The organism is Lacticaseibacillus suihuaensis (genome assembly GCF_054785075.1).
The window spans coordinates 459,163-552,578 of record NZ_BAAGBJ010000001.1 but is presented as its reverse complement, the minus strand read 5'-3'; the positions used below and the strand labels follow the sequence as shown (position 1 = coordinate 552,578).

The 93,416-nt window shown below is 62.6% G+C and carries 100 protein-coding genes, 1 tRNA gene, 1 pseudogene and 1 other annotated feature (1 of these 103 running past the window's edge); of the genes and pseudogenes, 77 read left to right on the top strand and 25 right to left on the bottom strand.

Features of this window, described 5'->3' with window-relative positions; translation table 11 throughout:
- A pseudogene (locus ACYVRZ_RS02585) lies at positions 1-149 on the top strand (UTP--glucose-1-phosphate uridylyltransferase); the annotation flags it as partial.
- A gap of 58 nt (positions 150-207) precedes the next feature.
- On the opposite strand, the gene ACYVRZ_RS02580 reads toward ACYVRZ_RS02585, so the two are convergent.
- Both ACYVRZ_RS02580 and ACYVRZ_RS02575 read right to left on the bottom strand, forming a co-directional pair.
- A complete protein-coding gene (locus ACYVRZ_RS02580; RefSeq protein WP_461224516.1) occupies positions 208-375 on the bottom strand; it encodes a hypothetical protein in 168 nt (55 codons plus the stop codon).
- Positions 375-1,196 carry an aldose epimerase family protein gene (locus ACYVRZ_RS02575; RefSeq protein WP_461224514.1) on the bottom strand — a complete coding sequence of 274 codons (822 nt, stop codon included), beginning with the start codon at positions 1,194-1,196 and terminating at the stop codon, positions 375-377. The genes ACYVRZ_RS02580 and ACYVRZ_RS02575 overlap by 1 nt, the downstream gene beginning before the upstream one ends.
- Before the next feature lie 173 nt (positions 1,197-1,369).
- Between ACYVRZ_RS02575 and ACYVRZ_RS02570 the strand changes: the two genes are divergently transcribed.
- Positions 1,370-1,930: a restriction endonuclease gene (locus ACYVRZ_RS02570; protein WP_461224512.1), complete on the top strand. Its 561-nt coding sequence runs from the start codon at positions 1,370-1,372 to the stop codon at positions 1,928-1,930.
- A gap of 214 nt (positions 1,931-2,144) precedes the next feature.
- On the opposite strand, the gene ACYVRZ_RS02565 is transcribed toward ACYVRZ_RS02570, so the two are convergent.
- The gene (locus ACYVRZ_RS02565; RefSeq protein WP_461224510.1) at positions 2,145-2,441 is read right to left on the bottom strand and encodes a hypothetical protein; all 297 of its coding nucleotides are present in this window, start codon (positions 2,439-2,441) and stop codon (positions 2,145-2,147) included.
- A 142-nt stretch (positions 2,442-2,583) separates the two neighbouring features.
- Between ACYVRZ_RS02565 and ACYVRZ_RS02560 the strand changes: the two genes are divergently transcribed.
- From ACYVRZ_RS02560 to ACYVRZ_RS02540, 5 genes are all read left to right on the top strand, one after another.
- Positions 2,584-3,759: an acetyl-CoA C-acyltransferase gene (locus tag ACYVRZ_RS02560; RefSeq protein WP_461224508.1), complete on the top strand. Its 1,176-nt coding sequence runs from the start codon at positions 2,584-2,586 to the stop codon at positions 3,757-3,759.
- Complete coding sequence (locus ACYVRZ_RS02555; RefSeq protein ID WP_461224506.1) at positions 3,756-5,009, top strand: hydroxymethylglutaryl-CoA reductase, degradative; 1,254 nt, start codon at positions 3,756-3,758, stop codon at positions 5,007-5,009. Before ACYVRZ_RS02560 ends, ACYVRZ_RS02555 begins: the two co-directional genes overlap by 4 nt.
- Positions 5,006-6,172, top strand: a complete 1,167-nt coding sequence (locus ACYVRZ_RS02550; RefSeq protein ID WP_461224504.1) for a hydroxymethylglutaryl-CoA synthase — start codon at positions 5,006-5,008, stop codon at positions 6,170-6,172. Before ACYVRZ_RS02555 ends, ACYVRZ_RS02550 begins: the two co-directional genes overlap by 4 nt.
- Before the next feature lie 140 nt (positions 6,173-6,312).
- A complete protein-coding gene (gene spxB / locus ACYVRZ_RS02545; RefSeq protein WP_461224502.1) occupies positions 6,313-8,049 on the top strand; it encodes a pyruvate oxidase in 1,737 nt (578 codons plus the stop codon).
- A gap of 110 nt (positions 8,050-8,159) precedes the next feature.
- A complete protein-coding gene (locus ACYVRZ_RS02540; protein ID WP_461224501.1) occupies positions 8,160-9,014 on the top strand; it encodes a patatin-like phospholipase family protein in 855 nt (284 codons plus the stop codon).
- A gap of 165 nt (positions 9,015-9,179) precedes the next feature.
- Here ACYVRZ_RS02540 and ACYVRZ_RS02535 read toward each other — a convergent pair whose 3' ends face one another.
- Entirely contained in the window at positions 9,180-9,668 is a 489-nt protein-coding gene (locus tag ACYVRZ_RS02535; RefSeq protein WP_461224499.1) for a nucleoside 2-deoxyribosyltransferase, read from the bottom strand.
- A 23-nt stretch (positions 9,669-9,691) separates the two neighbouring features.
- Between ACYVRZ_RS02535 and ACYVRZ_RS02530 the strand changes: the two genes are divergently transcribed.
- Complete coding sequence (locus ACYVRZ_RS02530; protein WP_461224498.1) at positions 9,692-10,138, top strand: GNAT family N-acetyltransferase; 447 nt, start codon at positions 9,692-9,694, stop codon at positions 10,136-10,138.
- On the opposite strand, the gene ACYVRZ_RS02525 is transcribed toward ACYVRZ_RS02530, so the two are convergent.
- Entirely contained in the window at positions 10,123-11,076 is a 954-nt protein-coding gene (locus ACYVRZ_RS02525) for a Gfo/Idh/MocA family protein (protein ID WP_461224496.1), read from the bottom strand. The two genes, ACYVRZ_RS02530 and ACYVRZ_RS02525, sit on opposite strands and share 16 nt — an antisense overlap.
- A 101-nt stretch (positions 11,077-11,177) precedes the next feature.
- Between ACYVRZ_RS02525 and ACYVRZ_RS02520 the strand changes: the two genes are divergently transcribed.
- Complete coding sequence (locus ACYVRZ_RS02520; RefSeq protein ID WP_461224494.1) at positions 11,178-11,663, top strand: hypothetical protein; 486 nt, start codon at positions 11,178-11,180, stop codon at positions 11,661-11,663.
- A 42-nt stretch (positions 11,664-11,705) separates the two neighbouring features.
- Entirely contained in the window at positions 11,706-12,320 is a 615-nt protein-coding gene (locus ACYVRZ_RS02515) for a glycoside hydrolase family 73 protein (RefSeq protein WP_461224492.1), read from the top strand.
- A gap of 99 nt (positions 12,321-12,419) precedes the next feature.
- Here ACYVRZ_RS02515 and ACYVRZ_RS02510 read toward each other — a convergent pair whose 3' ends face one another.
- A complete protein-coding gene (locus ACYVRZ_RS02510) occupies positions 12,420-12,914 on the bottom strand; it encodes a hypothetical protein (RefSeq protein ID WP_461224490.1) in 495 nt (164 codons plus the stop codon).
- A 334-nt stretch (positions 12,915-13,248) separates the two neighbouring features.
- Positions 13,249-13,761, bottom strand: a complete 513-nt coding sequence (locus ACYVRZ_RS02505; RefSeq protein WP_461224488.1) for a hypothetical protein — start codon at positions 13,759-13,761, stop codon at positions 13,249-13,251.
- A gap of 552 nt (positions 13,762-14,313) precedes the next feature.
- Between ACYVRZ_RS02505 and ACYVRZ_RS02500 the strand changes: the two genes are divergently transcribed.
- The 5 genes from ACYVRZ_RS02500 to ACYVRZ_RS02480 all read left to right on the top strand — a co-directional run bounded on the left by ACYVRZ_RS02500 (position 14,314) and on the right by ACYVRZ_RS02480 (position 19,579).
- Positions 14,314-14,892 carry a xanthine phosphoribosyltransferase gene (locus ACYVRZ_RS02500; RefSeq protein WP_461224486.1) on the top strand — a complete coding sequence of 193 codons (579 nt, stop codon included), beginning with the start codon at positions 14,314-14,316 and terminating at the stop codon, positions 14,890-14,892.
- Positions 14,893-14,901: 9 nt separating this feature from the next.
- Positions 14,902-16,230, top strand: a complete 1,329-nt coding sequence (locus tag ACYVRZ_RS02495; protein WP_461224484.1) for a nucleobase:cation symporter-2 family protein — start codon at positions 14,902-14,904, stop codon at positions 16,228-16,230.
- A 9-nt stretch (positions 16,231-16,239) separates the two neighbouring features.
- Positions 16,240-17,346: an ATP-grasp domain-containing protein gene (locus tag ACYVRZ_RS02490; protein ID WP_461224482.1), complete on the top strand. Its 1,107-nt coding sequence runs from the start codon at positions 16,240-16,242 to the stop codon at positions 17,344-17,346.
- Positions 17,347-17,385: 39 nt separating this feature from the next.
- Positions 17,386-18,684, top strand: a complete 1,299-nt coding sequence (gene purB / locus ACYVRZ_RS02485) for an adenylosuccinate lyase (protein WP_461224480.1) — start codon at positions 17,386-17,388, stop codon at positions 18,682-18,684.
- 109 nt (positions 18,685-18,793) lie between these two features.
- Positions 18,794-19,579, top strand: coding sequence for a Cof-type HAD-IIB family hydrolase (locus ACYVRZ_RS02480; RefSeq protein ID WP_461224478.1), 786 nt, complete (start codon positions 18,794-18,796; stop codon positions 19,577-19,579).
- Between the two features lie 449 nt (positions 19,580-20,028).
- On the opposite strand, the gene yidC is transcribed toward ACYVRZ_RS02480, so the two are convergent.
- Both yidC and ACYVRZ_RS02470 read right to left on the bottom strand, forming a co-directional pair.
- Entirely contained in the window at positions 20,029-20,988 is a 960-nt protein-coding gene (yidC, locus tag ACYVRZ_RS02475; RefSeq protein WP_461224476.1) for a membrane protein insertase YidC, read from the bottom strand.
- Positions 20,989-21,086: 98 nt separating this feature from the next.
- Complete coding sequence (locus tag ACYVRZ_RS02470) at positions 21,087-21,365, bottom strand: acylphosphatase (RefSeq protein WP_461224474.1); 279 nt, start codon at positions 21,363-21,365, stop codon at positions 21,087-21,089.
- A gap of 77 nt (positions 21,366-21,442) precedes the next feature.
- Between ACYVRZ_RS02470 and ACYVRZ_RS02465 the strand changes: the two genes are divergently transcribed.
- From ACYVRZ_RS02465 to ACYVRZ_RS02415, 11 genes are all read left to right on the top strand, one after another.
- The gene (locus ACYVRZ_RS02465) at positions 21,443-22,201 is read left to right on the top strand and encodes a TrmH family RNA methyltransferase (protein ID WP_461224473.1); all 759 of its coding nucleotides are present in this window, start codon (positions 21,443-21,445) and stop codon (positions 22,199-22,201) included.
- Positions 22,202-22,292: 91 nt separating this feature from the next.
- Positions 22,293-22,784 carry an HD domain-containing protein gene (locus ACYVRZ_RS02460; RefSeq protein WP_461224472.1) on the top strand — a complete coding sequence of 164 codons (492 nt, stop codon included), beginning with the start codon at positions 22,293-22,295 and terminating at the stop codon, positions 22,782-22,784.
- 221 nt (positions 22,785-23,005) lie between these two features.
- Positions 23,006-23,365, top strand: coding sequence for a winged helix-turn-helix transcriptional regulator (locus ACYVRZ_RS02455; protein WP_461224470.1), 360 nt, complete (start codon positions 23,006-23,008; stop codon positions 23,363-23,365).
- 325 nt (positions 23,366-23,690) lie between these two features.
- Positions 23,691-24,737: a phenylalanine--tRNA ligase subunit alpha gene (gene pheS, locus ACYVRZ_RS02450; protein ID WP_461224468.1), complete on the top strand. Its 1,047-nt coding sequence runs from the start codon at positions 23,691-23,693 to the stop codon at positions 24,735-24,737.
- Positions 24,738-24,740: 3 nt separating this feature from the next.
- Positions 24,741-27,155 (top strand): phenylalanine--tRNA ligase subunit beta, encoded by a 2,415-nt coding sequence (gene pheT / locus ACYVRZ_RS02445; protein WP_461224467.1) that lies wholly within the window; start codon positions 24,741-24,743, stop codon positions 27,153-27,155.
- A gap of 216 nt (positions 27,156-27,371) precedes the next feature.
- Complete coding sequence (gene mltG, locus ACYVRZ_RS02440) at positions 27,372-28,517, top strand: endolytic transglycosylase MltG (RefSeq protein ID WP_461224465.1); 1,146 nt, start codon at positions 27,372-27,374, stop codon at positions 28,515-28,517.
- Between the two features lie 56 nt (positions 28,518-28,573).
- Entirely contained in the window at positions 28,574-29,212 is a 639-nt protein-coding gene (gene udk, locus ACYVRZ_RS02435) for a uridine kinase (RefSeq protein WP_262316314.1), read from the top strand.
- A 73-nt stretch (positions 29,213-29,285) separates the two neighbouring features.
- Positions 29,286-29,762, top strand: coding sequence for a transcription elongation factor GreA (gene greA, locus ACYVRZ_RS02430; protein ID WP_461224463.1), 477 nt, complete (start codon positions 29,286-29,288; stop codon positions 29,760-29,762).
- A gap of 131 nt (positions 29,763-29,893) precedes the next feature.
- The gene (gene liaF, locus ACYVRZ_RS02425) at positions 29,894-30,607 is read left to right on the top strand and encodes a cell wall-active antibiotics response protein LiaF (RefSeq protein WP_461224461.1); all 714 of its coding nucleotides are present in this window, start codon (positions 29,894-29,896) and stop codon (positions 30,605-30,607) included.
- Complete coding sequence (locus tag ACYVRZ_RS02420; protein ID WP_262316311.1) at positions 30,604-31,665, top strand: sensor histidine kinase; 1,062 nt, start codon at positions 30,604-30,606, stop codon at positions 31,663-31,665. Before liaF ends, ACYVRZ_RS02420 begins: the two co-directional genes overlap by 4 nt.
- Entirely contained in the window at positions 31,662-32,306 is a 645-nt protein-coding gene (locus tag ACYVRZ_RS02415) for a response regulator (RefSeq protein WP_461224459.1), read from the top strand. Before ACYVRZ_RS02420 ends, ACYVRZ_RS02415 begins: the two co-directional genes overlap by 4 nt.
- A 58-nt stretch (positions 32,307-32,364) precedes the next feature.
- Here ACYVRZ_RS02415 and ACYVRZ_RS02410 read toward each other — a convergent pair whose 3' ends face one another.
- Positions 32,365-34,986 (bottom strand): YfhO family protein, encoded by a 2,622-nt coding sequence (locus tag ACYVRZ_RS02410; RefSeq protein ID WP_461224457.1) that lies wholly within the window; start codon positions 34,984-34,986, stop codon positions 32,365-32,367.
- A 139-nt stretch (positions 34,987-35,125) separates the two neighbouring features.
- Here ACYVRZ_RS02410 and ACYVRZ_RS02405 point away from each other — a divergent pair, with 139 nt between their 5' ends.
- The 5 genes from ACYVRZ_RS02405 (at position 35,126) to ACYVRZ_RS02385 (ending at position 39,854) form a co-directional block, all read left to right on the top strand.
- Positions 35,126-37,255 (top strand): peptidoglycan D,D-transpeptidase FtsI family protein, encoded by a 2,130-nt coding sequence (locus ACYVRZ_RS02405; RefSeq protein WP_461224455.1) that lies wholly within the window; start codon positions 35,126-35,128, stop codon positions 37,253-37,255.
- A 306-nt stretch (positions 37,256-37,561) separates the two neighbouring features.
- Positions 37,562-38,239 (top strand): rhomboid family intramembrane serine protease, encoded by a 678-nt coding sequence (locus ACYVRZ_RS02400; RefSeq protein ID WP_461224453.1) that lies wholly within the window; start codon positions 37,562-37,564, stop codon positions 38,237-38,239.
- Positions 38,240-38,243: 4 nt separating this feature from the next.
- Positions 38,244-38,477: a YqgQ family protein gene (locus ACYVRZ_RS02395; RefSeq protein WP_461224543.1), complete on the top strand. Its 234-nt coding sequence runs from the start codon at positions 38,244-38,246 to the stop codon at positions 38,475-38,477.
- Positions 38,470-39,426 carry an ROK family glucokinase gene (locus ACYVRZ_RS02390; protein ID WP_262316306.1) on the top strand — a complete coding sequence of 319 codons (957 nt, stop codon included), beginning with the start codon at positions 38,470-38,472 and terminating at the stop codon, positions 39,424-39,426. The genes ACYVRZ_RS02395 and ACYVRZ_RS02390 overlap by 8 nt, the downstream gene beginning before the upstream one ends.
- Positions 39,427-39,449: 23 nt before the next feature.
- The gene (locus ACYVRZ_RS02385; RefSeq protein ID WP_461224451.1) at positions 39,450-39,854 is read left to right on the top strand and encodes a rhodanese-like domain-containing protein; all 405 of its coding nucleotides are present in this window, start codon (positions 39,450-39,452) and stop codon (positions 39,852-39,854) included.
- A 49-nt stretch (positions 39,855-39,903) separates the two neighbouring features.
- Here ACYVRZ_RS02385 and ACYVRZ_RS02380 read toward each other — a convergent pair whose 3' ends face one another.
- The gene (locus ACYVRZ_RS02380) at positions 39,904-40,083 is read right to left on the bottom strand and encodes a DUF3042 family protein (RefSeq protein ID WP_262316304.1); all 180 of its coding nucleotides are present in this window, start codon (positions 40,081-40,083) and stop codon (positions 39,904-39,906) included.
- A gap of 86 nt (positions 40,084-40,169) precedes the next feature.
- Here ACYVRZ_RS02380 and miaA point away from each other — a divergent pair, with 86 nt between their 5' ends.
- From miaA to ACYVRZ_RS02350, 6 genes are all read left to right on the top strand, one after another.
- Positions 40,170-41,111, top strand: a complete 942-nt coding sequence (miaA, locus tag ACYVRZ_RS02375; protein ID WP_461224449.1) for a tRNA (adenosine(37)-N6)-dimethylallyltransferase MiaA — start codon at positions 40,170-40,172, stop codon at positions 41,109-41,111.
- Entirely contained in the window at positions 41,108-42,364 is a 1,257-nt protein-coding gene (locus ACYVRZ_RS02370) for a methionine gamma-lyase family protein (protein WP_461224447.1), read from the top strand. Before miaA ends, ACYVRZ_RS02370 begins: the two co-directional genes overlap by 4 nt.
- Positions 42,365-42,536: 172 nt before the next feature.
- A complete protein-coding gene (locus ACYVRZ_RS02365) occupies positions 42,537-42,902 on the top strand; it encodes a MerR family transcriptional regulator (protein ID WP_461224445.1) in 366 nt (121 codons plus the stop codon).
- A gap of 26 nt (positions 42,903-42,928) precedes the next feature.
- Positions 42,929-44,269 (top strand): type I glutamate--ammonia ligase, encoded by a 1,341-nt coding sequence (gene glnA, locus ACYVRZ_RS02360; RefSeq protein WP_461224443.1) that lies wholly within the window; start codon positions 42,929-42,931, stop codon positions 44,267-44,269.
- 235 nt (positions 44,270-44,504) lie between these two features.
- The gene (gene rbsK / locus ACYVRZ_RS02355) at positions 44,505-45,422 is read left to right on the top strand and encodes a ribokinase (RefSeq protein WP_461224441.1); all 918 of its coding nucleotides are present in this window, start codon (positions 44,505-44,507) and stop codon (positions 45,420-45,422) included.
- On the top strand, positions 45,415-46,164 hold the full coding sequence (locus ACYVRZ_RS02350) for a GNAT family N-acetyltransferase (protein ID WP_461224439.1): 750 nt from the start codon (positions 45,415-45,417) through the stop codon (positions 46,162-46,164). The genes rbsK and ACYVRZ_RS02350 overlap by 8 nt, the downstream gene beginning before the upstream one ends.
- Before the next feature lie 134 nt (positions 46,165-46,298).
- On the opposite strand, the gene ACYVRZ_RS02345 is transcribed toward ACYVRZ_RS02350, so the two are convergent.
- A complete protein-coding gene (locus ACYVRZ_RS02345) occupies positions 46,299-48,686 on the bottom strand; it encodes a Xaa-Pro dipeptidyl-peptidase (protein WP_461224438.1) in 2,388 nt (795 codons plus the stop codon).
- Between the two features lie 108 nt (positions 48,687-48,794).
- Between ACYVRZ_RS02345 and ACYVRZ_RS02340 the strand changes: the two genes are divergently transcribed.
- The 5 genes from ACYVRZ_RS02340 (at position 48,795) to ACYVRZ_RS02320 (ending at position 53,812) form a co-directional block, all read left to right on the top strand.
- Positions 48,795-48,868 (top strand) — tRNA-Arg (locus ACYVRZ_RS02340).
- Between the two features lie 67 nt (positions 48,869-48,935).
- The gene (locus tag ACYVRZ_RS02335) at positions 48,936-51,119 is read left to right on the top strand and encodes a helix-hairpin-helix domain-containing protein (RefSeq protein WP_461224436.1); all 2,184 of its coding nucleotides are present in this window, start codon (positions 48,936-48,938) and stop codon (positions 51,117-51,119) included.
- A 60-nt stretch (positions 51,120-51,179) separates the two neighbouring features.
- Positions 51,180-51,560 carry a DUF1694 domain-containing protein gene (locus tag ACYVRZ_RS02330; RefSeq protein ID WP_461224435.1) on the top strand — a complete coding sequence of 127 codons (381 nt, stop codon included), beginning with the start codon at positions 51,180-51,182 and terminating at the stop codon, positions 51,558-51,560.
- 13 nt (positions 51,561-51,573) lie between these two features.
- Positions 51,574-52,545, top strand: a complete 972-nt coding sequence (locus ACYVRZ_RS02325; RefSeq protein ID WP_461224433.1) for a DUF2785 domain-containing protein — start codon at positions 51,574-51,576, stop codon at positions 52,543-52,545.
- Positions 52,546-52,945: 400 nt separating this feature from the next.
- A complete protein-coding gene (locus ACYVRZ_RS02320; RefSeq protein ID WP_461224431.1) occupies positions 52,946-53,812 on the top strand; it encodes a helix-turn-helix transcriptional regulator in 867 nt (288 codons plus the stop codon).
- Positions 53,813-53,919: 107 nt separating this feature from the next.
- Here ACYVRZ_RS02320 and ACYVRZ_RS02315 read toward each other — a convergent pair whose 3' ends face one another.
- From ACYVRZ_RS02315 to ACYVRZ_RS02300, 4 genes are all read right to left on the bottom strand, one after another.
- Positions 53,920-54,399: a glutathione peroxidase gene (locus ACYVRZ_RS02315; protein WP_461224429.1), complete on the bottom strand. Its 480-nt coding sequence runs from the start codon at positions 54,397-54,399 to the stop codon at positions 53,920-53,922.
- A 54-nt stretch (positions 54,400-54,453) separates the two neighbouring features.
- A complete protein-coding gene (locus tag ACYVRZ_RS02310; RefSeq protein ID WP_262316291.1) occupies positions 54,454-54,948 on the bottom strand; it encodes a universal stress protein in 495 nt (164 codons plus the stop codon).
- A 54-nt stretch (positions 54,949-55,002) separates the two neighbouring features.
- Positions 55,003-55,278 carry a hypothetical protein gene (locus tag ACYVRZ_RS02305; protein WP_461224426.1) on the bottom strand — a complete coding sequence of 92 codons (276 nt, stop codon included), beginning with the start codon at positions 55,276-55,278 and terminating at the stop codon, positions 55,003-55,005.
- An 836-nt stretch (positions 55,279-56,114) separates the two neighbouring features.
- Positions 56,115-57,383, bottom strand: a complete 1,269-nt coding sequence (locus ACYVRZ_RS02300) for a replication-associated recombination protein A (protein ID WP_461224424.1) — start codon at positions 57,381-57,383, stop codon at positions 56,115-56,117.
- Positions 57,384-57,449: 66 nt separating this feature from the next.
- Between ACYVRZ_RS02300 and ACYVRZ_RS02295 the strand changes: the two genes are divergently transcribed.
- Positions 57,450-59,066 carry a hypothetical protein gene (locus tag ACYVRZ_RS02295; protein ID WP_461224422.1) on the top strand — a complete coding sequence of 539 codons (1,617 nt, stop codon included), beginning with the start codon at positions 57,450-57,452 and terminating at the stop codon, positions 59,064-59,066.
- Here ACYVRZ_RS02295 and ACYVRZ_RS02290 read toward each other — a convergent pair.
- Entirely contained in the window at positions 59,063-59,503 is a 441-nt protein-coding gene (locus ACYVRZ_RS02290) for a YueI family protein (RefSeq protein WP_461224420.1), read from the bottom strand. The two genes, ACYVRZ_RS02295 and ACYVRZ_RS02290, sit on opposite strands and share 4 nt — an antisense overlap.
- Before the next feature lie 50 nt (positions 59,504-59,553).
- Here ACYVRZ_RS02290 and ACYVRZ_RS02285 point away from each other — a divergent pair, with 50 nt between their 5' ends.
- Both ACYVRZ_RS02285 and ACYVRZ_RS02280 read left to right on the top strand, forming a co-directional pair.
- On the top strand, positions 59,554-60,150 hold the full coding sequence (locus ACYVRZ_RS02285; protein ID WP_461224418.1) for a DUF1054 family protein: 597 nt from the start codon (positions 59,554-59,556) through the stop codon (positions 60,148-60,150).
- A 46-nt stretch (positions 60,151-60,196) separates the two neighbouring features.
- Complete coding sequence (locus ACYVRZ_RS02280) at positions 60,197-61,045, top strand: aldo/keto reductase (protein ID WP_461224416.1); 849 nt, start codon at positions 60,197-60,199, stop codon at positions 61,043-61,045.
- 64 nt (positions 61,046-61,109) lie between these two features.
- Here the strand turns inward: ACYVRZ_RS02280 and ACYVRZ_RS02275 are convergent, their stop codons facing one another.
- The 3 genes from ACYVRZ_RS02275 to ACYVRZ_RS02265 all read right to left on the bottom strand — a co-directional run bounded on the left by ACYVRZ_RS02275 (position 61,110) and on the right by ACYVRZ_RS02265 (position 63,153).
- Positions 61,110-61,967 carry a TMEM175 family protein gene (locus tag ACYVRZ_RS02275; protein WP_461224414.1) on the bottom strand — a complete coding sequence of 286 codons (858 nt, stop codon included), beginning with the start codon at positions 61,965-61,967 and terminating at the stop codon, positions 61,110-61,112.
- 125 nt (positions 61,968-62,092) lie between these two features.
- Positions 62,093-62,713 (bottom strand): hydrolase, encoded by a 621-nt coding sequence (locus tag ACYVRZ_RS02270; protein ID WP_461224412.1) that lies wholly within the window; start codon positions 62,711-62,713, stop codon positions 62,093-62,095.
- A 101-nt stretch (positions 62,714-62,814) separates the two neighbouring features.
- Complete coding sequence (locus ACYVRZ_RS02265; protein WP_461224411.1) at positions 62,815-63,153, bottom strand: hypothetical protein; 339 nt, start codon at positions 63,151-63,153, stop codon at positions 62,815-62,817.
- 166 nt (positions 63,154-63,319) lie between these two features.
- Here ACYVRZ_RS02265 and ACYVRZ_RS02260 point away from each other — a divergent pair, with 166 nt between their 5' ends.
- Positions 63,320-63,505, top strand: coding sequence for a hypothetical protein (locus ACYVRZ_RS02260; protein WP_461224409.1), 186 nt, complete (start codon positions 63,320-63,322; stop codon positions 63,503-63,505).
- Positions 63,506-63,512: 7 nt separating this feature from the next.
- Here ACYVRZ_RS02260 and ACYVRZ_RS02255 read toward each other — a convergent pair whose 3' ends face one another.
- Together ACYVRZ_RS02255 and ACYVRZ_RS02250 are read right to left on the bottom strand one after the other, a co-directional pair.
- Positions 63,513-63,701, bottom strand: coding sequence for a hypothetical protein (locus ACYVRZ_RS02255; protein WP_461224407.1), 189 nt, complete (start codon positions 63,699-63,701; stop codon positions 63,513-63,515).
- Positions 63,694-64,014: a hypothetical protein gene (locus tag ACYVRZ_RS02250; RefSeq protein WP_461224405.1), complete on the bottom strand. Its 321-nt coding sequence runs from the start codon at positions 64,012-64,014 to the stop codon at positions 63,694-63,696. The genes ACYVRZ_RS02255 and ACYVRZ_RS02250 overlap by 8 nt, the downstream gene beginning before the upstream one ends.
- 87 nt (positions 64,015-64,101) lie before the next feature.
- Here ACYVRZ_RS02250 and ACYVRZ_RS02245 point away from each other — a divergent pair, with 87 nt between their 5' ends.
- From ACYVRZ_RS02245 to manA, 8 genes are all read left to right on the top strand, one after another.
- Positions 64,102-64,809, top strand: a complete 708-nt coding sequence (locus ACYVRZ_RS02245; RefSeq protein ID WP_461224403.1) for a histidine phosphatase family protein — start codon at positions 64,102-64,104, stop codon at positions 64,807-64,809.
- Positions 64,810-65,022: 213 nt separating this feature from the next.
- Positions 65,023-65,670, top strand: a complete 648-nt coding sequence (locus ACYVRZ_RS02240) for a TetR/AcrR family transcriptional regulator (protein WP_461224401.1) — start codon at positions 65,023-65,025, stop codon at positions 65,668-65,670.
- The gene (locus ACYVRZ_RS02235; RefSeq protein ID WP_461224399.1) at positions 65,663-67,393 is read left to right on the top strand and encodes an ABC transporter ATP-binding protein; all 1,731 of its coding nucleotides are present in this window, start codon (positions 65,663-65,665) and stop codon (positions 67,391-67,393) included. The genes ACYVRZ_RS02240 and ACYVRZ_RS02235 overlap by 8 nt, the downstream gene beginning before the upstream one ends.
- Entirely contained in the window at positions 67,393-69,270 is a 1,878-nt protein-coding gene (locus ACYVRZ_RS02230) for an ABC transporter ATP-binding protein (protein WP_461224398.1), read from the top strand. Before ACYVRZ_RS02235 ends, ACYVRZ_RS02230 begins: the two co-directional genes overlap by 1 nt.
- Before the next feature lie 124 nt (positions 69,271-69,394).
- Positions 69,395-70,216, top strand: a complete 822-nt coding sequence (locus ACYVRZ_RS02225; protein ID WP_461224397.1) for a class I SAM-dependent methyltransferase — start codon at positions 69,395-69,397, stop codon at positions 70,214-70,216.
- Positions 70,217-70,280: 64 nt separating this feature from the next.
- Complete coding sequence (locus tag ACYVRZ_RS02220) at positions 70,281-71,129, top strand: VOC family protein (protein ID WP_461224395.1); 849 nt, start codon at positions 70,281-70,283, stop codon at positions 71,127-71,129.
- Between the two features lie 26 nt (positions 71,130-71,155).
- A complete protein-coding gene (locus tag ACYVRZ_RS02215) occupies positions 71,156-72,136 on the top strand; it encodes a serine hydrolase domain-containing protein (protein WP_461224393.1) in 981 nt (326 codons plus the stop codon).
- Positions 72,137-72,164: 28 nt separating this feature from the next.
- The gene (gene manA, locus ACYVRZ_RS02210; protein WP_461224391.1) at positions 72,165-73,184 is read left to right on the top strand and encodes a mannose-6-phosphate isomerase, class I; all 1,020 of its coding nucleotides are present in this window, start codon (positions 72,165-72,167) and stop codon (positions 73,182-73,184) included.
- A 60-nt stretch (positions 73,185-73,244) separates the two neighbouring features.
- Here manA and ACYVRZ_RS02205 read toward each other — a convergent pair whose 3' ends face one another.
- The gene (locus tag ACYVRZ_RS02205; RefSeq protein ID WP_262316270.1) at positions 73,245-73,367 is read right to left on the bottom strand and encodes a hypothetical protein; all 123 of its coding nucleotides are present in this window, start codon (positions 73,365-73,367) and stop codon (positions 73,245-73,247) included.
- Positions 73,368-73,593: 226 nt separating this feature from the next.
- Between ACYVRZ_RS02205 and ACYVRZ_RS02200 the strand changes: the two genes are divergently transcribed.
- On the top strand, positions 73,594-73,827 hold the full coding sequence (locus ACYVRZ_RS02200) for a cytochrome b5 domain-containing protein (RefSeq protein ID WP_262316269.1): 234 nt from the start codon (positions 73,594-73,596) through the stop codon (positions 73,825-73,827).
- A 93-nt stretch (positions 73,828-73,920) separates the two neighbouring features.
- Here the strand turns inward: ACYVRZ_RS02200 and ACYVRZ_RS02195 are convergent, their stop codons facing one another.
- Entirely contained in the window at positions 73,921-74,154 is a 234-nt protein-coding gene (locus ACYVRZ_RS02195) for a hypothetical protein (protein WP_461224388.1), read from the bottom strand.
- 156 nt (positions 74,155-74,310) lie between these two features.
- Positions 74,311-74,380 (top strand) — a sequence feature (ribosomal protein L21 leader region).
- 28 nt (positions 74,381-74,408) lie between these two features.
- On the opposite strand from ACYVRZ_RS02195, the gene rplU reads away from it, so the two are divergent.
- From rplU to recN, 14 genes are all read left to right on the top strand, one after another.
- Complete coding sequence (gene rplU, locus ACYVRZ_RS02190; protein WP_262316267.1) at positions 74,409-74,720, top strand: 50S ribosomal protein L21; 312 nt, start codon at positions 74,409-74,411, stop codon at positions 74,718-74,720.
- Between the two features lie 14 nt (positions 74,721-74,734).
- Entirely contained in the window at positions 74,735-75,076 is a 342-nt protein-coding gene (locus ACYVRZ_RS02185) for a ribosomal-processing cysteine protease Prp (RefSeq protein WP_461224387.1), read from the top strand.
- A gap of 32 nt (positions 75,077-75,108) precedes the next feature.
- On the top strand, positions 75,109-75,399 hold the full coding sequence (gene rpmA / locus ACYVRZ_RS02180) for a 50S ribosomal protein L27 (protein WP_225047541.1): 291 nt from the start codon (positions 75,109-75,111) through the stop codon (positions 75,397-75,399).
- 82 nt (positions 75,400-75,481) lie between these two features.
- A complete protein-coding gene (locus tag ACYVRZ_RS02175; protein ID WP_461224541.1) occupies positions 75,482-76,552 on the top strand; it encodes a M24 family metallopeptidase in 1,071 nt (356 codons plus the stop codon).
- 151 nt (positions 76,553-76,703) lie between these two features.
- Positions 76,704-77,261: an elongation factor P gene (gene efp / locus ACYVRZ_RS02170; RefSeq protein ID WP_262316265.1), complete on the top strand. Its 558-nt coding sequence runs from the start codon at positions 76,704-76,706 to the stop codon at positions 77,259-77,261.
- 31 nt (positions 77,262-77,292) lie between these two features.
- Positions 77,293-77,727, top strand: a complete 435-nt coding sequence (locus ACYVRZ_RS02165) for an Asp23/Gls24 family envelope stress response protein (RefSeq protein ID WP_461224385.1) — start codon at positions 77,293-77,295, stop codon at positions 77,725-77,727.
- Entirely contained in the window at positions 77,728-78,135 is a 408-nt protein-coding gene (gene nusB / locus ACYVRZ_RS02160) for a transcription antitermination factor NusB (protein WP_262316263.1), read from the top strand.
- A gap of 208 nt (positions 78,136-78,343) precedes the next feature.
- Positions 78,344-79,195, top strand: coding sequence for a bifunctional methylenetetrahydrofolate dehydrogenase/methenyltetrahydrofolate cyclohydrolase FolD (gene folD / locus ACYVRZ_RS02155; RefSeq protein WP_461224383.1), 852 nt, complete (start codon positions 78,344-78,346; stop codon positions 79,193-79,195).
- The gene (xseA, locus tag ACYVRZ_RS02150) at positions 79,188-80,546 is read left to right on the top strand and encodes an exodeoxyribonuclease VII large subunit (protein WP_461224382.1); all 1,359 of its coding nucleotides are present in this window, start codon (positions 79,188-79,190) and stop codon (positions 80,544-80,546) included. Before folD ends, xseA begins: the two co-directional genes overlap by 8 nt.
- Entirely contained in the window at positions 80,539-80,763 is a 225-nt protein-coding gene (locus tag ACYVRZ_RS02145) for an exodeoxyribonuclease VII small subunit (RefSeq protein ID WP_262316260.1), read from the top strand. The genes xseA and ACYVRZ_RS02145 overlap by 8 nt, the downstream gene beginning before the upstream one ends.
- Positions 80,756-81,613, top strand: a complete 858-nt coding sequence (locus tag ACYVRZ_RS02140) for a polyprenyl synthetase family protein (RefSeq protein WP_461224381.1) — start codon at positions 80,756-80,758, stop codon at positions 81,611-81,613. Before ACYVRZ_RS02145 ends, ACYVRZ_RS02140 begins: the two co-directional genes overlap by 8 nt.
- Positions 81,614-81,620: 7 nt before the next feature.
- Positions 81,621-82,442 carry a TlyA family RNA methyltransferase gene (locus tag ACYVRZ_RS02135; RefSeq protein ID WP_461224380.1) on the top strand — a complete coding sequence of 274 codons (822 nt, stop codon included), beginning with the start codon at positions 81,621-81,623 and terminating at the stop codon, positions 82,440-82,442.
- Positions 82,443-82,518: 76 nt separating this feature from the next.
- Positions 82,519-82,971, top strand: coding sequence for an arginine repressor (locus ACYVRZ_RS02130; RefSeq protein ID WP_262316257.1), 453 nt, complete (start codon positions 82,519-82,521; stop codon positions 82,969-82,971).
- A gap of 1 nt (position 82,972) precedes the next feature.
- Complete coding sequence (gene recN, locus ACYVRZ_RS02125) at positions 82,973-84,673, top strand: DNA repair protein RecN (protein WP_461224379.1); 1,701 nt, start codon at positions 82,973-82,975, stop codon at positions 84,671-84,673.
- 334 nt (positions 84,674-85,007) lie between these two features.
- Here the strand turns inward: recN and ACYVRZ_RS02120 are convergent, their stop codons facing one another.
- Positions 85,008-85,307 carry a hypothetical protein gene (locus ACYVRZ_RS02120; protein ID WP_461224378.1) on the bottom strand — a complete coding sequence of 100 codons (300 nt, stop codon included), beginning with the start codon at positions 85,305-85,307 and terminating at the stop codon, positions 85,008-85,010.
- 171 nt (positions 85,308-85,478) lie between these two features.
- On the opposite strand from ACYVRZ_RS02120, the gene gmk reads away from it, so the two are divergent.
- The 8 genes from gmk to pknB form a co-directional block, all read left to right on the top strand.
- Positions 85,479-86,087, top strand: a complete 609-nt coding sequence (gmk, locus tag ACYVRZ_RS02115; protein WP_461224377.1) for a guanylate kinase — start codon at positions 85,479-85,481, stop codon at positions 86,085-86,087.
- Between the two features lie 28 nt (positions 86,088-86,115).
- Complete coding sequence (gene rpoZ, locus ACYVRZ_RS02110; RefSeq protein ID WP_262316254.1) at positions 86,116-86,361, top strand: DNA-directed RNA polymerase subunit omega; 246 nt, start codon at positions 86,116-86,118, stop codon at positions 86,359-86,361.
- A gap of 101 nt (positions 86,362-86,462) precedes the next feature.
- Positions 86,463-87,641: a bifunctional phosphopantothenoylcysteine decarboxylase/phosphopantothenate--cysteine ligase CoaBC gene (coaBC, locus tag ACYVRZ_RS02105; RefSeq protein ID WP_461224376.1), complete on the top strand. Its 1,179-nt coding sequence runs from the start codon at positions 86,463-86,465 to the stop codon at positions 87,639-87,641.
- The gene (gene priA / locus ACYVRZ_RS02100) at positions 87,638-90,031 is read left to right on the top strand and encodes a primosomal protein N' (protein WP_461224375.1); all 2,394 of its coding nucleotides are present in this window, start codon (positions 87,638-87,640) and stop codon (positions 90,029-90,031) included. The genes coaBC and priA overlap by 4 nt, the downstream gene beginning before the upstream one ends.
- A gap of 59 nt (positions 90,032-90,090) precedes the next feature.
- The gene (gene fmt, locus ACYVRZ_RS02095) at positions 90,091-91,032 is read left to right on the top strand and encodes a methionyl-tRNA formyltransferase (RefSeq protein WP_461224374.1); all 942 of its coding nucleotides are present in this window, start codon (positions 90,091-90,093) and stop codon (positions 91,030-91,032) included.
- Positions 91,025-92,359, top strand: a complete 1,335-nt coding sequence (gene rsmB, locus ACYVRZ_RS02090) for a 16S rRNA (cytosine(967)-C(5))-methyltransferase RsmB (RefSeq protein ID WP_461224372.1) — start codon at positions 91,025-91,027, stop codon at positions 92,357-92,359. The genes fmt and rsmB overlap by 8 nt, the downstream gene beginning before the upstream one ends.
- A gap of 17 nt (positions 92,360-92,376) precedes the next feature.
- Positions 92,377-93,120: a Stp1/IreP family PP2C-type Ser/Thr phosphatase gene (locus ACYVRZ_RS02085; protein WP_461224371.1), complete on the top strand. Its 744-nt coding sequence runs from the start codon at positions 92,377-92,379 to the stop codon at positions 93,118-93,120.
- Positions 93,117-93,416, top strand: partial view of a Stk1 family PASTA domain-containing Ser/Thr kinase gene (pknB, locus tag ACYVRZ_RS02080; RefSeq protein WP_461224370.1) — the beginning only. Its footprint extends 1,719 nt past the window's final position; 300 of the gene's 2,019 nt are visible here — the first part of the coding sequence; it begins with the start codon at positions 93,117-93,119; its stop codon lies beyond the right edge, outside the window. The genes ACYVRZ_RS02085 and pknB overlap by 4 nt, the downstream gene beginning before the upstream one ends.

The window sequence follows — 93,416 nt, the reverse complement described above, 5'->3', positions numbered from 1 at the left end:
ACGTCGGCAACAAGTTCGGCTTCGTGGAGACCACCATCGAGTACGGCTTGACTCACCCGGAGGTCAAAGACGAGCTACGCGCGTACATCCTGCAGCTGGCGGAGCGGCTGCGCCAAGAGGACAAGGCCACGCAACCCAAGCAGGACTAAGCCGCAAAAAGAGACTGAACCCCCGCGTATCGCGGTCGGCTCAGTCTCTTTTGGTTTGTCAGCCCCACCAGGACGCCAGGGCCACCGCCACGGCGCCGGCGACCAGCAGGCCGGTCGCCGCCCAAAGCGCCAGCTTGGCCCGGCCGCTCAGGGAAAGTCGCCTGGCCAACAGTCCCGTCACCACCAGCAGGCCACAGGCCGCGATAAGCGGCGCCAGCGCGGCCATCACTGCAGCCGGTGGAGCGTGATGATCGTCTGCCGGTCGAAGGGCCGGTCGGGCGTCATCATGAAGTTGCCGTTTTGCGGGCGAATGCCGACGGCGACGTGGGGCTGGCCCAGGATGCCGTTGAAGCAGTTGGTTTCGCCGACATCGGGGAAGGTGGTGACCTCAAGCCCCTTGGCGTCGGTTTCAAGCGACAGCGACCACTTCTTGCCAATCAGGCTGGCGGTTCGGGACTCCGACCGCACCGGACGGTCCTCTGGCAGGGCCACCCGCTCGGCGTCCAGGCGCAGCTTTTGGCTCATCACGGTTTGGGCCGGGTCGCCGGTCAAGACGAAGGGAATGTTGATCAGCGGCCGGCAGGGAATCGCAGCCGTGGTTTCGACGTGCCAATCGATGGTCCAGTGGTTGTCTTGATCCAGCGTGTGCAGCACGGAGATGCGCCGCTCGCCCGGCAGGCCATCGGCGCCCTCCGGCAGGTTCAAGGTCAGGCGCAGCTGCACGTGGGTGTCGTCTTGGGCGGTTGCGGCCTGCCAGTTCCAGTTCTGCCAGCCGGTGAGACCGGAATTCTTCGGCAGGTCGCCTTGTGACCCGAACACCGGGCCGACGGTGGCGCCGAACAGCCCAGGCTCGTTGATGTAATCCTGAAAGGTGATGTAGCCCAGCGTCAGGTTGGGGTTGTGCCCGTCGCGGTCGGGCAGCCGCAGCCGCGACACCCGAGCCCCGAAGGTCAAAAAGCTCAGGCTCATGCCGGCGTCGTTGGTCAATGTGTATTGCGTGATGTTGTCGTCGCGCAGGCGAACGAAGGTGGCCGATTCAATTTGCATCTGTAACCGTTTCCTTTCATATCTGTTACAATCGTACCGAATTTAGCGGCGGGAATCAATGCTTTTTTGCGGCGAACTGTTACGGTCACCGGTTGGCGAAAAGGGCTAGGCCAACGCGCCAGTTTCTGGTAGGCTTAGGAAGATGAAACAAACGTTCGCCACAGGAGGTCACCATGCAGCGCTTACTGAAAAAAATCTACTGGTTGTGGACGGCCGGCTTCGCGCTGGCCTTGGGCTACGCGTTTTGGGGCCGGACCTACTTCCTGGCCCTGCGGCCGCGGCTGGACTTGGCCGCCTTTGTGCTGATCGCCGGCTGGGTCGGCATCAACGCGGTGCTGTTGTACCGGCGGCACTTTCGCTACCGCGACCTGCAGATGGAGAAGGTCGACGCGATGGACGGCGAAGAGTTCGAGCATTTTTGCGCGTATGTCTTGCGACGTAACGGCTTTAAGCGCATCCAGGTCACCCAGCTGTCAGGTGATCAGGGCATCGACGTGATCGCCCGCAAAAACAAGAAGTCCGTCGGCTTTCAGTGCAAACGCTACACCGGCTTTGTCGGCAACAAGGCGGTGCAAGAGGTTTGGACCGGCCACAACTTCTACAAGCTGGATGAGGCGGCGGTGATCACCAACTCCGAGTTCAGTGACGCGGCCAAGGAGCTGGCCGACGACCTTGGGGTGATGCTGATTGACCGGCCGCGGCTGCGCCGGCTGATGCGGCGGCTGCCGAGCTGAGGAACCGCCCGGGCAACGGCGGGTGACCCGCGAGGCGGGACCGCTGACCGCCCGGTGCTGGCCGGCCACCGCTGGCGCTGGGTCGCGCGGCGACTGGCGGCCACTGCGCCTGCCGAGTCCCGACCCTGTTGGCCGTTGCCCGAGGTGGCACCGGGTTACGGACCGCAGGCTTGCCGGCGCCGGCAAGGCAAGTCACCTCGGGCTTGGGCTGTGCTCAGTTAATCACTAGGGCCTGGGCGCGTTGCTGGAAGCCAAAGGCCGGCACCGGGCCGGTCGGGGTTTGCAGGTAGACGTAGCGGTTGCGCAGCTCGGGCCGATCCAGCAGCACCCGCAGCTCCCACAGGCGGTGCGGGTGACCGCCTGCTTTGGGCAGCAGGGTGAGGCGCGGGGCGTCCAGCACGGTGGCGAGCTCGTAGGTCGCAATGTTGGCCACCTGGTCGCCGCTTTGCATCTGGACGGCCGTGTTTTGGTTGTAGTCGGCGAGAAGCGCCAGCAGGTCGATCACGCGCATATCGCGCCTCCGTTCGGGTTTTTGTCCATGATAAGCCCCTCCGCGGTCAAATGCTAAGTTTTTCTTAGCGGCGGTGTCGGGAGTGGGGCCGCTTGCTATACTAGAAGGCATGACAAGTGGTAGAAGACCACGGGGAGGAAATATGACTGAAGTTGTGATTCTAAGTGCCGCCCGGACGCCGATCGGCCGGTTCGGCGGCGCCTTGGCCGGGATGTCGGAGGTGGCGCTTGGCACGGTGGCGGCCAAGGCCGCGATTGAACGCGCCGGGCTTGCCCCGACCGACCTCGACCAGTCGGTGTTCGGCAACGTGCTGCAGGCCAACGGCGGCCAAAACGTGGCGCGGCAGATTGCCCTGCAAAGCGGCATGGGCACCGACAGCTCCGCGATGACCATCAACGAGGTCTGCGGCTCCGGACTTAAGGCCGTGCGGTTGGGCCAAAGCGCGATTCTGTTGGGCGACGCCGACGCGGTTTTGGTCGGCGGTACCGAAAGCATGAGCCAAACGCCGTACTACGCGCCCGACCTGCGCTTCGGCCACAAGCTCGGCAACGTCGCCTTCGTCGATGGCCTGCAGCGCGACGGGCTGACCGATGCCTTCACCGGCGAGCCGATGGGCATCACCGCCGAGAACGTCGCGGCCCAGTTCGGCGTGTCGCGCAAGGTCCAAGACGCCTTCGCGCTGGCCTCGCACCAAAAAGCGGTGGCGGCTCAGGCGGCCGGCGATTTTGACGCCGAAATTGTGCCGGTGACGGTGCAGACGCGCCGCGGTCCGGTGGTGGTCGCAAGAGACGAGGGACCGCGGCCGGACACCAGCGCGGCCAAACTCGCGGCGCTTGCGCCGGCCTACAAGCCGGACGGCACGGTGACGGCCGGTAACGCCTCGGGCATCAACGACGGCGCCGCCGCCTTGGTGCTGATGCGCAAGGACCTGGCCGAAAGCCGCGGCCTGCCGTACCTGGGGACGATTGCCGGCTACAGCGAAGGCGGCATCGACCCCAACTTCATGGGCTACGCGCCCAAGCGGGTGATCGAGAAGCTGTTGGCCAAGACCCACAGCACGATGGCAGACATCGACCTCTTTGAGATCAACGAGGCCTTTGCGGCGCAGAGCGTGGCCGTGGCCACCGAGCTGGCCGTGCCTGCGGCCAAGCTGAACGTGGCCGGCGGGGCGATTGCGCTGGGGCATCCGCTCGGCGCCTCTGGGGCCCGGGTGCTGACGACGCTTTTGGCGGCGCTTGACCGCCGCGGGGCGAAAACGGGCATCGCGGCGCTTTGCGTCGGCGGTGGCATCGGCGTTGCGATGCAGGTTCGCCGGTGAAATTCTACCAGCTGACCCCAGACGAACGCCGGAAGCTGCTGGTCGACCAGGGTCACCTGACGCCGGCAGATGCCGCGTTGCTGGCCCAGACACCGATGCTGGCGCCCGACGTGGCCGCTCACCTGATTGAAAACCAGATCGGCCAGTTCGCGCTGCCACTGGGCGTGGTCCGGGACCTCGTGGTCAACGGCCAGACGGTTCAGGTCCCACTGGTCACCGAGGAGCCTTCGGTGGTGGCGGCCGCCAACAACGGGGCTCGCATCGCCGCCTTGAACGGCGGGGTGACCGCCACGGCGCCACTGCACCGCGTGATCGGCGAGGTGGTGTTCGACGCGCCGGGCGATTGGGACCGAGCGGCGGCGAAGCTTCGGGCCCACGAACCGGAGATTCGCGCCGTGGCCGCCGCCGCCCACCCGTCGATTGTGCGGCGCGGTGGCGGTCTCGACAGCCTCACGGTGACGCGTCTCGGTGATTTTTTGAAGCTGAGCCTGAGCATCGATCCGCAGGCCGCGATGGGGGCCAACATTGTCAACACCATCTGCGAGGCGGTGGGTCACGCGGCCGCGGCCTGGCTCGGCCAGGCGCCGTTGGTCGCCATTTTGACCAACGGCGGCGGGGCCGCCACCGTGGCCACGGTGCGGCTGGCCGCGGCGACCTTGGCGACCAAGGACCAGCCGGGTACCGCCATCGCGGCTCGCATCGCGCGGCTCAGTACCCTTGCGCAGGTCGATGAAGACCGTGCGGTGACCCACAACAAGGGCATCATGAACGGCATCAGTGCGGCGGTTTTGGCCACCGGCAACGACGGGCGAGCCGTGGCCGCCGGGGCCCATGCCTTTGCCGCGACTGGCGGTTCGTACCAACCGCTGGCGACCTGGCGGCTGGCCGCCAACGGGGACCTGTGCGGCCGCATCGCGCTGCCGCTTCAAGTCGGGGTGGTTGGCGGGGCCACCGGCGCCTTGCCGGTGGCCCAGGCCGCGCTGCGGCTGGGCGGCTACCAAGACGTCGCGGCGCTTCAGACGACGCTTGCGGCGCTGGGCCTGGTGCAAAACCTCGCGGCGCTTAGAGCCCTGGCCGGCCCCGGCATTCAGGCCGGGCACATGAGGCTTCAGGCCAACGCCTTGGCGATTGCCGCTGGGGCGACGGGACCGGAAATTGCGACGGTGGCCGCGGGGTTGCAACCCGGGCGAATGAGCCTGGCTCAGGCCCAGGCGCTGCTCGCGGCCCAACGAAAGGATGACGACTCATGACCATCGGGATTGACCAGATTGCGTTTGACACGCCGGCTTTTTACGTCGACCTGCGGGAGCTGGCCGTCGCGCGAGACATTGCGCCGGACAAGTTCACCATCGGCATCGGCCAAGATCAACAGGCCGTCGCACCCAGCAGCCAAGACATTGTGACCATGGGGGCGGCCGCGGCCAGCCGGCTGCAGCTGGACCCCAAGCGCCTGGGCCTGATTGCCTTGGGCACCGAATCCGGCGTCGATGCCAGCAAGGCCGCGACGCTGTACCTGCAGCGGCTGTTGGGGCTTGGCCCCTGGGTTCGGGCCGTCGAGCTCAAGGAGGCCTGCTACGGCGGCACCGCGGCGTTGATGATGGCGCGGGATTACGTCGCGGCGCATCCGGATCGCCAGGCGCTGGTCATCGCCGCAGACATCGCGCGGTACGGCCTGGCAACGGCCGGCGAGGTGACGCAAGGCGCCGGGGCGGTGGCGATGGTGGTCAGCACCGCGCCGCGGCTGCTGGCCCTGGCCGATGATTCGGTGCATTACGCCGAAGACATTCAGGACTTCTGGCGGCCGGTTTACACCGACCAGGCGCTCGCTCGCGGCAAGTACTCAACCGAGCAGTACCTACGCTTCTTCGACCTGGTTTGGCGGCGCTACCGGGCGATCACCGGTCGCACAATCGGTGACTTCAAGGCCCTGCTGTTTCACCTGCCTTACACCAAAATGGGGCTCAAGGCGCTGCGGCAGGTGCTGCCGGAGGCGACGACCGCTCAGCAGGCTGCGCTGAGTGGCGCCTTTGAAACCAGCGCCCGTTACAGCCGGCGGGTCGGCAACCTTTACACCGGCTCCCTGTACCTGAGCCTGCTATCACTGCTGGACGGGGCCACGAACCTGCAGGCCGGCGACCGGCTGGGGTTGTTCTCCTACGGCTCGGGGGCGGTCGGCGAGTTCTTCAGCGCGACGTTGGTGCCCGGGTTTGAGGCGCAGCTGACCGCCGCGGCCAACCTGGCGCGGCTGGACGCGCGGCGTCGGCTGAGTGTCGCCGAGTACGAGGCGGTGTTTGCCGACAAAGTGCCGTACGGACCGGCGTCTTACCAGCCGAATCCCGGCTGGTTCGCCGGCCGCTTCTTGCTGACTGGCGTTCAGAATCAGGAGCGACAGTACCAGGCGGTAACGGAATAGCTAAGCGCAGGCAGGGCCCAGGGTGGCCCCGCCTGTTTTTGCGTGAGCATATTCTTGGCGGTCGGGCCGGGGGTGGTGGTACCCTTGGATCAGCGCCGATTACGTGGCGGCGCCCACCCAGACCCGCAAGGAGGCACACGATGGGACAACTCAATGCAGCAGACGCCATGCTCAAGGTCATTGAAAGCTGGGGCGTTCGAAACATCTACGGTTTGCCCGGCGGCTCGTTTGATTCGACGATGAACGCGCTGCACAACCGGCAGGGAACGATTCGCTACATCCAGGTTCGCCACGAAGAGTCCGGGGCCCTGGCCGCCGTCGGGGAGGCCAAGGTCACGGGCCAAATCGGGGTTTGCTTTGGCTCCGCCGGCCCCGGGGCGGTTCACCTGCTCAACGGCCTGTACGACGCCCAGGCCGACCGGGTGCCGATCCTGGCGTTGGTCGGCCAGGTGCCGACTGCGACGATGAACACCAACTACTTCCAGGAGATGAACGAAAACCCGATGTTCGCGGATGTGGCCGTCTACAACCGCACGGTGATGACCGCCGCCCAGCTGCCGGGTGTGGTCGATGAGGCGATTCGTCGCGCCTACGCCCAACGCGGTGTGGCCGTGATCACGCTGCCCAAGGACCTGGGCTGGCAGCCAATCGAGGACGATTACGTCTCCTCGGCGCCGCTGCACCGACCGCCGCTTTTGCCGCAGCCCGAAGCAGCGCAGGTGGCGGCGGCCTGGGCGCTTTTGGCCGCCGCCAAACGGCCGCTGCTCTACATCGGCCAGGGGACGCGCGGGGCCGGGGCCGAGGTGCTGGCGCTTGCGGCGCTTTTGCAGGCGCCGATTCTGAGCTCGGCTTTGGCCAAGGGCGTGGTGGCAGACGATGAGCCGGCTTACATGGGCTCGGCCGGGCGGGTGGCCTCAAAGCCCGGCGTCGAGGTCGCACGGGCCGCCGACACCGTGCTGATGCTGGGCACCGACATGCCCTTTCAGGCCCACTTCATTCGCCCGGACGCCACCTACATTCAGGTGGACACCTACGCCACCAAGTTCGGGCGGCGCCACCAAGTCGACCTCGCGCTCCTGGCGGATGCCAAGGCCGTGATGCAGGCGCTACTCAGCATCGGCCGGCAGCTGCCTGCGACGCCGTGGTACCGCGCGGCCTTGGCCGCTAAGCAAAACTGGCGTGAGTGGATTCAAGGTTTTGAAAATGCGGCCGCCACGCCGCTGCGGGTCGAGCCGCTGTTCAAGGCAATCAACGACTACGCGACGGCCGATGCCATTTTCCAAGTCGATGTCGGCAACGTCACCATCAACGGCATGCGCTACCTGCGGCTGAATCCCAAGCAGCGCTTCACCACCAGCGGCTGGTATGCGACGATGGGCTACGCGCTGCCGGCGGCCATCGGGGCTTCGGCCCATTACCCTAAGCGTCAAGTGTGGTCGATCTCAGGCGACGGTGGGTACGCGATGGTCATGCAGGATCTTTTGACCCAGGTCAAGTACCGCATGCCGATCATCAACGTGATTTTGACCAACGAGAGCCTCGGCTTCATCGAGGCCGAGCAAGACGACACCAGGCAGCCGCACTCGGGCGTCGATTTGATCGACGCGGATTACGGCACCGCGGCCACGGCGCTTGGCGCCACCGGCTTCGAGGTTCGCACCCTGGCCGACCTGCAAGCCGTTTTTGCCGCCCTGCCGACGACGACCGGGCCGGTGGTGATCGATGTGAAAATCTCGAACCTGCGGCCGCTGCCGGTCGAGCAGTTGGTGCTAGACGCCCAAACCCAGGACCCGGCGGCCGTCGCGGCCTTCAAGCAACGTTACTCGGCGCAGGACCTGGTGCCGCTGCGACAGTTTTTGGCCCAGGCAGGGGCGTAAGGCCGTTGGGTAACGCGTGTCTTGCAGGCGAGCTTGGGCTGGCTCGCCTGTTTGGGGTGGTGGCAACGCCTTGGCGAAAGGCGTAAAATAACGCCATTGGAGGCGATTGAATGGAAAAAACGGCTTTGGTATTGGAAGGCGGTGCCCTCAGGGGACAATACACCGCCGGGGTTTTGGACACCTTTTTGGCCCAAGGGCTGCACTTTGACACCGTCATCGGCGTGTCGGCCGGGGCGTTGTGCGGGACCAATTACGTGTCCGAGCAGTTCGGCCGCACCACGCACGTGAACGTCAATTACCGCCACGATCGCAACTATATCTCGCTGCGCCGGGCCCTGCGCCGCCAGGACGTGATCAACCTGGACTACCTCTTTGCCCCGCACGGTGCCGGGTGGGAGGACTTTGACGCGGCGACTTACAACGCAAGCGCTACCCAGTTCGTGGTGGTCGCGACCAGCGTCACCAACGGGCGGCCGGTTTACTTCGTTCACCCCAAGGACGCCGAGCTGGTCGAGGCGCTGAAGGCCTCAAGCGCCATGCCGTTCATCTCCGCGCCGCAAGACACCCGGTTGGGGCTGTGCCTGGACGGCGGCATCACCGATTCGATTCCCTACGCCTACGCTCAGGCGGCCGGTTTTGCCAAAATCGTGGTGGTTCGCACGCGAGAACGCGCCTACCGCAAGGCGGCGACCTCGCCGGTGCTGGCCGCGGCCTATCAGCACACGTTCGGAGAGCATCCGCGCTTCGTCGAAGCGGCCTGTGCCCGACCGGAGATGTACAACCGCCAGGCGACGGCGCTGGATGAGCTGGAGGCCGCCGGTGACGTGTTCGTGATTGCCCCGCAGGAACCGGTGACGGTCAAGCGCCTGGAAGGCGACACAGACAAGCTGCAGGCACTGTACGAAACGGGCCGCCGCGAAAGCGCCGCGGCCTTTGAGGCACTGTCGGCTTACCTGGCCAAGTGACGCCGGTACAAAACGCCCCTGCTTCGGCTGATGCCGGGGCAGGGGCGTTCGTTGTGCATGGGCAAGGCGAGAACCTACAATAGTGCTGTCAGGAGTGCTGTCAGGCGCCGCCGCTCGCGGGTTGAAGGCTCGGCGTTCGCCCGAGTCCCCGGTTCTCGGCCAGTCCTAGTGCTGGGTTGCCTCCAGCCGCCGAGTCAAGTCGGCGACAAGCGCCGCGACGTTGTTGTAAACGGCGCCGTTGAGCTTGATCAGTCCGACGGTGTAGAGGTTCAGGTAGTGAAACTGGTTTTCGGCGACCTGGCTCAGGGCGGCGAGCTTCTGCGCGTTGTCGAAGCCCTGCTGCCGCGAGTCGGTGTAAAGCCCCAGCACCGGAATGCCCTTGGCGTAGGCAACGCCGATTTCGCTGGCGACGCCGGCGTCGATCACGGTGCCGTCCAGCACCGCAATCATCAGGTCGGCGGCCAGCACCTCTTGGGTGTCGGCCTGGGCGATCATGGTCGAGTCGGCGTAGGCGTTTTTGTCGTTGATCGCCGCGTTCTCCTGGGGCAAGTAGATGTCAAGCGCCGGCAGCTGGTCGCGCAGCTGGGCGACCAGCCGCTGGTTGAAGGCGAAGTCGGCCTGAGAGAACAGGCCGTTGGCAAAGTAAATTTTCATGGGGTCCTCCAGAAAGGAATCAGATGCAAATTGAGTTAGTGACTGGCAGCCGCAAGCCTTACCGGCAGCTGCTGCTGTTAGGGGATGAAGACCTGTTGATGCTGGCGCGGTACGCGGCGCAGGGCCAACTGTTCGGCGGGTTGCAAGGCCAAGAGCCGGTGGCCGTCGCGCTGGTGGTGACACAGGGCAGCACGTGCGAGCTCAAGAACCTGGCGGTGGCTACGCCTTGGCAGCACCAAGGGCTCGGCTTTGCCATGGTCAACCACGTGCTGGATTATTACCGCGGCGCCTACGCGCGGCTGGTGGTCGGCACCGGCGACGCGGATTTTGCCAACCTGCGCTTCTACCGCCGGCTGGGCTTTCGCTTCTGCGGGGTGCGGCGCGACTTTTTTGACGCCTATGAGCCGCCGGTGGTTGTCGATGGGCTGAGGATGCACGACATGGTGATGCTCGATCACTCGTTGGGGTAGCTGAAGCCCCAGGCCTTGCGAGCCGCGGTCATGATCGCCATCACGTCGCGCGTCCAAGCCAACGTCGGGTTCTCGCCGGTTTCAACGGCCTGGGCCATGTCGTGGGCCTCGTAGGCCAGCGCCTTGGCGCCTTCGCCGGCCAGAATCACCTGTGACAGCTTGTCGGGGTCGGTGAAGGTTGCCTCCTGGCTGCGCGGGTACTCCAACACGCTGTAGTAGCCGCCTTCGTAGGCGACGGTGCCAAGTTTGGGCATCCGCGCCTCGAGGTTCAAGGCGACCGTCACCATTTCGTGGTTGGCGTTGTTGAGCAACAGGGTGCTTTGGCCATCGACGCCGCTTGCGGTCGGGGTCCACTGGGTGGCCACCAGGTGCGGCGTGGCGGTCAAAAAGCGCCGCGCAAAGCTCAGCGCGTAGACGCCGATGTCAAGCATCGCGCCGCCACCGAGCTGGGGGTCGTACAGCCGGGCGTTGGGCTTGCCCTGGGCAAAGGAGCCGAACATCACGTTGATGGTCTTGAGCTTGCCCAGGTCCTTGGCGGTTTCGATCAGCTGTGGGTACAGCGGCATGTGGTAAATGGTCTGGGCCTCCATCAAGATCAGGTGGCGGCTTGCGGCCAAGGCGATCAGCTCATCCAGCTGGGCGAGGTTTTCGGTGATTGCCTTTTCGGCCAGCACGTTTTTGCCGGCGAGCAGCGCCTGCTTGATGTTCTCGTAGTGGAAATTGTGCGTGGTCGCGACGTACACGATGTCGATGTTGGAATCGGCGAACAGCGCCGCGTAATCGGTGAAGGCGTGTTGCGCGTGGTACTTGGCGGCAAAGGCCTGGGCCCGGCCGAAGTCGTGGGCGGCCACGCCGTAGAGAACCTGATCTTTGGGCAAGGCGGCGGCGAACTGACTGCCGATGCCGCCCAGGCCGATGATGCCCCAGTTGTGTGTCATGTGCATTCCTCCCAGATTGTGATGACTTAATGTTAGCACAAAGCGGCCCCTGATTCTGCTACAATGGAGGGGTAACCAATTGAAAAAAAGGGGCGGATTCGATGAACGATCAGACGTTACTTGAACTGGCAGCCTTGACGCTTGCGGCCGGTGGCGAGGTGGCCAAAAACACCTGGCTGAACCAGCTGCACGTGCCGCTTGAGGCGGTGTTGGCCGGGGATGCGGCGCTGACGGCCAACCAGCGCGGCCGGCTGCGCTACCTGTTTTCCGATTACGAGTGGATGCTGGCCAACAAGGTGGCGGTGCAAGACCAGGCTGCCCCGGCCGAGCAAGGCGTCGGCTGGCGCTACCAAAACGCCAAGGCGACCATCGCCTTGGCCTGGCTTCAGGCCGGCGCCGCCACGGCGGTCACCCAAAGCCAAAGCGGCACGGCGCATCTGGAGATTCGCCGCGGCTACGGCATGCGCGGCCTCGATGACATTTTGGACTTCGCCGTGCCGGCACCCGTGGCCAAGAAGCTGGAGACCCAAAAGCTTGACTTGCTGGAATGGGCCCAGGCCCAGCTGCCGGCCCCGCAAGCGGAGTAGGCGCGAGCCAGACCCCAAGACCCACAGGAATGGAGTGACGAGATGGCGCGGCGACGCAAGATCCCAATGTTTGTGACCGTCGTGATCGGCCTGATGCTGACCGCCGTGGCGGTGGTGTCGGTGCAGACGCTGATGACCCGCCGCGACCTGGCGCAACAGGCCAGCGTGGCCAAAAGCCAAAGCGCAAGCGTTTTGGCTCAAAAAGAGGCGTTCATCACCCGGTTGGCGCCTTACGCCAAGACTCTGCAGACGCAGTACCAGGTGCTGCCCAGCATCACCTTGGCCCAGGCGATTCTCGAGTCCGACTGGGGCCGCTCGACCTTGGCCAGCCAGTACCACAACCTCTTTGGCATCAAGGGGACGGACCCCGAAAAGACCAAGCTCTTGGCAACCAAGGAGTACGTCAACGACCAGTGGGTGACGGTCAAGGCGCGGTTTGTCGTCTACGACAGCGACCTGGCCTCGATGAAGGCCCATGCGTTGCTGTTCGTCAACGGCACCGCCTGGAACAAGAACCAATACGCCGCCGTTCGCGCCGCCAAGGATTACCAAACCGCGGCCCACGCGCTCAAGACGGCGGGGTATGCCACCGACCCGGATTACCCGGCCAAGCTGATCAACGTGGTGCAGACCTACAACCTCACACGCTACGACTAAAGCCCGCTTGCCTGGGCTTTTTGTGTCCCATCAGCGATTGAGGTGAGACAAAAAGGCCGCACAGGCGCCTGTGCGGCCGGTTAGACCTGGTGGCGGCCACTAGCGGTCGCCTTGTTTCAGCTTGAGAACGCGCCTTGAGGACTGGTTCAGCCGGCGGACGAACGCGGGGCGGCTGCTATCTTTGAGGGCGTCGTTGGTGTCCAGGTAGATCTCGGCGGTCCACTTGCCGGTTTTGGTGCCAGGTGGCGTCAGCACCACGCGGTAGACGATTGGACTGTTCGTCAGGGTGAGGCGGCTGTCGTCTTTGCCTTGGTACTTGGCGTAAGCACGACTGGCCTTCAGCGAGGCGGCGTTGGCCAAGGTGTAGTTGTACCACGCAACGCCGCTGAGCGGACCAGTGGCTTCGCGATAGACCTTTCGCCGCACGGTGTAGGTCGTAAAGCCCGCATCGGCCAAGGCGTGGTCGGCGCGTTGCGTCACCCGATAGATGGTGTAGGCGTCGCGGCCCCACCACACCCCGGTGATGGCGAGCAACGTCAACAGGATGATGAGCCCTGTTTTGCTTCTGGGTTTTAGGTGCTTCCATTTGATCATTAATAGCTTCCTACCTTATATGGCTTGTATGCAGCGTAGAAGTAGTCTGGCAACGAGCTAGGTGCGATAAAGAAGGAGGTGCCGGTTGCAACTTTTAAGCTTCCCGTCCCGTATTTAAACGATTGCCAAACCAGTTTAGAGCAGTAGTTTGGACTGAATACAGTTGGCCCAGCCCCTAAACCGTAAGTGATATGGCGGTTTTTTTGAAAGAGTGAGTACTGCTCCAGAATTTATAATCGGCATATGTTGCTGCCTGTGTTCCGATGCCTTTTCGTGGACGCCAGATTTGTGTCCAATTCTTGATGTGCGATTTAATCCATGATCGCGTCGTATACTATCGATTGTTGTCGGAGATGCCAGTAACGGTCCAGTTGAGAAGATTCCCCCCACCATGCATTTCTAGGACATAATTGTGAGTGGTCGCGATTGCGGCATGACCGAATCCGCCACTGTTGACAATTAAGATGTCTCCCTTTTTTACATCATGAACAAAGCGTTCAATGTTTGCCGCCGCCGATCTCGGCTTGATGGCTGGAATATTTGGATCAACATTTGAACCATCAGGCATTGCGCCGAAGCCGACTGCTTGAAACCATTCGTTGTAGGACGTGAATGGCATACCGCCGGCCAGCTGTTGCGTATAAATCTGAAATCCTTCCTCGTAGGCACATTGAAACGCGTGTTCACTGTACGTAGTCGGATTGATAATACCCGAGTCAACCCCTACCTGATAAAGTGACTTAGTGGATGTAGTTGCACGCACAACCTCACCACTAAGTGAGATGGTTGTGATTAGCGTACAACAAATAGCAGTCGCTTTAATCCTCTTTAAAGAACTAAGTTTCATGTTTAACCCCTCCGTTGTGCGAAAGAAATTGCTTTCACTACGTCTGGATGGTGACACTTCGAACTGAAAATTCGAAGTGAATGTCATGCGCATGTGATTAGAAGTTCTTGAAGTTCTGAAGAGATTGGCGACGGCGTTGCGTCGGCGCGTCGATAAATGATAAACCCGTCATCCAGTGCGAATGGATTGTGTCGGATGGATACGGTACCGCGCAGATTGCACTTCAGTTGTTCAATCGGCGGCGTCGGCTCCAATCGCACGAGCTGAGCAGTTCTCAAGCGCGACGACGACAACCGCGCGGATTGGGCGGCAACTGGCTCAGCCCGTTGCGCCTGGGTGACCGCGTGGCCTGTCGTGATGGGGCGGCCGCTAATCGTTTTGGGGGAGTGGGTTGTCCACGGAGACTTGAAAGTGGTCGATTCACCGATTTTTTCGCCGCATTCACCTAAAATGTTCGGATAAAGGCCCGATGTATCGCGGATTCGGTTGCAAATTCGCCGTCTGGGTGGTAAAATTTGGAAAATTTAACTCTTGAAAAGGATGTGCTTACTGGTGAAATTACTGGAAGACCGAATCGAACGCGACGGTCAGGTGTTGGGCGAAGATGTGTTGAAGGTCGATAACTTCCTGAACCATCAGATTGACCCCGACTTGATGACGGCGCTTGGCGCGGAGTTTTACGCGCGGTTCAAGGACACGAAGATTACCAAGATCCTGACCGTCGAAAGCTCCGGCATTGCGCCGGCCTTGGCCGCTGGCATGCAGTTCCACGTGCCAGTCGTGTTCGCCCGCAAGCACAAGTCGCTGACCCTCAAAGACGACCTGTACACCGCCGAGGTCTACTCGTTCACCAAGAAGACCGCCAAAATGATTGCCATCGCCCAGAAGTTCCTCGGGCCCACCGACACGGTGCTCATCGTCGATGATTTCCTGGCGAACGGCCAGGCGGTCGAGGGGCTGATCGACATCATCGGCCAGGCCGACGCGACGCTGGCCGGGGTCGGCATCGTGATTGAAAAAACCTTCCAGAAGGGCCGCAAGCTGCTGGACGACCGCCACATTCACGTGGAGTCGCTGGCGCGAATCGCCGCCTTTGAGAACGGTCACGTGGTGTTTGAGCAAGAAGACTAGGAGGGCGTCATGAATAAACAGCCAGATGTTTCCGCACCAAAGGCCGCAGTGCTGGGCATCCAGCACCTGCTGGCGATGTACTCAGGGTCCGTCCTGGTGCCGATTCTGATCGGCGCCTCGCTGCATTTTACCGGTGAGCAGATGACCTACCTGGTGTCGATCGACATCTTCATGTGCGGGATCGCCACGGCGCTGCAGATTTTTGCCAACAAGTTCTTCGGCATCGGGCTGCCGGTGGTCTTGGGCTGCGCGGTGCAGGCCGTCGCGCCCTTGATCATGATCGGGCAGAAGTTCGATTACCGCACCATGTACGGGGCGATCATCGCCGCCGGGCTGTTCGTGTTCCTGATTTCCGGCGTGTTCGCCAAGCTGCGCCGCTTCTTCCCACCGCTGGTGACCGGGACCTTGATCACCGTGATCGGGCTGTCCCTGATTCCGGTCGCGTTCCAAAACCTCGGTGGTGGCGACACCGCGGCCAAGTCCTTCGGCAATATGGGCAACCTCGCCATCGGGGCCTTCACCGTGCTGTTGATTCTGGCCTTCAACGTCTGGGGCCGTGGCTTCGTTCGCTCGATTGCGATTTTGATCGGCCTGGTCGGGGGTACCGTGCTCGCCGGGCTGATGGGGCAGGTCAGCTTCGCCCCGGTGGTTGAGGCCAGCTGGTTTCACGTGCCGACGCCGTTTTACTTCGGGACCCCGAAGTTCGAGTGGAGCTCGATTGTCACGATGATTCTGATTTCGCTGGTCTCCATGGTCGAGTCCACCGGCGTGTTCTTCGCCTTGGGGGATGTCGTCGGTCGCCGCATCGAGCAAGATGACCTGCGCCGCGGCTACCGCGCCGAGGGGCTGGCGGTCTTTCTCGGTGGGATTTTCAACACCTTCCCGTACACCACCTTCTCCCAAAACGTCGGGCTGGTTCAGCTGTCCGGGATCAAAACCCGTAAGCCGGTGATGTTCTCCGCGCTGTTTCTGGTGATCCTCGGCCTGCTACCGAAGGTCGGGGCGCTTGCGACCATCATCCCCAACCCGGTGCTGGGCGGGGCGATGCTGGTGATGTTCGGCATGGTGGCCGTGCAAGGCATTCGCATGCTGCAGCAAGTCGACTTCCACGACGATAAGAACCTGCTGGTCGCCGCGATTTCGATCGGCCTGGGCCTGGGCGTCACCGTCCAGCCCGACATCGTGCAGTTCCTGCCCAAGACGGCGCAGCTGCTGTTCTCCTCGGGGATTTTGATGGCCTCGATCAGCGCGGTGGGGCTCAACCTCCTGTTCAACGCCCGGACCCCGCAGCCCAAGCTTGAGATCAAGGATGGCCTGAACGAGAAAGACGCACAATAAGGGGAAGCTATGAGTCAATTTATTCAACCCGGTGCCGTGCTGGGCATCGTCGGCGGGGGGCTGGAGGCTTACCGCCTGGGCATGACCGCGCGGCAGCTGGGGCTCAAGGTCGTGGTGCTGGCCCCCGATGACGGCGACGTCGCCTTTGCCGCGGCCGACATGCCGCTGGTCGGGGCCAGCACCGATTCGGCCGCCTTGGCCCGGCTGGCCGAGGTGACCGCCGTGATCACTTACGTCGATGAGTTCGTCAACGGGGATGCCCTGGCCGAGCTGACCACCGCGCGGCAGCTGCCAAGCGGCGTCGACATCCTCGCCGTCACCCAGGACCGCTACTTGGAAAAGGTGTTCTTGGACGACCTGAACATGAACACCCTGCCTTACGCCCAGGTGGTGACACCGCAAGACGTCACCAAGGCCGTCGAGTCGGTGGGCTTTCCCGCCATCCTCAAGCCGATTCAAAAAAGCCTCGGCCACGACGCGGCGCTGTTGCTCAAGTCGCCGCAGGACGTGCAGGCGGCGGCCGGACTGCTGGCCACGCGGCCTTACGTGATGGAGGCCTGGTTGGATCAGCCGACCGAGTTTGCCGTCGCCGTGGCCAAAAGCGGCGATGTGGTGCAGGTGATGCCGCCGGTGCAAAACGTCTTTGATCACCACCTGCTCAAGGCATCGCTGGTGCCGGCGGTGGCCGACGCGGCCGTCGCCCAGGAAATCACCCGGGTGGCGCGGGTCATCGCCAAGCGGCTGACCTACGCCGGCGTTTTTGGCATCGAGTTCTTCATGACCGCCAACCAGACGCTGTACGTCAAGCGCGTGTTCCCGGGACCGCAGCCCAGCGGCGCGATCCTTGCGCCGACCACCGGCACGTCGGCCGAGGAGCTGCACCTGCGGGCGCTGCTCGGCTGGCCACTGCCGGCGGTCAACGTGCTGCGGCCCGGGGTCTTGTTGCCGCTGTATGAGGCCGACCGCGCCGCGGCGATGACCCAACTGGCCATCAAGCCGGCCTGGCAGTTTCGCTTTTACCCGGCCGGTGCCGGGGCCATCGGTCAAGTCGCGGTGTTCGGCGACCGTGCGTTGGTCGCCCAGGCGATCAACGCCACGGACCATTTTCACCTGTAACGCAGTAGAAGAAGCGTCATCCCCAAAAGGAGGAAGAACATGATCGAGCGATACAGCCGCCCCGCGATGGCGGCGGTGTGGACGGAAGAGAACCGCTACAAGGCCTGGCTTGAAGTCGAGATTTTGGCCGCCGAGGCCTGGTCCACTCTGGGTGAGATTCCGGTAGAAGACGTCAAGAAGCTGCGGGCTAACGCCAGCTTCACCGTCGACCGGATTCACGAAATCGAGGCGGTGACCCGCCACGACGTCGTCGCCTTCACCCGCACCGTGTCCGAGTCTTTGGGCGCCGAGAAGAAGTGGGTTCACTTCGGGCTGACCTCAACGGACGTTGTCGACACGGCGCAGGGGTACGTGCTCAAACAGGCCAACGCGATCCTGCGCGAGGACTTGGTGGCGCTGCAAGCCGCCTTGGCCAAGCTGGCCAAGGCCTACAAGCACACGCCGATGATGGGCCGCACCCACGGCGTCCACGCGGAGCCGACCACCTTCGGGCTGGTGGTCGCGACCTGGTACGCCGAGATTACCCGCGACATCGCGCGGTTCGATGAGGCGGCGGCCGAGGTCGAGGCCGGCAAGATTTCCGGTGCGGTCGGCACCTTCGCCAACACCCCGCCGGCGGTCGAGGCCTACGTGACGGAACACCTCGGCATCCGCGCCCAAGACATTTCCACCCAGATTCTGCCGCGCGACCTGCACGCCCGCTACATCCAGACGCTGGGGCTGATTGCGACGTCGGTCGAGCGCTTCGCCACCCAAGTGCGGCACATGCAACGCACCGAGGTTCACGAAGTCGAGGAGCACTTCAACCCGGGGCAAAAAGGCTCCAGTGCGATGCCGCACAAGCGCAACCCGATTGGCTCCGAGAACGTCTCGGGCCTGGCGCGGATCATTCGCGGCTACAGCATTCCGGCACTTGAAGACGTCAACCTGTGGCACGAGCGCGACATCTCGCACTCAAGCGCCGAGCGGGTGATGCTGCCGGACGCCACCGGCCTGTTGGACTACATCCTGCACCGCTTCACGACCATTATCGCCAACCTCGACGTGTTCCCGGAGACGATGCTTGAAAACATGAACAAGACCCACGGGCTGATTTTCAGCCAGCGGGTGATGCTTAAGCTGATCGAGGCCGGGCTGTCCCGCGAGGCCGCCTACGACCTGGTCCAGCCCAAAACCGCCCAGGCCTGGGACGAACACCGCGACTTCCGGGCGCTGCTTGAGGCCGACCCCAACGTCACCGCCAAGCTCACCCAGGCCGCCCTCGACGACGCCTTTGATTACCACTACCACCTCAGCCACGTCGACGAGATCTTCGCTCGCGTCGGGCTGGGAGAGTAGCCAAAACGCCACGCAACCGCGTGGCGTTTTGGTGTCCCGGGCGACCGCGGATTGCCGGCGCGGCGACCGTGCAGTATGATGGTGACATTGAAGCCCAAAGGAGTATCCGATGACCCAAGCTCTCGTCTTTTTTGATCTCGATTACACGCTGCTGGACGACGCCAAGCAGGTACCGGCGGCCAACCTGGCCGCGATTGCCGCGCTTCAGGCCAACGACTGCCTGCCGATTCTTTGCACCGGCAAGAACTACTGGGAGGTTGCCGACCTGGTGGCGCAAACCGGCATCGACACGCTGGTTTGCGCGAACGGCGCCGATTTGTACGTTAAGGGCGAGCACGTGACCCAGCAGCCGATCGGCCGGCCGCAGCTGCGCCGGCTGCTGGCGGCCGCCGACGCGGCCAGCGTGCCGGTGGCGATGTTCAACGACGCCACGGTGGTGGTCAACCGCGCGACGACGGCCACGCAACGGGAATTTGAGATGATGCACCAGCCGCAGCCGGCGGTGGTGCCGACCTTTTTCGAGCACGAGCCGGTGTGCATGTGCCTGCTGTTCGTGCCGGATCAGCCCGACCAGCAGTCGCTGACGCGAGCGGTCACCGCCGCGTTCCCCGAGTTGACCTTTTACCGCAACGGGCCCTTCGCGCTGGACGTGGTGGCCAACGGCATGACCAAGGGCACCGGCATCGCGCTGCTACAGGCGCGACCGGCCTTCGCCGGGGTCAAGACGTTCGCGTTCGGCGATGGCAACAACGACCTGCCGATGTTTGCACAGGTCGACGTCGCCGTCGCGATGGGCAACGCGCTGCCGAATGTGCTGGCGGCGGCCGATTACGTCACCGCCGACTACCTGCACGCCGGCATCCCCAAGGCACTGCGGCATTTCGGCCTGATCTGACTGGCCAGAGTTGAAGACACGCAAACACCGCCAACCGGGGCAACCGGTTGGCGGTGCTTTGGTTTTGAACACACACCACGGCGCGGCAAAGCCAGCGCGGTGTGGCACGTATGCGAACGGGGATGGAACTCGGCGACCCAGCCAATTTCTGGACTCAAACCAGGGCTGTTTTCTTTTACGCGAATTTCTTCGTCGCTAGACACTCACGCCGCGGACGTGGTCGACATAGGTCGACGTTCATCAGATGAGGATGAGGAAATTGGCTGGGCCGTCGCCGAACATGGATCACCCATACCCGAATCGTAACATGGAGTCGAGTGAAATGCAAGCGCTTCACGCGTCTTATGAATGTAAAATTCTTGTAAATGGTGCATACAGGCAACTGTTCACCACGAAGACAATAAAAAAGCGGCCCTCTTGCGACTAAGCGAGAGGGCCGAATCAATCTGTTAATCGTGGTGGCGGTGCTGCTTGCCGGCGTTGCGGCCGTGAGTCCGGCGCTCCGGGCGGCCGTTGTCGTCGCTGGCTTCAACGGCGGTCGGTTCCGGTTCCGGCTTGGCAAAGGTGGTCTCGTCGACGACGATCACCGGTGGGTTCTCGGCGAGGTCCTTGTCCATCCGGGCGCGAATCGCCGGGGTGATCACGTAGGTCACGATGACCTGCTGAACCAAGATAATGATCCCGCCGGCCAGGAAGTACAGGCCGAGCCCGGCGTTGTACATCATGCAAAAGAAGAAAGTCATCAGCGGGCTCAAGAAGGCCGTGGTCTGCATCTGCTTGCGCTGTTCCGGCGGGTAGGTCTGCAGCATGATGAAGCTTTGCGCGACGTACAGCAAGGTCGCGATGATCGTGATCACCATGCTGGATTGGCCCAGCGCGATGCCGAAGAACTTGCTTGAGGAAATCTCGGGCGAGTAGGCGACCGCCTGGTACAGGCCGGAGAAAATCGGCAGCTGAATCAACAGCGTCAAACAGCCCATCTGCGGAATCATGCTGGTGCCGTTCTTGCGGTAGACATCCTGCATCATCTGGTTGAGGCGCAGCGTGTCTTCTTGGCTGTGCGGCTTTTTCATCTCCGCTTGAATCAGGTCGATCTGCGGCTTCAAGACCTTCATCTTTTCCTGCGACTCGGTCATGTTCTTTTGCTGGCGCAGCATTAGCGGCAGCAGGATCAGCCGCACGACCACGGTGATGATGATGATCGCGATGCCGTAAGCGCTGGCGGTGCCCAGGTTGTTGGCAATCCATTCCATCAAGTTCTGCAGCGGCTTGCCAATCCAGGTGTAAAAGACGCCGAAGAAGCCCTTGGGCGGCTTCATCTGCGTGGTGGTTCGCTTGGCGCAGGCGGTCAAGAGCAAGGCGACGCTGCTCATGCCGCCGAGTAGCGCCCATTTTTTCCAATTACGCATGTTGTCTGTCCCTTCAATATGTACTGCCAACAATCATACTTGAAGCCAGGGTGTGGCGCAACCCGACTGAAGGCTGATTTTGCCGCGTGTCACACGCATCACCGCACCGAAAAGCGGCTGTAGGCGGGAATCGGGTCCAGCACCTGCTCGTGGTAGCTTTGCACCTTGCCGCTGGGACTGGGGCTGGCCTTGACGGCGGCGGTGAACTTGGTCATCGCCGCCTCGGGGCCGACCGCCTCGATCAAGACGGTGCCATCCGGCTGGTTTTGGACCATGCCGACGATGTGCAGCTGCTGGGCCACCATCAGGGTCATCCAGCGAAAGCCGACGCCTTGGACGCGGCCGCCGACCTGAATTCGTTTTGCAATCATTGCCATGTGTCTCCCTCCAATTTATCTCCTATTTTAGCATAATTGGCGGTGGGCTATGGTAGACTGAAGGCCGGAGGTGCGACATGGAATACATTCAATCTGCTAAAAACGAGCACATCAAAAACGCCAAGAAGCTGGCGACTAAGAAGTACCAAAAGGAGGGGCAAGCCTACCTGCTGGAAGGGTGGCACCTGGTGGAAGAGGCGCTGATGAGCGGCATCACGCCCAAGCGCATCTACGCCACCGAGAAGTACCTCAACGAGCGGCTGCTCAAGCCGCTGTACGACATCACCACCGAGATTTCGGAAGACGTCGCCAAGCACCTGAGCGAAACGCCGACGCCGCAAGGGATTTTTGCGGTGCTGCCGCGGGTCCCAGGCAAGCTGAGCGAGCCGGTGTCCGGTCAGTTCCTGCTGCTGGACGGCATTCAAGACCCCGGCAACGTCGGCACCCTGGTTCGCACCGCGGATGCCGCCGGGGTGGCGACCGTGGTGTTTGGCAACGGCACCGCCGACGCCTTCAACCCCAAGGTGCTTCGCGCGATGCAGGGCAGCCAGTTTCACGTCAACATCGTGACGGCACCGCTGCTTGACGTGATTCCGCAGCTGCAGGCCGCCGCGATTCCGGTGTACGGCACCGAGCTGAACAAGAACGCGCAGGGCTACCAGGACGTGGCCCCGGCCGCCCAGTTCGCGCTGGTGGTCGGTAACGAGGGCAACGGCATGAGCCCAGCGGTTTTGGCCCGAACCGATGCCAACCTTTACATTCCGATCAAGGGCCGCGCCGAATCGCTCAACGTGGCGATTGCCGCCGCCGTCGTGCTCTTTCACCTGACCGCCTGATTAAGAGTTGCTTAATCTCGTGCCAGCCACCGGTGGAACCTGTTATACTTAAGGCGTGTTGAACGACAGGCACAAGAAGTGACTTCGATCGATGGCAGAACTGACTTGGCAGACCGATACCGAGTACCTGGCGCTGGTGGCCGATCTCTTGGCTCAGCCGGCGGTTCAAAAACTGGCGAACTACACCCAGCACCATTACTCCAATCGGTTGGATCACTGCATCAGCGTTTCTTACCGGAGCTTCCTGCTGGGGAAGAAATGGCACCTGAATGTCCGCGCGTTAGCTCGCGCGGGGCTGCTTCACGATCTGTTCTATTACGACTGGCGGACGACGAAGTTTGACTTAGGCACACACGCCTACATTCATCCGCGCATTGCCCTGCGCAATGCGGAGAAGCTCACTGACCTGACACCGATGGAGAAGGATATTATCATCAAGCACATGTGGGGTGCCACACTGGGCTTGCCGAAGTACCGCGAAAGTTTCGTGGTCTCCTTGGTCGATGATTACGCCGCGGTCGACGAGGTACTCGTCCCGTGGCTGAAGAAGGTCCGTCATCCCTTCCGCTACAGCCTGAACTGATCGAGGGCCACGCCAGCCGGCGTGGCTTTTTTGGTCCGGCGCCGGGGCGGCGGCGAGGGGCCGGACCATCGGGCCGCCACGGCCAAGCGTCAAACGGCGGCCGGTGGGGCCAGCACCGTGGCCCTTTGGCACCGCCGCCGCATTGGCCCTTGTAATCTTCGCCGAATGCGTTATACTAATACTATCTAATTGTAAGTGCAAATTCATGAGGTGAGAAGATTATGGCTGTGAGCATTGCGACGACAACGAGTGAGTGCGACAAACTGACGCTTTGTCCTAAGTTTACCAAGACCTTTGCGATTCTGGGCAAGAAGTGGAACGGGATGATCCTCGAGGTGCTGTTGAACCACGGCCCTTCCCGCTTCAAGGACATCGCCGGGGCAATCACCAAGTGCTCCGATCGCGTCTTGGTCGAGCGGCTCAAGGAGCTTGAAGGCGAGGGTTTGGTCGATCGCATCACGCACCCGAACTCGGCTTTGATCGAGTACGCGCTGACCGGCAAGGGCGCCGCCTTGAGCCCGGTGATGGCCGCCGCCCACACCTGGGGCGACGCCTGGCTCTCGGACGCCGAGTGCGAGTAGTCACTGGCCTTGTTGCGCCGGGCAAAACGTGCTACACTGAACCCATCCGAATCAACCAAATACGATGACGAAAGCTCGGGTTGGCGACCTTTGCAGGGAATGGCACTCACAACTGGAAGGTGCCTCAAGGTCTAGAACCTGTTTTCACTTTCAGAGTAGACTTTTGAGGCCTCGCCAAGAAAGCTCCGGTCCTGCCGTTATGCTGTTGAGTTGCACGATTATTTCGTGAACAAGGGTGGTACCGCGACGCTTCGTCCCTTATGGGGCGAGGCGTCTTTTTTGCGTCTTGCCGCGATTGTGACCATGTCAAGAAAGGAAGTTCACCATGGATCTTAAGACCAAGTTAGAGCACCTGTTCGAAGAGAACCACCAGCAGATCAAGGAGACCCGCGACCTCGATGCGCTGAACCAGATTCGCGTCGGCCTGCTGGGCAAGAAGGGCCCCATCACCGAGGTGCTGCGCGGCATGAAGGACCTGAGTGCGGAGGACCGCCCCAAGGTCGGGGCCTTCGCCAACAAAATCAAGGCCGACCTGCAAGACGCAATCACGGAGCGCAAGGATGCCTTGGAACACGCCGCGATTCAAAAGCGCCTGGCGGATGAAACCCTCGATGTGACCCTGCCCGGAGACGCCGTGGTGCAAGGGACCCCGCACATCCTGGCGCAGATCATGGACGACGTCGAGGAGTTCTTCATCGGCCAGGGCTACCAGGTGGTCGACGGTCCCGAAGTCGAGGAGGACCACTACAACTTCGAGATGCTGAACATCCCCAAGGACCACCCGGCCCGGGACATGCAAGACACGTTTTACATCGACTCGCAGCTTTTGATGCGGTCGCAGACCAGCCCGGTTCAGGCCCGGACCATGGAGATTCACGACTTCAAGAAGGGCCCGCTCAAGATGATCAGCCCCGGCCGCGTCTACCGCCGCGACGACGACGACGCGACCCACAGCCACCAGTTCCACCAGATCGAAGGCCTGGTGATCGACAAGCACATCACCATGGCCGACCTGAAGGGGACGCTTTTGGCCTTGGCGCAGCACGTGTTCGGCGCCGACCGCCAGATTCGCCTGCGGCCGAGCTTCTTCCCGTTCACCGAGCCTTCCGTCGAGGTCGACGTGTCTTGCTTCCGCTGCAACGGCGCCGGTTGCCCGATCTGCAAGTACTCGGGCTGGATCGAGGTGCTCGGGGCCGGCATGGTTCACCCGAACGTGTTGAACGCGGCCGGCGTCGACGCCGACGTCTACGGCGGCTTCGCCTTTGGGCTTGGTCCCGACCGCTTCGCGATGCTTAAGTACGGAATCGATGACATCAGAAGCTTCTACCAGGGCGACCTGCGCTTCTTGTCCCAGTTCCAACAGGAGGGTTAATTCATGGATGTTTCATACGCTTGGCTCAAAGAACTGGTGGACGTACCGGCCACCCCTGAGGAACTGCTGGATAAGGTCTCTCGCACCGGCATCGAGGTCGACTCGGTGCGTTACCCGGACGACCGCAAGATGAAGAAGGTCGTGGTCGGCAAGGTCGTCGAACTCAAGGACCACCCGGACTCCGACCACCTGCACATCGCCCAAGTCGACGTCGGCGAAGACGCGTTGCGTCAGATTGTCTGCGGGGCCCCGAACATCGCGGTGGGGCAAACCGTGATCGTCGCCTTGCCGGGGGCCCGCATCGGCGGCAACGAGAAGATCAAGAAGGGCAAAATGCGCGGGGTGGAAAGCCTCGGCATGATCTGCGCCTTGCAGGAACTCGGGTTCAGCGATTCCGTCGCCCCAAAGTCCTTTGACGCCGGCATCTACGTCTTTGATGAGCCGCTGGTGCCGGGCAGCGACGCCTTAGAGGCGCTGGGGATGCACGACGCGATCTTGGATTTTGAGATCACGCCCAACCGCGCGGATGCGCTGGGCATGCGCGGGGTGGCCTGGGAGGTCGGCGCGACCTACAACACCGTGCCGCACTTTGAGGACAAGCCGGTCGTCGAAACCGGCAAGCCGGTGGCCGATTACCTGAAGGCCACGGTTCAAGACGCCGCGGACGCCCCGAGCTACCAGATGCGCGTGGTCGACGGCGTCACCGTCAAGGACTCGCCGCTTTGGCTGCAGCGCCGACTCTGGAACGCCGGCATCCGGCCGATCAACAACATCGTCGACGTGACCAACCTGATCATGCTGACTTACGGCCAGCCGCTGCACGCCTTCAACCACGCGGCCTTGACCAGCCACGAAATTCTGGTTCGCCGCGCCGCCGCCGGTGAGCACCTGAAGACGCTCGACGGCAACGACCACGAGTTGGATCCCGAAGACATCGTGATCACCGATGGCACCAAGCCGGTCGCCCTGGCCGGTGTGATGGGGGGGCTGGACTCTGAGATCACTGAGGCCACGACCACCGTGGTGATCGAGGCCGCCAAGTTCGCCCCGACGCCAGTTCGCCGCACGGCGCTGCGCCACAACCTGCGTTCGCAGGCCTCCGCGCGGTTCGAAAAAGGCATCGACGTCGGCAGCATCAACAAGGCGCTGGACGAAGCCGCGCGGCTGATGGCCGCGCTTGGCGACGGTGAAGTCGCCAAGGGGACGCTTGCGGCCACCAGCATTCCCGCCGAGCCGGCCGTGGTCGACATCTCGCTGTCGCGCATCAACCACGTGCTGGGTACGACGCTTGACGCAGACGTCGTCACCGCCATTTTCAAGCGGCTGGGCTTTGGCGTCACCGAGGCCGATGGGCTCTTCGCTGTGTCCGTGCCGACGCGGCGCTGGGACATCGCCATCGAGGCCGACCTGATCGAGGAGGTCGCGCGAATCTACGGTTACGACAATCTGCCAAGCACCCTGCCGACCACCACGATGACCATCGGCGCCTTCACCCCTAAGCAGGCGCGGATTCGCCGCACCCGCAAGCTCCTTGAGGGGCTGGGGCTGACCCAGGTGATTTCCTACAGCCTGACCAGCGTGGCCAAGGCCGGTCGCTTCATGATTGCACCGGGGGAGGAGACCCATGTCGCCTTGCCGATGACCGAGGATCACGCGGCGCTGCGACGCAACCTGGTGTCCGGGTTGGTCGACGCCATCGCCTACAACGTGGCGCGGAAGCAGACCGATCTCGCGCTTTACGAGCAGGGTCGCGTGTTCCTGCGCAGCAGCGGCCACACCCGCCCGTCCGAGCACGAGTACGTCGCCGGGGCCATCAGCGGCAACGTGATTGCCAAAAACTGGCACCAAGCTGCCCAGCGGGTGGACTTCTACTACGTCAAGGGCATCGTCTCGGCGCTTTTGGCCGACTACCGGCTCAAGGCCACGCCGCGCTTTGAGGCCCTGACCACGCTGCCCGAGCTGCACCCGGGTCAAAGCGCCGCGATTGTCTTGGGCGACCAGCAGATCGGGCTGATCGGCCGGCTGCACCCGCAGTTCGAGGCCGAAAACAGCCTGCCGGAGACCTACGTGTTCGAGCTCAACTTGGACGCCTTGATGGCCGCCGACAGAAGCCAGATGCAGGCCGTGCCGGCGCCGAAGTTCCCGGAGATGACCCGCGACATCGCGGTTCAGGTGGCCACCAGCGTCACCAACGCCCAAGTTCAGGCCAAGATTCAGGAGGCTGGCGGCAAGTACCTGCGCGACATTCACCTGTTCGACCAGTACCTCGGCGTCAACGTCGGTCCGGGTCAAAAGAGTCTGGCCTACACGCTGACCTACCGCAGAGACGACGCCACCCTGACCGAAGACACCGTCAACGCGGCATACGCGGCCGTGACGACGATTTTGCAAGAGCAGCTGGGGGCCCAGATTCGCTGATCGCCTCGCCAGTTCTTGCTGCCGCTGCGTGATCCAGCGGCCAGCCCGTCGCACGTGCGGCGGGTTTTTCTGTTTAAGGAAACGTTTGCTTTGCCAAGAGCAATTGCCGCCGCGTGTCTTCGCGGGTACAATGGTTTCTGACGGCGTGGCCGAAGTCACGCCTAACAGCTTGGAACGGCCGTGAACGCAGCGGCCGGTCTTTTTAGGAGGGCAATCGTGGAGAACTTGCCGAGTAACAACGCGCAAAAACAACGTGATCAGCAGGTGATGCAGGCCTCGCGGCACATCGTGGCCTGGGTGGTCGGAATTTTCGCCACCCTGCTGGTGGTGGTCGGCCTGATGGCGGCACTGTACGTTCGCCGGGCCCTGCAGCCGCTGGACGATAGCAGCCACGCCAAGATTGAGGTCACCGTGCCGATGGGGGCCAGCACCGGCGACATCGGCACCCTGCTGGAGCAAAAGGGCGTGATTAAAAGCGCCTTGGTGTTCAAGTTCTACGTGAAGTTCCACAACGTCCCGAGCTTTCAGGCGGGTCCCTACCAGTTCACCAAGGCGGATTCCTTCGACGACATCCTGACCGCGCTGCGCGGTGGTGCCGGATCCGACGTGACCGTCGGCTCGGTGCTGGTGGCCGAAGGGGTGCGAGCCGAGCAGGTCGGCGATCAGATTGCCAAGCTCAGCAAGAAGAACTCGGCGATGACCAAGGCCAACTTCCTGTCGGCGCTGAAGGACGACACGTTCTTCAACGCGCTGGTCAAGAAGTACCCGAAGCTGCTCAAAAGCGCTCAAAGTGCCAACGGTGTTCGCTACCGGCTAGAGGGTTACCTGTTTCCGGCGACTTACGACGTCGGCAGCAAAACCACGATGGAAGCCTTGATCACCCAGATGGTGGCCAAGACCGATTCGGTGATGCGCAGCTACTACAGCACGATTGCGGCCAAGTCCTACTCGGTGCAAGAGGTGATGACCCTGGCTAGTCTGGTGGAGCGTGAAGGCGTCAACGCCGTCAGCCGCCGCAAGATTGCCGGCGTGTTCCTGAACCGCCTGGCCATCAAGATGCCACTGCAGTCGGACGTCGCGGTGATGTACGCGCTGAACACCTACAAGACGCAGCTGACCAACGAGGACACCAGCATCGACTCGCCGTACAACCTGTACAAACACGCCGGCTTTGGCCCGGGGCCGTTCGATCAGCCGTCCGAAGACGCGATTCGCGCGGTGCTGTCGCCGACCGACCGCGCGGCGAACTACCTGTACTTCGTGGCCAACCTCAAGACCGGCGAGATTCTTTACGCCAAGACGTTGGCTGAGCAGAACGTGAACGTCGCGAAGTTCGCGGCGGACAACGGCACCGCAAAGTAACCGCGTCAAAGGCGCGGCGCCGCCACCACTGGCGGCCGAATTTGGAGGCAAGTTTTTTGACAGTTCAAAAACCCATCGTGATCGGCGTGACCGGCGGCTCGGCCAGCGGCAAGACCAGCGTGTCTCGGGCCATCTTCGACCATTTTTCCGGCCACTCGCTGCTGTTGCTCGAGCAGGATTCCTACTACAAGCACTCGGATCTGCCCTTCGAACAGCGGCGCTTGATCAACTACGACCACCCGCTGGCCTTCGACACCCCGCTGCTTCACCAGCAGCTGCGGGAGCTGATCGCCGGGCGGCCGGTCGACAAGCCGGTTTACGACTACGCAGACCACAACCGCTCGACTCAAGTGGTTCACGTCGAACCCAAGGACGTGATCATCGTCGAAGGCATCTTGATCCTGGCCGACGAGGAGCTGCGCAACCTGATGGACATCAAGGTCTACGTCGACACCGACGACGACATCCGCATCATCCGGCGCATTCGCCGCGACATGAAGGAGCGGGGCCGCGACCTCGACGACATCATCCGCCAGTACCTCAAGACGGTGAAGCCCTCTTACCACCAGTTCATCGAGCCGACCAAGCGCTACGCCGACATCATCGTGCCTGAAGGGGGCAGCAACTCGGTGGCCATCGACCTATTGGTGACCAAGATCAAGGCGATTTTGGACGCCCGCGGGTTGACCAACTGAGTGCCTGGTTGTTGACAAGGGCCAACGCCAGGTTGTATATTGCGACTGATAAGAAGAAGAATTGAGGGATACCATGGCAGATAAAGTCTACCCAATGACAGCCGCCGGTAAGGTGAAGCTGCAAGAAGAATTAGAGAATCTCAAAACCGTGAAGCGTCCGGAGGTCATCAACCGCATCAAGGTGGCCCGAGGCTTCGGGGACTTGTCCGAAAACTCCGAGTACGAGGCAGCCAAAGACGAGCAATCCACGCTTGAGACCCGCATTGTGACCGTCGAGAACATGCTGCGTTACGCGCAGATCATCGACGCCAACGCGGTGGCCGCAGACGAGGTGTCGCTGGGCAAAACCGTCAGCTTCGTCGAAGACGGTGACGACGAGGAGGAAACCTACGAAATCGTCGGCGCCGCCGAGGCGGATGCCTTCAACGGCAAAATCTCCAACGAAAGCCCGATCGCCGAAGGGCTGATTGGCCACAAGGTTGGCGACGTGATCAACATCCAGACGCCGGGCGGCGACATGACCGTCAAGATTACCAAGGTGCAGGGTTAACCTGCCGCGTCAGACTCCGGCTTGCCGGGGTCTTTTTCGGTCTCAAGCCGGACGCGGCGGGAGGCGGGGTTCGGTATAATGGGCCCATAAGCCCGACGCGATTTGGCAAGTGACCGGGCAGGGAGGTAATCATGCATAGGCGATGGCAACTATTCTGGCTGATTGAGTGCGGCCTGTTAATTCTGCTGGGCTTTCAAACCGTCACCAACCCGTCGTCTTTGGCGCCGCTTCTGGTCGGCAGCTTTGCCCTGGTGCTGGGGCTCAAGGGCCGCTTTTGGCGAACCTTTTGGCTGACTTTGGGTGCCGTTTTGATTGTGGTGGCGGTGTTCTCCAACCCCACGGTCTGGGTGATTCTCTTCATCGGCCTGATCGGGCTTTTGAGCGTGTTTTCGGGCAAGCAGCACGACCGCATCGTGCCTTGGGCCAAGAAGCAGTACGTCGCGGTCCGCACCGGTGACACCGCGCTTAAGGGCGGCACCCGCCGGCGCCACCCGTGGTTTGGTGACGAAACCATCGGCCAAAACGTCTACGAGTGGGACGACATCAACCTGACTTTGGCCGCCGGTGACACCATCGTCGACCTCGGCAACACCTTGCTGCCGCAAGGCGACAGCACGATTGTGATCCGCAAGGGCTTTGGCAAAACCCGCATCCTGGTGCCGGTCGGCGTCGGCATCATGGTCGATCACAGCGCCGTTCTCGGCGATTTGACCCTTGATGGCGTCGAGCTTTCCCTGCATAATGAGTGTGTGAAGCACTTCAGCCAAGATTACGACACCGCCAGCCGGCGCGTCCACATCATCACCAACGTGCTGATCGGCGACTTGGAGGTGTTATCGGTATGAAGCGGCAACGAATTTGGTGGCAGTTTTTGGTCACCTTGGTGCTCACCGGGGCCCTCGAGTTCGGTCTGGTGTACATGGTCGCGGTGCGAACGAAGACCGGCTACCTGAACCTGCTGATGACCACGGTGTTCGCCGGGCCGGTGTTGGCCTACCTGATTTCCGGTGCGGTGCTGGTCGCGCTGATCGTCAGCCTGTCGACTTACGGCATCGTGCGGTACCAGCACAATCAGCTGTCGCGCCGGCTCACGCAGCTGGTGGCGGGGCAGTACGAGGCGCCGGTGCTGGCGCGAACCGGTCAGGCCAACGTCGCCTTGGGCAACGACGTGGCGACGCAGCTTGAGTCCCTGCGGCAGAAAATGATTCGGCTGCAGCACGAAATCGAGCGCTACTCCAGCGCCCCGGTCATGGTCGACGGCGAGTCCAAGGAACAGATTCTGACCGGCGAGCGTCACCGGCTGGCCCGGGAGCTTCACGACTCGGTGTCCCAGCAGCTGTTCGCGGCGATGATGATGCTGTCGGCGCTGCGGTCGGTGGTCACCCAGACGCGGCCGGAAGCGCCGGAGCTGCGCCAAATCACCACCATCGAAACCGTGATCAACGAGGCGCAAGCCGAGATGCGGGCCTTGCTTTTGCACCTGCGGCCGACGACGCTTGAGGGCAAGTCGCTGCGCGAAGGCATCATCGCCTTGCTGCAGGAGCTTCAGACCAAGATCAAGATTCACATCACCTGGGAGCTGGCCGACGTCCACCTGTCCGCTGCGGTCGAAGACAACCTTTTTCGCATTGTGCAGGAACTGTTGAGCAACACCTTGCGCCACGCCAAGGCCCAGAACCTGGAGGTCTACCTGCGCCGCATCGACACCAACGTGATTTTGCGGGTGGTCGACGACGGGGTGGGATTTGACCCCAAAACCGAAAACACGACCGGCAGCTACGGTCTCTCCAACATCTCCGAACGCGCCGCCAGCATTGGCGGGGCGGCCAAGGTGATCTCGTTTCCCAAGCAGGGAACCAGCGTTGAAATCCGCGTTCCGCTCTCAAAGGAAGTTAAAGCATGATAAAAGTTTTGATTGTCGACGACCACGAAATGGTGCGATTGGGCATCTCCACCTACCTGGGGGTGTTGCCCGACCTTGAGGTGATCGGTGAGGCCACCGACGGCCGCGAGGGGCTGTCCATGGCGCTTGACCTGCGTCCCGATGTGATTTTGATGGACCTGGTGATGCCGAACATGGACGGCATCGAGGCCACCCAAAAGATCCTCGCGGCGTGGCCCGAGGCCCGCATCATCATCTTGACCAGCTTCATCGATGACGAGAAGGTCTACCCCGCCATCGAGGCCGGGGCGGCCAGCTACATTCTCAAAACCGCGACCGCCGAGGAAATCGCCAACGCGATTCGCCAAACGGCCCAGGGCGAATCGGTGCTCGAGCCGCAGGTCACCACCAAGATGATGAACCGCCTGACCCAAAAGCAAAAGCCTGAGCTATACGACGACCTGACCAACCGCGAGCGCGAGGTGCTGATGCTGATTGCCAAGGGCAAGAGCAACCAGGAGATCGCGACCGAGCTGTTCATCACGCTCAAGACGGTCAAGACCCATGTCTCCAACATCTTGGCCAAGCTGGAGGTGGAAGACCGCACCCAAGCGGCCATCTACGCCTTTCAGCACGGGCTGGTTCAAAAAGAGCAGGATTGATTCCACAAAACGCAAAAATGGCGAGCCGAGGTGGCTCGCCATTTTGCGTTCTGCGGCGTTAGCGCCGCCAGGCCAAGCGCCTGCGGCCAGCGTGGCGACCCAGCGGCGTCAGCCACCAAAGGAGCACGACGACCATCATGGCCAGCAGGCTGATCGCCACGCCGAGCCACAGGTAAGGTGGCGTGTAGGTCAGGGCGATGCGGTGGGTGCCGGCCGCAAGCGGCACGGCGATGAACAGGCCCAGGGCCGTCTTCGCTGCGGTCGGTTGGCCATCGACTGTCAGGTGCCAGCCCGGGGCGTTGGGAATCGTGGTCATCAGCACCTGGCGCTTGGCCACGGTGATGGTGGCCTTGGCGCTGCGATCGCCCAGCAACAGGTGTTGCCAGGTGCCACGGCGCAGCGTGTTGAGGCCGGCCGTCGCCTTGGCGAAGTCGAGCTGGTACAGCTGCAGGTCGGCGAAGTCGGCGCTGTCTTTTTTGAGGGTGAAGGTCAACGTTGTCGGCTTGCCGGGTTCGGTCGGCGTGACGTTCAACAGCTCCTTATCGCGGAAGGTGTCGTAAATCGGCACGGCGCGACCATCCTGGGTCAGGCTGACCAGCCCGTCGGTGAAGTTGGCCCCGATTTGCAGGTAGTAGGGATCGGTGGTTTTGGCTGTGAAGGTGTAAGACACCGTGGTGGCCTTGGCAATCGGCTTCTTCTTGAACACCGCCCCGGTTTGGGTGACGCCCACCAGGTGCGGTGCAGACAGCGCCAGTGGCGTGAAGTAGGTGCCGGTTTTGGCCCCCAGCAGCCCGTTCATCAGCCGTTCTTGGTTGAGGACGGGGGCGCCTGCGGTCAGCTTGGTGGTCAGAATGTCGGCGCTTGCCGCAAAGCCCAGCCCCAGCGCGTAAAGGTTCTCGTACAACGTCAGCGCGTCGGTGTGGCCGGCTTGGTCGTAGGTCAACAGGTCGGGTCGCGCCGACACCTGGGGCAAAAAGGCGGTGCTGGTGCCTTCGAGGTTGGGACTGACAAAGCCCCGCAGGTCCAAGAAGGCGTCGGTCAAAACGGTGCCGGCGGTGTAGGCGACAAAACCGTCGCCGGCGGATTGACCGATGGCGCCAAAGAAGGTCGGTACCGCCGGCTCGAACATCGAGTTGAACTGGTCGGTGCCCATGTAGCCGACCTGCATCGCGTCGTTCTTGGTTCTAAGCACCGTTTTGCCGATGCGATCTGCCGTGCCGATGCGCCGCTGCAGCTTGGTCACCCCACCGCGCAGGGCCTCCGTGTAGGTGTGGTAATCCGAGTGGCTGATGTAGCTGAGCTGATTCAGGGTGACCACGGCGTTGCTGCCGGCGTCAAAAATCAGCAGCACGCAGACCAGCGCGTGGAACCAGGGCTTGGTGTCGTCGCGAATCGCGAGCAGCACCAAGGCGGCGGCCAGCATCAGGGTGGTCAACACAATCTGGTGGGTGCTGAGGTAGGGGTAATCGTCGGCCTGCCAAAAGACGAAGGCGCAAAGGGCCGCGGCGGCGACGATGGCCCCAATCAGCTGAATGGCGCTGGGCCCCGCGGGGTGCAGCGCAAGCTCCCGCCAGCCGAGCTGAATCACCCAAAAGACGATGACAAAGGAGAAGCGGTAGGGGTACCAGACGGGAAACTGCATCCCGTGCCACAGTAGGTCCAGCGGCTCGTACATCACCGACAGCAGCAAAAACAGGCTCCAGATTCCGGCCACCAGCCGCTCTTGCCAGTTGACCCGGCGTTCGAAGAAGTACAGCCAAAAGCCGATCAGGGCCAGGCTGCCGACGAAAATGTTGGCCTCGCCGCTTGGCATCTGGTCAAAGGAGAACGAGCCGGCAAACAGCTTACCCAACAGCTTCACCGGATCGGACTCGAAGCGCCAGTGGATCTTGGTGACGGTGTAGGTTCCCTTGCTTTGCGCCAGTTGAAACAGCGTCGGCAACAGCACCCAGGCCGACGCGGCCCCGGCCAAAAGCGACCCGCCGGCAAAGCGGCCGAACGCTTGGATTGCCTGGCGGCGGGTCGGGTGAGCGGCCGCCAGTGCAAAGCCGAAGTAACCGATCAAAAACAGGCAGATCATGTAGCCCATGTAGTAATTGGCCACGATCGCCACGGCCAGCCACAAGGCGTAGCCGACCACGCGCCGCGCGGTCACTAGGCGGTCGAGCCCAAGCGCCACCAGCGGCAAAAACACCGCGGCGTCCAGCCACATCAGGTTCAGCTGATTGGCCAGCATCCAGCCGGACAGCGCGTAGGCGCAAGCCAGCCCGATTAGCCAGCCGCCTTTGGCCCCGTGAAAGCGCAGGTAGCGGCCCATCGTCAGGCCACAGGCCGCGTACTTGGCCAGCGTCATCACGGTGATGGCCAGATCAAGCGCCGTTTTGGGGAACAGCAAGATGATGAGATTGAACGGGCTCATCAGGTAGTAGGCGAACACCCCGAACATGTCGCCGCCCAAGTCCTTGCTGAAGGCGTAGAACAGCTGGCCGGGGTGGCCCAGCACGGTCGAGCGCCACAGGCTGTAAAAATCGATGTACTGCTGGCCCATGTCGACGGTCAGGACGCTGTTGTTGCCGAAGGGGTAGACCTTGGTCGCGATGAAGTAGCCGGCCATGATGACGGCCGGCATTAGGGCCGCCAGCCACAAGGCGTGGCGCTGAATGAAGCGGGTGAGTCGCATGCAAAACCTCCAAGAAACCTTAAAGTTCTTCAATGAATGGGTCAAAAGCGATACCCATAGTCTAACATACTGGTTGAGCCGTGGCGTTTGGTCACGATTTTTGCTACACTCGAGGCAGACACTTAAAGGGGATCTGATTTTGAAATACATCCGGACGCCAAAACCCAAGCGCGAGCACTCACACATTCCGTTTCGCCTGAACCTGCTGTTCTTTTTCGTGTTCGTCCTGCTGGCGGCCTTGGTCGCCCAGTTGGCGTACCTGCAGATTATGAACGGCGGCAAGTTCCGGGCCGCGGTCGATAGCACGGGCACCGCGACGGTGACCGGCACGGTGCCGCGCGGCGAGATCTTCGACAGCAAGGGCCGGGCCTTGGTCACCAACCAGCCGGATTCCGCCATCACCTACACCAAGGGTGTCGGCGTGACGTCTGAGCAGATGCGTCAGGTCGCAGACACGCTGGGCGGCTACATCACGGTGACGGTCGAGGGCATGCTCGACGGGGACTACGCGGATTACTACCTGGCCGACCCCGCCACCTCCAAGGCGGTGATTGCCAAGCTGCCGGCCGCCATGCAAAAAAGCGGCGTGAAGCCGGCGGTTTTGTACCAAGCCGAGCGTGAGTACGCCAAAAAGCACCTGCCGACCTTCACGGCCAAGGAGCGGCAGGCCGCCTTCATCTACAAGAAGCTCAACGGCGCCTCCCAGCTGACGACGGTGTACGTCAAGGACCAAGACGTCACCACCAAGGAGGTCGCGACGGTCGGCGAGCACTTGACCAAGATGTCCGGGGTCAACCTGGGCACCAATTGGACCCGCACCTACCCCAACGGCAGCTCGATGGCCGGCATCATCGGCACCGTTTCAAGCGAAAAGGCCGGCCTGCCCGAGGAAACCATCAATGCCTACCTGGCCAACGGCTACGCCCGAAACGACCGGGTCGGGACGTCTTACCTCGAAAAGGCCTACGAGAACGTGCTGCGCGGCGCGAAGTCCCGCACCCAAGTCGAAATCGGCAACAACAACACGATTGTCGACCAGGTCCAGCAGTTCAAGGGCGAGCAGGGGGCCAACCTCAATCTGACCATCGACTCCCAGTACCAGGCCAAGGTGCAAAGCGCGTTGACCAAAACCTTCGCCGCCGCGCTGAAGGCCGGCAAGGCGCAATACGCCGACGGGGCCTACGCCGTGGCCATCAACCCCAACACCGGGGCGATTCTGGCCATCGCCGGCCGGGCCCACAACACCAAAACCGGCAAGGTAACCGACGATTCGCTGGGCGTGATCAACCGCGCCTTCACCATGGGGTCGGTGGCCAAGCCGGCGATGGTGCTCGGGGCCTTGCAAGACGGCGTGATCACCACGACCAACAACACCCAGTCCGATGTGCCGATTTACCTGCCAGGCACGGCGGTCAAAAAGTCCGACTACGCGGCCGGCACTTTCGGCAGCCTGACGGCGGCCAAGGCCCTGGCGGTGTCCTCGAACATCTACATGATGCGCCTGGCCATGAAGGAAGGAAACGCCAAGTACGTGCCGCACAAGCTGTTTGGCATGGACAACGACATTTTCACCAAGATGCGCTACTACTTCTCCCAGTTCGGACTGGGTCAAAAAACCGGCATCGACCTGCCCGGCGAAACCACCGGCCAGGCCGCCAACACGATCAACCCAGACACCGGCCTGCCGCTGTACGGCTCGGCGCTGGACTTCTCGTTTGGTAACTTCGATACCTACACCCTGATTCAAGAGGCCCAGTACGTCTCGGCCATCGCCAACAACGGCTACCGCCTCAAGCCTTACGTGGTCAAGAGCATCAGCAAGACGCTGAGCAACGGCCAGGCCGGGCCGACCGTCTCAACCACGGTCCCAACCGTCTTGAGCAAGGTCAAAAACACGCAGGCTCAGCTCAACTTGGTCAAGCAGGGGATGTGGGAAGTGGTTCATGGCACCTCAGGCTGGTCGACCGGCATGGCGCTGAAGCCGCTGAACCCGGGCGTCGCCGGCAAAACCGGGACCGCGCAATCCTTCGCGCATGTCGACCCCGACAACATGAACTCCAAGATGGTCGAAACCATCACCCAAAGCTTCATCGGCTTCGCCCCGGCCAAGAACCCACAGGTCGCCATCGCCGTGGTCGTCCCGAACCTGTCGGAGCAAACCAGCTACGCCTTAGACATCGCCAAGCAGATGTTCACCGACTACTACAGCCTCTACAAGGTGGCCAAGGTCAAGAACTACTCGGAGACCCAGGCGACGATCAACGGCTGAGTGCCAGCCCGATACGGCGCGATCGGTCAGCCCCGGGCCGGCAACGCGGAAGCGCGTTTGAAAGCGTCGGTCAGGCAAAGACTGCCTCGCCGGCGCTTCTCACGTTGTCCGTTTCGCGCAAGCGCGACCTTACGCGCTGGTATGCTAGGCAGCGTATTCAAAAAATGCTACACTGTAAGGGATAACTGGACTGACCAGTTGTAGGGGAATCGTTTGGCTCCTGTCTGTGAACGGGAGAGTAGAAGCGCCCCGTCCGGGTGACTGCGGCGGGGCGTTGTGCGTGAGCGGATGCTAAAGGAGGGTGCCATGCAGCGAACTTGGCGCAGACTTGATGACACACCGTTCGTGACTTATGCCTTGCTGGCGGTCACGGTGCTGGTGTTTGTGCTGGAGACGCTGGGCGGTGGCTCGACCGACAGTTACGTGCTGTTGCGTTTCGGGGCCCGGTGGAACCCACTGATCTACTTGGGCCAGTGGTGGCGCCTGTTCACGCCGATGTTCGTGCATATCGGCGTGATGCACATCGTGGTCAACGCCGTGTCGCTGTTTTACCTCGGGGCAATCACGGAGCGCATTTTTGGTCACTGGCGTTTCCTAGTGATCTACCTGGTGTCCGGGGTGGCTGGCAACGTGGCGAGCTTCGTGTTCAACGCCAACGGCCTGGCCGCCGGGGCCTCGACCGCGATCTTCGGGCTGATGGGCGCGTTTTTGATGCTCGGTGACACCTACCGACACAACCCGGTGATCACGCAGCTGTCTCGGCAGTTCATGATGCTGGCGGCGATGAACCTGGTGTTCAACCTGTTCTCAAGCGGGGTGGACATCTTCGGGCACATCGGGGGCCTGGTCGGTGGCGTGTTGATTGCATTTGCCGTCGGCGCCCCGCAGCTCGGGCCGGTGCCAACCAGCCGCCGGGTGATCGGCGGTGCGGTGCTGGTCGTCGGGCTCGCCGCGCTGCTGTACGTGGGGTTCACTTATGCCTGAGACACTGAGAACATACTACGACGTGCTGCAGCTACTGAAGCGCTATGGCACCTACATTCACGTGGGCAAGCGGCTGTGGGACATCGAGTTGGCCGCCGTTGAGGTCGACCGGCTTCACGCGTCTGGCTTGATTGACGACCGGCTTTACGCATCGGTCAAGATCGTGCTGCGCCACGCTCACGAACAGGAGCAAAACCACCCCTTAATCCAATCTGACGGAGGAAAAACTGATGACTGACAAGAAGCTGATCGGCGTAGACTTGGGCGGGACGACCTGCAAGTTCGCCATTATGACCGCGGAGGGCGAGATCCAGCAGCGCTGGAGCATTGACACCAACATTCTGGACGAGGGACGCCACATCATTCCGGACATCATCGCGTCCATCACCGACCACCTGGCGCTTTACAACATGAAGGCCGAGGACTTCAACGGCATCGGCATGGGGACCCCGGGCACGGTCGATACCGAGCAAGGCACCGTCATCGGCGCCTACAACCTGAACTGGAAAACTCTGCAGCACCCCAAGCGCGACATTGAGGCGGCCACCGGCATTCCCTTCAGCATCGACAACGACGTCAACGTGGCGGCGCTGGGCGAGCAGTGGAAAGGGGCCGGCAACAAGTCCAAGAACGTGACCCTGGTGGCCTTAGGCACCGGCATCGGCGGCGGCATCATCGCCGATGGCCTGCTGCTGCACGGGGCGGCCGGCTCGGCCGGTGAAATCGGTCACGTCACCGTCGACCCGAACGGCTACATGTGTACCTGCGGCAAGAAGGGTTGCCTTGAAACCGTGGCTAGTGCCACCGGCGTGGTTCGCGTGGCCCGTGACATGGCCGAGGAATACGCCGGGGACTCGACGCTCAAGCAGATTCTTGACAACGGCGACGACATCTCCTCCAAGATTGTCTTTGAATGCGCCCAGGCCGGCGACAAGCTGGCTTTGATGATTGTCGACAAGGTGTCCTACTACCTGGGGCTTGGCCTGGGCAACCTGGGCAACATGCTCAACCCGGAGTACATTTTGATCGGCGGCGGCGTTAGTGCCGCCGGCGACTTCCTGTTGTCGCGGGTTGATCAGTACTTCCAGTCCTTCGTCTTCCCGAACGTGCGTAACACGACGCACCTGCGGCTGGCGACGTTGGGCAACACGGCTGGCGTCATCGGGGCGGCCAGCCTGGCACGATAAGTTAGCGAATAGGGGCGAGATTTTTGATTCAATTCTTAGTTATTTTACTGGGGGCGGGGCTGATTGTCTGGGCCGTGTCTTGGGGCATCGGCGCATTCCAGAAGTCGCGGCTGAAGTCCGTCGGCGGGGAGCTGTCTCCCGAGGACTTTGAAAAAACCATGCGCAAGGCGCAGATCATCGACCTGCGCGAGAAGAAGGACTTCGACGCCGGCCACGTGCTGGGGGCCCGCAACCTGCCGTTCACAGTGCTCAAGTCACGCATGAACGAGCTGCGCAAGGACCTGCCGGTGTACATGTACGACCTGACCGGCCAGATGTCCGTTCGCGCGGCCACGCGCCTGAAGAAGGCCGGCTTCACGAAGCTGTACTTCCTCAAGGGCGGCTACGACAACTGGTCCGGCAAGACCAAGGCCAAGAAGCTCTCTTAGGCAATCAAAAACGGCGACCACGAATGCGGTCGCCGTTTTTTTGATTGGGCTAGCCCATGTGAGCGCCGTGGCGCTTGCGGTTGGCCTTGCGCCGGTTGGAGTTGATCTCTTCAACCTTGTCTTCGACGGGTTCAATGTAGGATTTCTTGAAGGCGACGACGCTTCCGGCTACGGCGCCGGCGGTTGCCAGAACCCCGAACAAGAAGCCCTTGAAAAATTTGTGCTTCATACAGATCCCTCTTTTCACTAAGCCGCATTCCGCGGGTTTGGTAGAACTTAGGTGCTACATTCAGTATACTAGAAGCTGGTGATGAAATGAACTCTGAGGCTTTTAAAACCCAAATTTTGATGATTGGCGGCCCGACCGCCACCGGCAAAAGCGCCCTGGCCGTTGCCTTGGCCAAGCGCTTTTGCGGTGAGGTGATCAATGGCGACGCCTACCAGATCTACACCGGCATGGACATCGGCACGGCCAAGGTCACGCCCACCGAAATGAGCGGGGTGCCACACCACCTGATTGACATCGTGGCGCCGGGGACGCCGTTTTCGGCCGCCCAGTTCGCGGCCCGGGCCGCGGCAGCCATTGAGGGGGTGCGGGGTCGCGGCCACCTGCCGATTGTGGTCGGCGGCACCGGCTTTTACCTCAACACGCTGCGCCTAGGGCTGAACCTAGGCGGGACGGCACCGCCCGCTGGCCTGCGAGCGGCGCTGAACGCCGAGCTCGCGGCGGTTGGTCCGGTCGCCTTGCACAGGCGGCTTGAGGCGGTTGACCCGGCCGCGGCCGCGGCGATTCCGGCAGGCAACCCGCGGCGGGTGATTCGGGCGCTTGAGGTCGCCGGCACCGGCCAGCTGTTCTCCAAGCAGCAGCAGGCCCCGCCGGCCTACGACGCGCTGGTGATTGGGCTGACCACCGAACGGTCGGCCTTGTACGCACGAATCAACGCGCGGGTCGACCAGATGCTCACCGCCGGGCTGCTCGCCGAGGTTCGGCGGGTGGTGGCCGCGGCCGGCCCCAACGCGCAGGCGCTCAAGGCCATCGGCTACAAGGAATTCTTGCCGTACCTGGCCGGTGACTGCGATTTGGCAACGGCGGTGGCGGCGGTGAAACAGAATTCGCGGCGCTACGCCAAGCGGCAGCTGACGTATTTTCGCCACCAGATGCCGACGCGCTGGTTCGACCTGGTGGTACAGCCAGAGGAATTGAGAGATATCGAGGCGCTGGTCGCCTCGTGGCAGACAAAGGAGAACAAGCATTGAGTTGGAAAGATGAGTACGATCCCAAGCTAATTGCGCTGGTCGAAGACGTCGACCGGCAGATTGCGCCGCGGCTGGCGGAGATTGACGAGCAGATCATGGACAACCAGGCCAAGGTGCTGACGGCCTACCGCGACAACCACGTGGCCGAAAGCAGCCTGCTGGGCACCACGGGGTATGGCGACGACGACTTCGGCCGCGACACCTTGGAGGCCATCTACGCCCAGGTGCTGGGCGGCGAGGACGCCCTGGTGCGGCCGCAGTTCGTGTCCGGCACCCACACCATCGGCGTGGCCGAGCTCGGCCTGGTGCGGCCCGGCGATGAGTTGCTCTACATCACCGGTGAGCCGTACGACACGCTGCAGCAGGTGTTGGGCATGGCTGGCAACGGCATCGGCAGCGCTAAGGAGTACGGCATCAAGTGCGATTACGTGCCGCTGAAGGCGGACGGTGAGGCGGATTTACCGGCGATTCAACAGCGCATCCGGCCCGAGACCAAGGTGGTTTGCATTCAGCGGTCGCGCGGCTACGCGACCCGCGCTTCGTTCACCGTGGCCAAGATCAAGGAAATGATCGACGCGGTGCGTGAAGTGGCGCCTGACGTATGGATTTTTGTCGACAACGCATACGGCGAGTTCTCCGAGACGCTGGAGCCGCTGGACGTCGGCGCGGATCTGATGGCGGGCTCCCTGATCAAAAACGCCGGCGGTGGCATCGCCAAGACCGGCGGCTACATCGTCGGGCGCAAGGACCTGGTCGAGCGCGTGTCCTACCGCATGACCGTGCCTGGCATCGGCCCGGCGGAAGGGGCCACCGGCAGCAACCTGTTCGACATGTACGAGGGCTTCTTCTTGGCGCCTTCCGTCACCGGCAACGCGATCAAGGGCGCGATTTTTGAGGCCGCTTTGCTCGAGCGGCTGGGCCTTGATGTGGCGCCGAAGTGGGATGCGCCTCGCACGGACCTGATTCAAACGGTCAACTTCGGTAACCCGACGGACATGGTCAGCTTCACGAAGGCTATCCAGGAGAACTCGCCGGTCGACGCCTTCGTCACCCCGGAGCCGTCCGAGATGACGGGTTACGAAGACAAGGTCGTGATGGCCGCCGGCAACTTCGTGTCCGGCTCAACCATCGAGTTCTCTGCCGATGGCCCCCTGCGGCCACCGTACACCCTGTACATCCAAGGGGGACTGACCTACGCCCATGTGCGGTTAGGCATCATCGGTGCCGCCCAGGCCACCTTCTTCACCAAGTAACGTCGCAAACGTGAATGATCATCGCAATCCCGAACACTATCGTTCGGGATCTTTGCGCTGCGGCGGAAAAAAGTGGCGGCCGGTGCCAATCTTGTCAGCTATTGTGACATCGACCGTTGACAAGCCGGAGGGGGATTGGTAGACTGAACCACGTTATGAAGGGAGCCTTGTCATGACCGAGATCAGCGATTTGCGCAACCGCCCCGTCCTGCCGATTGGTACAGTGATCGCGTTGACCGACCTGACCGCTCGCCAGATCCGCTACTACGAGGCCCAAGACTTGATTCACCCCGAACGCAGCCAGGGCAACCACCGGCTGTACGCCTTGCGCGACGTCGACGCCTTGCTCGACATCCGCTCACAGCTGGCCGCCGGCTTCACGCTGGCCGACATTCGCCGGCAAAAGCAGCGCCGGCCAGCGCAGCCGACCAGCGACTCGGCCGTGCGGCACATGCTGCGTTCGGAACTGATGAACCAGGGCCGGCTGAACCCCAGCGACCGCAACTTCCCGACTCAGGGTTTTGGCTTCCGCAACTAACCCACTTGCAAAGGAGTCTTCATCTGATGGCAAAAAAACAGATCACGGCTGACATGATTCGCGAAAGCGTGGCGAAGGAAAACGTCCAGTTCCTGCGCCTCATGTTCACGGACATCAACGGCATCATCAAGAACGTCGAGGTGCCGGTGTCCCAGCTCGACAAGGTCCTGGCCAACAAAATGACCTTCGACGGCAGCTCGATCGACGGCTTTGTCCGCATCGAGGAAAGCGACATGCTGCTGTTCCCGGACCTGAACACCTGGCTGCTTTTCCCCTGGGAGAACGATCACGGCAAGATCGCCCGGCTGATCTGCAGCGTTCACGAGCCGGACGGCAGCCCGTTCGCCGGTGATCCGCGCAACAACCTGATTCGCATCGTGGCCGAGATGAAGGCCGCCGGCTACTCCGCCTTCAACATCGGGCCGGAACCGGAATTCTTCCTGTTCAAGCTCGACGAGAAGGGCGAACCGTCGCTGCAGCTCAACGACAAGGGCTCGTACTTCGACTTCGCGCCGCTGGACATGGGCGAAAACTGCCGGCGCGACATCGTGTTGGAGCTTGAAAAAATGGGCTTTGAAGTCGAGGCCTCGCACCACGAGGTCGCCCCGGGCCAGCACGAAATCGACTTCAAGTACGCCGACGCCTTAAGCGCCGCGGACAACATCCAGACCTTCAAGCTGGTGGTCAAGACCATCGCCCGCAAGCACGGCCTGTACGCGACCTTCATGCCCAAGCCCCTGCACGGTATCAACGGCTCGGGGATGCACATCAACATGAGCCTGTTCAAAGACGACGCCAACGTTTTTTACGACGCGCAGTCCGAAAGCGGCCTGTCCGCCGACGCGATGCATTTTCTCGCGGGGCTTTTGCTTCACGCACGTGGGTTGACCGCCATCAACAACCCGACCGTGAACTCCTACAAGCGCCTGGTGCCGGGATTCGAGGCGCCGGTGTACATCGCTTGGTCCGGCACCAACCGCAGCCCGCTGATTCGGGTGCCGAACGGCAAGGGGTTGTCCAAGCGCCTCGAGCTGCGGTCGGTTGACCCGACCGCCAACCCGTACCTGGCGATCGCCGCAATCCTCGAAAGCGGCCTGGACGGCATCAAGAACCAGCTGACGCCGGAGCAAGGCATCGACCGCAACATCTACCGGATGCAAGACGCCGAGCGCAAGGCCAACCACATCCAGGACCTGCCGTCGACCCTGCACAACGCGCTGAAGGCCCTGGAGGACGATCCCGTGGTCAAAAAGGCGCTGGGCAATCACCTGTACCAGTCCTTCAAAGACTCCAAGGACCTGGAATGGGCGGCCTACCGCCAAAGCGTCTCCGAATGGGAACGCGAGCAGTACCTCGAGCTCTACTAAAGGCCCAGCGATTCTTCCCAAAAGCCTGGACCCGACCGGTTGGCCACTACGGCCGGCCGGTTTTTTTGCGGTCGCAAGGTGGTCGGCGGTGGCCAGGGGGTGACAGCGAGCAAGGCTGGGCGTCTGCGGCGCGGCCGGGGACCGGCGGCAGGTCGGCCGTGGCAGACGTGGCGGCGGCCCGGCCGGACAAGCGCCGTGCGATGTGGTATGCTGTTGTCGCACAAGGAGGACGAACATGAACAGCGTAACGATTCTCGGCAGTATCAACGTCGACAGCATTTTGCACATTCCGACCCTGCCTAAGCCCGGCGAAACCATCCGCATGACCGCCTTCTCCCGGGCCGCCGGCGGCAAGGGCGCCAATCAGGCCGTGGCCGCCGCTCGCTCGGGGTCGCAGGTGGCGTTCATCGGCGCCACCGGCGATGACGCCAACGCGGGCTTCATGCGCAATCAGCTGGCAGCGGCCGGCGTTGACTTGACCGCCGTGGCCACGGTGGCAGGTGAGGCCACGGGCCAGGCCTACATCCTGCTTCAGGCGAGCGGCCAAAACTCGATTGTGATTCAGGCCGGCGCCAATGAGACGATCACCGCCGATCAGGCCGTGGCCGCGTACCACAAGACGACCTTCACCGTGGCGGAGTGCGAGACGCCGCTTGCGGCGACCCAGGCGGTGTTTGCGGCGGCCCGGGCAGTCGGTTCGGTCACCGTGTTGAACCCGGCACCGGCCCAGCCGCTGCCCCAGGCGCTTTTGGCCGTCACCGACGTCATTGTGCCCAACGAGACGGAAAGCGAGACGCTGACCGGCATCACGACGGCGACGGCGGCCGGCTTGGCGGCAAACGCGGCCTTTTTCCACGCGCAAGGGGTGCAGGCCGTGATCATCACGCTGGGCGCCGCCGGAGCGTACGTGTCGTTGGCCGAGCAGGCGTCGCGGGTGCCGGCCTTTGCGGTGACCGCCGTCGACACAACGGCGGCCGGTGACACCTTCATCGGCGCGTTGGTGGCGGTGCTGTCACCCGACCTGCACAACTTGTCTGCGGCGGTCGAGTACGCCAGCATGGCCTCGGCCCTGGCGGTGCAAGGCCTCGGGGCGTTGCCGTCGATTCCAACGCGGGCCGAAGTCGCCGCGGCTCTGGCGGCGGCGCATGACTGAGGCGGCGGTCGCGCTGTGGCAACACCGCGCCGCGTGTGCCTACATCTCAGACACGGTGGCCGCGGTGGCCGCCGATCTGGCGGATCCAAGCGTCACCGTGGTTCAAAACGCCGACTGCCTGGCGGTTTTGGATCAGTACCAGGAAGGCCCCGACTGGGTGGCCGAATGCTGGGGGCCCTTCGCCCAAGACCTTGATGCGGCCCTGGTCGTGCTGGAAAAACGGTTGTTGCACCGGCCGGCGCGACTGCGCTTTTTTGCCGCGGCCGACAGCGCGGTGGCCGGCTGGCTGCGGCGGCGAGTTGCCTTGAGGGGCCAGACCATTTGGTCAATGCCCCGGTTGGTGATACAGCCGCCCGTCATGCCGCTGACGACGCCACCGGCCGACATGGCGGCGGTGCTTGCGCTGCACCACCAGTTCTTCGCCGGGTCGGCCATTGCAGATGTCGATGCGACCCATCCGCTCTTTGTGGTGCGGCGGGGGCAAACGGTGGCGGGTTACGCCTACGCCGAACGTGAAGCGCAGGTTGGCCGCCTGTTGTACGTGGCGGTGGCCCCAGCGTTTCGCCGGCAAGGCCTGGCGGCACGGCTGGTGCGGTCGGTTCAGGCTGACCTGACTGGCGGCGGGGCGACGACGCTCACGCTGGTTCAAAGTGAGCGGGCTCAGGCCGCCGGCAGCCTGTACGGCAGGCTCGGGTTCAGGCCGGTGCGGCGGCTGGTGAGCGGCGAGCTGACGGTGCAATAATCGCGTGTTGCCGTGGTGGGGTCAGGGTTGCTGGCGCCACCTTTTTTTGGCGCTAGCGCCAGGACCGCATGGTCGGCGGTAGATGCAAAAACCGCGCGGCACCGCCAGAAGCGGGGTCGCGCGGTTCAGATTGGTCAGTCGTTGCTGCGAAGCGGCAGCGTCAGGCTGCTTTGGGCAAGGTCCACGTGGTAGTTGGTGACCGCCACGGGGCGGTGGGTCTGGGCCATGTCGGCGCCGTGGATGATCAGCGCCAGGTGGCGAGCAGCCGGCAGGGTCAGGTGCGTCGGTTGAAGGTCAAAGTCGATGGTGAACGGCTCGCCCGGCACCACCGGCACGTTTTCGTAGGCGTTGTGCTGGTTTTGGACGTTCGCGTGGCCGAAGGTGATCAGCTTGCTGGCGGTCGGCGCCACCTTGGCGAACTCCAAGATGTTGGTGGTCTTGTAGTCGTAACCCAGTGGGTAGCCGCCGCCTTCAATCAGCTTGGCCGTGGTGCCGAAGCGCTTCGCCTCCCCGACATCGACCAGCCGCACGGAGAGAATCGCGGTCGGCTGATCGACCCACAGCCGCAGCTTAATGTGCGGGGTCCCTTCAAGCGTCACGGTCTCGTCAAAATTCGGCAGGTCCAGCCACAGGCGGCTGGTGTCGTACAGGCTCTTGGGCTTGACGATCTCAAGCTCGAAGGAATCCGAGGTCTCGTGGTTGGCGGTGAAAATCTGAGTGGCGGTGTCGGCGAAGCTGGCGCGGCTGCTGGTGAAGTCGGCGGCCAGGTTCAGCGTCTGCTCACGGTGCTTGGGGCCGGCACCGAAATCTTCGTAAGCGTGCCAGGTCTGTTCTTCGACGTTGTCTTGAACCAAGACGTTGGGTAGAACTTTCGGCGCGTCGTTTTGGACGTCCAGCAGCTCGTAGGACAACCACAGGTTCATCATGTCGGTGAAGTCAAGCGACAACACGTTGTTGACGTAGACGTGCTGGCCCTGGTGCAAGATCAGCTTCTTGTTGATCGGCAGGTCGCGCAGGCCGTCCCAGAGCTTGATCACGTTCTTGGGCTTAACGTTCCAGTCGTTGAGGCCGTGGGTCGACACGACGTCGCAGGTGATGTTGGCCAGGTCGTTGCGGTAGTTGCGCGCGTCCCACCAGGCGGTGTAGTCGCCGGTGGTGCGGTCCTGGTCGCGGGTGATGGCGGCCAGCGCCTTGTCCCAGGTCGGCTTCATCTTCAGGTAGTCGCCGGTGTTTTTCTGCCGCGAGTAGGTGTCGACGGCCAAGACGTCGGCGTCTTCGCCCTGAAAGCCGCCGGGGGCGACCACCAGGCCGTTTTCGCGGTAGTAGTCGTACCAGCTGGAGATCGCGGACTCGGAGATCACGGTCTTGAGTCCTTCAACGCCGGACGTGGCGGCGGCCACGGCCAGGGTGCCGAGGTAGGACTTGCCGGTCATCGCGACCTTGCCGTTGCTCCACCAGGCCTTGATCTCGATGTTATCCGTGCGGTTGGTGAACGCGCGACGGGCGCCGGTCAGCCACTCGATTACGGCGACGGCGCTGGCCGTTTCGCCCGGGCCGCCGGTTTCGCGAACGCCGTCGGAGCCGCGGGTGCCGATGCCGGCGGAGTAGACGGTGGCGAACCCGCGGGCCAGGAAGTAGTCGTTCAGCGGGTAGATGCCGTCCTCGTCGCCGTAGACCTCGGCCGTCTGGCGCTCGCCCTTGACTGCACGGTGCGGCAGGTCCGGCTGCGGCTTTGGCTTGGCCGTGACCTCCTCGAGCGTCCGCGAGTGGGTCTTCACCGCCACGGTGTCGCTTGGCTTGTGGGTGATCCAGTCCACGTCGTTGGTGCCGTGGAAGTAGGGGTTGGCGGTGAACAGCACCGGCACGCGCAGCCCGGCGTCGGTTTCAAGCGGGCGGAAAATCGTCGCCTCCAGCAGGTCGCGCTGCCCGTCGCCGTCGGTGTCGAGGTCCGATTCGATCCAGACGACCTCGCGGTGAATCCGGCGCGGATCGAACACGTTTTGCGCCTTGCCGTTGAAGAACAAGAAGCGCGGCGTAGCGCCTTGGAAGTCCTTGAAAAAGCCGCGGGTGGCCAAGGCGTCTAAGTAGTTGACCAGGTGTTTGGTGCGGGTGGTCAACAGCAGGTACAGGGCCGCCAGAAACTGCTGCGGGGTGGTGATGTCTGAAGCGACCACCGGCAGCTTGGTGGCGGCGGCGAAGGTCAGTGGGTCCTCGAGCTTGAAGTCGGTGAGGCCCTCAAAGCCCAGCAGCTGTAGCGCCGCGGCGTAAAACTGCTGGCGGGTGATGACGGTCAGATTCGGCTGCAGCAGATCCAACAGCGTGGTGTGCGCGTCGATGGCGATGCCTTGCAGCTGCTGGGCCTTGGTGGTGGCGGTGTGGGCCTCCGGGAACAGCAGCGCAAAGTCGGTGCGGGCGAGTTTGGCGAGGCCCAGCTCTGGGGCGACGGCGAAGCCGAGTTCGGCCAGTTCCTTGATCTGCGTCGCGGCCGCCGGGGTCAGACGGGCGAATTGATTAAGTTTCAATGAGATCACTCCAATGTCTTATAATGCTTCAAGTGTAAACAACTGGGCCCAGGCTTTCAAGCGTTGACTCTCCGCGAGGCTATCCTTATAATAATTAGGTTCGATCAGGTGCCAGTAGCTCAGTAGGATAGAGCAATGGTCTTCTAAACCATCGGTCGCGGGTTCGACCCCCGCCTGGCACATTGGACAGCAGCAAGCCCGGGTTCGGGCTTTTTCTTTTCGCAGCGCCACGCAGAAAGGCAGGCAATCATGACTGAAGACAACACCGTCACGCTGGTTCACCGCGAGCTGACCGGCATCAGCACCCGGCAGATCGACGCCGTTTTGACCCTGATGGCGGCCGGCAACACCGTGCCGTTCATCGCGCGTTACCGCAAGGAGGCCACCGGCAGCCTCGACGAGGTGCAGATTCAGGCCATCGAAGACGCGCAACACCGCGTGGCCGCACTTCTGGATCGCAAGGCGGCAGTCCTCAAGAGCATCGCTGAGGCGGGCAAGCTGACGGCCGCCCTGCAAGCCAAAATCACGGCGGCGACAAGCCTGCAAGACGTCGAGGACCTGTACCTGCCCTACAAGCAAAAGCGCCTAACCCTGGCGGCCAAGGCCAAGGCGGCGGGGCTTGAGCCCTTCGCCCGGCAGCTGCTCGCCTTTCCCAAGGGCCCGCTTGAACCCGCGGCCGCCAAGTTCGTCTCGGCCAAGCGGGGCGTCGTGGATGTCGCCGCGGTGCTGGCCGGGGCCCATGAAATTTTGGCCGAGGCCTTCAGCGAGGACGTCGCGATTCGCAACTGGGTGCGGCGGGAAACCACCCGCAACGGCGTTTTGCAGGCGACCGCCCGGCCCAAGGCGCAGACCCTCGATGAGCGCGGCGTCTACCAGCAGTACTACGAGTTCAAGGCGCCGTTGTCCCAGGTGACGGCGACGCAGACGCTGGCGCTGAACCGCGGAGAGAAGGCGAAAATTCTGACGGTCAAGGTGGCGGTCGATCCGGCCGGCATCCTGAACTTCTGTCGCTTTCGCCTGATCGGCAAGCGGCCGCAGACCCCGGCGACGGCCGCCATCACCGCCGCTTACACCGACGCCTACAAGCGCTTCATCGCCCAGGCCATCGAGCGGGAGGTCCGCGCGAGCTTGACCGAGGCGGCCGATGCCAAGTCGATTCAAGTCTTCGGCCAAAACCTCTACAACCTGCTGATGCAGGCCCCGCTGCGCGGCCGGGTGGTGCTGGGCTTTGATCCGGCCTACCGCACCGGCTGCAAGCTGGCGGTGGTCGACGAAAGCGGCAAGCTCTTGACCACGGCGGTGATTTATCCCCACAAGCCGGCGCCGGCGGCCCAGCGCGAGGCGGCCGCCGGGCAGCTGCGCGAGTTGATTGATCAGTACCACGTGACCACCATCGCGATCGGCAACGGCACCGCCAGCCGCGAATCCGAGCAGTTCGTGGCGGCCGTCTTGAAGACGCTGCCGCAAGACGTGGTGTACGTCATCGTCAACGAGGCCGGCGCGTCGGTGTATTCGGCCAGCGCCCTTGCGCGAGGCGAATTCCCGCAGCTGCCGGTTGAAAAGCGCAGCGCCATCAGCATCGCCCGGCGCCTGCAGGACCCCTTGGCGGAACTGGTCAAAATCGACCCGGCCGCGGTCGGCGTCGGCCAGTACCAGCACGACCTGCCGGCCAAGGACCTCGCCGTGGCGGTGGACGCCGTGGTCGAACGCGCGGTCAACCGCGTCGGGGTGGATCTGAACACGGCCAGCGCCGCCCTGCTGCGCCGCATTTCCGGGCTGTCGGCCACCGTCGCCGATAACATCGTCGCCTACCGCGAGGCCAACGGGCGCTACGCCAGCCGTGCTGCCTTGAAAAAGGTGCCGCGCCTCGGCCCCAAGGCCTTCGAGCAGGCGGTCGGCTTCCTGCGCATTCCAGGCGGCCGCGAGCCGCTCGACAACACCGACATCCACCCGGAAAGCTACCCGGCGGCCAAGGCGTGGCTGAAGGCGACCGGCGTCAACGCGGCCGACCTGCCAAGCCCGGCGGCCAAGGCGCAGCTTGCGACCGCCGACCTGGCGCCGCTTTTGGCGGCCGGCGTCGGCACCGCCACCGCCCAAGACATTGCGACCAGCCTCCAACACCCCGGCCGCGACCTGCGCGACGGGATGCCGGCGCCGCTCTTGCGCCACGATGTGTTGACCATGGCGGATCTGTTGCCCGGCATGAAGCTTGAAGGCACGGTGCGAAACGTCGTCGACTTCGGGGCCTTCGTCGACATCGGCGTCAAGCACGACGGCCTGGTTCACCTGTCGCACATGGCCCAAAGGCGCGTCAGCGACCCGTACCGCGTGGTCGCGGTCGGCGACGTGGTGACCGTGTGGGTCTTAAGCGTCGACCAAAAGCGCGAGCGCATCCAGCTGACCTTGGTCGACCCGGCGCCGGCCGCGAACTGAACCGCTTGCGGACTTGTGGTACCATGAGGGAGGCGGCACCGGCCGCCGAAAGGAGCCACGATGCCAGAATCTTTGAACGACTTCATCAAGGCCAAGGCCTTGGGCATTCCCACCCTGCACCCCGACGAAAAACGCGCTTTTTTGGGCAACTTCAAGGAGCGCGTCGCCATGGCGGTGACCATTCGCCAGCTGCACGATCCGCGCATCGCGGCCTTGCTGGACTCGGTGCTGACGCGCTACCCGGGCTATCGGGTCTACCTCAACGGGCTGATGATGCCCGACATGATCGATTACTACCTGAAGCAGGCGCTGGCGCATGATTATCCCTTCACCATCATGGCCCAGCCGGGGATGCGGGTCAAAAAAGGCCCCCACGCCGCCGATTTTGGCTGGGTGCTGGCGCATCCCACCGAGAAAATCGCGCGGCCCATCCTGATTTGACAAAGGAGACACAATGACAGAAGAACTCGTTCGCGTCAAGTCGCAGGTTCAGGACCTGCGAGCGGCGCTTTTGGCCGGCAAGGTGTTCGCCAAGCTGCCGGCGGCGCTAGACGGCATCATGGCCGGCGTGACCCGCAGCCAGCCGACGCCCCTGATTCTGCCGAGCGACGACATGCGGGCGATTGCCCGGATGCAGACCATCAGCCGCCGGATCAAAAACACCAAGCAGCCCGACGTCAGCGATGAGGAGCTGCACTTCTTGCTGGATCACCTGGCCAGCCGCAACCCGGCGGTGCGGGACAAGGGGGTGTTCTACCTGATCTCGGACCTCTTTCAGGCCGACGCCTTCACCCAGCCGCAGGTCGAATGGCTGTTCCACGAGCTTCAGGCGCCAGGGGTCTTATTCTCGCACATTCTGGAGCCCGAAAACTCCGGCGTGTTTGGGCGCAGCTTCGCCGTGATGCTGTTGTCCGGGCTGGTCTACGCGGATCAAAATCGCTACCACGCGCTGAGCCAGGCGGATTACCAGCTGCTCTTGATGAACCTAGTGACCTACGTCGTCTTGGAGAAAGACGGCCGCGGCTTCGTCGAAGGCGCCGGCTGGGCCCATGCCTACACCCACATCGGCAACCTCGCCGATGAGCTGACGCAGGTGCCGGTGCTGACGCGCGGCGACAAGGTGCTTTTGATGGCCGCCGTGTTTGCCGGCTGGCAGCACAACGATTACGCGCTGGCGTTCGGTGAGGATCAGCGGGTGGCCGGCTACCTGGTGAACCTCGCGGCCAAGCACCAGTTTTTCGCCGAGTCGCAGGTGCTGTGCCTGACGGCGTGGCAGGGTCGGCTGAAGGACCTGCACCCGCAGGAGTCCGTGGCGTTTTGGAACCGCTGGTACAACCGCAGCCGGCTGCTCGAGGCGCTGTTGATGCGTGCCGACCTGCCCAAGGTGGTCGTCGACTACCTGCAAAAAATCATCGACCTGTACTGAGGAAGGCCGTGTCCCGAGGGACGCGGCCTTTTTGCTCGCTTTTTTTTCACGAGGCGGCTGAAGCTGCGGTGAGGATTGCCGACGAATTGCGTGAGGTGAGACCAAAAAAGTCGCCATCTGCATCTCATTGAGCGAGCTTCACCAGATCGGATTTAATAAATTCGGTCGCCGTGCCGCGCCGATTAAGGCTGTCACGACAGTCCACACGCCGTTGTGAGGCACGGCAACGCACCTTGCAATGATATTCACATACATAAGAAATAATAAAAATAATTATGTGAGCTTGAGAAATATCACACAAATGAAGAAAAGTAGTCAAACGGCATAACTTTAAGTATAATACAAATATAGAAATGGTCTCAGCTGGATTGGCGCATGGCCGTCAAAGGAGTGTTTAATCATGAAGAATTCCCAACCCGCCTTGCGGATCCTGGGCGAACGGGTCCGCCATTACCGCAAGCTCAAGGGGCTGTCGCAAGCCGAACTGGCCAACGGCATCTGCACCCAGGCCACGATCAGTCTGATCGAGAAGCGCAATAAGGTCCCGAGCATGAACATCCTGCTGCGCCTGATCGATCGGCTGGGCATCACACTCGAGGACATTGTGGTCGAAAACCGCACCCGGGTGCAGCGCAACCTCGCCGAAATCGACACCCTGATTCGCCACGGTGATTTTGACCAAGCCGACGCGAAGCTCAAGACCATTCGCAGCGTCAAGACACTGCGGGTGGAGGACGAGCGGCGCTACTACTACGCGATGGGGATGGTGCAGCTGTTCGGCCACCGCAACCAAGACGAGGCGATCTACTACTTCGGGCGGGTGCTGAACCCGCTGGCCGCCACGCTCAAGGACCTGCCAGCCATCATGGCGACCCTGGGGCTGGGGCTGGCCTACGCGGAGAAGGGCACCACCGAACGGGCCCGGGTCTACATCGACTCGGCGCTGCAGCTGCTGCAGGCGATGCCCCTGGCCGAGGGCCGCTACCTGGACGTGGAGCTGACCATTCACTGGCACGTGGCGCGGATTTACTACGAGCTGAAGGAGGACCAGTTGGTGTTGCACCACGTCAAGCTCGGCATCGACAACGCGGTTCGCAACGATAGTCTGTTTCTGCTCGACGAGTTCTACGCCTTAAGGGCCCGGGCCCTGCTGCGAATCGGTGATCAGGCGGCGCCACAGGCCTACCAGATTGCCTTGGCGCTGGCGCGGGTGACGCAAAGCACCCGCCTGATTGAGGCGCTGGAGGCCGATCCGATCAGCGCGTAACGAGCCCACCAAAAAGGCAGCCACGTGATGTGACCCCAGGGATTTGGACAACGAGCCAAATCTTGGGGCTCACATCACGTGGCTGCCGCTTTGGTGTGGCGCTGAAGTTAGGCTTGGGCCAGCGCCTGTTCGATGGCTGGGGCCATGGTGAGCGGCGCGGTCTTGGGCGCGACGCGTTCGACCACGTTGCCGGTGCGGTCGATCAAAAACTTGGTGAAGTTCCATTTGATGCTGGTGCCCAGGGCGCCCGGCGCCGCCTTTTTGAGGTAGGCGAATAAGGGGTCTTGGGCCGGGCCGTTGACGGCGATCAGTTGGTGCATCGGGAAGGTGACACCCCAGGTCGTGCGGCAGGCCGCCGCGGCGGCGTCTGCGGTGTCGAGCTCTTGGTGAAACTGGTCGGAGGGAAAGCCCAGCACAACCAGGCCCTGGTCGCGGTACTTTTGGTACAGCGCCTCGAGTTCCTTGAACTGTGGCGCAAAGCCGCACTTGGTGGCGGTGTTGACGATGATTAGCGGCCGGCCGCGGTACTTGGCCAGCGGGTAGGTCGTACCGTCTTCCAGCGTGACGGTGAAGTCGTAAATACTCATGATTAACCTTCTTTCGGGGTGAAAAAGCCAGGCACGAGGCCTGACTTCAGCGGGTTATTTGGCTTGCGGCCGCGGCTTTTTGGTCGAGGCCAGCGCCGGCTTGTTGTTCAAGTCGGTGCGAACGACCAAGACGTCGCAGGTTGCGTTGCGGGTGACGTACTCGGTCACGCTGCCGATCAACAGGCGTTCGACGGCGTTCAGCCCGGTGGCGCCGATCATGATCAGATCGATGCTCTTGGCCTTAGGGACGTCGCGGGCGATGATGGTCTTGGGGGCGCCGTACTCGATGGTGTACGAGACCTGCTCGAGGCCGGCCTTGTGGGCCTGCTCGATGTAGCCATCCATGGTCTGCTTGGCGGTTTCGGTCACTTGTTCGACCATGGCGGAGTCAAAGCTGGACACGTTTTGGAAGGCTCGGGTGTCGACAATGTGGATCAAAAACAGTTCACTGTGGTTGCGTTTGGCGACGGCCACGGCCTTTTGGAAGGCCAGCTCCGACTCGTAGGAGCCGTCGATCGCGACTAGGATGTGTTTGTATTGTTGTAACATGTCAATCACCTCTTTACTTCTATTGTACCCGACTGAGGTGCGTGCCGCCAGTCTTTACCGCACGTATTTTGGGACCAAAAGCCCCAACAGACCGGCGACAACGGCGGCCACCACCAAGGCGGCGACCTGCCAAAGCGTGGTGTTGATCCAGGCCGCGACCAGGCTCAAACACCCGCTTGCGCCAAAGCCGCAGGCAAAGGCGACCAGGGTGTGGCCGACCGGCGCCGGCACCGTGGTCAGGCTCAAGAAGTTGGTGCGGCGATGGGCGACGAGGTAGTAAGCCAGCCCGAATTGCAGCAGGGCGAAGGCGACGAAAACAAACGTGATCAAGGCGTTCATCCTTTCCGATTCGATGTCTCCATTGTACGCGCCGGGCCAAGGGATTGCGACCACGACCGGCCACCCGCGCCAAAAAGCCGGCGAAGACAAACTTCGCCGGCCGCGCCGAAGCCAGCGGTAGCGTGACCACCGCTGGCCGTGGCATTCTTGCTGGTTGGTTGGGCTGATTCTGTGGTCGCGAGTCGGCGCGTGGTCGACTTGCGTGGTACAAGCCACCGGTCAATGCCCGCCGCAGCTACCTCGCATGGCGAGTAGGCGGGACAATAAGCGGCCGGTGGGTGGAGGTCCACACCCTGGTGGTCGGCCTCAATCGGAGGGGGCCGTTGCGCGAAAACGTCGGCGTTGTTGCCTGGTTCGGCATGGCATGAGTGGGGTACTGGGAATGCTTATGTCCCGGACCGTTCCCCATAGACGGTGGCCGTGCTACGGCTGTGATCGCAGCCGCCGCCCCGTCCTAAGATAATCATCTGAAGCTAGTGTAAGCCCTGTCATTTTGGACGTCAACTTTTAAGCTCAGGCACAAAAAAACCGGCGCGAGGCCGGCCATGGAAGGCTAAATTGGTGCCGTTCTCTTTCCAAATCGTTGAAACCCGCCGTTAAGCAAGTGGGCCCAGACGACATGCACGTTAGCCATTAAGTGAGATAACAGCACGGCACACGCCACTTCCGGTCCCAAGGTCTCGAAACTGTTCGGTCAACTGATAACAGGAAAGCGCGAACACCTTAGGAATCTCCCATGCACTTATGGTAGCACGGTGGCGGCCAAATGGCAAGAAAACGTCACCGCGATGTGACGGCAAAAGATTGATGCACCGCGCTTGTAACCGCTATTGCTGCCAGCCTCGCAGCTGAGCCAGGCGGCTGGCCAAGGCCGCCTCGTACTTGCCGGTGGTTTTGGGCTGGTAGTAATGGACGCCGCGCAGCTTGTCGGGCAGGTACTGCTGCTTGACGAAGCCGTTGGGGTAATCGTGCGGCAGCTTGTAGTGCAGGCCGTGGCCCAACGCGGCGGCGCCTTTGTAATGGGCGTCGCGCAGGTCGGCGGGAATGCTGCCGGCCTTGCCGGCGGCGACGTCTGCGATCGCCGCGTCGATGGCGACCATCGCGGTGTTGCTTTTCGGCGCCAGGCATAGATCGATCACGGCGTTGGCCAGGGGAATGCGGCCCTCCGGTAGCCCCAGCCGCTCGGCGGCCTGAATGGCGGTCAGGGTGCGGCTCGCGGTTTGGGGGTTGGCCAGGCCGACGTCCTCGTAGGCGATGACCAACAGCCGCCGCAGGATGCTCGGCAGGTCGCCGATCACGATCAGCCGCGCGAGGTAATGAAGGGCGGCGTCGACATCCGAGCCGCGAATCGATTTTTGAAAGGCCGAGATCAGGTCGTAATGCGCATCGCCGTCGGCATCCCCGGCGATGGCGCGTTGCTGAAGCGACTGGTGCATCACCCGTGCATCCAAGGTGATGCGGCCGGCCTGCTCGGGGGTCGACAGGGTCGCAAGCTCCAGCGCGTTGAGCGCCGCTCGCAGGTCGCCGTTGGTGGCCGACACCAGAAAGTCGCGCCCGTCTGGCGTCAGCGTCACCGGGTAATTGCCCAGGCCGCGGTCCTTGTCGGCCAGCGCCCGGTCGACCGCCTGGCCGATGTCGTCCGGGGTCAGCGGGAACACCTGGAAAATCTGGCTGCGCGAGCGAATCGCCGGGAGAATGCTCATGTACGGGTTCTCGGTGGTGGCACCGATCAAGACGATGCGGCCGGATTCGAGGTGCGGCAGTAGGAAGTCCTGCTTGGTCTTGTCCAGCCGGTGAATTTCGTCCAACAGCAGGATGACCGTGCCGGACATCTTCGCTTCCTCGGCCACAATCTGCAGGTCCTTTTTGGTGTCGGTTGCCGCGTTCAGCATGCGAAACGCGTACTTGGTGGCGCCGGCGATGGCGCTTGCGATGCTGGTTTTGCCGGTGCCGGGGGGCCCGTAGAGAATCATGGAGCTCAGCCGGTGGGCGGCCACCATGCGGCGGATGATCTGATCGGGGCCGACCAGGTGCGATTGGCCGACAACCTCGTCCAGGTTTTGCGGGCGCATGCGATACGCCAGGGGTTGTTGCATTTTGCCACGTCCTTTCGCATTCAGTATAGCACGTGGTACAGTAGAGGGATTGAACGGAGGATTGACATGACGACTTTGGCAGACAGAATTCAGGCGTTGGGGCTGGCCGCGCTTCAGGGGCAGACCCGATTTCAGCTGGTGATGACGCTTGGGGCTCAGGTGGCCCACGGCGGCGCCTATGTGGCGGTGCAAAACGGGCGGGTGACAGTGACCACCGATGCCTTCGACTCGGCCCAGGCCACCGTCGACCAGCTGGCCGCAATCCTTGCGACCAGCCACTTGCAGGCGCCTCAAGACGTCGCGTTGAGCGTTCGCCTGACGCTGCCGGAGCCGCTGTTTGCGCGGCTTTATCAGGCGCTTGAAGGCCGCAAGCTGCCGGCCTACCGCGACTTTCGCACCACGCTGTACAAGCAGTGGCTGGCGACTTTGGCCGAGCGGGGCCAGGACTTGGCCCGGGAGCTTGGCGGCCCGGTTCAGCTGGGTCTGGTCCAGGCCAAGGATCACACCATCACCGCCGTTGCGCTGCTCAACCTGCCGGTGACGGCGAGTCCGGCCGGCATCACGGCCGCCACCCTGGACTGGCTCAACGCGGCGCTGTGGCAGGCGGTGCAGGCGCCAGACGCCAGCACACTTGCGGCGCGTTCCGCTGCCGAGCGGTTGCCCGTGGCGACTCTGCCCCAGGCGCTGACGCAGCCGCAAGCGGTGCTGCCCGGGTTTGCGGCGCTGGACGAGAACACGCAGCGGCTGGCCGCGGCCGCCTTTGCGGCCGGTTTGGCCGTGCAAGTGCTTGATGCCAGCGCGGCGGTGATGAGCCTGCGGCGGGGGGCCGAGCGGCAGCTGGTGGTGCAAGGCGTCACCGCACTGAACGCGGCTTCGGCCCAAGCCGTCGGCGCCAGCAAGCAGGCCCAAAAGGCGCTTTTGGGGGCGGCCGGCCTCAAGGTTCCTCGCGCCGCGCTGTTCACCGACGTGGCCGCCGCCATGGCCGCCTACGACGCCGGGTTGAAAAATAAGAGCCTAGTGGTCAAGCCCAATTGCGGCCAACACGGTCAAGGGGTGACCGTGTTCATGCTACCGCCGACGCGCAGCGCCTTCGCCCAGGCGGTCACTGCCGCCAGTGCCTTCGGGGCGTTTCTCATCGAGCTGTTCGTCCCGGGCAACAGCTACCGCTTCTTCGTGCTGAAGCACCGGGTGTTGGCGGTGCTTGAATGCGAGCCGGCCAGCGTGGTCGGCGACGGCCGCCAAACCGTCGCCGCCCTGGCCAAGCGCCGCCACCTGGTGCTTGGCCCAACCGAGCAGGCGGTGCTGGCCAGCCAGGGCAAGACCGAAGCCACCGTGACGCCGCGCGGCCACGAGGTGTTTTTGCGCTTCAACAGCAACCTGACCACCGGTGGCCGCGGGGTGGCGGTGACGGCAGACATCGCACCGGGCTACAAGGCGCTGGCGGTGGCGGCGGCCGCGGCCGTCGGTGCCACCGTCGCCGGGGTGGATATCGCCATTCCCAACCTGTACCTGGAGCCGACGGCCGACCACCCCGAGGCCGCACAAGTGCTTTCGGTGACGCCCGACCCGCGGCTGGGGGTGCATGAGGCCCCGGTGATGGGGGCAGGGGTAGACGTCGCAACGGCGGTGATTGCCGCGCTTTTTCCACCGACTAAAAAAGCCGCCGAGGCGGCAGCCGATTAGTGAAAGAGGCGCTCGAAAAAACCTGGGGCCGGCTTGGTCGGGGACTTGGGCTCGGGCAGCGCGATGTCTGGCTTGTTGATGGCGGCACTTGCGGTGACCAGCACCGCGCAGCCGGCCGGCGTCAGGTCGGCTTGGTCGTTGTTGACCAGCGTGAAGGGGTAGTCCAGCGCGTTGGCCGCCGCCATGAACGGTGCGGTCACGCCGGCCTCGAGCTTGCCATTGAGCAGCAACTTGAAGCCGGCCTCGTGCTTCGTGGCGTCAAGCGCCGCCTTGACGGCCGGCAGGGCCTCGCGCTGGCGAACCTGCGCGTTGGTCACCTTCAGGTAGGCGCGTTCGCGCAGGGAGCCCAGGTAGTGGCGCCGCTCGTCGGGATTGGTCTGCAAGGGGCCGCTCATGCTTTGAGTCAGCCGGGATTGTACGTCTTCGTTGTCTGTCATGGTTACCTCCGCGGGTGTTTGCCCTCAGTTTAACATAAGGAAGTGCTTTCATGTTTGATCGTGATGATTTTGCGCCCTTCGCCGATCCCACGCTGGCCGGGCGGCTGGGCCTGATTCGCCGGCACCTGGATCCCAAGTTTGAGGCGGGCGGGGCGGTTTTGCAGACGCTTTTGGCGGCGCAAGGGGTGCCAACGCAGTTCCTGCACCTCGCGCGTCACGCCCGGCGCCACAAGAACCCGCCGCCGGACACGTGGCTGGCCCTGTCCACCGGCAAGCGGGGCTACAAAATGCTGCCGCACCTGGAGCTTGGGCTGTGGGACGACCGGCTGTTTCTGTGGGTCGCGCTGCTGGCCGAAAGCAAGGGTGAGCCGGCGTTAAAGCCGGCCGCCTTGCGGCCGTTGGCGCTGGCCTTGCCCGGGAGCTTCGAGCTGAGCGGCGATCACACCAAAAAGGCGGTGCTGCCGCTAAATGCAGCCAACTTCGACCGTCTGGCGACGCGCTTTGAGGCCACCGCCAAGGGTGAGTTTCTGATCGGTCAGACCTACTTGCTGGCCGACCCGCTGTTTGACGCGCCAGACGAGCTTTGGGCCGACATTCAGGAGCGGGTGGTGGCCCTGGCCCCGCTTTATCGGGCATTACTGGCGTGAACATCTGAACGCCGTTGCGTTACAATGAGGGCAAAGGGGTGATGAGATGACAGTGTTAACTGAAACCATGACGCTTAACAACGATATTTTGATCCCACAGGTGGGCTTTGGCACCTGGCAGATTCCCGATGGTGACGTCGCCTACCAGGCGGTGCGTACCGCCTTGGCGGCCGGTTACCGGCACATCGACACCGCGTATGTGTACGGCAACGAACGCAGCGTCGGCCGGGCGATTACGGACTCTGGCATTCCGCGCAGCGAGATTTTTGTGACCTCGAAGCTGCCGGCCGAAGTCAAGGACCCGACGGCGGTTCGCGACTACTTCGATCAGACCCTGGCCAACCTGAGCCTAGATTACCTGGACCTGTACCTGATTCACGCACCGTGGCCGTGGCGTGAGGCCGGCACCCGCTACGACAAGGCGAACACCGCCGTGTGGCAGCAACTGGAGGAGCTTTACGAAGGCGGCGCGGCCCGGGCGATCGGGGTGTCGAACTTCGACGTCCACGACCTGCAAAACCTGCTGGACACCACCACGGTGGTGCCGGCGGTCGACCAGATTCAGTACTACATCGGGTTCACCGAGCCGAAGATCACGGCCTTTGCCAAGGCCCATGGCATTTTGATCGAGGCCTACTCGCCGCTGGCGACCGGTGGCCTGCTGCAAAACGCCGCGGTGGCTGGCATCGCGGCGCATTACGGGGTGACCACCTCGCAGCTGGCGTTGCGCTACGTCCTGCAAACCGGGGCGCTACCGCTGCCCAAGGCGACCAGCAAGGCTCACATCGAAGCCAACACCAAGCTTGCCTTCACCATCTCGGCGGCAGACGTGGCGGCGCTTGACGCGCTGCCGGACGCCGCGGCCGGCAAGTCGCACAACCCGACGCAGGGTTAATTTGGCTTCGGAGAACGCAAAGGGCGGCTCGCCTCAATGACGGGCCGCCCTTTTTGTCGCGTGTTCACCGCCCGGCGTCCTTGCGGCGGCCGGCGCGGTGAGCCTGGCGCAGCCAAAAGGCCATGCGTGCCTGCTGCTCCGGGGTGGCGTGCAGGTAGCGGTTCTTCAGCTGCTCGCGGCGCCTGGGGTCGATGCTTGAGTCCAGCCACTGACCCCAGGTCTCGGGCAGCGGCTCGGCGTTTTGCATAATTTCTTGGTGGGCCCTTTGGAAGTCACGGCGCTGCAAGACGTTGAGTTGCTCGAAATCTTTTTGCTGCGCCTCGGGCAGGCTTTCAACCTCGGAGAACTGTTGCCGGGCCGTCGCACTGAGGATGAACATCAGAATCGGGTAGGCCAGGTAAAAAAACATCGCGGCCTCGGGCCAAAAGTACCCGGCGACTAGGGCAATCAGGCTCCAGGCGCTGAGCAGCACGTTGTTGTCGCCGTAGATTTTGGTGTACACCTTGCGCATCTCCGAGCGGTCGGTGTACTGCAGGTGAATAATCGACTTGGCCAAAAGGCGAAACAGCCAGTTGACCAAAAGCTGTAGCAGGCCGTACAGCATCACGGTCCAGCGGGTGGTGTTCAGGGCCATCATCTTGGTCAGCAGGGGCATCAGGGCCAGCGGCCCGAGAAACAGCAAGTCGAGTAGCAGCAGCCGGTAGGTCACGGTGTCGATTTCGGCAAAGGCGGTGGCGTGTTGGTACCAGATGTTGGCGATGAAGAGAAAGGAGATCAGGTAGATCCCGACGCTTTTGCCCAGCTGCAGGTAGCTGGCCACCGAGTCGTGCAGCACCGGGGGGATGCTCAGCACCATGATGGTGATGATGATGGCGATGATCGCGTCGGAGAACGCATCGAGCCGGGTTTTAAGTTTCGTCATAATGGCCTCTTTGGTTAGGATGCCCGTATTCTACTCGCAAGCGGTGTCGCTTGCAAGCCGCAAAAAGCCCGGTTCGACGCCGCTACACGCGTCAAACCAGGCTGGTCGGGCATCAGACTGGGCCGTTAGGTGAGCTGAACGAAGTCGCCGCCTTCAAGCAGCAGCTTGACGAAGGCGGGGACGGTGGCCGTGCGGTTCCAGTCCCGCTGCCACTCACAGGCCAGCTGCGCGTTGGTGACCAAGGCGGCCCCGGCCTGGCTGAGCCGGGCGAGTGCCGTGTCATGCGCAACCGGGGAGGTGCCGCCGACGGCATCGACCACCGGGTGAACTTGGTAGCCCTCGCGCAGCGCGTCTAGCGCCGGGAAGGTCAGGCAGGCCTCGGTCCACAGCGCGGCCATCACCAGGTGCGGCCGGTTCAAATCGTGAACCGCAGACAGGAACTCGCCGTCTTGCCACGCGTTGATGCTGGTGCGATCGAGGCTTGGCACATCCGGCATCAAGCGCCGCAGGGCCGGCACCGTGTCCTGGTTGCGGCCGCTGTCGACGTTGACGGTGGACAGGACAATCGGGACGGCGAAGGCCTGGGCGAGCTTGATGGTCAACGCGATGTTTTGGAGCAGCTGCGGGTGGGGCATCGACTGAATCGATTCAATCTGGGTCGGCTGGTAGTCAATCACCAGCAAAGCGCTGTTTTCCGGGGTCAAGAGCGGATCGGTTGCGGGGTCTCTTCTAGGTAAACTTGTCATAGTACACCTCCTAATATTGAAAGTGTACCCGCCGACGCTGGAATTGGCCAGAAATCTGCCTGGTCAAACCCAGCCGCCGGCAAAGGCCTGAGTGGCTGGGCCTAGCCGACAAGCTGCCCTGAGTCGATCAACTGCCGCACCAGCGTCTGCAGGTGCAGTAGCGTGTGATGGGCGTCGGCCTTGAACTGCGCGACCAAAGGCGCCGGCTGCAGGGTCGCGTCGGCGTAGACCTGGGTGCCGGTGATGCCGATCACGGTGAAGCCGGCGTCGTCCAGGGTGACGGTCAAGTAGCCACCTTCGAACGCTTCGTCGCACAGCTCCTGCAGCCAGTTTTGCAGGCCCAGGCGAATCACGGTGTCAAGGCTCAGCGGCGCCTTGCCGGTTGCGGCTTTGGCCACCAGGGCCTGGGCCTCTTCAACGGTTCTTGGAATTTCATGCATGTTTAACACCTCCGCCGCTAGTATACGCGTTAACCGCCGCCTTGGCGATTCTCACGGCGGGTCACAAAAGGCCGGCAGGGGCCGTGGCCAGCCGCTCGTCCCCGGCAACCGGCGAGAGGCGGCGCAAGTCCTGTTGCCACGGGCGTAAACGTGTTAAAGTAAGGCCATGACAGGATTGAACAAACAGGCGCTGTTGCGTCAAATGCTGGATGAGGGGTTGGCGCTGTTGGTGCTGTTGGCCGCGTGGCTTGCGCGTCACCAGCTCAACGGCTGGTGGGTGGCGGCCATCGCGCTGAGCCTGGCGGGGCTTTTGATCGACTACCTCCGCCACGGGACAACAAAAAAGCGCTGACGGACAGTCAGCGCCGAGACAGCCACCACCAAAACACCGCGTAGCCCAGGCAGCCCAACCCGTAAACGGCCAGCCCCAGGCTGACGAATACCAGCCACGACCAGTAGAAGGCGAGACTTGACAGCTCGAGCAAGAAGGCCAGGATGCCGGCCTGAATCGCCTTTTGCACCAGGGCGCGGGTGCGGGCGTTATTCAAACGACGCCTCGATCAACAGCTGATGCGCGGCCGTCACGTGGCTCAGCGTGAGCCACAGGGTGTCCGGCACCGGCGGTTCGTCGGGATCAAGCCGCGAGCCCAGCCAGGCCACCAGGTTGCCCTGCTGCTTCAAAAAGGCGTCGTCCACGCGAAACGCGTTGAGCTGATCGGGTGGAAAGACGCTGGCTTGGTACGGGAAAATCACCGTGTCTGGCAGCGCAAAGGCCACCACGTTTTGGTACCCTTGGTCGAGCTCGCGGCGGTTCTCCGGGTGTGAATGCAAATAAGTTAAGACCATCTCTGCGATTTTCATGCAGCCACCTCCGACTTAGGTCCCTGTTTGATATCTGGGCAATATGGTACCATGAAAGCACATGAAAGTACAGGAGGGCGATGCGCAATGACGGTACATCTTTACTTAGTCAGGCACGGCGAGACGCCGATGAACAAGGCCCAGCGGCTGCAGGGCTTCACCGACGCGCCGCTGACGGCCAAGGGGCTGGGCCAGGCGGCTCGGCTCGGCGAGCTGCTCGCACCGGTGGCCTTCACGGCGGCCTACAGCTCCGACCGGCGGCGGGCGGTGGCCACCGCCCGGCAGATCCTCGCCCAGCACCCAGACGCCCCGGCGCTGCACCAGGTGGCGGGACTGCGTGAGTACTACTTCGGCGGCCTTGAAGGCACCTCCAACTGGGGGCTGATGATGGGGTCGCTGCGGCGTTACGGCGTGGCGACCATGGCCCAGGTCTGGACCGGCGCCGAGCGCTTCCCGCGCCTGATTCGCAACTTCCAGCGCATGGATCCGACCGGCCAGGCGGAAAGCCTGCCGGCGTTGTGTCAGCGCGTTCACGCCGCGGTGGCCGGCATCGTGGCGGCAAGTGCCGATGGCGCCAACGTGCTGATTGTCGCCCATGGGGTGGTGCTCAGCGCGTTGGTGTACCAGCTGGCACCTCAGAAGCTGCCGGCCACCCTGCTCAAGAACACCAGCGTGACGCGCATCGATGCCGCGGGGGCCGACTGGCAGGTGCTGGGCGTCAACCTGACGGCCAAGCGCAGCCTGCTGCAGCTGGCCGGGCAGCAGACGACTGCGGCTAATTCAAGTGAGTCCTGAGGGGCATCCGCCTGGCGGATGCTTTTTGCTTGCGCTGGGGACCTGAAATTGTGAATAATTTGTGAATCCGGCGTTGGTCGGTTGTCATCGGCCGTCAAGCGTGTATAATGACATCTTGTCACATGACAGTGTGTCGCATGCTGCGACCCTGTCGGTCCCGCGCCGGCGGGGCCACCACGATGGCGCGTCACACGCGCTAGAAAGGAGAGCGCCATGCCAAAGCCAACATTTTTCCGCCTCGCCGAAGAGAAGCGGATGCGCCTGGTCAAGGCCGCCTACGCCGAGTTCGCCCGGGCGCCGTTCGCCGACGCGAGCATCTCAAACATCATCAAGGACGCCGGCATTCCGCGCGGTAGCTTCTATCAGTACTTCGAGGACAAGGGCGACGTCTTTTTCTACCTCTTGGAGCGCATGCGCCAAAACACCGAAGACATGATGCGCCAGACGGTGATCGACCAGCATGGCGACTTCTTCGCCGCGATGGCGGAGATGTTCGACCGCATGATCGACACCATCGTTCAGGGGCCACACGCCGATTTTTACGCCAACGTCTTCATGTACATGGACTTTCACTCGGTGTCCAAGCTGTCGCCGGGGCCCAAGAAGAAACCCCACGGTCAGCTCACGCAGTTTCTGGTCGATAATATCGACCGGACGCCGCTGCGGGTTCACTCCGATGACGATCTGCGGATGCTGATTCGGCAGGTGATGGGGCTGTTCATGCAGACCATCGGCCATTATTATAACCACCGTGCGGCAGGCGAGGTCCTGCCGGTCAATGAAGTTAAGGCCCGGCTGGCCCAGCTGCTCAACTGGATTCAGTACGGCGTCGTCGCACCAAAGGAGGCAACGAATGTTTAAACTAGCAAAGGGCCGCGCGTCGGCCTGGGCGATCACCGGCGCCGTCTTGTTCATGATTGTGCAGGTCATCGCGAGCCTTTACCTGCCGAACCTGACGGCGGATATCGTCAACAAGGGCGTTGCCCTCGGGGATACCGACTACATCTGGCATGCCGGCTTCAAGATGATTGGCTGCGCCATCATCTCCGTCGTCGCCAGTGTCTGCAACGTGTTTTTGGCCGCTCGGGTCTCCCAAAAGCTCGGCCAGCGCATCCGTTCGGACATCTACCGCAAGGTGATCAACTTCTCGCACGACGAGATGGATCAGGTCGGCACTAGTTCTTTGATCACCCGCACCACCAACGACGTCACCCAGATTCAAAACGTGTGGGTGATGATTCTACGGATGATGATTATGGCGCCGATCATGCTGATCGGGGCAAGCTTTTTGGCCTACCAGAAGAACCACACGCTGACCATGATCTTCCTGATCGTCATTCCGATTATGATGGTGTTCATCGGCATCATGATGGTCTTCGCCGTGCCGCTGTTTCGCAAGATGCAGGACAAAACCGATAAAATCAACCTGGTCTTCCGCGAAGGGCTGACCGGGGTCCGGGTGATCCGGGCCTTCCGCCAAGACGACTTCGAGCAAAATCGCTTCGACGTCGCCAACAAAGACTACACCGATAACGCCGTCAAGGTCTTCTCAATCATGGCCCTGGCGATGCCGGTGATGACCTTGATCATGTCCGGGACCAACATCGGCATCGACTGGTGGGGCGGCCACTTGATCGCCCAACAGGCACTTGAAACCGGGAACCTGATCGCCTTTATCACCTACGCGATGCAGATTCTGATGAGCTTCATGATGCTGTCCATGATTTTGATGTTCATTCCTCGCGCCCAGGCCTCGGCCACCCGCATCAACGAGGTGCTGGATCTGACCACCACCATCGAGGCGCCAGAGACGCCGACGCCGCTGGACGCAAGCCACGCCAGCCTGCAGTTCGACCACGTCGACTTTCGCTACCACGGCGCCGAGGAGCCGGCGCTTGCCGGCATCGACTTTAACATGCAGCCGGGCCAGACGCTGGCCATCATCGGCGGCACCGGCTCCGGTAAGTCGACCTTGGTCAACCTGATTCCGCGTTTTTACGACGTTGAAAAAGGCGCGGTCAAGCTCGACGGCACCGACGTTCGCGAGCTCGACCTCAAGGTGCTGCACGGCGCGGTCGCATTTGTGCCGCAAAAGGCCAACCTGTTCACCGGGACCGTGCGTGACAACCTGAAGTACGGCAACGAAGACGCGACGGATGACGAGCTGTGGCACGCGCTTGAGATTGCGCAGGCCAAAGACTTCATTGAAGAGAATCCGGAAGGCCTGGACTACCACGTCGAGCAAGGCGGCGGTAACTTCTCCGGCGGCCAAAAACAGCGCCTGGCGATTGCACGGGCCCTGGTCAAAGACGCCAGCGTCTACGTGTTCGACGATTCCTTCTCGGCCTTGGACTTCAAGACCGACGCCATGTTGCGCCAGGCGCTGAAGGACGACGAGAAGATTTCCAACCGCGTTGTCGTAATCGTCGGTCAGCGCGTCTCCACGGTCGCCGACGCCGACACCATCGTGGTGCTGGACGACGGCAAAATGGTCGGGCGCGGCAGCCACGCCGAGCTGAAGGCCACCAACGTCACGTACCAAGAAATCATCAAGTCGCAGATTCGAGAGGGGGATGAGGACTAATGGCAGAATCCAAACAACCACAGCAGCGCGTGGGTGGCGGCCACGGGCCGGGGCCGCGTATGGGCCTGGTGGAAAAACCCAAGAATTTCTGGGGCACCACCATGCGCCTGCTGGGCTACATGAAATCGCGCCTGGTCGGTATCGTCTTGGTGCTGCTCTTGGCCATCGCCGCCACGATCTTTCAGATTCGCACCCCCAAGGTGTTGGGCCAGGTCACGACTGAGATTTTCAAGGGCTACATGAAAGGGGTCGCCCAGCAGAAGGCCGGCATCCAGATGGCTGAGTTCCCAATCGATTTTGACAAGATCAAGGGCATCATCATCACCGTCATCTTCATGTACCTGGCGTCTGCGGTGTTCTCCTTCCTACAGCAGTACATCATGACGCGCATCTCCCAACGCACCGTCTACGACCTGCGCAAGGAGCTCAAGTACAAGATGAAAACCGTGCCGATCAACTACTACGACACCCATTCCAACGGGGATGTGATGTCGCGAGCGGTCAACGACATGGATAACATCGCCTCGACGCTTCAGCAGAGCCTAACGCAGATGGTCACCAGTGCCGTCACCTTGATTGGGACGCTGTGGATGATGATCTCGATTTCGGGCAAGATGACCCTGATTGCCTTGGTCACCATTCCGCTGTCCTTGGTGGTGGTCGGCATCGTCGCGCCGAAGTCGCAGAAGTTCTTTGCCAGCCAGCAAAAGGCGCTGGGCCTGTTAAACAACCAGGTCGAAGAGAACTACGCCGGCCAGGTGATTGTGAAGTCCTTCAACCGCGAAGAGACGGTCATGCAAAACTTCGAGGTGGAAAACCAAAAGTTCTACAACGCGGCCTGGAAGGCGCAGTTCGTCTCCGGCATCATCATGCCGCTGATGACCTTCATCAACAACATCAGCTACGTGTTCGTCGCCATCTTCGGCGGCCTGGCCGTGTCCAACGGCACGGTCAGCCTGGGGGATGTGCAGGCTTTCCTGCAGTACACCCAGCAATTCTCCCAGCCAATCTCGCAGCTGGCTAACCTGGCCAACACCATTCAAAGCACCATCGCCTCGGCGGAACGGGTCTTTGAGGTGCTGGACGAACCAGATATGACCGATGAGCCATCCGGCATGCCGGCCACACCAGACGACCACAACAAGCTGACCATGGACCACGTCAAGTTCGGTTACGACGGGTCACCGCTTCTGATGACCGACTACAACCTTGAGGTCAAGCCGGGCCAGATGATCGCCATCGTCGGTCCGACCGGTGCCGGTAAGACCACCGTGATCAACATGCTCGAGCGCTTCTACGACGTCAAGGGCGGGGCGATTCGCCTGGACGGCGTGGACACCCGCGACATGTCGCGGGAGGATCTGCGCAGCCACTTTGCGATGGTGCTGCAAGACACCTGGTTGTTCACCGGCAGCATCTGGGACAACCTGAAGTACGGCCGCGAGGATGCCTCCGATGAGCAGATCCTCGAAGCCGCCAAGGCCGCCCACGTGGACAACTTTGTTCGCCAGCTGCCGAAGGGCTACGACACGATTTTGAACGAATCGGCCTCGAACATTTCGCAGGGCCAGCGTCAGCTTTTGACCATCGCCCGGGCCTTCGTCGCCGATCCTGAAATTCTGATTCTCGACGAGGCGACAAGCTCTGTCGATACCCGCACCGAGGTTCACATTCAGCACGCGATGAGTCGTCTGCTGAAGGACCGCACCAGCTTCGTCGTCGCCCACCGCCTGAGCACGATTCGCGACGCGGATAACATCATCGTGATGAACCACGGCTCAATTGTCGAAACCGGCAACCACGACCAGCTGATGGCACAAAACGGCTTTTACGCCGATCTGTACAACAGCCAGTTCTCCGGCAACGTCGCCATCTGAGCGTAAGCACCCTCGCAGCCGAAGCTGCGAGGGTGTTTTGGCGCCTGGCGCCACGATTAGGTTAGGCGGTGCGGTGGTGGTAGACTGGACGGGTGCGGCCAGGCCGCGCCAAGGAGGATGAACAATGAACGTTGCTGATATTGTGGCCGCGATGGGCCTTGCTGCAGACGATGCGATTCAAACGGTGCAGACCCGCTACCGGGTCAGCCTGGCCGAGCATTGGGGCATCCGCCCCGGCGCCCGGGTGCTTGAAATCGGTTGTGGCCAAGGCGACATGACCGCGGCCTTGGCCGCCGCGGTCGGTCCGACCGGCCTGGTTGCGGCCTACGACATCGCGGCGCCCACTTACGGGGCCCCGGTGACCATCGGCGAGGCCCAGGCCAGGCTTGCGGCCGGACCGCTGGGCAAGCAGGTACACGCGCATCTGGCGACCGATGTGTTGCAGGCGGACTTTGCGCCACGAAGCTTTGACGTGCTGGTGATCGCCCATGCAACCTGGTACTTTCCCGGCGTTCAGGCGCTGCTTCACTTGATTGCGCAACTGGCGCCGGCGGTGGACACCATCGCCATCGCCGACTGGTCGCTTGCCGTGCGAGACGCGCGGCAGGTCGCCCACCTGCTTGCAGCCTGGATTCAGGCTACCTGTGCGGAGGCATTACCAAATGGGGAAGCCAACATTCGCACCCTGATCACGCCGGCCGAGCTGACCCCGCCGCTCGAGGCGCTGGGCTTTGCGCCGACCACGGCGATTTTGCCGACGCTGGGGATGCAAGACGGCCAATGGGAGGTGTCGGCCACACCTGAACTGGTCGCTCAGCTGCCGCAGGACGCGCCGGTGCGACGCCAGGTGGCGCCTTTGGTCGCGGCCCTCGCCGCTCAGGCCGAGATCGGCACTCAGGCGCTTGACGCCTTTGCCATCACCGCCACGCGCCGCCAGGCAGATTAATCGCTTTTTGCCGGGCCTGCCCTTATGCTTAGGGGTGGGGGAACGGCAAAAAGAGGTGGCGAAGATGCAACGCTTCACGTTGGACCGGTGGACTCGCATCGGTTTTGTTGGCCTGCGGGTACATGACATGACGCAGATGGTCGCATGGTACCAGCGAACGCTGGGGCTGACTTTGCTGCGCCAAGACGCGCATCAGGCGCTGTTGGGCACTGGGCGACGCCATGTGCTGGCGATGATCGAAGGCGGTGGTCGGCTGTTGAAGTCGCCGCCCGGTGGCCTGGCGGGGTTTGGGCTCAACATGCCCGACCAGCAGTCGCTTTTGGCGGTGGCGGCTAGACTGCAGAATCAAGGCATCGCGCTGAGCTGGTGGGAAACCGGCTTTGCGCTGGGTTTTTCGTTCGCGGATCCCGAGCAAAACCAGCTGCGCATCGCCTATGATCCCGGGTTGAGCGGCGCCATCACCCGCACCTACGACTTCGCGGCGGGAACGCCGCTGCCAGCGGTGGCGCCGCCGCTGCCCAAAGGCGCCTGGGCCGGGCTGCCGGATCGGGTTTCGTTGGTGCAGATTGTGGTGCGAACCCAGCAGGTCGCAGAAACCGTGACCTACCTGGCGGACATCTTGGGCTTTGTGGTCCAGCAGCAGGCGGAAGACCACGCCTTTTTGACCGTCGGCGACGCCGCCAGCCACATCAGCATGGCGGTGGTGTTGGCCAAACGGGCCCGGCCTCGCCGACCTAACCACGCCGGCGGCCGCTACGTCAACTTGGTGGTCTCCAGTGCCGCGGCCCTGGCCGCGCTTGAGGCCAACGTGCGGGGCCACCACTGGCCGGTCAAGGCCGTGGTGCCGGCGCAGTACCTGATGGTGACCGGGCCCAACCGGCTCACGCTGTGGTTTTCTGTCGGCGGCGCCTAATATTTTGGTGAGTGAGAAGTGATGACATGGAACCATTGACGATTCTTGCAAATAAACTTGCCGGTTGCACCCCAGGTTGGTCTGCGGCTTACATGCACGACGGCGTCAGCCAGCTGCAGGTGAGCGGGCAGCGCCAGCTGTGGCCGCACCCGGCGCCACTGCATTCCGGCAGCCTCTACGACCTGGCATCGTTGACCAAGGTGGTGGGGACCACCACGCTGTTCTTACAGGCGCTGGCGGCTGGTTCGGTGAGCCTGGATCAGCCGCTTTCCACGCTGCTGCCGGAGTTTGGCGCCCAGACGACATTTCGCCAGGCGTTGACGCACACCTCGGGGCTTGAGGGCTACATTCCCCACCGCGATGAGCTGGCGGCTGAGGCGTTACGCCAGGCGCTTTTGACGCAGCTGACGGTGACGCCCGAGTGCGACACCCAGGTGGTGTACCGTGACGTCAACCTGCTGTTGGTCGGCTGGGCGCTTGAGAAGCTGTACCTGGCGCCGATTCAGACGCTGATCACGCGGCGCGTCCTCAAGCCGCTGGGGCTTGACTCGGCGACGTTCACCCCGGCGGCCGAGCGGTGTGTGCCGACCAGCTATTCACCGGCGACGGGGCTGCGCCAAGGGGTGGTGCATGACCCGAAAAGCGCGATTTTGGGCTGTCACAGCGGGGCGGCCGGGCTGTTTGCCAGCCTCGAGGACCTGATGCGCTTTAGCGAGTTCGCGTTCGGCGTTCGCCAATCGGTGGCGTGGCCGGCGCCGTTCGGTCGTCTGGTGGCCGATTACACCAAGGCCGGGCTTGGCCGCAGCCTGGGGTGGGACCTGCGGCGCGATGCGGCCAAGCGCCTGTGGCTGTACCACACGGGTTACACCGGCACCTTTTGGCTGCTTCAGCCCAAGCTGCACCGAGCCCTGATTGTATTGAGCAACCGGGTTCACCCGCAGCCCAATGCCAGCTTCCTGGCGCGGCGGGACGAATTCGTGGCCGAGTTCCTGAAAGCGCAACATTGAGGCGGTCGTTATGTTAGAATGAAAGCGGATGAAAAGTCTAAAAACACGCATTTGCCTTCAAGGAGGAAGTATTTTGACTGAACCTATTTTTCTCGAACCTGTCTTTCACCACAAGATCTGGGGCGGCCGCAAACTCGAAACCGACTTCGGCTACCACCTGCCGGAAGGTAAAATCGGCGAGCTGTGGGCCATCTCGGCTCATCCCAACGGGCCGGATGTCATCGCCAACGGGCCGCTGAAGGGCACCACGCTGGACGTTGCGTGGCGGGATCACCAGGAATACTTCGGCCACCAAAAGAGCAAGGTCTTTCCACTGTTGACCAAGATTCTGGACGCCAACGACAGCCTGTCCGTCCAGGTTCACCCGGATGATGCCTACGCCGCCGCCCACGAGCGGCCCGGCGAGCTCGGCAAGACCGAGTGCTGGTACGTCATCTCCGCCGAGCCCGGCTCGTACCTGATCTACGGCCACCACGCCAAAACCCGCCAGGAGCTCGCCGACATGATTCACCAAGGCGACTGGGAGCACTTGCTGCGCAAGGTGCCGGTCAAAACCGGCGACTTCGTGTACGTGCCGAGTGGGACCATCCACGCGCTGAACAAGGGCATTATGGTGCTTGAGACCCAGCAAAGCTCCGATACGACCTACCGCCTGTACGATTACGACCGCACCGATGCGGAAGGCAACAAGCGTGAGCTGCACTTGGAACAAAGCATCGACACCACCACCGTGCCGAGCGTCGACCCGAAGCTTGACATCACGACGGCCAAGGTAGACGATGCGACCATCACGACCTTTGTGACCGCGCCGATTTCCAAGTTCTTCTCGGTTTACAAGATCGACCTGAACGGCAAGCTGAGCCAGACGCCAACGGCGCCTTACACCCTGGTGTCCGTGCTCGATGGTGCCGGCAGCATCGAGGCGGATGGCCAGTCCTACCCGTTGAAGAAGGGCGTTCACTTCATCATTCCTAACCAGATCAAGTCCTGGACCTTCAGCGGCAAGATGATGCTGATCACCTCGACGCCTGGGGCAGAGGAAGCTTAACCTGGAACGAGCAAAAACCCCCGGATCGCAATGATCCGGGGGTTTTTGTGGCACAAGGCATCAATTGTTCAGTTGTGCGACCGCCTGCTCGATGGTTCGGCCGGTCCCAGTGTGCTTTTGGTCACTGAGGTCGATCGCGATGAAGAGTTGGTTGGACGTGTCTAATTGAATCTTGTATTTCATGTATATTACCTCCATTCTTAGGGTACATGAATGGCCTTGAAACAATGTGATTATTCTACTTGTTATTAATAAGTTAGTCAAGCGTTATTGACTAAATAAGTCGAACTCAGACCTGCGACCGAGGCGGGTTCAGGCCTTAGGCGGGTGAGTGAATTCCTAGACAACAGGTGGCCAAACGGCTATGATTAGGTTGTTGACAACTTTGTTTTAGGAAGGAGAACTGACGATGACAGAGACATTCACAAAGGAGACGCTGGCCAAGTACAACGGGGTGGATGACCCCAAGAAGTACGTGGCGATCGATGGCGTCGTGTACGACTTGACCAACGTGCCGGCTTGGGCCGGTGAGAACCACCACGGCAACCACGCCGGCCAGGACTTGAGCGCGGTGATCGCACACGCCCCGCACGGCAAGTCGGTGTTGGCCAAGCTGCCGGTAGTCGGCAAGTACGTCGGCTAAAAAAACGCGCTGACAGCGTCAGCGCGTGGTATACTGAAGGTCCTTGGCAGGGGCAAGGCGGCGGTGATTGACGCCGCCTTTTTTCGTCTCGGGTTACTGCCGCCGCAGGAAGACGCGCAGCGCGGTGAGACCGCCGACAAGCGCGGCTAGCCACACCGCCAAGGCGATGGTCATGGTGCGGCCGGTCAGCTTGGCCGAAGCCGTGAGCACGACTGCGGCGACCAGTCCTGCCACCACGTAGCGCCACGGGGCGTGGAGCTTGGCCATCGCCATCACCGTCAGGCCGCCGGTCAGCACAAATATAAAAAGAACTATCAAGCCAGTCATTCGATTTCCCGCCTTCATCTTATCTGCAAGCCAGTATAGCGCAATGCGACAGGTGACGACAACCGCCAATGCCAGGCAGGGTCACCAGCCCCGTCGCACATTTTGCTTGCGTCGGCCAGGGGTCTTTGGTACAATCGATACGTTGTATTTGTCACCCCTCAACTGCAACCGCGCAACGCCGGGTTTCAAAGCTTAGCACCCGGCTTGGCGAGTCCTCAGGGGAAAAAGCCTACGGGCAACAGGAGGTGCACAAGATGTACGCAATTATCAAAACTGGCGGCAAGCAGTACAAGGCCGCGGTCGGCGAAGCACTTTACGTCGAGAAGCTCGATGTTGAAGAAGGCGCAACGGTGACCTTCGACCAGGTCATCCTGGTCGCAGGTGAAGGCGATGCCAAGATCGGCACGCCTACCATCGACGGTGCGACGGTCACTGGTAAGGTTGAGAAGCAAGGGCGCGAAAAGAAGGTTGTTACCTACAAGTACAAGCCTAAGAAGCACAGCCACCAGAAGAAGGGCCACCGTCAGCCTTACACGAAGGTCGTCATCGACGCAATCAACGCCTAATAGGAGTTGAGCCTATGATTCGTGCAACGTTTTTTCGCACCGCGGCCGGCACGTTCCAGCAGTTCACGCTGCAAGGACACGCCGACGCCGGTGATTACGGGCATGACATTGTATGCGCCGCGGTTTCGGCCGTGGCCATCGGTGCCGCCAACAGCATCGAGGTGATGGCCGGGTTCGACCCGGTCACGGCCGTCGACGCGGTCAACGGGGGTCACTTGACGGTGACCGTTCCCGCGGCCCTCAAGGATGAAAGCGCCCATGTGACGCAGATTCTGCTTGAGAGCCTGCTGTTGACCCTGACCCAGATTGAAGAGACTAATCCCGATCATATTCGCGTGAAGACGCACAACAGTTAAACCTAATTCAACATTCGGAGGTGTACAGACTTATGTTAAAGATGGACTTACAATTCTTCTCCCACCATAAGGGGGGCGGCTCCACTTCTAACGGCCGTAACTCTGCCGGTCGTCGTCTTGGTGCCAAGCGTGCCGATGGCCAGTTCGTTTTGGCCGGGAACATCTTGTACCGTCAGCGCGGTACGAAGATCCACCCAGGGACCAACGTTGGTCGCGGCGGCGATGACACGCTGTTTGCAACCACGGACGGCATCGTGAAATTCGAGCGTCTGGGTCGCGATCGCAAGCAAGTATCCGTTTATCCAGTCGAAAAAGCTGAATAACACGAAAATGCCCCGGTCACGGGGCGTTTTTTTTTGCTGAGGTGGCACGGTGAGTGAGAAAGGAATTGATGACATGACGACTCTGACACGTCTGGAACGGCTGCAACACAAGCTGGCGGAACACGATTTGGATGCGGTGTTGGTCACCAATGCGACCAATGTCACGTACCTGACGGGCTTCACCGGCGACGAAAGCGCCTTGCTGGTCAGCCGAACGCACAGCTACCTGATCACGGACTCGCGCTTCACCACTCAGGTGCAAGCCGAGGTCCACAATAGCGAGTTGGTGTTGCACCAGGCCGGGTTGTTCGCCAAGGCCGGCGAGCTGGCAGTCCGAGACGGCCTGCGGCGCGTGGGCTTTGAGGGTGAGATCCTGGTGTACGAGGACTTCAAGCGGCTACCGGCCCCGACGACCTGGGTGGCGACCCACAACTTCGTGGCGACGCTGCGCGAGGTCAAAGACGTTTCGGAGCTGGCCCTGATTCAAAAGGCGATTCAAATCGCCGAGGCCGGCTACCAGCACGTGCTGGCAACGATTCGGCCGGGCATGACCGAGGCCGCAGTCGCCTTGGACCTGGACTTTTTCATGCGCAAGCTGGGCGCGTCTGGGACCTCCTTTGAAACCATTGTCGCAAGCGGGGCCCGGTCGGCCATGCCGCACGGCGCCGCCACCGCCAAGGTGATCGAAGCAGGCGACGTGGTGACGCTGGATTGGGGCTGTGTCTACCAAGGCTACGTCTCAGACATCACCCGCACCTTTGCTGTCGGCGAGCCGGATCCGCGCATCAAGACCATTTACAAAGTGGTGGCCGCGGCCAACCGCGGCGTCGCCGAACTGATGGCCCCGGGTGTGACTGGGCGTGAGATCAACGACTTTGCCCATGGCTTCATCGACCGCGCCGGCTACGGTCAGTACTTCGGCCACGGCACCGGTCACGGCATCGGCCTCTCGATTCACGAAGGGCCCGGCGCTTGGGGCGTGTACAACGCGGTGCCACAGGTGGTCGGTAACGTCGAAACCGACGAGCCGGGCATTTACCTGCCTGGGGTCGGTGGGGTGCGAATCGAAGACGACCTGCTGATTACGCAAGACGGGGCTCGGGTGCTGACCACGCCGGCGCCGCCAGAAATTCTAGTCGTGAAGGTGAAGTAGTGCAAAAAACGCGAGGCGGTCCAGCGCTGAGTCCAAAGCTCGGCGTCAGTGAACGGGGACACCCATTATCGTGAGCCGGCCGGCGGTTGCGCCGGTTCGACAGTCTTGATATAGTAAAGTGGAGTTTACAAACGATAATGGAGGAACCATAATGATTTCTGTCAATGATTTTAAAAACGGCTTGACCATCGAAGTGGACGGCGGTCTCTGGCGGATCGTCGAGTTCCAGCACGTGAAGCCGGGGAAGGGTTCCGCGTTCGTGCGGTCGACCTTGAAGAACTTGCGGACCGGTGCGGTGCAGGAGAAGACCTTCCGTTCCACCGAAAAAGTGGAGAAGGCCCAGATCAACACCAAGACCATGCAGTACCTGTACGCAGACGGCGACAACTATGTCTTCATGGACATGGAGACTTACGAGCAGCTGTCTTTGCCAGGCGAAGAGATCCAAGAGGAGCTCAAGTACCTCAAGGAGAACATGGAGGTCAAGGTGATCATGCACGACCAAGAGACCTTGGGCGTTGAAGTGCCGAACACCGTCGACCTGACCGTCACCGCCACCGAACCCGGCGTTCGCGGCAACACCAGCAGCGGCGGCAGCAAGCCTGCGACGATGGAAACCGGCCTGGTGGTTCAGGTGCCGTTTTTCATCAACGAAGGCGATGTGCTGACCATCAACACGCAGGACGGCACCTACATTTCCCGCGCCTAGCCGCGTCGATCACAATTGAGGAGGATGCCTAATGGCTGAAGAAACAAATATCATACTTGCGAACCGCACGGATGCTCAAGGAACAATCGAGATTGTTCCGGAAGTTTTGGAGGTCATTTTGGGCATCGCCGCAGTCGGCGTCGACGGCGTGTACCAGATGCGCGGCAGCCTGACCAGCTCGATCAACGAGTGGTTCGGCCGCGCCAACCACGGCAAGGGTGTTGACCTGACCGTGGACGGGACGCAGCTGACCGCCGATGTCTACGTCTACTTGGACTACGGGGTTTCCGTGCCCAAGGTGGCGCTTGACATGCAGCAGACGCTGCGCGAGCAGCTTTTGTACATGACGGATCTGACGCTGGCCGCGGTGAACGTGCATGTGGTCGGGGTGGTGCCCGAAAAGGCCGCCCCGGTCGACCCTGAGAACCTATTTGCAGACGACGAAGAAACCGAGGATGACGATTAGATGCTAGGCAGACATGAATCACGGGAGGCGGCGTTTCAGGCGCTGTTCGCACTTGCGGGCAACCCGGACGCCGACCGCCAGGCGGTGTACGCCGATGTGCTGGACGAAGACGAGACCGCTTCCGCGTACATGATCGCGCTGATTGACGGCGTTTTGGCCCATTCCGCCGAACTGGACGCTGCCATCACCGGCAAGCTCAAGAAGGGCTGGACGCTCAGCCGCCTGACCAAGCCGGATCTGATTGTGCTACGGCTGGGCCTGTACGAGCTGCAGTACGAGCCGGAGCTGCCGGCCAAGGTTGCCGTCAACGAGGCGATCGAGCTGGCCAAGAAGTACAGCGATGAGTCGGCCGCGCGTTTCGTGAACGGCATTTTGGGGCATTTTGTGTCCAAGCCGGCCGAGGCGTGAACCAATAGTGTGATAGCAACGGGCCGTGTTTTCTCACGGTCCGTTGCTGTATGCGCTCGGCATTCTTAACGCCGGGTGAGAGTCTCTTGAGGATTGCGGGCTGAGGCTGGACGTCTTGACAGGCATCTTGTATGATGGCACCACGACCTGCACTGGGCAGGTCGCGGCCCGAGTTGGGTCCAGCAGCCGCACCCGATGGAGGAGAACAATGACTACAATCTTAGATGGAAAAAAAACCGCCAACGCCCTGATGACCGAGCTCAGCGCCACGGTTCAGTCGATGATTGCCCGTGGGGTGACGCCGGGGCTCGCCGTGGTGTTGGTCGGTGACGATCCGGCCAGCGCCATCTACGTTCGCAACAAGCAGCGCCGCGCCGAGTCGTTGGGCATCCGCTCGGTCAAACACGTGCTGCCGGCCAGCACCACCCAGGCCACGCTGCTTTCAATCATCGCCGACCTGAACCTTGACCCCGCCATCGACGGCATTTTAGTTCAGCTACCGCTGCCGGCGCAAATCGACGCCCAGGCGGTGATTGCGGCCATCGCGCCGGACAAGGACGTCGACGGCTTTCACCCGGTCAATATGGGGCGGCTGTGGACCCGCCAACCCGGTGTGGTCGCGTCGACGCCGCTTGGCATCATGGCGCTGCTTGACCACTACGGCATCTCAGTCGCCGGTCAACACGCCGTCATCGTCGGCCGCTCCAACATCGTGGGGCGGCCGCTGGCGGGGCTTTTGCTCAACCAAGACGCCACGGTCACCATCACGCACAGCAAGACGGCGAACCTGTTTGCGCTGACGCGCCAGGCTGACCTGTTGGTGGCGGCGCTGGGCCAAGCCGAGTTCATCACGGCAGATGCAGTCAAGCCCGGTGCCGTGGTGATCGACGTCGGCATGGACCGCAACGCGTCTGGCAAGCTGGTCGGCGACGTCGCCTTTGATCAGGTGGCGCCTTTGGCCAGCGCAATCACACCGGTGCCGGGCGGGGTGGGGCCGATGACCATCGCCGCGTTGATGATGCAAACCGTAACCTTAGCTAAGAGGCGATTAAATGAGTGAACCCGAGTACCTCAGCGTCAGCAGCCTCACCACCTACCTGCGGCGCAAGTTTGACCTTGATCCCTACCTGACGCGGGTCTTTTTGACCGGCGAGCTGAGCAACTTCCGCCTGCGCCCTGGTCACCAGTACTTCTCGCTGAAGGACGACCAGGCCAAAATCAGCGCGGTGATGTTCAAAGGCGCCTTTGCCAAGCTGAAGTTTCGCCCCGAGGAGGGGATGAAGGTTCGCGTGGTCGGCCATGTCACCTTGTACAACGCGTCTGGTCAGTACCAGATCGTAATCGAAAGCATGGAGCCGGACGGCGTCGGGGCCTTGTACCAGGCGCTGGAACAGCTCAAAACCAAGCTGGCCGCGGAGGGCCTGTTCAGCCGCAACCAGCGGCCGCTACCGCGCTTTCCGCGGCGGGTCGCGGTGATCACCAGCCCCAGCGGCGCGGTGATTCAAGACATTCGCACGACGGTGGCCCGGCGTTACCCAATCCTGCAGCTGGTGCTGTTTCCGGCGGTGGTTCAGGGCACAGCCGCGGCCGACGACCTGGTTCGTCAGCTGAAGCGGGTGCGGGAGCTGGGCGGCTTTGACGCATTGATCATTGGCCGCGGCGGCGGGTCGATCGAGGACCTCTGGCCGTTCAACGAGGAGGCCGTGGCCCGGGAGCTGGTCGCCATGCCGATGCCGATCGTCAGCTCGGTCGGGCACGAAACCGACACCACCATCGCCGATTTCATCGCCGACCACCGCGCGGCCACCCCGACGGCGGCCGCGGAGCTGGTGACGCCGGTGCCACTGGTCGACGCCTTGGCGCGGCTCGAAGAGGATCGGCTGCGCATTGTGACGGCGACCAAGGCGCTTTTGAGCGGCCAAGACGCCCAGCTCAAGCGCGTACGCGCCAGCGTCGTGCTGACGCAACCGGCGCGGCTCTACGATCAGTACGTGCAGCAGGTTGATCAGCTGAGCGGTCGGCTGGTGGCCAGCACCCAGCAGTTCTTGGCCGACCGGCGCCACCGGCTGGCGATGGCGAATGCCTTGCTTGCCCCGCAGGCGCTGACCACCCGGGTGGCGACTGCGGCCCAGCGACTGAGCCAAGACCAGGTTCGGCTGGGCCGCGCGATTCGCGCCTCAGTGGCGGCCGACCGGCAGCGGGTTGCCCAGGCCGCGGCGGCGCTGGATCACCTCAGTCCGCTCAAAATTTTGGGTCGCGGGTACAGTTACGCCACGGCCCCCGATGGCACCATGCTCAAGCACCGCCGCGACTTCACGGTCGGGCAAAAGGCCCAGCTGCACTTGCAAGACGGGGTCGTGCCGGTGCAGGTGCTTGCACCACAACAGGGAAAGGAAGACAACAATGGCTGAACCTACTTTTGAAGAGAATCTGACCCGCTTGGAACAGATTGTGGCAAGCCTCGAGCAGGGCCAAGTCCCGCTCGAAGCCGCGATGGATCAGTTCAAGACCGGCGTCAAGCTGAGTCAGCAGCTGGAAAAAACGCTCAAGGAGGCCGAGCAAACCGTGACCAAGATGGTCAAGGACGACGGCACCTTGGTTGACTTCGAGCCGGCCGATCATGCTTGAGCCCAAGACGCTGGGCTTCAAGGAACCGCTTGAGGCGGCCCTGGCCACGGCGCTGGCGCCGATTGCCAACACGCACCTGCAGGCGGCGATGCGCTACTCGGTTGACGCCGGGGGCAAGCGGCTGCGGCCGCTGCTGCTGCTGGCGGTGGTGGATAGCTTCGGCGGTTCGGTGAAGCAGGCCCTGCCGGCCGCGGCCGGGCTGGAGCTACTTCACACCTACTCGCTGATTCACGACGACTTACCGGCGATGGACAACGACGACCTGCGCCGCGGCCGACCGACCAGCCACAAGCGCTTCGGCACGGCCATGGCGATTCTGGCCGGCGACGGGCTGCAGGCGCAGGCCTTCGCGCAGGTCGCCGCGGTGACGGCCGCACCAGGTGTCGTGGTCCAGCTGCTCCAGGCGCTGGCCCAGGCGGCCGGTCCCTGCGGCATGGTGGCCGGGCAGGTGATGGACATGGACGGTGAGCACCACCGGCTCGACCTGGCGGCACTACGCCAGCTGCAGGCGCTCAAAACCGGGGCGTTGATTGAGGCGGCGGTTGCCATGGGCGGCCTGCTCGCCGGGGTCGCTGCGGCCGACGGCGCGGCGCTGCGGGCGTTTGCCGCGCATTTCGGGCTGGCCTTTCAGATCCAAGACGACGTTAACGACCGCACCAAGACCGCGGCCGAATTGGGCAAGACCCCGAACAAGGACCTGGCCGAGGCCAAGGCGACCTTCCCCAGCCTGCTGGGGCTTGCCGGGGCCCAGCAGGCACTGGCCCAAGAGGTGGCCGCGGCCCATGCGGCGCTTGGGCGACTGAGCCGGCCGGTGCCGCAGCTGGACGCTTTTCTGACGTATTTTGAGTGAGGTAACTGTGAAAAAAGAACGAGTAGATGTGCTGCTGGTCGAGCAGGGGCTGTTCCTGTCGCGCGAGCAGGCCAAGCGAGCCGTCATGGCTGGTGAGGTGTACGATCAAAACAATGAGCGGCTGGACAAGCCCGGCGTCAAAATCGACGGCGAGTCCGTCTTGCACGTCAAGGGTAAGGTGATGCCTTACGTCTCCCGCGGCGGGCTGAAGCTGGCCAAGGCGCTGGACGTATTTGGCCTCGACCTCAAGGGGCTCACGGTGCTTGACATCGGCGCCTCGACCGGCGGGTTCACCGACGTCGCGCTGCAGGCCGGCGCCAAGCTGAGCTACGCGCTGGACGTCGGCTACAACCAACTGGCCTGGAAGCTGCGCGAGGATCCGCGCGTTGAGGTGATGGAGCGGGTCAACTTCCGCTACAGCAAGCCGGAAGACTTCACCCAAGGCCCCGTCGAGTTTGCGATGACCGACGTGTCTTTCATCTCACTGAAGCTGATTTTGCCGCCGCTGCGGGCGATTCTGCAGCCCGGCGGTCACGCCGTCGCCTTGATCAAGCCCCAGTTTGAGGCCGGGCCGGCCAACGTCGGCAAGAAGGGCATCGTGCGTGACCCCGCGGTTCACAAGGCAGTGTTGACCATGATTGTCGACTTCGCACTGGCCGCTGGCTACAACGTCTTGGGCCTGGACTTCTCGCCAATCAAGGGCGGGGAGGGCAACATCGAGTTTCTGATTCACCTGCAAAACGCGCAGGTGCCGGGCGTTAAGGCGGCTGACGTCAGCGTGACCGACACGCTGGCCCGGGCCTACGCCGAGCTGCGGCCCGGCCACTGATGCATATCTATTCAGAATACTAGCGCGAATATGCAGAATGCGGTATGCTTTGGGTAACTTCGAAAGCAGGTGCGTTATGCAAAAAAGTGAACGTCAGGCCCACATCAGGCAGTTAGTCGAAACCAGCGTCATCGAGCGGCAGGGTGAGTTCGTCGAAAAGCTCAAGGCGCTGGGCATTCCGGTCACCCAGGCCACCATTTCCCGCGACATCAAGGAAATGCAGCTGGTCAAGGTGCCAGAGGCCAACGGCGCGTACCGCTACGCCTTGCCTAAGGAAATGCAGCTGGCGCCGCTGGACAAGCTCCGCCGCACCATGGTCGGGGCTTATTTGCGTGGCGACGTGCTGGACCGCTTCGTTCACCTCGTGATGACGCCGGGTACGGCGCCGGCGGTCGGCAACTTGATCGATCAGCTGGAGGATCCGCGGGTGTTTGCGACCATCGCCGGCGACGCGGCGATTCTGGTCATCTGCCGCACCGCGGCGGCGGCGCAGGCACTGTTGGCAGAACTGGACGAAATGGTGGGATAACATGTTACAGGAACTGGTCATCCATGATTTTGCAATCATCGATAAGCTCGAGCTGAGCTTTCAAACCGGCATGACCGCGCTGACCGGGGAAACCGGGGCCGGCAAGTCGATCATCATCGACGCGGTCAGTCTGCTCGCCGGTGGTCGCGGCAGCACCGACTTCGTGCGAACTGGCGCGGCTAAGGCGACGCTGCAGGGCCTGTTCGACGCGACCTCCAACCCACGCACGGCCTCCGTGATGGCCGCGTTCGGCCTGGTGCCCGACGACGGCACCGTGCTGTTGTCGCGCGACCTGTACGCGTCTGGACGCAACCTCTGCCGGGTCAACGGCGAGCTGGTCAACACCGCGACGCTACGTGCGATTGGCGAGACGCTGGTCGACATTCACGGCCAAAACGAGCACCAGCAGCTGATTCACCCCGAGTCGCACCTCGGGCTCTTGGACCAGTTCGCCGGCGACCCCGTCGCGGGGCTTTTGACCGCCTACAAGGCGGCCTATGCGACTTACCAAAAGGACCGCGCGGCGCTGTCGCGCAAGCAGCAAAACGAGCGGGAATGGGCCCAGCGCCTGGACATGCTGCGCTTTCAGGTCAACGAAATCACAACGGCGGCGCTTTCGCCCGATGAGGAGAACCAGCTGACCCAAGAGCGCGACCGCCTGGCCAACTACCAGCGCATCGCCGACGCGTTGAACGATGCCTACGCGCTGCTCAGCAACGAGGAGCAAAACCCGTTGGATCAGGTCGCCACGGCGATGACCGACATGCAGGGCATCGCCAAGCTTGACGAAGGCTTTGCGGCGATTAGCCAAAGCATCGAATCGGCCTACTACGCGCTGCAGGACGCGCAAGGCGAATTGTCGCGCCAGCTCGATCAGCTGGAGTGGGACGAAGGCCGGCTGGACGCGGTGGAAAAGCGGCTGGACCTGATCGCCCAGCTTGAGCGCAAGTACGGCGCCACGGTTGAGGCCGTGATTGCCTACGGTCAAAAGGCGGCCAAGGAGCTGGCCGCCATGGAGGCCACCGAGGCCGACGCCGAGGGGTTGGATCAGCGCGTCGCCGCGGAGAAGGCCGCGCTGGTTCAGGCCGCGGCCAAGCTGACAACGGCGCGGCAGGCGGCGGCCAAACGGCTGGTTGTGGCCATTCACCAGCAGCTGGCGGCACTGTACATGGCCAAGACGGTGTTTGAGGTTCACATCGAATCCGCCACAACGTTGCGCGACGACGGGCTGGATCAAGTCGAGTTTTACATCCAGACCAACCCCGGTGAAAGCGCCAAGCCGCTGGCCAAGATTGCCAGCGGCGGTGAGCTGTCGCGCATCATGTTGGCGCTCAAGACGATTTTTGCCGAAACCGACGGCGTCACCAGCATCATTTTCGATGAGGTCGACACCGGTGTCTCCGGCCGCGTCGCCCAGGCAATCGCCAACAAAATCAGCCAGATCGCCACGCACAGCCAGGTGCTGTGCATCAGCCACCTGCCGCAGGTGGCGGCGATGTCCGACCACGAATACGTGATCCAAAAGGCGGTTCACGGCGGTCGCACCAACACGACGGTCCAAAAACTTGACCATGCCGCCCGGGTCCAGGAAATCGCCCGGATGCTGGCCGGCGAGTCCGTCACTCACCTGGCCGTCGAACACGCCGAGGAGCTTTTGGCGATGGCGGCCGCAACCAAGGCGACGCTGCGCAAGCAGCAGTGAGCCAACCCAAATAGCCCCTGCGCAGCGATTGTTGCCACGCAGGAGCTTGATTGTGGCTCGCCAAGCGATGGTCAACAAAAGACGCACCAAACCCGCCGGTGGGAAGGATCCGACCGACGGGTTTGGTGCGTTGTGGTCTCGCGGGGGCTTAACGGCCGTGGTGGCCTGGCCACTGGCCTGGGGCGAGGGGCACCGCCGGGGGCCGGCTTGCGTGAGGTGGTGGCGCCTGCCACTGGATTGCCAACGCGAAAATGGGGTGCGGTGGTCGGCCACGGCCCCTAGCCCACGGTCGGCTTGGCGACTGAGCGGTGGCCAGGCACACCGAGGCGCAGGCTCATACCCGCTTGAGGTAGCGCAGCTGCGCAAGGGGTGCGACCCGCACGACGTTGCTGCGGTAACCCTGAATCAGCAGGCGGTCGCTGGCGAGGTGCCGGGTGACGTGGCCGATCATCGGCTGGTCTTCTCCCTGAAAGTACAAGGCGACCAGGTAGTGGCGAGCCTGGGCCTGCGCTGCGAAGTAGGCCAGCTGGCCGGCCGGCATCGCGCTGGCAGGGGTGTCGAGGTCGAAGAACTCCCGAGCGTTGTTGAGTAGGGTGAGGGTGACCGCTTGAAGCCGATGCGCTTTGTTTTCCATTGTGAGGACCTCCGAACGTTTGTTTGTGACCCCATTATACGAACAAACGTTCTAAAAGGCAAGCGGGGGCGGCAACTTTTTTTCGGCGGCGGCTGCGCGGGATTGCGGGTTGATATTTGCCGTGAAAACACGCATAATAGTCCTAATACAGTGAATGAAAGAGGTTAGAGCATGCATGAACGGGGAATGCTGATCGTCTTGTCCGGGCCGTCTGGTGTCGGCAAAGGGACGGTTCGGCAAGCCATGCTGGCAGGGGACTACCGGGATTTTCAGTACTCGGTCTCAATGACGACGCGCAACAAGCGCCCAGGCGAGCAGGACGGGGTCGATTACTACTTTCGCACCAAGGCCCAGTTCGAGCAGGAAATTGCGGATGGTCAGATGCTCGAGTATGCCAAGTACGTCGACAACTACTACGGCACACCGCTGAAGTACGTCAATCAGACGCTGGATTCCGGGCGTGACGTGCTACTTGAAATCGAGGTCAAAGGTGCCATGCAGGTGCGTGAGAAGTGCCCCGACGGCGTGTTCATCTTCCTGACCCCGCCCGACTTGATCGAGCTCAAGAACCGCCTGACCGGCCGTGGCACCGATTCGGCCGAGGTGATTGAAAAGCGCATCACCCAGGCGCGAGACGAGATTCAGATGATGGCCAACTACGATTACGCGGTGGTCAACGACGAGGTCCCAAAGGCGGTTCAGCGCATCGAACGCATCATCGAAAGCGAACACCTGCGGGTGCCGCGCGTGATCGATCGCTACAAGAACATGGTCAACTAACCCGGCGTTTTTGCCAAAGGAGATAGTCATGATTATTTACCCATCCATCGATAAGTTGCTGGCCAAGGTGCCGTCTCGCTACTCGCTGGCCGTGCTTGCGGCCAAGCGGGCCCATGAGCTCGAGACGCAAGGCAGCATTCGCATGCTGTCTGTCTACCGCTCGAAGAAAACCGTCGGCCAGGCGCTTGAGGAAGTCGCGGCCGGCGATGTGATCATCGATCCGGACTCCAAGCTGTTGGAGCGCGACGCGGAGAAGCTTGACCACGAAGCCTGATAGTCTTGCAACGGTCAATCCGAAGGGGTTGGCCGTTGTTTGCGTTTAGGCGGCGAAAGTTTTTGGTATAATGAACCCAAAAGCGCAAGGAGGAATTCGGGATGACCCAACACATCGGGGTGTTCGTCACCGGCGGCATCGCCGCCTACAAGGTGCCGGGCATCGTGCGGGATTTGATCAAGGCGGGGCACGAGGTTCGCGTGGCGATGACCCCAAGCGCCGCGGCCTTCGTGACGCCGACGACACTGGCGACCGTCAGCAAGGCGCGGGTTCTGACCGACGCCGACGCCGAGCAGAACCCGGAGCACGTGGCGCATGTCGCCTTGGCCCACTGGATGGACCTGGCGGTGGTGGTGCCGGCGACGGCCAACACGCTGGCGAAGCTCGCCTTTGGCCTGGCCGACAACGTGGTCACCACCACGCTGCTTGCATTCAACGGCCCCAAGCTCCTGGTGCCGGCGATGAACGATCAGATGTGGCAAAACCCGCAGACCCAGCAAAACATAGCCCACCTCAAGGCGCTGGGCTTTCGGGTGCTGCAGCCAGCCACTGGTTTTTTGGCCGAGGGGTACGCGGCGGTCGGGCGGATGCCCGAACCTAACGTGATTGCGGCGTTCATCGCTACCTACCAGCCTGAGGCCTTTTTGGCCGGCCGCACCGTGCTGGTCACGGCCGGTGGCACCCGCGAGCGGCTGGACCCGGTGCGGTATCTGACCAATGACTCCAGCGGCAAAATGGGGACCGCGCTGGCCAACGTGGCCGCGGCGGCCGGGGCCAAGGTCACCCTGATCACCGCCGCGACGCAGCCGGTGCTGCCTGACGTGACGGTGGTGCAGGTGGCAAGTGCCGCGCAGATGACCCAGGCGGTGCTTGCGGCCTTTGCCGAAAGCGACGTGGCGATCATGGCCGCGGCGGTGGCGGATTACCGTCCGGTTGCGGCAGCCGATCGCAAGCTCAAAAAAACCGGCGCCGCCGGCCTGAGCCTTGAGCTGACGCAGACGCAAGACATCCTGAAGACGCTGGGTACCACCAAGACGCACCAGCTGGTCGTCGGCTTTGCCGCCGAGACGGACCACTTGCTCAAAAACGCCCAGCAAAAGCTCGCCGCCAAACACGCGGATCTACTGGTGGCCAACCGGGTGGGGGCGGGCATTGGCTTCAACCAAGACGACAACCAGGTGACGCTGCTGGCGCCCAACCGTGAGCCCGAGGAGGTGCCGGCCGCCAGCAAGGTGGCCGTCGCCGCGGCCATTTTGTGCCGCATCGAGGCCGCCCTGTGACCGCCGTGGCCAAGGTGGTCGTCGACGTGCCGACGATGCAAACCGACCGGCCCTTCGACTACGCGATTCCAGCCGCCCTGGCCGATGCGATTCAGCCCGGCATGCGGGTGTGGGTCGGCTTTGGCCGCGGTAGTCGCCAGGTGGCCGGCATGGTGGTGGCCGTCGACAATGTCAGTGACTACACCGGCGAGCTCAAGCCGGTGCTTGCGGTGCTGGATTACGCGCCGGTGCTGAATGCGGCGGGGCTGGCCCTGTCCAAGTGGCTGGCCGACACCACCTTCGCCTTTTGGATTACTTGCATTCAGACGATGCTGCCGACGATGCTCAAGGTCGACACCATCAAGTCCGTGACACTTGGCCCCAAGCCGACGCCGGCGGCCGTCGCGCTGCTGGCAGGGGCCAACAGCCGGCCGGTCGCCGACCTGCCCGAGGCCGCGGTTGCCAGACTGATTCAGGCCGACGCACTGCGGGTGGACTACGCGGCCAAGGACCGCGCCAAGGTCAAAACCGCCGATTACATCGTCCCCCAGCCGCTCGACTGGGCCGCCGAAAAGGCCGGGCTGCGGCCCAACGCCGCTAAGCAGCACGAGCTGCTGGCGCTTTTAGAAGGCTGGCAGGCCCAAGGCGAACAGCCGGCCGCCGCCAGCGTCAAGCAGGTGACCCGAGCCCAGTTGGTGACCGCGGCCAAGCGCGGTTGGCTGACCCTGGAATCCCGCGAGGTCTACCGGGCCCCGTACGAGCAGCTCGACCACCGCGAAAAGACCGCGCCGCTGGCCTTGACGCCGGAGCAGGCTACGGTGGTGAAGACGGTGACCGCAGCGGTGGTTGCCCGCAAGCCCGAGACCTTCTTGCTTGAAGGGGTGACGGGCTCTGGGAAAACCGAGGTCTACCTGCAGGTGATGGCCGCCGCCTTAAAGCGCGGCCAAAACGCGATGATGCTGGTGCCCGAAATTGCGCTGACCCCGCAGATGGTTCACCGCGTCAAGGGGCGTTTTGGCGCGACCGTGGCGGTGATGCACAGCGGCCTGTCGGATGGCGAGAAGTTCGACGAGTGGCGGCGCATCCAGCGCGGTGAGGCCAAGGTGGTGGTCGGTGCCAGAAGCGCCGCGTTCGCGCCCTTGACCAACATCGGGGTGTTCATCATCGACGAGGAGCACGAGTCAAGCTATAAGCAAGACGACGCGCCGCGCTACCACGCCCGAGACGTGATCTTGCACCGCGCTGTGCTCGCCCACGCGCCGGTGGTGCTGGGGTCGGCCACGCCGAGCCTGGAGTCACGGGCCCGGGCGGCCAAGCACGTCTACACCCGGCTGGTGCTACCGCACCGCATCAACCAGCGGCCACTGCCGCCGGTTCATGTGATCGACATGCGCCAGGCCATGCAGCAAGGCGGCCAGGGCGATTTTTCCAAGCCCCTGCTGGCGGCCTTGCAGGCGCGGCTTGCGCGGCACGAGCAAAGCGTGCTGATGCTCAACCGCCGCGGCTACTCGAGCTTTGTGATGTGTCGCGAGTGCGGCTTTGTCGTGCAGTGTCCCAACTGCGACATCAGCCTGACGCTACACATGGACACCCACACGCTGCGCTGCCACTACTGCGGCCATGAGGAGCCCATCCCCACGCGCTGCCCGAGCTGCGGCTCCAACAAGATTCGCTACTACGGCACCGGCACCCAAAAGGTCGAGCAGGCACTCCACGAGCTGCTGCCGACGGCGCGGGTGCTGCGCATGGACGTCGACACCACCCGCAAAAAAGGCGGCCACGAGCGCATTTTGAACGCGTTTGGCCAAGGCGAGGCCGACATTTTGCTGGGAACGCAGATGATTGCCAAGGGCCTGGACTTCCCCAACGTCACGCTGGTGGGGGTGATCAACGCGGATACCGGGCTTTCGATGCCCGACTTTCGCGCCGCGGAACGCACATTCCAGCTGCTGACGCAGGTCTCGGGCCGCGCCGGGCGAGCCGATAAGGCCGGTGAGGTGTTCATCCAGACCTACAACCCGGATCACTACGCCATTCAATACGCGCAAAACCATGACTACGAGGGCTTTTTTGCCCAGGAAATGGCGATTCGCCACCGCGGGAACTACCCGCCGTACTACTTCACCATCAAGCTGACCGTCAGCCACCAAGACGAGAACCAGGCGGCCAAGGCTATTTACAGCCTGGCTGCCCAGCTGCAGCGGGTGCTGAGCCCCAGCGCGATTGTGCTGGGGCCGTCGCCAGCGGCCATCGCCCGGCTGAAAAATCGCTACATCTACCAGCTAGTGGTGAAGTACAAGCGGGAGCCTAAGCTGGCTGAGACGCTGGCCGCGGTGCTGGATCAGACGCAAAAAAGCACCCGCAACGGCTTTTTCGTGGCCATCGACAGAGAGCCCCAAAGCTTTTTGTGAGCGCGACATCAAGACTGAAAGGAAACGTGCGGCCGCACTTGGGCCGCACAGTAAAACACATGACATCGATTATTTTCTTAGGCACCCCTGACTTCGCGGTGCCGATTCTTCAGGCCGTGGCCCAAAGCTACGACGTGGTGGCCGTGATGACCCAACCGGATCGGCTGGTCGGCCGCAAGCAGGTGCTGCACCAGTCGCCGGTCAAGCAGGCGGCCGTGGCCCTGAATATTCCGGTGCTGCAGCCGGAGAAGCTGTCCGGCTCGCCGGAGCTTGAGCAGGCGATTGCGCTTGCGCCGGATCTGATCATCACGGCGGCTTACGGGCAGTTTTTGCCGACGCGCTTCTTGAACGCGGCCAAGATTGCCGCCGTCAACGTTCACGGCTCACTGTTGCCCAAGTACCGCGGTGGGGCGCCGATTCAGTACAGCATCATCAACGGCGACGCCGAAACGGGGGTGACCATCATCGAGATGGTCAAGCAGATGGACGCCGGCGGCATGTACGCGCAGGCCAAGCTGCCACTGACCCGGGCCGACGACACCGGCACCGCCTTTGCCAAGCTCAGTGAGCTGGGCCGTGACCTGTTGATGCAGACGCTGCCGGCGCTCATCGCCGGCACCGCCCAAAAGGTACCCCAAGACCCGGCCCTTGTGACGTTCTCGCCGACCATCAAGAAGGAAGAGGAACACCTGGACATCACGCTTCCCGCCACTCAGCTGGACAACTGGGTGCGGGGCTTGCGGCCGGCCGTCGGGGGTTGGGTGACGCTCAACGGCGAACGCACCAAGCTCTGGGCGATCACGCCGCAAGCGGCGCCGACCACGGCGGCGCCGGGGACGGTGATCGCCCGAACCAAAAAGACTCTGGTGATTGCCGCCGGGGCCAACACCAGCTTTGCCGTCGACGTGATTCAGCCGGCCGGCAAGGCTCAGCAGCCGATCGCCGCGTTTTTGAACGGGGCCGGTCGGACCATCCAAGAAGGAGACCTGATCATTGCGTAACGACCCTCGCACGCTGGCCGTGCAGATTCTGACCAAAGTGAAAACCCAACACAGCTACGCCAACCTGGCGCTGGACGCGACGCTGAACCAGGCGCGGCTCGATCCGCGCGACGCGGCGCTTGCCACGACCCTGGTTTACGGCGTGATTCAACACCAGCTGACGCTTGACTTCGACTTGGCACCGTTCATCGGCGCCAAGAAGCTCGATGCCTGGGTGGTGGCGCTGCTTGAGACCGCGGTGTATCAGATGCATTACCTGGACAAGATTCCGGACCGGGCGATTTTTTACGAATCAACGCGTATCGCCAAGCAGCTGGGCCACGTCGGCATCGCCAAGTTGGTGACGGCGGTCCTGCGCAACATTCAACGCACCGGGCTGCCGGATCCCGCGACCATCAAAGACCCCACCGAGCGGTTGAGCGTCACCTACAGTGTCCCGACGTGGCTGGTGGCCAAGCTGCAACAGCAGCTCGGTGCCACCAAGTGCGAATCGATTCTGGCGGCGATTAACCAGCCGCCGGCGGCCAGCCTGCGGGTCAACACCACCAAGGGGACGCGAGCGGAACTGTTGGCCCAGCTGGCCGATCGCTTCCCAGAGGTTGCACCCAGTGAGCTGTCGCCGGACGGGATCGTGGCACCTGGCGGCCACTTCGCCGGGCTGCCGGAGTTTGCCGTCGGCGCCTTCACCCTTCAGGATGAAAGCTCGATGCTGGTGGCCCCAAGCCTCGCGCTTCGCCCAGGCGACCGGGTGCTTGACGCCTGCGCCGCCCCCGGCGGCAAAACCACCCACATCGCCCAGTTCCTAGACCCGGCGGTTGGCGGGGCGGTTGTTGCCCTTGACCTGCACCCGCACAAGGTTCGCCTGATTGAGCAAAACGCTAAGCGGCTGGGGGTGGCCGACCGGGTTCACGCCCAGGCGATGGACGCCCGGCAGGCTGCTGATGTGTTTGAGCCGGCCAGCTTTGACCGGGTGCTGGTCGACGCGCCTTGCTCGGGGCTGGGGCTCTTGCGCCGCAAGCCGGAGATCCGCTACGGCAAGACGCCTTCAGACCTTGAGAATTTGCCAAAGATTCAGCTGAGCCTGCTTGAGGCGGTGGCCCCTCTGGTAAAATCAACGGGAAGGCTGACCTACTCGACCTGCACCATGGTCCAAGAGGAGAACCAAGACGTCGTCGCCGCCTTTTTGGCTAAGCACCCGGAATTCCGCCAAGTGGCGGTGCCGACCGCCCAGCCCCTGACGCGGGTTCACGGGGCCCCGGCGCTGCAGGTGTTCCCGGATGACTACGGCACCGACGGCTTTTTCATCGCGAGCCTGGAACGCATCTGAAGTTTAAGGAGTACAAGATGGAATACACGTATCGCACGGACATCGGCCAAAAGCGGCCGAACAACGAAGACTATGTCGGCCTGTTCAAAAACACCGCCAACACGACCTTGGCGATTGTGGCCGATGGCATGGGCGGCCACCTCGGCGGCGATGTCGCCTCTGAGATGGCGGTGTCGCACATCGGCTACGCGTTCGAAAAAACCGGCACCACCGATGTCGAGACCATCGTGCGGTGGCTGATTTTTGAGCTGCAGGAAGAAAACGCGGTGATCCTCGAAAAGGCCCAGCAGTACTCGGACCTGACCGGCATGGGCACCACTTTGGTGGCCGTGATCATCTCGGGTTCGCGCTTCGTGGTGGCCAACATCGGCGATTCGCGCTGCTACCTGTACCGACGCGGCCGGCTGATGCAGATCACCGAGGACCACAGCCTGGTCAACGAGCTGGTCAAAACCGGCGAGCTGACCCCGCAGGAGGCCAAGAACTTCCCGCAAAAAAACGTGATCACCAGAAGCCTCGGGGTGTCGGCCGATGTCGATGCGGATGTCACCATCTACGACATGGAACCAGATGACTACCTGCTGCTGTGCTCCGACGGGCTGACCAACCAGGTGCCGGACGCGGCGATTGCCGCGGTGCTGGCCGGCGACCTGCCGCTGGGCGACAAGGCCCAGTCCTTGATCGACCAGGCCAATGCGGCCGGCGGACCCGACAACATCACGGCTTTGATTATTCACCAAGACAGGGGGGCTGACGCGTGATCGAACCAGGCTACATTCTTAACGAGCGCTACCAGCTGCTCAAAACGCTGGGGGAAGGCGGCATGGCCAACGTCTACCTGGCCCACGATCTGATTTTGGACCGCGACGTGGCCGTCAAGGTGCTGCGGCTGGACCTGCAAAACGATCCGGACACGATTCGCCGCTTCCAGCGCGAGGCGATGGCGACCACCGAGCTGGTTCACCCCAACATCGTCGCCATCTACGACGTCGGCGAAAGCCACGGTCAGCAGTACCTGGTGATGGAGTACGTGCCGGGGTCGGACCTCAAGAAGTAC

What these genes read in the sequence shown, in the direction of transcription:
- ACYVRZ_RS02415 (WP_461224459.1), top strand. Translation starts at nt 31,662, where the DNA reads ATGATAAAAGTTTTGATTGTCGACGACCACGAAATGGTGCGATTGGGC.
- ACYVRZ_RS02580 (WP_461224516.1), bottom strand. Translation starts at nt 375, where the DNA reads ATGGCCGCGCTGGCGCCGCTTATCGCGGCCTGTGGCCTGCTGGTGGTG.
- ACYVRZ_RS02365 (WP_461224445.1), top strand. Translation starts at nt 42,537, where the DNA reads ATGACCGAGATCAGCGATTTGCGCAACCGCCCCGTCCTGCCGATTGGT.
- ACYVRZ_RS02535 (WP_461224499.1), bottom strand. Translation starts at nt 9,668, where the DNA reads ATGAAAATTTACTTTGCCAACGGCCTGTTCTCTCAGGCCGACTTCGCC.
- ACYVRZ_RS02530 (WP_461224498.1), top strand. Translation starts at nt 9,692, where the DNA reads ATGCAAATTGAGTTAGTGACTGGCAGCCGCAAGCCTTACCGGCAGCTG.
- ACYVRZ_RS02145 (WP_262316260.1), top strand. Translation starts at nt 80,539, where the DNA reads ATGGCTGAACCTACTTTTGAAGAGAATCTGACCCGCTTGGAACAGATT.
- ACYVRZ_RS02525 (WP_461224496.1), bottom strand. Translation starts at nt 11,076, where the DNA reads ATGACACACAACTGGGGCATCATCGGCCTGGGCGGCATCGGCAGTCAG.
- rpmA (WP_225047541.1), top strand. Translation starts at nt 75,109, where the DNA reads ATGTTAAAGATGGACTTACAATTCTTCTCCCACCATAAGGGGGGCGGC.
- ACYVRZ_RS02205 (WP_262316270.1), bottom strand. Translation starts at nt 73,367, where the DNA reads ATGAAATACAAGATTCAATTAGACACGTCCAACCAACTCTTCATCGCG.
- ACYVRZ_RS02225 (WP_461224397.1), top strand. Translation starts at nt 69,395, where the DNA reads ATGAACGTTGCTGATATTGTGGCCGCGATGGGCCTTGCTGCAGACGAT.
- ACYVRZ_RS02300 (WP_461224424.1), bottom strand. Translation starts at nt 57,383, where the DNA reads ATGCAACAACCCCTGGCGTATCGCATGCGCCCGCAAAACCTGGACGAG.
- fmt (WP_461224374.1), top strand. Translation starts at nt 90,091, where the DNA reads ATGACATCGATTATTTTCTTAGGCACCCCTGACTTCGCGGTGCCGATT.
- xseA (WP_461224382.1), top strand. Translation starts at nt 79,188, where the DNA reads ATGAGTGAACCCGAGTACCTCAGCGTCAGCAGCCTCACCACCTACCTG.
- ACYVRZ_RS02270 (WP_461224412.1), bottom strand. Translation starts at nt 62,713, where the DNA reads ATGACAAGTTTACCTAGAAGAGACCCCGCAACCGATCCGCTCTTGACC.
- ACYVRZ_RS02510 (WP_461224490.1), bottom strand. Translation starts at nt 12,914, where the DNA reads ATGATCAAATGGAAGCACCTAAAACCCAGAAGCAAAACAGGGCTCATC.
- ACYVRZ_RS02465 (WP_461224473.1), top strand. Translation starts at nt 21,443, where the DNA reads ATGGAATACATTCAATCTGCTAAAAACGAGCACATCAAAAACGCCAAG.
- ACYVRZ_RS02335 (WP_461224436.1), top strand. Translation starts at nt 48,936, where the DNA reads ATGACTGAAGACAACACCGTCACGCTGGTTCACCGCGAGCTGACCGGC.
- ACYVRZ_RS02380 (WP_262316304.1), bottom strand. Translation starts at nt 40,083, where the DNA reads ATGAAGCACAAATTTTTCAAGGGCTTCTTGTTCGGGGTTCTGGCAACC.
- liaF (WP_461224461.1), top strand. Translation starts at nt 29,894, where the DNA reads ATGCATAGGCGATGGCAACTATTCTGGCTGATTGAGTGCGGCCTGTTA.
- pheT (WP_461224467.1), top strand. Translation starts at nt 24,741, where the DNA reads ATGGATGTTTCATACGCTTGGCTCAAAGAACTGGTGGACGTACCGGCC.
- ACYVRZ_RS02200 (WP_262316269.1), top strand. Translation starts at nt 73,594, where the DNA reads ATGACAGAGACATTCACAAAGGAGACGCTGGCCAAGTACAACGGGGTG.
- manA (WP_461224391.1), top strand. Translation starts at nt 72,165, where the DNA reads ATGAAAAGTCTAAAAACACGCATTTGCCTTCAAGGAGGAAGTATTTTG.
- ACYVRZ_RS02310 (WP_262316291.1), bottom strand. Translation starts at nt 54,948, where the DNA reads ATGTTACAACAATACAAACACATCCTAGTCGCGATCGACGGCTCCTAC.
- purB (WP_461224480.1), top strand. Translation starts at nt 17,386, where the DNA reads ATGATCGAGCGATACAGCCGCCCCGCGATGGCGGCGGTGTGGACGGAA.
- ACYVRZ_RS02400 (WP_461224453.1), top strand. Translation starts at nt 37,562, where the DNA reads ATGCAGCGAACTTGGCGCAGACTTGATGACACACCGTTCGTGACTTAT.
- ACYVRZ_RS02410 (WP_461224457.1), bottom strand. Translation starts at nt 34,986, where the DNA reads ATGCGACTCACCCGCTTCATTCAGCGCCACGCCTTGTGGCTGGCGGCC.
- ACYVRZ_RS02470 (WP_461224474.1), bottom strand. Translation starts at nt 21,365, where the DNA reads ATGGCAATGATTGCAAAACGAATTCAGGTCGGCGGCCGCGTCCAAGGC.
- ACYVRZ_RS02455 (WP_461224470.1), top strand. Translation starts at nt 23,006, where the DNA reads ATGGCTGTGAGCATTGCGACGACAACGAGTGAGTGCGACAAACTGACG.
- ACYVRZ_RS02140 (WP_461224381.1), top strand. Translation starts at nt 80,756, where the DNA reads ATGCTTGAGCCCAAGACGCTGGGCTTCAAGGAACCGCTTGAGGCGGCC.
- ACYVRZ_RS02230 (WP_461224398.1), top strand. Translation starts at nt 67,393, where the DNA reads ATGGCAGAATCCAAACAACCACAGCAGCGCGTGGGTGGCGGCCACGGG.
- gmk (WP_461224377.1), top strand. Translation starts at nt 85,479, where the DNA reads ATGCATGAACGGGGAATGCTGATCGTCTTGTCCGGGCCGTCTGGTGTC.
- ACYVRZ_RS02235 (WP_461224399.1), top strand. Translation starts at nt 65,663, where the DNA reads ATGTTTAAACTAGCAAAGGGCCGCGCGTCGGCCTGGGCGATCACCGGC.
- ACYVRZ_RS02560 (WP_461224508.1), top strand. Translation starts at nt 2,584, where the DNA reads ATGACTGAAGTTGTGATTCTAAGTGCCGCCCGGACGCCGATCGGCCGG.
- rbsK (WP_461224441.1), top strand. Translation starts at nt 44,505, where the DNA reads ATGAACAGCGTAACGATTCTCGGCAGTATCAACGTCGACAGCATTTTG.
- greA (WP_461224463.1), top strand. Translation starts at nt 29,286, where the DNA reads ATGGCAGATAAAGTCTACCCAATGACAGCCGCCGGTAAGGTGAAGCTG.
- ACYVRZ_RS02460 (WP_461224472.1), top strand. Translation starts at nt 22,293, where the DNA reads ATGGCAGAACTGACTTGGCAGACCGATACCGAGTACCTGGCGCTGGTG.
- rplU (WP_262316267.1), top strand. Translation starts at nt 74,409, where the DNA reads ATGTACGCAATTATCAAAACTGGCGGCAAGCAGTACAAGGCCGCGGTC.
- ACYVRZ_RS02350 (WP_461224439.1), top strand. Translation starts at nt 45,415, where the DNA reads ATGACTGAGGCGGCGGTCGCGCTGTGGCAACACCGCGCCGCGTGTGCC.
- ACYVRZ_RS02260 (WP_461224409.1), top strand. Translation starts at nt 63,320, where the DNA reads ATGACAGGATTGAACAAACAGGCGCTGTTGCGTCAAATGCTGGATGAG.
- folD (WP_461224383.1), top strand. Translation starts at nt 78,344, where the DNA reads ATGACTACAATCTTAGATGGAAAAAAAACCGCCAACGCCCTGATGACC.
- ACYVRZ_RS02325 (WP_461224433.1), top strand. Translation starts at nt 51,574, where the DNA reads ATGACAGAAGAACTCGTTCGCGTCAAGTCGCAGGTTCAGGACCTGCGA.
- ACYVRZ_RS02280 (WP_461224416.1), top strand. Translation starts at nt 60,197, where the DNA reads ATGACAGTGTTAACTGAAACCATGACGCTTAACAACGATATTTTGATC.
- yidC (WP_461224476.1), bottom strand. Translation starts at nt 20,988, where the DNA reads ATGCGTAATTGGAAAAAATGGGCGCTACTCGGCGGCATGAGCAGCGTC.
- spxB (WP_461224502.1), top strand. Translation starts at nt 6,313, where the DNA reads ATGGGACAACTCAATGCAGCAGACGCCATGCTCAAGGTCATTGAAAGC.
- nusB (WP_262316263.1), top strand. Translation starts at nt 77,728, where the DNA reads ATGCTAGGCAGACATGAATCACGGGAGGCGGCGTTTCAGGCGCTGTTC.
- ACYVRZ_RS02215 (WP_461224393.1), top strand. Translation starts at nt 71,156, where the DNA reads ATGGAACCATTGACGATTCTTGCAAATAAACTTGCCGGTTGCACCCCA.
- ACYVRZ_RS02505 (WP_461224488.1), bottom strand. Translation starts at nt 13,761, where the DNA reads ATGAAACTTAGTTCTTTAAAGAGGATTAAAGCGACTGCTATTTGTTGT.
- ACYVRZ_RS02290 (WP_461224420.1), bottom strand. Translation starts at nt 59,503, where the DNA reads ATGACAGACAACGAAGACGTACAATCCCGGCTGACTCAAAGCATGAGC.
- ACYVRZ_RS02195 (WP_461224388.1), bottom strand. Translation starts at nt 74,154, where the DNA reads ATGACTGGCTTGATAGTTCTTTTTATATTTGTGCTGACCGGCGGCCTG.
- ACYVRZ_RS02575 (WP_461224514.1), bottom strand. Translation starts at nt 1,196, where the DNA reads ATGCAAATTGAATCGGCCACCTTCGTTCGCCTGCGCGACGACAACATC.
- recN (WP_461224379.1), top strand. Translation starts at nt 82,973, where the DNA reads ATGTTACAGGAACTGGTCATCCATGATTTTGCAATCATCGATAAGCTC.
- ACYVRZ_RS02085 (WP_461224371.1), top strand. Translation starts at nt 92,377, where the DNA reads ATGGAATACACGTATCGCACGGACATCGGCCAAAAGCGGCCGAACAAC.
- ACYVRZ_RS02515 (WP_461224492.1), top strand. Translation starts at nt 11,706, where the DNA reads ATGGCGCGGCGACGCAAGATCCCAATGTTTGTGACCGTCGTGATCGGC.
- ACYVRZ_RS02130 (WP_262316257.1), top strand. Translation starts at nt 82,519, where the DNA reads ATGCAAAAAAGTGAACGTCAGGCCCACATCAGGCAGTTAGTCGAAACC.
- ACYVRZ_RS02330 (WP_461224435.1), top strand. Translation starts at nt 51,180, where the DNA reads ATGCCAGAATCTTTGAACGACTTCATCAAGGCCAAGGCCTTGGGCATT.
- ACYVRZ_RS02390 (WP_262316306.1), top strand. Translation starts at nt 38,470, where the DNA reads ATGACTGACAAGAAGCTGATCGGCGTAGACTTGGGCGGGACGACCTGC.
- ACYVRZ_RS02420 (WP_262316311.1), top strand. Translation starts at nt 30,604, where the DNA reads ATGAAGCGGCAACGAATTTGGTGGCAGTTTTTGGTCACCTTGGTGCTC.
- ACYVRZ_RS02245 (WP_461224403.1), top strand. Translation starts at nt 64,102, where the DNA reads ATGACGGTACATCTTTACTTAGTCAGGCACGGCGAGACGCCGATGAAC.
- ACYVRZ_RS02570 (WP_461224512.1), top strand. Translation starts at nt 1,370, where the DNA reads ATGCAGCGCTTACTGAAAAAAATCTACTGGTTGTGGACGGCCGGCTTC.
- ACYVRZ_RS02495 (WP_461224484.1), top strand. Translation starts at nt 14,902, where the DNA reads ATGAATAAACAGCCAGATGTTTCCGCACCAAAGGCCGCAGTGCTGGGC.
- efp (WP_262316265.1), top strand. Translation starts at nt 76,704, where the DNA reads ATGATTTCTGTCAATGATTTTAAAAACGGCTTGACCATCGAAGTGGAC.
- ACYVRZ_RS02520 (WP_461224494.1), top strand. Translation starts at nt 11,178, where the DNA reads ATGAACGATCAGACGTTACTTGAACTGGCAGCCTTGACGCTTGCGGCC.
- ACYVRZ_RS02480 (WP_461224478.1), top strand. Translation starts at nt 18,794, where the DNA reads ATGACCCAAGCTCTCGTCTTTTTTGATCTCGATTACACGCTGCTGGAC.
- ACYVRZ_RS02165 (WP_461224385.1), top strand. Translation starts at nt 77,293, where the DNA reads ATGGCTGAAGAAACAAATATCATACTTGCGAACCGCACGGATGCTCAA.
- pheS (WP_461224468.1), top strand. Translation starts at nt 23,691, where the DNA reads ATGGATCTTAAGACCAAGTTAGAGCACCTGTTCGAAGAGAACCACCAG.
- miaA (WP_461224449.1), top strand. Translation starts at nt 40,170, where the DNA reads ATGAACTCTGAGGCTTTTAAAACCCAAATTTTGATGATTGGCGGCCCG.
- ACYVRZ_RS02315 (WP_461224429.1), bottom strand. Translation starts at nt 54,399, where the DNA reads ATGAGTATTTACGACTTCACCGTCACGCTGGAAGACGGTACGACCTAC.
- ACYVRZ_RS02540 (WP_461224501.1), top strand. Translation starts at nt 8,160, where the DNA reads ATGGAAAAAACGGCTTTGGTATTGGAAGGCGGTGCCCTCAGGGGACAA.
- coaBC (WP_461224376.1), top strand. Translation starts at nt 86,463, where the DNA reads ATGACCCAACACATCGGGGTGTTCGTCACCGGCGGCATCGCCGCCTAC.
- ACYVRZ_RS02490 (WP_461224482.1), top strand. Translation starts at nt 16,240, where the DNA reads ATGAGTCAATTTATTCAACCCGGTGCCGTGCTGGGCATCGTCGGCGGG.
- ACYVRZ_RS02275 (WP_461224414.1), bottom strand. Translation starts at nt 61,967, where the DNA reads ATGACGAAACTTAAAACCCGGCTCGATGCGTTCTCCGACGCGATCATC.
- ACYVRZ_RS02285 (WP_461224418.1), top strand. Translation starts at nt 59,554, where the DNA reads ATGTTTGATCGTGATGATTTTGCGCCCTTCGCCGATCCCACGCTGGCC.
- ACYVRZ_RS02185 (WP_461224387.1), top strand. Translation starts at nt 74,735, where the DNA reads ATGATTCGTGCAACGTTTTTTCGCACCGCGGCCGGCACGTTCCAGCAG.
- ACYVRZ_RS02240 (WP_461224401.1), top strand. Translation starts at nt 65,023, where the DNA reads ATGCCAAAGCCAACATTTTTCCGCCTCGCCGAAGAGAAGCGGATGCGC.
- ACYVRZ_RS02550 (WP_461224504.1), top strand. Translation starts at nt 5,006, where the DNA reads ATGACCATCGGGATTGACCAGATTGCGTTTGACACGCCGGCTTTTTAC.
- ACYVRZ_RS02250 (WP_461224405.1), bottom strand. Translation starts at nt 64,014, where the DNA reads ATGAAAATCGCAGAGATGGTCTTAACTTATTTGCATTCACACCCGGAG.
- ACYVRZ_RS02295 (WP_461224422.1), top strand. Translation starts at nt 57,450, where the DNA reads ATGACGACTTTGGCAGACAGAATTCAGGCGTTGGGGCTGGCCGCGCTT.
- ACYVRZ_RS02265 (WP_461224411.1), bottom strand. Translation starts at nt 63,153, where the DNA reads ATGCATGAAATTCCAAGAACCGTTGAAGAGGCCCAGGCCCTGGTGGCC.
- ACYVRZ_RS02565 (WP_461224510.1), bottom strand. Translation starts at nt 2,441, where the DNA reads ATGCGCGTGATCGACCTGCTGGCGCTTCTCGCCGACTACAACCAAAAC.
- rpoZ (WP_262316254.1), top strand. Translation starts at nt 86,116, where the DNA reads ATGATTATTTACCCATCCATCGATAAGTTGCTGGCCAAGGTGCCGTCT.
- glnA (WP_461224443.1), top strand. Translation starts at nt 42,929, where the DNA reads ATGGCAAAAAAACAGATCACGGCTGACATGATTCGCGAAAGCGTGGCG.
- ACYVRZ_RS02120 (WP_461224378.1), bottom strand. Translation starts at nt 85,307, where the DNA reads ATGGAAAACAAAGCGCATCGGCTTCAAGCGGTCACCCTCACCCTACTC.
- ACYVRZ_RS02220 (WP_461224395.1), top strand. Translation starts at nt 70,281, where the DNA reads ATGCAACGCTTCACGTTGGACCGGTGGACTCGCATCGGTTTTGTTGGC.
- ACYVRZ_RS02320 (WP_461224431.1), top strand. Translation starts at nt 52,946, where the DNA reads ATGAAGAATTCCCAACCCGCCTTGCGGATCCTGGGCGAACGGGTCCGC.